The organism is Streptomyces sp. I05A-00742, from assembly GCF_013055795.1.
In the GTDB taxonomy this organism is placed as follows: domain Bacteria; phylum Actinomycetota; class Actinomycetes; order Streptomycetales; family Streptomycetaceae; genus Streptomyces.
Genome location: NZ_JABETO010000025.1, coordinates 1 through 93698, shown reverse-complemented (window position 1 = coordinate 93698; position 93698 = coordinate 1). Strand labels below are relative to the sequence as shown.

Annotated in this window: 84 protein-coding genes, 3 pseudogenes, 1 CRISPR repeat array and 2 riboswitches; of the genes and pseudogenes, 38 read left to right on the top strand and 49 right to left on the bottom strand. The window is 72.0% G+C overall.

The window, feature by feature from the left end; all coding sequences use genetic code 11:
- Nucleotides 1-339: pseudogene (locus HN013_RS22370) on the top strand (endo-beta-N-acetylglucosaminidase); the annotation flags it as partial.
- Between the two features lie 9 nt (nt 340-348).
- Nucleotides 349-3384 carry a glycoside hydrolase family 38 C-terminal domain-containing protein gene (locus tag HN013_RS22365; protein WP_171168983.1) on the top strand — a complete coding sequence of 1012 codons (3036 nt, stop codon included), beginning with the start codon at nt 349-351 and terminating at the stop codon, nt 3382-3384.
- A gap of 126 nt (nt 3385-3510) precedes the next feature.
- On the opposite strand, the gene HN013_RS22360 is transcribed toward HN013_RS22365, so the two are convergent.
- Nucleotides 3511-4083 carry a hypothetical protein gene (locus tag HN013_RS22360; RefSeq protein ID WP_171168980.1) on the bottom strand — a complete coding sequence of 191 codons (573 nt, stop codon included), beginning with the start codon at nt 4081-4083 and terminating at the stop codon, nt 3511-3513.
- 312 nt (nt 4084-4395) lie between these two features.
- On the opposite strand from HN013_RS22360, the gene HN013_RS22355 reads away from it, so the two are divergent.
- Nucleotides 4396-4716: a hypothetical protein gene (locus HN013_RS22355; protein ID WP_171168978.1), complete on the top strand. Its 321-nt coding sequence runs from the start codon at nt 4396-4398 to the stop codon at nt 4714-4716.
- A 19-nt stretch (nt 4717-4735) separates the two neighbouring features.
- On the opposite strand, the gene HN013_RS22350 is transcribed toward HN013_RS22355, so the two are convergent.
- Nucleotides 4736-5791 (bottom strand): type II toxin-antitoxin system Phd/YefM family antitoxin, encoded by a 1056-nt coding sequence (locus tag HN013_RS22350; protein WP_171168975.1) that lies wholly within the window; start codon nt 5789-5791, stop codon nt 4736-4738.
- A gap of 341 nt (nt 5792-6132) precedes the next feature.
- On the opposite strand from HN013_RS22350, the gene HN013_RS22345 reads away from it, so the two are divergent.
- Together HN013_RS22345 and HN013_RS22340 are read left to right on the top strand one after the other, a co-directional pair.
- Nucleotides 6133-6924, top strand: a complete 792-nt coding sequence (locus HN013_RS22345) for a replication-relaxation family protein (RefSeq protein WP_312018682.1) — start codon at nt 6133-6135, stop codon at nt 6922-6924.
- Nucleotides 6925-7443: 519 nt separating this feature from the next.
- A complete protein-coding gene (locus HN013_RS22340; RefSeq protein WP_171168974.1) occupies nt 7444-7992 on the top strand; it encodes a hypothetical protein in 549 nt (182 codons plus the stop codon).
- Here HN013_RS22340 and HN013_RS22335 read toward each other — a convergent pair.
- Nucleotides 7978-8418: a hypothetical protein gene (locus tag HN013_RS22335; RefSeq protein WP_171168972.1), complete on the bottom strand. Its 441-nt coding sequence runs from the start codon at nt 8416-8418 to the stop codon at nt 7978-7980. The genes HN013_RS22340 and HN013_RS22335 overlap by 15 nt on opposite strands.
- Before the next feature lie 448 nt (nt 8419-8866).
- Between HN013_RS22335 and HN013_RS22325 the strand changes: the two are divergent.
- Nucleotides 8867-8977 (top strand): annotated as a pseudogene (locus tag HN013_RS22325) (IS5/IS1182 family transposase); the annotation flags it as partial.
- A 114-nt stretch (nt 8978-9091) separates the two neighbouring features.
- On the opposite strand, the gene HN013_RS22320 reads toward HN013_RS22325, so the two are convergent.
- The gene (locus HN013_RS22320) at nt 9092-9478 is read right to left on the bottom strand and encodes an IS5 family transposase (protein ID WP_171168969.1); all 387 of its coding nucleotides are present in this window, start codon (nt 9476-9478) and stop codon (nt 9092-9094) included.
- A gap of 37 nt (nt 9479-9515) precedes the next feature.
- Nucleotides 9516-10746: pseudogene (gene thrS / locus HN013_RS22315) on the bottom strand (threonine--tRNA ligase).
- A 273-nt stretch (nt 10747-11019) separates the two neighbouring features.
- Here thrS and HN013_RS22310 point away from each other — a divergent pair.
- From HN013_RS22310 to HN013_RS22290, 5 genes are all read left to right on the top strand, one after another.
- The gene (locus HN013_RS22310) at nt 11020-13758 is read left to right on the top strand and encodes an alpha/beta fold hydrolase (protein WP_171168967.1); all 2739 of its coding nucleotides are present in this window, start codon (nt 11020-11022) and stop codon (nt 13756-13758) included.
- Nucleotides 13755-14618, top strand: a complete 864-nt coding sequence (locus HN013_RS22305) for an ABC transporter permease (protein WP_171168965.1) — start codon at nt 13755-13757, stop codon at nt 14616-14618. The genes HN013_RS22310 and HN013_RS22305 overlap by 4 nt, the downstream gene beginning before the upstream one ends.
- Before the next feature lie 99 nt (nt 14619-14717).
- Nucleotides 14718-15581 carry an SCO6745 family protein gene (locus tag HN013_RS22300; protein WP_171168964.1) on the top strand — a complete coding sequence of 288 codons (864 nt, stop codon included), beginning with the start codon at nt 14718-14720 and terminating at the stop codon, nt 15579-15581.
- 70 nt (nt 15582-15651) lie between these two features.
- Nucleotides 15652-16176: an adenylyl-sulfate kinase gene (locus HN013_RS22295; protein ID WP_171168962.1), complete on the top strand. Its 525-nt coding sequence runs from the start codon at nt 15652-15654 to the stop codon at nt 16174-16176.
- Between the two features lie 196 nt (nt 16177-16372).
- Nucleotides 16373-16918, top strand: a complete 546-nt coding sequence (locus HN013_RS22290; RefSeq protein ID WP_171168960.1) for an SUKH-4 family immunity protein — start codon at nt 16373-16375, stop codon at nt 16916-16918.
- Between the two features lie 85 nt (nt 16919-17003).
- Here the strand turns inward: HN013_RS22290 and HN013_RS22285 are convergent, their stop codons facing one another.
- On the bottom strand, nt 17004-18011 hold the full coding sequence (locus tag HN013_RS22285; RefSeq protein ID WP_171168958.1) for a hypothetical protein: 1008 nt from the start codon (nt 18009-18011) through the stop codon (nt 17004-17006).
- Between the two features lie 235 nt (nt 18012-18246).
- On the opposite strand from HN013_RS22285, the gene HN013_RS22280 reads away from it, so the two are divergent.
- The 3 genes from HN013_RS22280 to HN013_RS22270 all read left to right on the top strand — a co-directional run bounded on the left by HN013_RS22280 (nt 18247) and on the right by HN013_RS22270 (nt 21287).
- Nucleotides 18247-18486 (top strand): heavy-metal-associated domain-containing protein, encoded by a 240-nt coding sequence (locus tag HN013_RS22280; RefSeq protein WP_171168956.1) that lies wholly within the window; start codon nt 18247-18249, stop codon nt 18484-18486.
- 78 nt (nt 18487-18564) lie between these two features.
- Nucleotides 18565-20829, top strand: a complete 2265-nt coding sequence (locus HN013_RS22275; RefSeq protein ID WP_171168955.1) for a cation-translocating P-type ATPase — start codon at nt 18565-18567, stop codon at nt 20827-20829.
- A gap of 221 nt (nt 20830-21050) precedes the next feature.
- Nucleotides 21051-21287 carry a hypothetical protein gene (locus tag HN013_RS22270; protein ID WP_171168953.1) on the top strand — a complete coding sequence of 79 codons (237 nt, stop codon included), beginning with the start codon at nt 21051-21053 and terminating at the stop codon, nt 21285-21287.
- A gap of 11 nt (nt 21288-21298) precedes the next feature.
- Here the strand turns inward: HN013_RS22270 and HN013_RS22265 are convergent, their stop codons facing one another.
- Genes HN013_RS22265 through HN013_RS22255 form a run of 3 tightly spaced genes read right to left on the bottom strand, consistent with a single transcriptional unit; the run spans nt 21299 to nt 24038 of the window.
- Complete coding sequence (locus HN013_RS22265) at nt 21299-21805, bottom strand: GerMN domain-containing protein (RefSeq protein WP_171168951.1); 507 nt, start codon at nt 21803-21805, stop codon at nt 21299-21301.
- Nucleotides 21802-23325: an ATP-binding protein gene (locus HN013_RS22260; protein WP_171168949.1), complete on the bottom strand. Its 1524-nt coding sequence runs from the start codon at nt 23323-23325 to the stop codon at nt 21802-21804. Before HN013_RS22260 ends, HN013_RS22265 begins: the two co-directional genes overlap by 4 nt.
- A gap of 11 nt (nt 23326-23336) precedes the next feature.
- Nucleotides 23337-24038, bottom strand: coding sequence for a response regulator transcription factor (locus tag HN013_RS22255; protein WP_171168947.1), 702 nt, complete (start codon nt 24036-24038; stop codon nt 23337-23339).
- A 174-nt stretch (nt 24039-24212) separates the two neighbouring features.
- Between HN013_RS22255 and HN013_RS22250 the strand changes: the two genes are divergently transcribed.
- The 3 genes from HN013_RS22250 to HN013_RS22240 all read left to right on the top strand — a co-directional run bounded on the left by HN013_RS22250 (nt 24213) and on the right by HN013_RS22240 (nt 27881).
- Nucleotides 24213-25913: an acyl-CoA dehydrogenase family protein gene (locus HN013_RS22250; protein ID WP_171168944.1), complete on the top strand. Its 1701-nt coding sequence runs from the start codon at nt 24213-24215 to the stop codon at nt 25911-25913.
- A 76-nt stretch (nt 25914-25989) separates the two neighbouring features.
- A complete protein-coding gene (locus HN013_RS22245; RefSeq protein WP_171168942.1) occupies nt 25990-26922 on the top strand; it encodes a GDSL-type esterase/lipase family protein in 933 nt (310 codons plus the stop codon).
- Between the two features lie 203 nt (nt 26923-27125).
- Nucleotides 27126-27881: a DUF4239 domain-containing protein gene (locus tag HN013_RS22240; RefSeq protein ID WP_171168934.1), complete on the top strand. Its 756-nt coding sequence runs from the start codon at nt 27126-27128 to the stop codon at nt 27879-27881.
- Here the strand turns inward: HN013_RS22240 and HN013_RS22235 are convergent.
- Entirely contained in the window at nt 27830-29191 is a 1362-nt protein-coding gene (locus HN013_RS22235) for a cytochrome P450 (RefSeq protein ID WP_171168932.1), read from the bottom strand. The genes HN013_RS22240 and HN013_RS22235 overlap by 52 nt on opposite strands.
- A 91-nt stretch (nt 29192-29282) precedes the next feature.
- On the opposite strand from HN013_RS22235, the gene HN013_RS22230 reads away from it, so the two are divergent.
- From HN013_RS22230 to HN013_RS22205, 6 genes are all read left to right on the top strand, one after another.
- Complete coding sequence (locus HN013_RS22230) at nt 29283-29708, top strand: PaaI family thioesterase (protein ID WP_171168931.1); 426 nt, start codon at nt 29283-29285, stop codon at nt 29706-29708.
- Nucleotides 29709-29818: 110 nt separating this feature from the next.
- Nucleotides 29819-31114: an ergothioneine biosynthesis glutamate--cysteine ligase EgtA gene (gene egtA, locus HN013_RS22225; protein WP_171168929.1), complete on the top strand. Its 1296-nt coding sequence runs from the start codon at nt 29819-29821 to the stop codon at nt 31112-31114.
- Nucleotides 31111-32463, top strand: a complete 1353-nt coding sequence (gene egtB, locus HN013_RS22220; RefSeq protein WP_171168927.1) for an ergothioneine biosynthesis protein EgtB — start codon at nt 31111-31113, stop codon at nt 32461-32463. The genes egtA and egtB overlap by 4 nt, the downstream gene beginning before the upstream one ends.
- On the top strand, nt 32463-33203 hold the full coding sequence (gene egtC / locus HN013_RS22215) for an ergothioneine biosynthesis protein EgtC (RefSeq protein WP_171168925.1): 741 nt from the start codon (nt 32463-32465) through the stop codon (nt 33201-33203). The genes egtB and egtC overlap by 1 nt, the downstream gene beginning before the upstream one ends.
- 65 nt (nt 33204-33268) lie before the next feature.
- Nucleotides 33269-34234 (top strand): L-histidine N(alpha)-methyltransferase, encoded by a 966-nt coding sequence (gene egtD, locus HN013_RS22210; RefSeq protein WP_171168923.1) that lies wholly within the window; start codon nt 33269-33271, stop codon nt 34232-34234.
- A gap of 143 nt (nt 34235-34377) precedes the next feature.
- Nucleotides 34378-34869, top strand: coding sequence for a universal stress protein (locus tag HN013_RS22205; RefSeq protein ID WP_171168921.1), 492 nt, complete (start codon nt 34378-34380; stop codon nt 34867-34869).
- A 176-nt stretch (nt 34870-35045) separates the two neighbouring features.
- Here HN013_RS22205 and HN013_RS33165 read toward each other — a convergent pair whose 3' ends face one another.
- A complete protein-coding gene (locus HN013_RS33165; RefSeq protein WP_171168919.1) occupies nt 35046-35945 on the bottom strand; it encodes a methyltransferase domain-containing protein in 900 nt (299 codons plus the stop codon).
- Nucleotides 35946-36170: 225 nt separating this feature from the next.
- On the opposite strand from HN013_RS33165, the gene HN013_RS22195 reads away from it, so the two are divergent.
- The 3 genes from HN013_RS22195 (at nt 36171) to HN013_RS22185 (ending at nt 37397) form a co-directional block, all read left to right on the top strand.
- Nucleotides 36171-36386, top strand: a complete 216-nt coding sequence (locus HN013_RS22195) for a dodecin (RefSeq protein ID WP_171168917.1) — start codon at nt 36171-36173, stop codon at nt 36384-36386.
- A gap of 15 nt (nt 36387-36401) precedes the next feature.
- The gene (locus HN013_RS22190) at nt 36402-36905 is read left to right on the top strand and encodes a metallophosphoesterase (protein ID WP_171168915.1); all 504 of its coding nucleotides are present in this window, start codon (nt 36402-36404) and stop codon (nt 36903-36905) included.
- 84 nt (nt 36906-36989) lie between these two features.
- A complete protein-coding gene (locus HN013_RS22185; RefSeq protein WP_171168913.1) occupies nt 36990-37397 on the top strand; it encodes a hypothetical protein in 408 nt (135 codons plus the stop codon).
- Between the two features lie 216 nt (nt 37398-37613).
- On the opposite strand, the gene HN013_RS22180 is transcribed toward HN013_RS22185, so the two are convergent.
- Nucleotides 37614-38810: an erythromycin esterase family protein gene (locus HN013_RS22180; RefSeq protein ID WP_171168911.1), complete on the bottom strand. Its 1197-nt coding sequence runs from the start codon at nt 38808-38810 to the stop codon at nt 37614-37616.
- 58 nt (nt 38811-38868) lie between these two features.
- Between HN013_RS22180 and HN013_RS22175 the strand changes: the two genes are divergently transcribed.
- The 3 genes from HN013_RS22175 (at nt 38869) to HN013_RS22165 (ending at nt 40941) form a co-directional block, all read left to right on the top strand.
- Nucleotides 38869-39651 (top strand): TioE family transcriptional regulator, encoded by a 783-nt coding sequence (locus HN013_RS22175; protein ID WP_171168909.1) that lies wholly within the window; start codon nt 38869-38871, stop codon nt 39649-39651.
- A gap of 220 nt (nt 39652-39871) precedes the next feature.
- Entirely contained in the window at nt 39872-40183 is a 312-nt protein-coding gene (locus tag HN013_RS22170) for a hypothetical protein (protein ID WP_171168907.1), read from the top strand.
- Between the two features lie 164 nt (nt 40184-40347).
- Nucleotides 40348-40941 carry a helix-turn-helix domain-containing protein gene (locus HN013_RS22165; protein WP_171168905.1) on the top strand — a complete coding sequence of 198 codons (594 nt, stop codon included), beginning with the start codon at nt 40348-40350 and terminating at the stop codon, nt 40939-40941.
- A gap of 18 nt (nt 40942-40959) precedes the next feature.
- Here HN013_RS22165 and HN013_RS22160 read toward each other — a convergent pair whose 3' ends face one another.
- From HN013_RS22160 to HN013_RS32440, 7 genes are all read right to left on the bottom strand, one after another.
- Nucleotides 40960-41691 carry a (2Fe-2S)-binding protein gene (locus HN013_RS22160; protein WP_171168903.1) on the bottom strand — a complete coding sequence of 244 codons (732 nt, stop codon included), beginning with the start codon at nt 41689-41691 and terminating at the stop codon, nt 40960-40962.
- Nucleotides 41692-41782: 91 nt separating this feature from the next.
- Entirely contained in the window at nt 41783-42271 is a 489-nt protein-coding gene (locus HN013_RS22155; protein ID WP_171168901.1) for a DUF4430 domain-containing protein, read from the bottom strand.
- A gap of 48 nt (nt 42272-42319) precedes the next feature.
- On the bottom strand, nt 42320-43828 hold the full coding sequence (locus HN013_RS22150) for an LPXTG cell wall anchor domain-containing protein (RefSeq protein ID WP_171168899.1): 1509 nt from the start codon (nt 43826-43828) through the stop codon (nt 42320-42322).
- A gap of 20 nt (nt 43829-43848) precedes the next feature.
- The gene (locus HN013_RS22145) at nt 43849-44775 is read right to left on the bottom strand and encodes an ECF transporter S component (protein ID WP_312018681.1); all 927 of its coding nucleotides are present in this window, start codon (nt 44773-44775) and stop codon (nt 43849-43851) included.
- On the bottom strand, nt 44772-46397 hold the full coding sequence (locus HN013_RS22140; RefSeq protein ID WP_171168897.1) for an ABC transporter ATP-binding protein: 1626 nt from the start codon (nt 46395-46397) through the stop codon (nt 44772-44774). The genes HN013_RS22145 and HN013_RS22140 overlap by 4 nt, the downstream gene beginning before the upstream one ends.
- On the bottom strand, nt 46394-47533 hold the full coding sequence (locus HN013_RS22135; RefSeq protein ID WP_171168895.1) for a CbiQ family ECF transporter T component: 1140 nt from the start codon (nt 47531-47533) through the stop codon (nt 46394-46396). The genes HN013_RS22140 and HN013_RS22135 overlap by 4 nt, the downstream gene beginning before the upstream one ends.
- Complete coding sequence (locus HN013_RS32440; RefSeq protein ID WP_212764660.1) at nt 47530-48603, bottom strand: hypothetical protein; 1074 nt, start codon at nt 48601-48603, stop codon at nt 47530-47532. Before HN013_RS32440 ends, HN013_RS22135 begins: the two co-directional genes overlap by 4 nt.
- 169 nt (nt 48604-48772) lie before the next feature.
- Nucleotides 48773-48856: riboswitch (cobalamin riboswitch) on the bottom strand.
- A 372-nt stretch (nt 48857-49228) separates the two neighbouring features.
- Between HN013_RS32440 and HN013_RS22125 the strand changes: the two genes are divergently transcribed.
- Together HN013_RS22125 and HN013_RS22120 are read left to right on the top strand one after the other, a co-directional pair.
- The gene (locus tag HN013_RS22125; protein ID WP_171168892.1) at nt 49229-51646 is read left to right on the top strand and encodes a GH92 family glycosyl hydrolase; all 2418 of its coding nucleotides are present in this window, start codon (nt 49229-49231) and stop codon (nt 51644-51646) included.
- Nucleotides 51647-51738: 92 nt separating this feature from the next.
- Complete coding sequence (locus HN013_RS22120) at nt 51739-53181, top strand: amino acid permease (RefSeq protein ID WP_171168890.1); 1443 nt, start codon at nt 51739-51741, stop codon at nt 53179-53181.
- A 16-nt stretch (nt 53182-53197) separates the two neighbouring features.
- On the opposite strand, the gene HN013_RS22115 is transcribed toward HN013_RS22120, so the two are convergent.
- Nucleotides 53198-54061, bottom strand: coding sequence for an Fpg/Nei family DNA glycosylase (locus HN013_RS22115; protein ID WP_171168888.1), 864 nt, complete (start codon nt 54059-54061; stop codon nt 53198-53200).
- Between the two features lie 189 nt (nt 54062-54250).
- On the opposite strand from HN013_RS22115, the gene HN013_RS22110 reads away from it, so the two are divergent.
- Nucleotides 54251-54697, top strand: coding sequence for a hypothetical protein (locus HN013_RS22110; protein ID WP_171168887.1), 447 nt, complete (start codon nt 54251-54253; stop codon nt 54695-54697).
- 185 nt (nt 54698-54882) lie between these two features.
- Here the strand turns inward: HN013_RS22110 and HN013_RS22105 are convergent, their stop codons facing one another.
- The 16 genes from HN013_RS22105 to HN013_RS22030 all read right to left on the bottom strand — a co-directional run bounded on the left by HN013_RS22105 (nt 54883) and on the right by HN013_RS22030 (nt 73713).
- Entirely contained in the window at nt 54883-55617 is a 735-nt protein-coding gene (locus tag HN013_RS22105; RefSeq protein WP_171168885.1) for an SDR family NAD(P)-dependent oxidoreductase, read from the bottom strand.
- Nucleotides 55617-57113, bottom strand: coding sequence for an FAD-binding protein (locus tag HN013_RS22100; protein ID WP_171168883.1), 1497 nt, complete (start codon nt 57111-57113; stop codon nt 55617-55619). Before HN013_RS22100 ends, HN013_RS22105 begins: the two co-directional genes overlap by 1 nt.
- A 73-nt stretch (nt 57114-57186) precedes the next feature.
- Complete coding sequence (locus tag HN013_RS22095) at nt 57187-57798, bottom strand: HAD-IIIA family hydrolase (RefSeq protein WP_171168881.1); 612 nt, start codon at nt 57796-57798, stop codon at nt 57187-57189.
- Nucleotides 57795-58766 carry an NAD(P)-dependent oxidoreductase gene (locus HN013_RS22090; RefSeq protein ID WP_171168879.1) on the bottom strand — a complete coding sequence of 324 codons (972 nt, stop codon included), beginning with the start codon at nt 58764-58766 and terminating at the stop codon, nt 57795-57797. The genes HN013_RS22095 and HN013_RS22090 overlap by 4 nt, the downstream gene beginning before the upstream one ends.
- A 250-nt stretch (nt 58767-59016) precedes the next feature.
- Nucleotides 59017-60255, bottom strand: coding sequence for an MFS transporter (locus HN013_RS22085; RefSeq protein WP_171168877.1), 1239 nt, complete (start codon nt 60253-60255; stop codon nt 59017-59019).
- 64 nt (nt 60256-60319) lie between these two features.
- Complete coding sequence (locus HN013_RS22080) at nt 60320-61186, bottom strand: sugar phosphate isomerase/epimerase (RefSeq protein ID WP_171168875.1); 867 nt, start codon at nt 61184-61186, stop codon at nt 60320-60322.
- Nucleotides 61187-61231: 45 nt separating this feature from the next.
- Nucleotides 61232-62683, bottom strand: a complete 1452-nt coding sequence (locus tag HN013_RS22075) for an FAD-dependent oxidoreductase (RefSeq protein ID WP_171168873.1) — start codon at nt 62681-62683, stop codon at nt 61232-61234.
- 170 nt (nt 62684-62853) lie between these two features.
- Complete coding sequence (locus tag HN013_RS22070; protein WP_171168871.1) at nt 62854-63852, bottom strand: GNAT family N-acetyltransferase; 999 nt, start codon at nt 63850-63852, stop codon at nt 62854-62856.
- Nucleotides 63853-64009: 157 nt separating this feature from the next.
- Complete coding sequence (locus HN013_RS22065; protein WP_171168870.1) at nt 64010-65257, bottom strand: DegT/DnrJ/EryC1/StrS aminotransferase family protein; 1248 nt, start codon at nt 65255-65257, stop codon at nt 64010-64012.
- A gap of 159 nt (nt 65258-65416) precedes the next feature.
- Complete coding sequence (locus HN013_RS22060; RefSeq protein ID WP_171168868.1) at nt 65417-66526, bottom strand: GNAT family N-acetyltransferase; 1110 nt, start codon at nt 66524-66526, stop codon at nt 65417-65419.
- Complete coding sequence (locus HN013_RS22055) at nt 66523-67536, bottom strand: glycosyltransferase family 9 protein (protein ID WP_171168866.1); 1014 nt, start codon at nt 67534-67536, stop codon at nt 66523-66525. The genes HN013_RS22060 and HN013_RS22055 overlap by 4 nt, the downstream gene beginning before the upstream one ends.
- Before the next feature lie 33 nt (nt 67537-67569).
- Entirely contained in the window at nt 67570-68136 is a 567-nt protein-coding gene (locus tag HN013_RS22050; protein ID WP_171168864.1) for a GNAT family N-acetyltransferase, read from the bottom strand.
- Between the two features lie 118 nt (nt 68137-68254).
- Entirely contained in the window at nt 68255-70372 is a 2118-nt protein-coding gene (locus tag HN013_RS22045; protein WP_171168861.1) for a PfkB family carbohydrate kinase, read from the bottom strand.
- Complete coding sequence (locus tag HN013_RS22040; protein WP_171168859.1) at nt 70369-70800, bottom strand: VOC family protein; 432 nt, start codon at nt 70798-70800, stop codon at nt 70369-70371. Before HN013_RS22040 ends, HN013_RS22045 begins: the two co-directional genes overlap by 4 nt.
- A gap of 779 nt (nt 70801-71579) precedes the next feature.
- Nucleotides 71580-72425 carry a class I SAM-dependent methyltransferase gene (locus tag HN013_RS22035; protein ID WP_171168857.1) on the bottom strand — a complete coding sequence of 282 codons (846 nt, stop codon included), beginning with the start codon at nt 72423-72425 and terminating at the stop codon, nt 71580-71582.
- Nucleotides 72426-72516: 91 nt separating this feature from the next.
- Nucleotides 72517-73713, bottom strand: coding sequence for a HoxN/HupN/NixA family nickel/cobalt transporter (locus HN013_RS22030; RefSeq protein ID WP_398980483.1), 1197 nt, complete (start codon nt 73711-73713; stop codon nt 72517-72519).
- Between the two features lie 30 nt (nt 73714-73743).
- Nucleotides 73744-73973, bottom strand: a riboswitch (cobalamin riboswitch).
- A 269-nt stretch (nt 73974-74242) separates the two neighbouring features.
- Between HN013_RS22030 and HN013_RS22025 the strand changes: the two genes are divergently transcribed.
- Together HN013_RS22025 and HN013_RS22020 are read left to right on the top strand one after the other, a co-directional pair.
- A complete protein-coding gene (locus HN013_RS22025; RefSeq protein WP_171168852.1) occupies nt 74243-75751 on the top strand; it encodes an APC family permease in 1509 nt (502 codons plus the stop codon).
- 97 nt (nt 75752-75848) lie between these two features.
- The gene (locus HN013_RS22020) at nt 75849-76439 is read left to right on the top strand and encodes a YIP1 family protein (RefSeq protein ID WP_171168849.1); all 591 of its coding nucleotides are present in this window, start codon (nt 75849-75851) and stop codon (nt 76437-76439) included.
- 361 nt (nt 76440-76800) lie between these two features.
- On the opposite strand, the gene HN013_RS22015 is transcribed toward HN013_RS22020, so the two are convergent.
- From HN013_RS22015 to HN013_RS21975, 10 genes are all read right to left on the bottom strand, one after another.
- Nucleotides 76801-77613, bottom strand: coding sequence for a protein kinase (locus HN013_RS22015; protein ID WP_171168847.1), 813 nt, complete (start codon nt 77611-77613; stop codon nt 76801-76803).
- Between the two features lie 19 nt (nt 77614-77632).
- Complete coding sequence (locus tag HN013_RS22010; RefSeq protein ID WP_171168844.1) at nt 77633-78556, bottom strand: radical SAM protein; 924 nt, start codon at nt 78554-78556, stop codon at nt 77633-77635.
- A gap of 165 nt (nt 78557-78721) precedes the next feature.
- The gene (hemC, locus tag HN013_RS22005) at nt 78722-79690 is read right to left on the bottom strand and encodes a hydroxymethylbilane synthase (RefSeq protein ID WP_171168842.1); all 969 of its coding nucleotides are present in this window, start codon (nt 79688-79690) and stop codon (nt 78722-78724) included.
- Nucleotides 79687-80157, bottom strand: a complete 471-nt coding sequence (locus HN013_RS22000; RefSeq protein WP_171168840.1) for an NUDIX domain-containing protein — start codon at nt 80155-80157, stop codon at nt 79687-79689. Before HN013_RS22000 ends, hemC begins: the two co-directional genes overlap by 4 nt.
- Before the next feature lie 44 nt (nt 80158-80201).
- Entirely contained in the window at nt 80202-80330 is a 129-nt protein-coding gene (locus HN013_RS33730) for a hypothetical protein (protein WP_283247650.1), read from the bottom strand.
- Between the two features lie 1041 nt (nt 80331-81371).
- Nucleotides 81372-82613: a helix-turn-helix transcriptional regulator gene (locus HN013_RS21995; protein ID WP_312018680.1), complete on the bottom strand. Its 1242-nt coding sequence runs from the start codon at nt 82611-82613 to the stop codon at nt 81372-81374.
- A gap of 101 nt (nt 82614-82714) precedes the next feature.
- Nucleotides 82715-82986: direct repeats of the CRISPR family, unit length 19 nt; unit sequence CGCGAGCGGGGGTGTGCCG.
- Nucleotides 82987-83229: 243 nt separating this feature from the next.
- A complete protein-coding gene (locus HN013_RS21990) occupies nt 83230-84447 on the bottom strand; it encodes a cytochrome P450 (RefSeq protein ID WP_171168838.1) in 1218 nt (405 codons plus the stop codon).
- Nucleotides 84448-84591: 144 nt separating this feature from the next.
- Nucleotides 84592-85806 (bottom strand): MAB_1171c family putative transporter, encoded by a 1215-nt coding sequence (locus HN013_RS21985; protein WP_171168987.1) that lies wholly within the window; start codon nt 85804-85806, stop codon nt 84592-84594.
- Nucleotides 85799-86461, bottom strand: coding sequence for a hypothetical protein (locus HN013_RS21980; RefSeq protein ID WP_312018679.1), 663 nt, complete (start codon nt 86459-86461; stop codon nt 85799-85801). The genes HN013_RS21985 and HN013_RS21980 overlap by 8 nt, the downstream gene beginning before the upstream one ends.
- Nucleotides 86458-86943, bottom strand: coding sequence for a helix-turn-helix domain-containing protein (locus HN013_RS21975; RefSeq protein WP_171168836.1), 486 nt, complete (start codon nt 86941-86943; stop codon nt 86458-86460). The genes HN013_RS21980 and HN013_RS21975 overlap by 4 nt, the downstream gene beginning before the upstream one ends.
- Before the next feature lie 369 nt (nt 86944-87312).
- Between HN013_RS21975 and HN013_RS21970 the strand changes: the two genes are divergently transcribed.
- On the top strand, nt 87313-88275 hold the full coding sequence (locus tag HN013_RS21970; protein WP_171168834.1) for a serine protease: 963 nt from the start codon (nt 87313-87315) through the stop codon (nt 88273-88275).
- A gap of 86 nt (nt 88276-88361) precedes the next feature.
- Here the strand turns inward: HN013_RS21970 and HN013_RS21965 are convergent, their stop codons facing one another.
- The 3 genes from HN013_RS21965 to HN013_RS21955 all read right to left on the bottom strand — a co-directional run bounded on the left by HN013_RS21965 (nt 88362) and on the right by HN013_RS21955 (nt 91290).
- A complete protein-coding gene (locus HN013_RS21965; protein WP_171168832.1) occupies nt 88362-89108 on the bottom strand; it encodes a hypothetical protein in 747 nt (248 codons plus the stop codon).
- Nucleotides 89108-90370 carry a VWA domain-containing protein gene (locus tag HN013_RS21960; protein WP_171168830.1) on the bottom strand — a complete coding sequence of 421 codons (1263 nt, stop codon included), beginning with the start codon at nt 90368-90370 and terminating at the stop codon, nt 89108-89110. The genes HN013_RS21965 and HN013_RS21960 overlap by 1 nt, the downstream gene beginning before the upstream one ends.
- Nucleotides 90371-90519: 149 nt before the next feature.
- The gene (locus tag HN013_RS21955; protein ID WP_171168828.1) at nt 90520-91290 is read right to left on the bottom strand and encodes a hypothetical protein; all 771 of its coding nucleotides are present in this window, start codon (nt 91288-91290) and stop codon (nt 90520-90522) included.
- Between the two features lie 815 nt (nt 91291-92105).
- Between HN013_RS21955 and HN013_RS21950 the strand changes: the two genes are divergently transcribed.
- The 3 genes from HN013_RS21950 to HN013_RS21940 all read left to right on the top strand — a co-directional run bounded on the left by HN013_RS21950 (nt 92106) and on the right by HN013_RS21940 (nt 93503).
- Nucleotides 92106-92378 carry a hypothetical protein gene (locus HN013_RS21950; protein ID WP_171168826.1) on the top strand — a complete coding sequence of 91 codons (273 nt, stop codon included), beginning with the start codon at nt 92106-92108 and terminating at the stop codon, nt 92376-92378.
- Between the two features lie 184 nt (nt 92379-92562).
- Nucleotides 92563-92895 (top strand): hypothetical protein, encoded by a 333-nt coding sequence (locus tag HN013_RS21945; protein WP_171168824.1) that lies wholly within the window; start codon nt 92563-92565, stop codon nt 92893-92895.
- 59 nt (nt 92896-92954) lie between these two features.
- Nucleotides 92955-93503: a hypothetical protein gene (locus tag HN013_RS21940; protein WP_171168822.1), complete on the top strand. Its 549-nt coding sequence runs from the start codon at nt 92955-92957 to the stop codon at nt 93501-93503.
- The last annotated feature ends 195 nt before the right edge of the window (nt 93504-93698 follow it).

Here is a 93698-nt window from a genome sequence, read left to right as displayed (position 1 = left end):
CGGCTGGCCGTGCGCGACGGCGCTCCGGCGGGCCCGGCCCGCCCGGGGAACCCGTCGGTCACCGCGGCGGCGGTGCGCCCGGACGGCACCGCCGGGCTCCGCCTGGTCTGGGCGCCGGGCCCCGGCCGCGTGCGCCACCACCTCGTGCGCCAGTGCCTGCCCGGCGGGGGCTTCCGCTTCCTCGGCGGCACGTGTGGGCATGCCTACTACGTTCCGGAGCTGCGCCGTACGGCCGGCGAGGCGGTCACGCGCGTCGAGGTGCGCGCGGTGGACGAGCTGTACGCCTCCTCGGCCCCCGCCGTCGTTCCGTTCCGCTGGCCGACCCCGACCTCCCGGTAAGGACACTCGATGCACAACGACCGCACGATCACCGAAGCCCGTCTCCGGCGGGTGCTGGACGAGCGCATCCGCCCGGCCGTGTATCCCGAGTCGGTGCCGCTGACCGTCGGGGTGTGGCACGCCCCCGGCGAGCCCGTGCCCGTCGCGGAGGGGCTGGCGGCGCCGCGGACGCCCATCGGGCCGGGGGACGCCTGGGGTCCCGCGTGGGGGACGAGCTGGTTCACGGTGACGGGGTCCGTTCCCGCGGAGTGGGCGGGGCGGACCGTCGAGGTCCTGCTGGACCTGGGGTTCGACCCGAACATGACGGGGTTCCAGTGCGAGGGGCTGGTCTACCGGGCGGACGGCTCGCCGGTGAAGGGGCTCAACCCGCGCAACCAGTGGGTGCGCGTGGGCGGTCCCGTCGCCGGGGGCGAACACGTGCGGCTGCACATCGAGGCGGCCGCCAACCCCGTCATCCTCGACTACGAGCCGTTCCGCCCGACCGAGCTCGGGGACCGCACGACGGCGGACGACCGTCCGCGCTACCGGCTGGGCCGCATGGACCTCGCCGTGTTCGACACCGAGGTGTGGGAACTGGTGCAGGACCTGGAGGTCCTGGACGGGCTGATGACCGGGCTGCCCGAGGACGCGCCGCGCCGCTGGGAGATCCTGCGGGCGGTGGAACGGGCGCTGGACGCCGTGGACCTGCAGGACGTCGGCGGCACGGCCCCCCACGCCCGGGAGCGGCTGGCCGGTGTCCTGGCGGCCCCCGCGCAGGCCTCGGCGCACCGGATCAGCGCGGTCGGGCACGCCCACATCGACTCGGCGTGGCTGTGGCCGCTGCGGGAGACGGTCCGCAAGGTGGCCCGGACGACGTCCAACATGACGGCGCTGCTGGAGGACGAGCCGGAGTTCGTCTACGCCATGTCCCAGGCGCAGCAGTTCGCGTGGGTGAAGGAGCACCGGCCGGAGGTCTGGGCGCGGGTCAAGAAGGCGGTGGCGGAGGGCCGGTTCGTGCCGGTCGGCGGGATGTGGGTGGAGTCGGACACCAACATGCCCGGTTCGGAGGCGCTGGCCCGGCAGTTCGTGCACGGGAAGCGGTTCTTCCTGGAGAAGTTCGGGATCGAGACGGAGGAAGTGTGGCTGCCGGACTCGTTCGGCTACTCCGCCGCGCTGCCGCAACTCGTACGGCTTTCGGGGTCGAAGTGGTTCCTGACGCAGAAGATCTCGTGGAGCCAGATGAACAAGTTCCCGCACCACACGTTCTGGTGGGAAGGGCTCGACGGCACCCGTGTCTTCACCCACTTCCCGCCCATCGACACCTACAACGCCCAGCTGTCGGGCACCGAACTGGCCCACGCCGTCCGCAACTTCCAGGAGAAGGGCGGCGCCACCCGCTCCCTCGCCCCGACCGGCTGGGGCGACGGGGGCGGTGGCACGACGCGCGAGATGCTGGCGCGGGCGAGGCGGCTGGCGGATCTGGAGGGGTCGGCGAGAGTCGTCTTCGAGAAGCCGTCGGCGTTCTTCGAGAAGGCGCACGCCGAGTACCCGGACGCCCCGGTGTGGGCCGGCGAGCTGTACCTGGAGCTGCACCGGGCGACCCTGACCAGCCAGGCGCGGACCAAGCAGGGCAACCGCCGGGCCGAGCACCTGCTCCACGAGGCGGAGCTGTGGTCGGCGACGGCCGCGGTGCACAACGGGTTCCCCTACCCCCACGAGCGGCTGGACCGGCTGTGGAAGACCGTGCTGCTCCACCAGTTCCACGACATCCTCCCGGGCACGTCCATCGCCTGGGTGCACCGGGAGGCCGCCGCCACCTACGCCGAGGTCGCCGCCGAGCTGGAGGAACTGGTCGAGGACGCGCTGGCGGCGCTCGCCGGGGACGCCTCGGCCGGTGGCACGGTCGTCTTCAACGCGGCGCCGCACGGCCGCGGTGGCATCCCGGCGCTGGGCGCGAAGCCGGACGAGTGCCCGCTGCGGCCCGTGCCCTCGACGGCCATGGCGCGCGAGGGCGGCGGTTACGTCCTGGAGAACGGGCTGCTGCGGGTCGAGGTCGACGGCCGCGGGCTCGTCGTCTCCGTGTTCGACAAGGAGACCCGCCGCGAGACGGTCCCGCCGGGCGCGGCGGCCAATCTGCTCCAGCTCCACCAGGACTTCCCGAACATGTGGGACGCCTGGGACGTGGACCGCTTCTACCGCAACACGGTCACGGACCTCACGGACGTCACCTCGATGGAGCTCACGGACGAGGGCGCGGTCCGGGTGGTCCGCGCGTTCGGCCGGTCCCGGGTGGAACAGCGGATCGCCCTCCCGGCGGGGGTGCGGCGGGTCGACTTCACGGCCGAGGTCGACTGGCACGAGGCGGAGAAGTTCCTCAAGGCCGCCTTCCCGCTCGACGTCCACACCGACCGGGTCGCGGCGGAGACCCAGTTCGGCCACCTCCACCGGCCCACACACACCAACACCAGCTGGGACGCCGCCAAGTTCGAGGCGTGCGCGCACCGCTTCGTCCACGTGGAGGAGCACGGCTGGGGCGCGGCCCTGGTCAACGACTCGACGTACGGCTACGACGTGACGCGCGCGCCCCGCGGCCCTGAGCCGGCCGCCTCGGGGACCACCACCACCGTCCGCCTCTCCCTCCTCCGGGCCCCGCGCTTCCCCGACCCCCGCACGGACCAGGGCGTGCACCACTTCGGCTACGCCCTGGTACCCGGCGCCTGGATCGGCGACGCCGTCTGCGAGGGCTACCGCGTCAACCTGCCCGAGCGCCGGGTGCCGGGCGACCGCGGGGTGGCGCCCCTGGTCCACGTGGACAACGAGGCGGTCGTGGTGTCCGCGGTGAAACTCGCGGACGACGCGAGCGGCGACGTCGTCCTCCGCCTCTACGAGTCCCTGGGCGGCCGGGCCCGCACAGACCTGTCGTTCGGCTTCCCCGCCGGGGCCGTGCACCGCTGCGACCTGCTGGAACGGCCACTGGAGCCGGTCGAGCCCGCAGACGGCGGCGCCGTCACGCTGGCGCTGCGGGCGTTCGAGATCGTGACGCTGCGGGTGGAGCGGGGGCGGTAGGGGCCGTTGGTGGGGGGCGGTGGGCGGCGCCGGTGCGGTGGGGGGGCGGCCCCCTGCGCGCCGGCGCTGTCGGCGGCGCGGGCCGGCAGCCGCGCGGGCCGCGGCATGTGCACGGTCGGCGCCGGATCAGTGCCGGGGCATCCAGTGGTGGACCTTGTAGTCCCCCTTCTCCAGGGTCTCGAAGGGCGCGCTGCCCAGGCACTTGGGCACGCTGTTCCTGGGGAGTCCGTCCAGGGCCCAGCTGTAGCCCAGGCGGTCCTTTTGGCCCTCGTCGAGCACGGTGAAGCCGAAGCGCTTGCCCTTGATGTTCCCGATCTTCGGCAGCCCGGGGGCACTCTCGAAATGCGCCTCGGTGACGACGGCGGTGGCGACGGCGACCTTTCCGCCGGTGACCAGGCAGTCGATGCGACCCGTGAAATAGCCGCCCCAGTCCTTGCCGATGTGGTGGCTGACGCGGACGGTGCCGCGGGCCTTGTCCAGGAACCCGTGGGCGTCGAAGGTGAAGTGGACGTCGTCCCCGGGCTTCCGCAGGAGCTTCCCGGTGCCGGTGAGCGACGGCTCGTCGGCGGCCCGGGTGACGGCCGCTCTCCCGGATCCGTCCGCCGCGGCCGGACTTGTGGCGCCAGCGGTCAGGGCGATCGCCGTACAGCCGGCGAGGGCGGTGGCGACGGCGGTGAGGGGGCGACGGGTGCGGGGCATGGGGTCCTCCTGACGGACGGTCCGGCGTTCCGCCGGGGTGTCCCCCGGCGCTGACACCACTGTGCCGCCGCCCCCGCGGGCGGGGCCTCGTCCTCCGGGCGGAGGGATCTCCGCCGCGCGGCGGAACCGGCGCTCCCCCACGGCGCGGTCTCCGGCATGATCGGAGTGTGCTGGTCGCCGTCCGACTCCTCCGGGACCGCCGCGGCGGCCCGCCCGCGGCGCGGGTGCGCGCGGCCTGCGGGCGGGCGGTCGTGCGCTGGTGCGGCCCTCGGGGCGCGGCCGACGGGGCGTACCGCACTACACGACGGTGATGTGCACTGGGTGCACACCAGCGGGTGCGGGGTGCGCCTGCACTGCCTGTACCAAGCCGGCAGCCTCCAGCTGTCGGAGCACGTCGACGACGTCCTGGTGCTCCTCGGTGAGGATCTCCTCAGTGAAGCGGATGATGGCCAAGGCAATGCCCGGGGACGCCGCCGGACTGGCGTCGTCGTCGACACGCAGGATGCCCAGGAGCAGCTGGCCGAGTGCTGCCACCACGAGGGAGTCGTCACACGGCACGGCCACGTCCCAGCCGAGCAGAGCGGTGACCGGGACGACGACCCGCTCGGCGACGTCGACGAGCAGTCCCGGTAGTGCGCCTCGCGCCCCTGGTTCAGCGGCGGGCCGGACGGGCGCAGCGTACGTTCCCGGAGGTGATCGCGTTCCGGGGCAGGGCGAGGCCGAAGGCCCGTTCCAGGCCTTCGAAGAACAGCGCGAATTTGTCCGTCCAGTTGCCTGCCTTCTCCGCGATGCGGAGGTGAAGGTTGAGGAAGGACAGCGGCGCTTCCGGGGCGAACGGCGCTTCCCCCGGGGTGTACCAGATGAGCTCGTACATGCCCCGCCGGTCTTCGTCGCCGTCCTCGATGGGGAAGGGGTTCTGGTACACCCCGTCCTTCAAGTAGCTGAAGTCGTAAATGGCCTTGCCCATGGTCGCGCAGAGCCTGATCTGCTGCTCGGGAGGCGGGTCGAGGGAGCGCGAGAAGGCATGGTCGAAGTCGTGGTAGCCCAGCCACGTCCAGCCGTTCTCCTCCCCGAAGGCCAGCACGCGGGCGAGATCGTCGGTGCCCTCCCGTGCGTCTTGCTCCTTGATCTGGTGGAGCAGCAGCCCGTCGGCGATGTCCTGCGCGTCGGCCCCGTAGGCGAGGGCGACGTCCTCGGCGGTCGGTCCCTTGATGAACACGAGTTCCGTGAAGAGCTCTTGGTTCGCCCAACTGCCGGCGATCCACGCCATGCCGTCGCCCACCGGGCCCTGGCGGGCGAGGAACTCCTCGAAAGCGGCCGCCTGCTTCGGGGGCATATAGCTCTGGCGGGCCATGCGCGCCCTGTCCTCCAGCCAGTCGAGCTCCTCCACGGACCTCAGTTCGGCCACGACCACCCGGTCCCGCACGAAGGTCATCCGCCTCCCGTCAGCGTGCACGTATCGGATGTACGGGCCCTGCTGGTCCGGGCCGAACGGGTGCCACTGCCCCGATCTGGATCCGGGCCGGGGTCGCGCGCCGTCGTGGGCCCGTTGGGCGAAGTGTTCCAGCTCGGCGAGTTCCGCCGCGGGGAGGAGCACACTCGTCGGCTCGCCGCCGTCGATGACACACACCCGCTCGCCGGTCTCCTCGACGCGACCGACGAGACCCGCGAAGTCCGCTATGGCGTCGCTCAGTTCAACGTTGTCCATACGAGGAGACCTTACTGGCGGCGATGTGGCGGCCGGGCCGGGGGCGGGGGCTGAACCGCCTCTGCACCACAGAGCGTCACCGTTGTGCGGCCTGACTCACCAACAAGCGGTCAACAAACCCGCCAACAAGAAATCCACGAAACACGGCTACCGGGGGCTTCGAGACCCCAGCCTCGTCAACCAACGGCACTCGGCGGCGCACGCTCTGCGGACGGTTGTGTTGCTGGCCACTGACAAAACGGCTGTGGAAGGGGTGAAAGGGTACGTGTCGGGGCGGTATTGGGGTTGGGCTAGCGAGTTGGACCAGACGTTGGTCAATGGTCAAGGGGTGCTTCTTCACGGTGGCCCAGCTCCGCCTGGCCACGCCCCACCAGCTCAAGGCGCTCCTGCTGCCGCACCACCAGGACACGGACTACATCCGCCGCGCGCTGCGCAATCTCCTCGACGACCGCCTGGTGGGCCGGACCCACCGTGCGCAGCAGAGTTACTGGTACTGCACCCCGGCGGGCCTGGCCGAAGCCGCTGCCTCCGGTGGACTCGCGTCGAAGGCCGGCCGGACCACTGGGCAGCGCGCGGCGGCGAGGACGGGCTTGCGGGAGCATGCCCTCGCCCTGGTCGACACCGTCATCGCCTTCCACCACGTTGGGGCTGCCGACCCGGCCGACTGGCAGGTGGAAGTCGCCCCTCCCACCCCGGCGGGCTCTCTGGTGTCCGACGGTGTGATGCTCCTGGCCGACGGCTCCCACGCGTTCGTGGAGATCGACCGCACGATGTCTTACGCCCGCCTGCTCGCCAAGCTGGAGCGCTACGACGCCTACCGCAGCGCACCGACGTCCGGCCGTGGCAACGCCGCCCGCGCTCCGCGCTCCCACTGGCAGGAGATCTACGCCGGACCGTCGCTGGAGCGTCCCTTCCCGCCGCTGCTGTTCGTCCTCGCCCCCGCCCGGCGCCGCGCGGCCCCTGCAACGAGGGAGGCTGTCTTCCACGACCGCGCCCGGCCGAACTGGCGGATCACCGTGGCGACGACGACCCTGCCCCTGCTGACCGCGCACGGGTCCGAACGGCCGGTGTGGCGGGTTGTCGGCGATGGTGAGAACCGTCGGCCTCTGGCCGCGCTCCCGGCACCGCGGTGAACGTGGCGGCGGGCCGACGGCGCGGCCTGCCGCAGCTGCTGGGCAAGCCCAAGGGGAGCCTGGGCAAGCCGCCCCCGGACGGCGGCTCGCCCAGCCCGGCCGGGCCGCGCTGAGGCGGTGCCCACCCCGCCGGACGTCCCGGACGGGCTGTCGCGGAGGAGGGGGCCTGTTCCTGGCGGGATGAAGTAGGGAGCCACGCTTATCGGGTGACATCTGGCCATGCCGTGGGGGAACGGGAGTGTCCGCGGGATCGGTGTGTGCGTGAACCGATAGCTTTGCGGGTCCGGGCCCTGCTGCTCCGTGTCCCTGACGGGTGCGGTCCAGAAGGGCCCGGCTCCGTTATGCGGTAGCACCGGCCGGAGGGTGTGGTGTCCGCGCGGGTGTCGTGACGGCCCGTCCGGACAGGCGTCTGCCGAAACCCGGGCGCGCGTCCTGGGGCCTGGTCCCCGGGCCTGGCCGGGCGCGGCATGGGACCGGATGCGGAGTGGCTGTCGGGCTCGGTCTATCCGGAGTGATGCGATGGAACTCGACCGCCTGCTTCCCGCCTACGACCTTCGCTCCCGGTTCGCCCAGCGGATCCCGGCGGACCCTGCAACCGTGTGGCGGGCACTGACCGAGGTCACCGCCGGGGAACTGCCCGTCTACCGGACGCTGATGCGGCTGCGTCTGGGTGGCCGGGGCCGGGTCGAGGGGCCGTTCGTCGACAGTTTCCCCACGCCCACCCTGGTCACCGTGGACGGCGAGGAGCTGGTCAAGGGCATGGTCGCCCGGTTCTGGAAGACCCGCCCCCAGCTCGGCCCGGTCGTTCCGGGAGACGTCGCGGCGTTCATCGCGTTTGACGAGCCGGGCTGGGCCAAAGCCGCCCTGAGCCTGCGCGTCGTCCCCGATGCAGGCGGCTCGCTCTTGTCGTTCGAGACCCGGGTGCACTCCACCGATGCCCATGCCCGGCGCGCCTTCCGGGCCTACTGGCTGCTCATCCAGCTGGGCGGGGCGGCATACATCAGGATCGAGGTACTGCGCGCCGTGGCCCGTCGCGCCGAACACGCCACTACCTCAAGCCGCCCATAAGCGGAGCGAGCACGCGCTGCGCGTCGTCGCCGACAGCAGCGAGGCCCTGGTGGCCGCCTGCCCGCCAGGAGCCGAGACCCGCTGGCCTGCCCTGTACGTCAAGGCCCGTGCTGACGGGCTGCGGCTCGGCGGCGAGGCGCCGGTGGTCACCCCGAGTTCGTCCGCCGCGCTCGCCAGCGCCGTGTACGCGTCGTGGATACGCGCCGGGCGGTTCTGCGGCAGGCCGATCCGCAGATGCGCGAGGGCATAGACGACCAGGACGTGGGCGCGGGCCTGTCCGACCAGCTCGCGCGCCTCGCCGAGCCCGCTGCCCACCACCGTTTGCGCCCTGTCACTGGCCAGCTCCTGGACGGCGTCCGTGGCGTCAAGCGTGGCGTGGGCCCGGTGCAGCGGCGTGCCGACCCGGCCGAGAGCATGAGGATCCATACCTGTTCAACGCCCCGGCTCGTGTCGGCCGGGCGGTGGGAGGCCGAGTACCGGTATGACGGAGCGGGTGCGGTGGCCGGTCGTGGTGGGCCAGGCACGGGAGATCGTGAACGGGTACGCGCCGTTGAAGGTCACGCTGCGACAGGTGATGTACCGGCTGGTGTCCGTGGGCGCGCTGCCGCACACGGCGCCGATGTACCGGCGCCTGTCCGCCCAGCTGGCGCAGGCTCGCCGCGAGGGCCGTTTCCCCGAGCTGATCGACACCGTCCGCGAGGTCCACGTGCCGCCGGCCTGGCCCGACGTGGGCGCGTTCATCAGCGAGATGCCCGACTGGTTTCGCCTGGACCGCACCGAGGGCCAGGAGCACACGCTCTACGTGGCGGCGGAGACGGACACCCTGCGCCAGCAGCTGACCGGCTGGCTCTCCGACCTGGGCATCCTGCCCCGGCCGGTCGGCCGGCCCAGGACCACTCCGGAGATGGTCCTGGCCGACAAGGCCTGCTCGTCCCGGGCGATCCGCGCCCATCTCCGCCGGCGCGGGATCCGGGCAGTGATCCCACCCGCGGACGAGCCATGACCTGAGGAAATGCGGGCGCGTCGCCTCACCGGCCGGAGGTGAGGACGAAGGCCGGCGGACGGCAGCGGCTGGCGGCGGCGAGGTGGGTCCTGGTGGTCAGTCCGCCGCGGGAGCGTCCGGGGGCGTGGCCGTCCGGCTCGCCGGCCGGGGCCCCTTATGACGGGCTCCGGCGGCGTGCTGGTGGGCGCGGACGATGGTGGAGTCGACCGCGACGACCCAGTCGACGTCGCCTTCGACCTGGGCAAGCAGAGCGGTGAAGCCCCTTTCCCAGGTGCCGTCGGCGGCCCACTTCCGCAACCGGCTGTGGGCCCCCTTCCAGGAGCCGAAACGCCCGGGCAGGCCCATCCACGGCGTGCCGGTGCGGAACGTGAACGCGATCGCGTCGATCACCTGCCGGTGATCCCGCCACCACCCACCCCGCTTCGGAGTCCGGTCCGGCAGCAACGGCTCGACCCTCGCCCACCGGGCGTCGGCCGACGACACACAACAACCAACAATCAGATGACCCGAAGGAAATAGCCTAGGCGCGCACCGGTTCGTCCCACAGGTCGGTGCGGTGCGCCGCGACCTGGGCCCCGATCCGGGCCAGTACCGCGTCGGCGGGCAGCGGCGCGAGCCGACGTCCGTCGCGCAGCCGGACGGCGAGCTGTCGGACGGCGGCCTCCCTGGGGCCGATGACGGCCTGGTAGGGCACGAGCCGGGCCTCCCGCACGCGGGCGCCGAGGGTGCCGCGGTCCGGTGCGGCGACCTCGGCGCGGAGCCCGAGGGCGACGCACCGGCGGGCGAGCGCCCCCGCGGCGGGCAACTCCGCCTCGGATACGGGGAGGAGGACCAGCTGGACGGGGGGCGAGCCAGGCGGGGAAGGCGCCGCCGTGCACCTCGATGAGGTGGGCGACCGCCCGCTCCACGCTGCCGATGACGGCCCGGTGGACCATCACCGGCCGGCGCCTGGCGCCGTCCGCGCCGATGTAGTGCAGGTCGAACCGCTCGGGCTGGTGGAAGTCGATCTGCACGGTGGACAGGGTCGACTCGCGGCCCGCCGCGTCGGCGATCTGGACGTCGATCTTGGGGCCGTAGAACGCGGCCTCCCCCTCGGCCGCCTCGTAGGGCAGGCCCGAGCCGTCGAGGACCTCGGTGAGCAGCGCGACGGACCGCTCCCACAGCTCCGGCGCGTCCACGTACTTGCCGCCGGGACCGGGCAGGGAGAGCCGGTAGCGGGCCGGGGCGATGCACAGCGCCGCGTAGGCGCGGCGGATGAGTTCCAGGGCGCCCGCGGCCTCCTCGGCCGCCTGGTCCGGGGCGCAGAAGATGTGTCCGTCGTTGAGCTGGATGGCGCGGACCCGGGTCAGGCCGCCGAGGACGCCCGAGAGTTCGGAGCGGTACATGCCGCCCAGTTCGGCCATGCGCAGCGGCAGTTCGCGGTAACTGTGGGGGCGGGAGCGGTAGATGAGGGCGTGGTGCGGGCACATGCTGGGCCGCAGGACGACCTGTTCGCCGCCGAGGTCCATCGGCGGGAACATGTCGTCGTCGTAGTGGGACCAGTGGCCCGAGATCTCGTAGAGCTCCCGTTTGCCCAGCACGGGCGAGTACACGTGCCGGTAGCCCGCCCGGCGTTCGGCGTCCCGGACGTACTCCTCCAGGGCGTGCCGCACGGCCGCGCCGTCGGGCAGCAAGTACGGGAGCCCCGCGCCCATGAGCGGGTCGGTGTCGAACAGGTCGAGCTCACGGCCGAGTCGGCGGTGGTCGTGCACGGTGGTCGCCTCGGGTGGACGAGGCGAGTGACCACATGACGAAGCCCCGGGGCACTCGCCCCGGGGCTTCGGACAAAGACAGCTGTCAGCGCGCCGGGACCGTCTCCGGCGTCGTCGTGAGGTGCAGTCGGCGCGCTTCATGCCGGTCACGCCAGCACTTCAGCCCGTCCGGCGTTCGAGGACAGCGCGCGCAGCGGGCCTCCCACCCGCCCCACACCGCGCGGAGAGGAACCGTCCGCACAGCTCGGAAGCGGTCCCGCATAGCATTCCCGCATGAAGCTGCGTATGCCCCGCCGTCGGCGCGGGCGGCTGGCCGCCGCCGCGGTCGCCGTCGGCGTCCTCGCCGGTGCCGGTACCTGGACCGTGGCGGCGGCCACCGGCGGCGACCCGCCGGTGCACCGCGAGGACCGGTTCCTGACGATGCCCGAGTCCGGGACGGGAGGGACGGGAGGAGCGGGAGGAGCGGGAGAGAAGGGCGCGACGGTCCGCGTCGACACGTCGTTCTTCACCTCCGGCGGCCCGGGCCGCAGACCGGCCGTGCTGCTGGCGCACGGGTTCGGCGGTGACAAGGACGAGCTGCGGGACCGGGCGGAGGAGTTGGCCCGGTCCGGGTACGCGGTGCTGACCTGGTCGGCACGCGGCTTCGGCGACTCGTCGGGCCGGATCGGGCTGAACGACCCGGACCGCGAGGTCGCGGACGTCGGCCGGCTGATCGACTGGCTGGCCGAACGGCCCGAGGTGCGGCTGGACGGGAAGGGCGACCCCCGGGTGGGGATCGCCGGTGCCTCGTACGGCGGCGCCGTCGCCCTGCTGGCGGCCGGGCACGACAAGCGCGTCGACGCCGTCGCCCCGCAGATCACCTACTGGAACCTGGCCGATTCGCTCTTCCCGAACGACGTGTTCAAGAAGCTGTGGGCGGGCGTCTTCTTCACCACCGGCTCCACCTCGGCCGCCGCGTCGGGTCCCGGCGGGAAGCCGCCCGGCCCGGCCGCGGGCGGCGGGTGCGGCCGGTTCGACCCGGAGCTGTGCGCGATGTACGAGCGGGTGGCCGTCGCCGGGAAGCCGGACGCGCGCGCCCGTGAACTGCTCGACCGCCGAAGCCCCTCGGCCATGGCGCGGCGCATCAAGGTGCCCGCCCTGCTCGTCCAGGGGCAGAGCGACTCGCTCTTCCCGCTCGGCGAGTCCGACCGGGCGGCCGAGGCGCTCGCCCGCAACGGCGCGCCCGTCGCCGTCGACTGGATCGCGGGTGGCCACGACGCCGGCGGCTCCGAGGAGGACGACCGGATCGCGGACCGCACCCGCGCCTGGTTCGACCGCTACCTCAAGGGCGACGAGGGCGCGGACACCGGTCCGGCGTTCCGGGTCAGCCGGACCGGCGGCCTCGACACCACCGACGGCAGGGCGCGGCTGCGCGGCGCGAGCGGCGGCCGGTACCCGGGGCTGCGGAACGACCCACAGCCCGTGCCGCTGACCGGCCGGGAGCAGCGCTTCGGCAATCCGGCGGGGGCCGCGCCGCCCGCCGTGTCCTCCGTGCCGGGGCTGGGGGGTGTCTCGCGCCTGTCCGGTCTGGGCCTCGGGGTGTCGCTGGACTTCCCGGGCCAGTACGCGCGCTTCGACTCGCCGGAGCTCACGGAGAGCGTGCGCGTCACCGGGTCGCCGAGCGCCAGGGTGCGGGTGGCCTCGGACAGCGGCGAGGCGGTGCTGTTCGCGAAGGTGTACGACGTGGGGCCGGACGGGCGGCAGCAGTTGCCCGGGCAGCTCGTCACCCCGCTGCGGGTCACCGACGCCAAGGGCGGCCGGACGGTCGAGGTGCGGCTGCCGGCCGTCGACCACATCTTCGAGGCCGGGCACCGGATGCGGCTGGTGCTCTCCTCGACCGACCTCGGTCACGCCTCGCCCATCGCGCCGGCCACGTACACCGTCTCCCTCGCCGGGCGGGACCTGAGCGTCCCCACCGCGCCGGACGTGCGGACCGGCTCGGCCGCCCTGCCCTGGTGGACGTGGGGCCTGCCGGCCGCGGGCGCGGTCGTGGCGGTGGCGCTGCTGGTCACCGGCCGGCGGCGGACGTCCGTACCGCCGCCCGACCCGGCGCTGGCGGACGTCCCGCTGGAGATCAGCGGGCTGAGCAAGCGGTACGCCAAGTCGGCGGACCGGTACGCCGTCCGCGACCTGTCGTTCCGGGTCGAGCGCGGCCAGGTGCTCGGTCTGCTGGGGCCGAACGGCGCGGGCAAGACCACGACGCTGCGGATGCTCATGGGGCTGATCCGCCCCGACGGCGGTGAGGTGCGCGTCTTCGGCCGGGCGATCCGGCCCGGCGCGCCCGTGCTGTCGCGGGTGGGGGCGTTCGTGGAGGGCGCGGGGTTCCTGCCGCACCTGTCCGGCCGGGCCAACCTGGACCTGTACTGGCGGGCCACGGGCCGCCCGGCGGAGGACGCGCACGTCGAGGAGGCCCTGGAGATCGCCGGGCTCGGCCCGGCGCTGGAACGCGCCGTCCGCACGTACTCGCAGGGCATGCGGCAGCGGCTGGCGATCGCCCAGGCCATGCTCGGCCTGCCGGACCTGCTGATCCTGGACGAGCCGACGAACGGTCTCGACCCGCCGCAGATCCGGGAGATGCGCGAGGTGATGATCCGTTACGCGGCGGCCGGGCGCACGGTCATCGTCTCCAGCCATCTGCTGGCCGAGGTCGAGCAGAGCTGCACCCACCTCGTGGTGATGGACCGGGGGCGGCTGGTGACGGCCGGGCCGGTCGCGGAGATCACCGGTGCGGGAGAGACGCTGCTGGTCGGGGTGGAGGGCGAGGTGTCCGAGGTGGTCGCGGAGAAGGTGGCCGCCCTGCCCGGTGTGGCCTCGGCCGTGCGCGTGGACGCGGGGCTGCTGGTGCGGCTCGACGGTGCGAGCACCCCGGAACTGCTGGTGGAACTGATCCGGCTGGAGATTCCCGTGACGGGCGTGGGCCCGCACCGGCGGCTGGAGGACGCGTTCCTGACCCTGATCGGAGGCCAGGCATGAACGGCACGAGCACGGCGCGGGCGGCCGCGCCCGGCTACCGCGCGGGGCGCACGCTGCCCCTGCGGGTCGAGGCGGCGCGGCAGTTGCGGCGGCGGCGCACCCTGGTGGTCGGCGGGATCCTGGCCGTCCTGCCGTTCGTGCTGATCGCGGCGTTCGCGATCGGCGGGCGGTCGGGCGGTCGCGACGGGCGGGTGACGCTGATGGACACCGCCACGGCGTCCGGGGCCAACTTCGCGGCCACGGCCGTGTTCGTCTCGGCCGGTTTCCTGCTGGTGGTGCCCGTGGCCCTGTTCTGCGGCGACACCGTGGCGTCGGAGGCGAGCTGGTCGTCGCTGCGCTATCTGCTGGCCGCGCCCGTGCCCCGGGTCCGGCTGTTGCTGAGCAAGCTGACGGTGGCCCTGGGCTTCAGCGCGGCGGCGATCCTGCTGCTGCCGCTGGTGGCGCTGGCGGCGGGCACAGCGGCGTACGGGTGGGGGCCGTTGCGGATCCCCACCGGCGGGTCGCTCCCGGCCGACACGGCGGTGGCCCGGCTGGCGGCCGTCGTCCTCTACGTCTTCGTCAGCCAACTGGTCACGGCGGCCCTGGCGTTCTGGCTGTCGACCGTGACGGACGCGCCGCTCGGCGCGGTCGGCGGGGCGATGGGCCTGACCGTCCTCGGCAACGTCCTGGACGCGGTCACCGCGCTCGGCCACTGGCGCGACCTGCTGCCCGCCCACTGGCAGTACGCGTGGGCGGACATCCTCCAGCCGCACGCCGAGTGGGGCGGCATGATCAAGGGCGCGGCGGTGTCGACGGCGTACGCGATGGTGCTCTTCGCGCTCGCCTTCCGGCACTTCCGGGCGAAGGACGTGGTGTCCTGACGGCCGGTCGCGGTACGGGCCCCTCGTGACGGGCCGGCGCGGCGTTCTGCCAGGCTGGCCCGTGCCCGCGTGAGCTCCCCTCGTACGGAGGTTCCCCCCATGGACGCAGCAGCCGCCGCAGCCCGCACCTTCTGGCAGCTGGCCGAACCGGTGCACGCCGTCACCTATTTCGCCCCCGAGGCGTCGGCCGCCTACGAGGAGGCGGGGCTGCGCGGCTGGTGGCGCGGCTACTTCGCCGGCCGCGCCGCGCCGTTCGGTCCGGTCGGCCCGGAGCCGGTGGCGGCCTCGTTCTTCGGTTTCGCCCCGGCCATGGTGGCCCGCGCGCTGCCCTCCGTCTGGGAGTTCGTCTCCCCCGGCCGCGCCCTGGAACTACGGCGCGCCGGGGCGCGGCACGCGCTGCGCCGGCTGCTCGCCGGGCGGGACGCGGAGGTGGGGAGAGCCGCTGATCTGCTCGCCGGGTACCTCCGCGAACCGGACTGCAGCGGCCGGGTGCTCAGCGCCGCCAACATGGCGCTGGGCTTCCCCGTCGACCCCCTCGACCGGCTGTGGCACGCCGCGACCCTGCTGCGCGAGCACCGCGGGGACGGCCATGTGGCGGCCCTCGTCGCCGCGGGGCTGGACGGCTGCGAGTCCCTGGTCCTGCGCACCGGCCTCGACATCCCGCGCTCCGAGCTCCAGCCCTTCCGCGGCTGGACGGACGACGAGTGGGAGGCGGCGGCCCGCCGGCTGGCCGACCGCGGGCTGCTCGCCCCGGACGGCACCGCCACCGAGGAGGGGCGGCGGCTGCACACGGCGGTCGAGGAGGCGACGGACCGGGCGGCGGCGCGGCCGTGGCGGGGCGTCGCGCCCGACGGCGTACGGGAGTTGACGGACGTCCTCACTCCCCTGGCCCTGGCCTGCGCGGGTGAGCTGCGGTTCCCCAACCCCATCGGGCTGCCGGAGCCGGGGGTCGCCGCCCGCTGACCGCGCCGTCCCGCGTCCGATCCGGATATTCGGGTGTCGGCGGGTGATCCCCTGCGCCAGTATCACCCGCATGGCACGGTACGAGGCTCTGTTGATCGGAGGACGCTCCGGCGTCGGCAAGTCCACGGTGGGGTGGGAGGTTTCGGAACTGCTCGACGCGGCGGGCGTCACCCACTGCGTCCTGGACGGCGACTACCTGGGGCACGTGGTCCCGCCGCCCCCGACGGACCCGCACCGCTCGGCCCTCACGGAGCGGAACCTGGCCGCGGTGTGGGCGAACTTCACCGCGCTCGGCCATCGCCGGCTGATCTACACCAACACGGTGAGCGTGCTGGAGGAGGACATGTTCCGCCGCGCGCTCGGCGGCGACTCGCTCCGTCTCGTCAAGGTGCTCCTCACCGCCACGAACGAGACGGCCGCCGCCCGGCTCGGCCTCCGCGAGACCGGCACCCAGCTCGCCGTCCACCTCGAACGCAGCGCGCGGGCGGCGCGCCGGCTGGCGGAGCACGCGCCGCCGGACACGGTCACGGTGGCCACCGACGGGAGGTCGGTGCTGGAGGTCGCGTGCGAGGTGGTGACGGCCACGGGCTGGTAGAAGGACCGGTGCCGCCGCGTGGGGCGAGCCGCGCCGAACGAGTGCTGAACGACGAGCAGTTCCGACGCTGCTCAAGAGGTCGAAGGCCGGCTTTCCCAGGTGAAGGTTCAGCCCGCCCCAGACCGTCCCTGAAGCGAGCTGCACGCCTGGAAACGGTCAGGCGTGGCTGAATATTGAATATCGGAGGAAAGCCATCGTGGTCACTACAGATCAGCTGCGAAGCGCATTCGGTACGAACCGCATCCGCATCGTCCCACGCGAGCGGATTCCCCATGAAATACATTCACGTTCAGCACAAAAAGCACTGGCCGAGATCGGACTGCCGCCCGCCCTCATGGATATCGTGATGGTGCACTCGGAAATCACCTCTTCCATACCAAAACTGTCCAAAGTGTACGCACGCTACGGAGAGTCGGCACCACCCCACTTGGCACAGTTGTTCAAGATCGCCCAATTTGGAGCCGGCAGCGCCTGCCTGGACGGCGGAAGCGGCCAGGTCCTCCTTGTGATCCTGGATCGCCCCAACCTTGATCCACCGTTGATCAACAGCACCCTTGAATTCTTCATCGAGTTCCTGCACGAAATCGAATTGGGACGTGCGGCCGCCGCGGGGGACGATTCACCCCTCCCTCATATCCGCCGACTGACCGACCGACTCGCGGCGTTGGATCCGCCCGCCATGGGCGAACTGTCACCGTGGCATTTTGTGATCGAGGCTGCCCTCGACGAGTCGAATTGGTGACGGCGGGTCGCGCGGGCGGGCGCGGAGGCCGGGTAGGCGTCCGCGCCGTAGCAGGAGCGCGGCGGCCGTCCGGCCTTCGTCGGCGTCAGCCGTCCTTCACCATCCGGTAGACCGGGGCGAAGATCATCCCGGGGAGCAGGAGCCAGCTGCCGCCCAGGCAGAGGGCCTGGAAGCCATGGGCCGGATCCCCGGAGAGGGCCGCCGTGCAGCCGTAGGCCACGGCCAGGAAGACGAGGGCGCGCAGCGACTGGCCGACCGGTGACCAGGCGCTTTCGCTCAGCAGGTCCGTGTCCACCCCCAGGGCGAACGTGAAGACCCAGGGCAGCATGCACAGCCCGAAGACGACCGCGATGCCCGCCCAGACTCCCGCGGATCCGTCCAGCAGGTCCACCCGCCACCCGCCGTCCGCCAGCTGCCGCAGCTCCGAGGAGGTGCCGTGGTAGGCGCCGAGGGCGGGATCGGACGGTGACCACAGCACCTTGATGTGCTCGCCCGCCCGCAGGCGCTCATTGGTGCGGATCGGTCCGACGGGGAGCCGGGCGGGGCCGCCGGGGACCGTGACCCGCAGGCGGCTGGAGTACCCGGTGACGCGGTCGGGGACGTCATCGTCGTAGAAGGTGTCGACGACGCGCGGCGGCTCCGCGATGGTGGCGGTGGCGACCTGGGCGCCCGCGCGCTGGAGCGCGGCCTGCTGGCTGTCGCGGCCCGGCAGGGCCAGGAAGGTGGCGGCGGTCATGCCGGCCACCAGGAGCAGGACGTGCGTGGCGAGCTGCCGGGTCTTGATCCACCCGTCCGACTCGTACGGCACCTCGTCGAACAGGTGCCGGCTCCCGAGGTCCCCGAGCGGGTCCTTCTCCAGGGAGACCCGGCCGGCCCGTCGCCGGGGCCCGCGCCGGCCGTGGATCCGGCGGACCCACAGCAGGACCGCCCGGAGGAGCGCGGCCCCCGCCGCCGTCCAGACGCAGACCAGGACGCCGGTGTGCGGCGCCGGCTGGTGGTCGATCCCGAGCGCCCAGCCGAACGCCACCACGGTGGCGGCGCAGGCCAGGCCGGCGCTCAGGCGTACCGCCTGTGTCAGCGCGTTCTGGATCATCAGATATCGCATATGTGTGCCCCCCATGGCTGTGCACCGCGGCGTGCGCGGCGAGGCAACAGTGGATCACATGAGTGGGGCCCAATCACCACATACCCCCTGGAGGCGCCAATTCCGGCGCCCGCCCACCCTTGCACCCCATACACCCTGGGGGTATATATGAAGATGTTCAAGAGATACCCCCCAGGGGTATAAGATCCTCACAGGAACCGACCAGCGCACCAGGAGGCACCCCATGTCGTCGCCGAACATCGCCACCCCCGCCGTCACCACCGTCTACGCCGTCTCCGGTATGAGCTGCGGTCACTGCGAGACCGCGGTCACCCGGGCGGTCGGTGCCCTGGACGCGGTCCGGGCCGTGACGGTCGACGTGCCCGCCGGCCGCGTCATGGTCACCACGTCCGGCGAACCCGACGACACCCTGGTCGCCGACGCCGTGGACGACGCCGGATACGAGCTCACCGGCCGCGCCTGACCCCCGCCACTCCGCGCGACGTCCCCGCCGGGCCCGCTCCCACCGGACCCGGCACACTCCCCAGCCACAGGAGCAGCGATGCCCAGCACCACCACCGGGACCTCCGGCACAGCCCGGGTCGAACTCGCCATCGGCGGTATGACCTGCGCGTCGTGTGCGGCCCGCGTCGAGAAGAAGCTCAACCGCATGGACGGGGTGGCGGCCACCGTCAACTACGCCACCGAGAAGGCGCAGGTCACGTATGAGGCCGACGTCACGGTGGCCGACCTGATCGCCACGGTCGAGGCCACGGGCTACACGGCGGAGCCCCCCGCGCCCGCGCGCTCCGAGGCCCGGGGAGAGGGCGGGGGAGGGGACGGCGGGCCGGACGAGCTGCGCCCGCTGCGCGAGCGGCTGATCACCGCCGTGGTGCTCGCGGTGCCGGTGGTGGTGCTGGCCATGGTGCCGGCCTGGCAGTTCGAGTACTGGCAGTGGCTGTCCCTGACCCTGACCGCACCGGTCGTCACCTACGCCGCCTGGCCGTTCCACCGGGCCGCGTTCACCAACGCCCGGCACGGCGCGGCCACCATGGACACGCTGATCTCGCTGGGCACGTCGGCCGCGTTCCTGTGGTCGGTGTGGGCACTGTTCTTCGGGCACGCCGGGATGCCCGGGATGACGCACTCCTTCGAGCTGACGATCGCGCGCGGCGACGGAGCGGAGAACATCTACCTGGAGGCGGCGGCCGGGGTCACCGCCTTCATCCTGGCCGGCCGCTACTTCGAGGCGCGCTCCAAGCGCAAGGCCGGTGCCGCGCTCAAGGCGCTGCTGGAGCTGGGCGCCAAGGAGGTGACGGTCCTCCGCGACGGCCGCGAGGTGCTGATCCGCACGGAGCGACTCGCGGTGGGCGACCGCTTCGTCGTCCGGCCCGGGGAGAAGATCGCCACCGACGGCACGGTGGTGGAGGGAAGTTCGGCCGTGGACGCCTCGATGCTGACCGGCGAGTCCGTGCCCGTCGAGGTGGGCGTGGGCGACGCGGTCACCGGCGCGACGATCAACGCGGGCGGCCGGCTGGTGGTGGAGGCCACCCGGGTCGGCGCGGACACCCAACTGGCGCGGATGGCGCGGCTGGTGGAGGACGCCCAGAACGGCAAGGCCGCGGCGCAGCGGCTCGCCGACCGGATCTCGGCCGTCTTCGTCCCCGTGGTCATCGCGCTGGCCCTGGGCACGCTCGCCTTCTGGCTGCTGAGCGGCGCCGGGCTGACCGCCGCGTTCACCGCCGCCGTGGCCGTGCTGATCATCGCCTGCCCGTGCGCCCTGGGTCTCGCCACCCCGACCGCGCTGATGGTCGGCACCGGGCGCGGAGCGCAGCTGGGCATCCTCATCAAGGGTCCCGAGGTGCTGGAGACCACGCGCGGCGTGGACACGATCGTCCTGGACAAGACCGGGACCGTCACCACCGGCCGGATGACCCTGCTGGGCGTCACCGCGGTCGCGGGCACGGCGGAGGACGAGGTGCTGCGGCTGGCCGGGGCGCTGGAGCACGCGTCCGAGCACCCGATCGCCCGCGCGGTGGCGGCGGGCGCCGCGGAACGGGTCGGCGCGCTGCCGGTGCCGGAGGACTTCGCCAACGTGCCCGGGCTCGGGGTGCAGGGCGTCGTCGACGGGCACGCGGTGCTCGTCGGGCGGGAGAAGCTGCTCGTCGAGTGGGCGATGGCGCTGCCCGGGGAGCTGGCTGCGGCGCGGGACGCGGCCGAGGCGGCGGGCCGGACGGCCGTCCTGGTGGCCTGGGACGGAGCGGCGCGGGCGGTCCTGGAGGTCGCCGACGCGGTGAAGGAGACCAGCCCGGAGGCCGTGCGGCGGCTGCGGGCGCTGGGCCTGACCCCGATCCTGCTGACCGGTGACAACGGGGCGGTGGCCGAGGCCGTGGCCGCCGAGGTGGGCATCGACGAGGTGATCGCCGAGGTGCTGCCCGAGGACAAGGTGGATGTCGTCAAGCGACTGCAGGCCGAGGGACGTTCGGTGGCCATGGTCGGTGACGGCGTCAACGACGCGGCGGCGCTGGCCCAGGCCGACCTGGGGCTGGCGATGGGCACCGGGACCGACGCGGCCATCGAGGCGGGCGACCTCACGCTCGTCCGGGGCGACCTGCGGGCCGCGGCGGACGCGATCCGGCTCTCCCGCCGGACGCTGGGGACCATCAAGTCCAACCTCTTCTGGGCCTTCGCCTACAACGTGGCCGCCCTGCCGCTGGCCGCGTCCGGGCTGCTCAACCCGATGATCGCGGGGGCGGCGATGGCCTTCTCCTCGGTCTTCGTCGTCGGCAACAGCCTGCGGCTGCGGAGCTTCCGCGCGGCCGGCTGAGGGCGGGCGGCGCACGCGACGCGCGGACGCCGGACCGGACGGATTCCGTCCGGTCCGGCGTCCGTGCGTCGGGCTCGTGATGAATCCGTAACAACGGGATCCTCCGCACCGTCCGACGCGTCTCTCCCGGTGACAGCACGACTGACAACACGACTGACAGCACGACTCACAGCACGACCGAGCGACACGGAACAGACGGAACAAAGGGACGGGACGACGCCATGGCACTGCCGCAACTGCACAGGAACAGGATCACGGCACTGGTCGCGGTCACCGTCTTCGGCTTCGCCGGCACCCTGACCGCCGCGGTCACCGCGGAGGCCGTCGGCCGGAGCACCGCGGCGAGCGCCCCGGCGGAGGACGGCCCGAGGGAAGGGCGGACCGACGGCGGGCACGCGGGGAGCGTCGTCGTGGTGCGGAACGGCACGGCGCCGGCGCCGGTCTTCCCCGACCGGTGAGCAAGCACCCCCTAAAGCCGGTCGCACTCCAGGCCGTTCAGCTTCTTCCCGCCTCCGGAGAGCGTCACCTTCACCCGGTTCCACGGCACCGCTCCCGGCACCTCGTTGTGGGCCGCGGTGCACACCAGCTGGTTCCGCGCGATCCGCGTGAGGCCCGTGACGTCCACCGGCAGCCGGATGTCGACCCGCCCCTGGCCCGTCGTGACCACGACGTCCGTCCCGGGCCCGGGCTTCCTCGGGACCTCGCTGTAGAGGCCCCGGATGCCCTCCGCCTCGTTGGGCCCGTCCAGCAGCAGCCGCACCGCGTCCTCCGCGCCCACCGGGCCGTCCGCCGGCCGGGGGACGCCGATGACGTCGCTGACCGCGGCGAAGTACAGCCGGGCCTGCCAGCCAGGGCCGCCCGGCCGCTTGACGCCCGTGGCCGGCTGGCCGAACTCGATGACCTCGGTCGGCTCGATGCCGCAGCCCGCGAGCGTGCCCAGCAGGAGCACCGCGGCCAGTCCGCGTCGTGCCCTCACTCCTCGTCACCTCCTGTGCGCAGCGGGAGGTCCACGGTGAACACCGCTCCTCCCCCGGGCGCGTTGGCGGCCCGGACGGTCCCGTGGTGGAGCCGGACGTTCTCCAGCGTGATGGCGAGGCCGAGGCCGCTGCCCTCGGAGCGGGCCCGGGCGGCGTCGGCCTTGTAGAAGCGGTCGAAGACGTGGGGCAGGACCTCGGGGTCGATGCCCTCGCCGCGGTCGGCGACCTCGATGAGCAGCCGCTCGCCCGTACCGTCCGTGTCCTCCGTGCGGACCGCCACCCGCACCGGCTCCCCGCCGTGCCGCAGGGCGTTGCCGACGAGGTTGGCGATCACGACGTCGATGCGCCGGGCGTCCAGCCGGGCCCGCACGCTCTCGGGCAGGTCGGCGGTGACCTTGTCCTGCCAGTTGCGGGCCTGGAGGGTCTTGCGAACGCTCTCGGCCACGTCGACCTCGTCGAGGTGCAGGGCCGCGGCGCCCGCGTCGAAGCGGGAGATCTCCATCAGGTCCTCGACCATGCGGGCGAGCTTCCCCGTCTCCTCGCTGATCAGCCGGACGGCGTGGGCGGTGTCCGGGTCGAACGTGGCGGCGTCCTCGTCGAGCACGTCGACGACGGCGGTCATGGCGGCCAGCGGGGTGCGCAGTTCGTGCGAGACGTCGGCGGCGAAGCGTCGCGCGTTGGCCTCCATGCGGCGGAGTTCGGCGACATTCTCCTCCAGCGCGGCGGCCATGCCGTTGAACGTCCTTGAGAGGTCGGCGAGTTCGTCGCGGCCGGTGACCTTGAGCCGGGTGTCGAGGGCGCCCTCCGTGATCTGCTGGGCGCCGCGCCGCAGTTCGCGGACGGGCCGGAGGACGCCGCTCGCGGCGATGAGCGCCGGCACCACGGCGAGGGCGACGGCGGGCAGTGCCCCGCTCTGGGCGGCGTTGACGAGGGCGCGGACGTTGGCCTCGTCCTCGCGGAGCGGTACCCGCGCGAAGACCTCCAGGCCGGAGGGCTGCTTCTGGTCGTCGCTGTAGGTGACGGGCAGGCCGATGACGAGCCAGGGCCTGCCGTTGTCCTCGATGCGCTGGACGGCGGAGATCCCGGCCTGCACCTTCTTGCGCACCCCGGTCCCGATGACGCCGTCCTCACCGGGCCTGAGGGCCGGCACCATGGGCCCGTTGCGGTAGCGGGTGTGCACGATCCAGCGCTGGGACGCCGCGCCGGCCCGGTTGAGGTTCGTCGCGAACTTGGTGAGGGCCTCGGTGCCGGGCGGGAAGGACAGATCGGGCACCTGGGAGTTGACCTGTCCGCGCAGGGCGTCGACCGAGGTGTCCTGGGTGCGCTGGAGGATCGCGGTGCGGGCCTCCCGGAAGGTGAGGGCCGCGGTGGCGAGCGCGCTCAGCGCGGCGACGAGCAGGAACGCGACCACGAGCCGGGCGCGCAGACCGCGGGCCAGAGTGCGCAGGGCGGGCCGCCGGGACGTGGCCGGCGCCCGGTCCCCGGCGGGCTCCGGGCGCCTCGCGGAGGGACGTCGCAACGCGGGACGTCTCACAACGGCCCGAACCGGTAGCCGAAGCCGCGCACGGTCTGGATGTAGCGGGGCGACCGCGTGGAGTCCTCGACCTTGGTGCGGAGCCGCATCACACAGGCGTCCACCAGCCGGGCGTCACCGTGGTAGCTGTGCTCCCAGACGTGCTCCAGAAGCTGCTGGCGGCTGAAGACCCGGCCGGGGGTGGCGGAGAGGTGGAGCAGCAGCTTCATCTCGGAGGGCGCGAGCGCGAGGTCCTGGCCGTGCTTGGAGACCAGCAGCCCGGCGCGGTCGACGACCAGGTCGCCGTGGACCTCGGCGGCCTGGGCGGCGGGCACGGCGTCCGGTCCGCCGTCGACGGGGGCGGCGCGGCGGAGGACCGCGCGGATGCGGGCCTCCAGGACCTCGCCGCGGGCCGGTTTGACGATGTAGTCGTCGGCGCCCGCCTCCAGTCCGAGGACGACGTCGATGTCGTCGCCGCGGGCGGTGAGCATGATGATCGGGAGCTGCTGGGTGGTGCGGATCCGGCGGCAGACCTCGAAGCCGCTGATGTCGGGGAGCATCAGATCGAGCAGGACGAGATCGGGCCGGAAGGCGCCGAGCGCGGCGAGCCCGGCCTCACCGGTCGCCGCGGCCTCGACCTCATGACCGCGGCGGCGCAGGGTGAGGGTGACCCCTTCCCGTACCGCCCGGTCGTCCTCGATCAGAAGCACGCGTGACATACGGACAGTATCGATCGGGTAAGCACATCAACGCGCCGGATGCGGTCGCGAGCCGGGAACTGTCACCGATTGCTCATATTCACCTCCCGCGACTCCCCTCCCTCCAGCCTCACTCCTCGTCTTTCTCCTCCCACTTCACCGGACTCCCCTTCCGGAACAGTCCGCGGCGGGATAATGACCGTCGGTTGTCCGTACCCCGTCAAGCACCACCACCGCAGTGATCCGGAGGTCGTCGTGAGCACGCATGAGGTCTTCAACCAGGCCCCGCCCCTGACCGGCTTCACCACCGCCGACGACCCCGCGCTGCTGGAGGCGCTGCGCCGGGACGGCGGGGCCTGGGGCGAGGCGGAGGTGCGGGAGCTCGGGGAGCGGGCGGGCTCGGACGAGGTGCAGGACTGGGCGCGGATGGCCGAGGCGTCCCCGCCGGTGCTCCGGACCCATGACCGGTACGGCCACCGCGTCGACGAGGTCGAGTTCCACCCCGCCTGGCACCGGCTGATGGCCGCCGCCGTGGAGAGCGGGCAGCACGCCGCCCCCTGGACGGACGGGCGGGCCGGCGCCCACCTGGTGCGCGCGGCCAAGTTCTATGTCTGGGCCCAGGCCGAGCCCGGCCACGGCTGTCCCGTCTCCATGACCAACGCCGCCGTCCCCGCCCTGCGCGCCCAGCCCGACCTGGCCGCCGTCTACGAGCCGCTGCTCGCCTCGCGGGAGTACGACTACGGGCTGCGGCCGCCGCTCGCCAAGCGCGGGCTGATCGCCGGCATGTCGATGACGGAGAAGCAGGGCGGTTCGGACGTCCGCGCCAACACCACCGCGGCCGTCCCGACCGGCGACGGAACGTATCTGATCACCGGGCACAAGTGGTTCACCTCGGCGCCCATGAGCGACGTCTTCCTGGTGCTCGCCCAGGCCGAGCAGGGCCTCACCTGCTTCCTCATGCCGCGCGTCCTGCCGGACGGCACCCGCAACGCCCTGCGCCTCCAGCGGCTGAAGGACAAGCTGGGCAACCGCTCCAACGCCTCGGCCGAGATCGAGTACGAGCAGGCCGTGGCCTGGCCCGTCGGCGAGCCCGGACGCGGCGTACGGACCATCGTGGAGATGGTCAACATGACCCGGCTCGACTGTGTCATCGGCTCCGCCGCCGGGATGCGCGCCGGGCTGCGGCAGGCGCTGCACCACACCGCGCACCGCCGCGCCTTCGGCGCCGAGCTGATCGACCAGCCGCTGATGCGCAACGTCCTGGCGGACCTGGCCGTCGAGTCCGAGGCCGCCACGCTCCTGGCCATGCGCCTGGCCGCCGCCCTGGACCGGGCGGAGGCCGGCGACACCCGGGAACGCGCCCTGCGCCGGCTCGCCCTCGCGGCCGGCAAGTACTGGGTGTGCAAGCGCGGCAGCGCGCACGCGGCCGAGGCGCTGGAGTGCCTGGGCGGCAACGGCTACGTCGAGGAGTCCGGCATGCCCCGCCTCTACCGGGAGGCCCCGCTGCTCTCCATCTGGGAGGGCTCCGGCAATGTCTCGGCCCTCGACGTCCTCCGCGTCCTCACCCGGGAACCGGAGGCCCTGGAGGCCTGGTTCGCCGAGGTCGACGCCGCCGCCGGCGCGGACCCCCGCCTCGACGCGGCCACCGCCCGGCTGCGCACCCTCCTCACCACCCTCGACGACCCCCACCGCGCCCAGCTCACCGCCCGCCGCCTCGCCGAGCAGTTCACCCTCGTCCTCCAGGGCAGCCTCCTCGTCCGGCACTCCGCTCCCGCCGTCGCCGACGCGTTCTGCGCCTCCCGGCTGGACGGCGACTGGGGTCAGGCCTTCGGCACCCTGCCGACCGGGGCCGACCTGGGGGCGATCCTGGAACGGGCGGTGGCGAAGGACGTGTGACAGGCGCCGGGGGGCGGCCACGGCCCGGCCGATAGGGTGAAACGATCATCCCGCACGAAAGGCCACGGCGCTCACGGTGACCGAGTCCCGCCCCCACACCCTGTTCTCCTTCGGCACGCTGAAGGACGGGCACGTCCAGACCGCCCTCTTCGGCCGGACCGTGCCCACGTCCCCGGCGTCGCTCGCCGGCCACACGACCAGGCCCCAGCCGATCACCGACCCCGCCGTGATCGCCACCAGCGGGTCGGACGTCCACCTGACCCTGGAGCGGCGGACCGGCGCCGTGGTCGAGGGCGTCGTCCTGCGTCTCACCGACGCGGACCTGGCCGCGGCCGACGCCTACGAGGTCGACGACTACGTCCGCCGGCGCGTGCTCCTCTCCTCCGGCGAGAGCTCCTGGGCCTACCTGGACGCCAAGCCGCTGCGCCCGGCGGCGCGCATCGTGATCGTCGGCGACAGCATCGCCTACGGGCGCTGCGACCCGCGGGGCGGGTGGGCGGCCCGCCTCGCCGCCTCCCACATCGCCGCGAACGAGGCCGACCACCGGGTCTTCAACCTGGCCGTCCCCGGCAGCACCCTGACCGACGTCGTCGAGCAGACCCCCGCCCTCCTCGCCCCCCGCCGGCCCGACACCCTCCTCGTCGCCGCCGGCATCAACGACTCCGCCCTGCCGCTCGCCGCTCCGGCGGCCGACGGGTTGACACGCCTCACAGACAACCTCGCCGCACTGGCCGCCACCGCCCTGCGCCACAACGCGCGGCTCGTCGTCGCCGGGCCGTCGTGGATCGACGAGTCCCGCACCCGGAACTACGAGGGCCTGCGCTTCACCCGCGAACGGGCCCTGGCCGTGCGCGAGTCCATACGGACCTGGTGCGCCGCGCACCACATCGACCACCTCGACCTGTGGGAGCCGCTGCGCGACCGCCCGGACCTCCTCGTCGACGGTCTGCACCCGACGCCCGAGGGACACCGGGCACTCTTTCGGCACTTGGAATCCCTCGGCGGCTGAGTCCGGAGACCGCGGCCGCCGCGCCCTCCGGGCCGACCGACGACGACCCGGAACCCGCGCGTAGAACACCGCCCGCCCCCGCTCGAACGCTCTTCATCCCTTCGGACGAACCCACCCCGCACCCCGGCTGAACGGGTGACCGGCGCAGCAGTATCTCGGTGTTACGCGCCGCCCGCGCCCCCGTTCGTCTCCGGAGGATGCCCGTGTCCGAGTGGTTGATGCTGGTGTTCGCCATGGTCGCGGTGATCGTGGTCGTCCTGTCGGTGATCCTGCTCCGCGGGCGGAGGGTGGGCGCGGAGGAGGACCCGTCGGAGACGCCCGACGTCATCGAGTACATGACGATGATGATCGGAGTGGTGTACGCGATCGTGCTGGGCCTGGCCATCGCCGGGGTCTGGGAGGCGCGCAACGCGGCGCAGGCGACCGTGCAGGCCGAGGCGCAGGCCCTGCACCAGGTGTACGAGCGGGTGCAGGCGTATCCCCCGGTGGTCCGGGACCAGGTGCGGGAGGACATCGACGGCTATGTGCGGTACGTCGTCCACACGGAGTGGCGGCGCATGCTCGACACCGGAGACGTCACCGACAAGGGGACGGAGTTGCTGGCCAAGGTGCGGGAGGACCTCACCTCCTACGAACCGCGGGACGACCGCGAGGGTCAGTCGTACCAGCCGCTGCTGGACCAGGCGGGGGCGGCGGACGCGGCGCGGAACGCGCGGGCGCTCAACGCCGGGGCCACGATGCCCGGGGTGGTGTGGTTCGGGCTGATCGGCGGGGCGCTGGTGGCGGTCGGGCTGATCTACACGCTCCAGATCCGGCGGTCGCCGCGCGAGTTGCTGCTGGCCGGGCTCTACAGCGCGCTGATCGCCTTCCTGCTCTTCCTCATCTGGGACTTCAACTCGCCCTTCGGTCACGATGTCGGCGACACCACGGGCGCGTTCACCGAGCTGTTCGCCATCTGATCGGTCCGCCATCTGACGGGCAGGTGCTTGAGGCCGTTCTGGAAGTTGGAGGTGAGCCGGACCGCCTCGCCGTCGCGGGCCAGGTCCGGGAGCCCGTCCAGTGTCGCCCGCAGCATGGCCCGGAGCTGCACCCGGGCGAGGTGGGCGCCGAGGCAGACGTGCTGGCCGGCCCCGAAACTGACGTGGTCGTTGGGGCTGCGGGTGATGTCGAAGCGGTCGGGGTCGGGGAAGACGCGCTCGTCGCGGTTGGCGGAGGCGTGGTAGACGACGACCTTCTCGCCGCGCCGGAGACGGACGCCCCCGAGGTCGGTGTCCCGGGCGGCGGTCCGCCGGAAGTCCAGGACGGGCGGCCAGTACCGCAGGGCCTCCTCCACCGCCGAACCGGTCAGCTCGGGGCGCTCCTTGAGCAGCGCGCACTGGTCCGGGTGGTCGAGGAGGGTGAGCAGTGCGCCGGGAATGCCGTTGCGCAGCGTCTCGTTGCCGGCGACGGCGAAGAGGAAGAACATCGTCTCGAACTCGTCGCGCCGCAGCCCCGCGTCGCGCATCCGGGCCATGACGCTGCCCTCCCGGGGCCGTTCCGCGAGCGCGTGGGCGTAGGCGAACATATCGGGCAGCGCCGCCCGGGAGCGCGGGTTGAGGGGTGATCCGTCCGGGCGGACGAGCGGTCCCGGCCGCAGGGCGAGGGCGGCGCGGCCGAGGGGGCTGAGCTCCGCCGGGTCGGCGTCGCTCGCGGCGGCCCGGTCGGGGTCCTGGTAGCCGATGATCCGGTCCGCCCAGTCGGCGAGCAGCAGCCGGTCCTCGTCCGGGACGCCCAGCAGATGGGCGAGGGTGCGGACGGGCAGGTCGGCGGCGAGGGCGACGAAGTCCGCCGCGCCGTCGGCCGCGACGCCGGCGACGAGCGCGCGGGCCCGTTCCGTGATGACGGCGTCCAGCTCCCGCACCGCGCGCGGGGTGAAGGCGGCGGCGACGATGCGGCGCAGCCGTACATGGGCGGGCGGGTCCTGGTTGAGCATCATCGTCCGGGCGAAGGCGAGTTCCCCGGGGGTGTCGGGGTCCCGGATCTGGGTGGCGCCCAGGTGGGAGGAGAAGACGTCCGGGGTGCGCAGGACGTGCCGGACGTCGGCGTGCCGGAAGACGGCCCAGTAGCCGGGGCCCGGGGGCCAGGCGCCGACGGCCGGTTCGGGCACGCGGCACACCGGTGCGTGGTCCCGGAGCTCCCGGAAGAGGCCGTAGGGCACGCCCCGGGCGTAGGTCGCCGGGTCGAAGACGGCGGCGGCCCCGCCCGCGTCCGTCCGCTCCGCCTCGCTCATCGGTCCGCCTCCGCCCGCTCGTCCGCGCCTCGCGCCCGGACCGTACGCCGTCCCCTGGCGACCCCGTCAAGGGGCCGCCACACTGTGGGGCGTGACCACGACACCGCACCCCGCGCAGTCGATCCTCACCGAGAACTTCGCCCCCTGGGTACGGGACCTCGGGCTGACCGTGGAGGAGACGGGCGAGCGGCACGCCGTCCTCCGGCTGCCCTGGTCCGGGCGGCTGGCCAGGGAGGGACCACAAGAAGGAGGCATGCTTTCCGGCCAGGCGCTGCTCGCCGCCGCGGACACCGCCACCGTCGTCGCCGTCTCGGCCGCCCGCGGCGGCTACGGGCCGATGACGACGATCCAGCAGTCGACGACGTTCCAGCGCCCGGTCACCGGCACGGACGTGCTGGTCACGGCCCGGGTCACCAAGCTCGGCCGGCGGCTGGCGTTCACGGACGTGGTCCTCGTGGCGGACGGCGACGAGGAACCGGTCGCGCACGCCTCAGTGGTCTATGCCTTTCCCGGCTGAGCCCCGGCGGGCCGTCCGGGCATGACCGGTTCCCGGCGGCGGGGCGGCGCGTGTGGCCGCCCGATTGGGGGTACAGGGCAATGGGGCTTACCGACAGGAGGGCACCCGGAGTGACCGACGAGAGCAAAGCCTATGGCGAGGGCTCGACCCGTACGGTCGATGTGGACGAGGCCGAGGCGCTGGTCCGCGGCATCTGTTTCAAGACCGGACCGCCCCGCCTCCTCGGGGTCGAACTGGAATGGCTCGTCCACGACCTGCGCGAGCCGACCCGTCCGGTGGCACCGGCCCGGCTGACGGCCGCCGCCGACCGACTGCACGAACTCCCCCTGCGATCGCTGCTCACCGTCGAACCCGGCGGACAGATCGAGTTCAGCTCGCAGCCCGCCGCTTCCCTGACCGCCTGTGTCGAGGAGGTGGCCGCCGACCTCGCGCTCGCCCGTGCGGAGCTGAAGGACCTCGGGCTCTTCCTCGCCGGGTACGGCAAGGAGCCGTGGACCCACCCCGACCGGGTGGTGGAGACCCGCCGCTACAGCGCGATGGAGGTCTTCTACGACCGGTGGAACGGGGCCGGCCGCACGATCATGTGCCGGACGGCGTCCGTCCAGGTCTGCGTCGACGCCGGGAGCGAGGGGCCGGGCCCGCTCGGCTTCGGCCGCCGCTGGCGGTACGCGCACCTGGTGGGCGCGGTGCTGGCCGCCGCGTTCGCCAACTCGCCGCTGCACCTGGGCCGGCCCACCGGCTGGCGCTCCACCCGCCAGGCGACCTACGCACAGATGGATCCGGGCCGCACCCTCGCCCCCGCGGAGGGCAGGGAGCCGCGGGCGGCCTGGGCGGAGTACGCGCTGGACGCGGAGGTGATGTTCATCCGGCGCGAGCACGGCCCCTGGCAGCCCGTGGAAGGGCTGCCACTCCGCGAGTGGCTGCGCACCGGCGAACCGCGGCCGGTCACGGCGGGCGATGTGATGTACCACCTGACCACGCTGTTCCCGCCCATCCGGCCGCGCGGCCACCTGGAGATGCGCATGATCGACGCGCAGCCGGGCGAGGACGGCTGGCTGGTGCCGCTGGCGGTGACGGCGGCGCTGTTCGACGACCCGTCGGCCGCCGAGACCGCGTACCGGGCGGTCAAGTCGCTGGCGGACACGGCGGAGGGGGAGCCCACCCCCCGCAATCCGCTGTGGCGCAGGGCGGCCCGGCACGGCCTGGCCGACCCGGAGCTGCGCGCCGCCGCCGTCACCTGCTTCGCGGCGGCACGCGAGGCACTCCCCCGGTTCGGGGCATCGGCCCGGGTGCTGGAGGCGGTGGACGAGTTCACCGCCCGGTACGTGGACCGCGGCCGCTGCCCGGCCGACGATCTGCTGGACCTGGTCGCGGACCGGCCGGTGGGCGCGGAGCTGGGCTCGTGACCGCCACCGGGCGGGAGTACGACGGAACGGATCCCGGCGCGCTCCGGCAGCGCGCCGCGGATGTCCTGCTCGCGGCCCGTGAGCGCACCGCTGTGCTCACGGGCTGCGTCCCGGACCCCGAACTCACCGCCCAGCACTCGCCGTTGATGTCACCGCTGGTGTGGGACCTGGCCCACATCGGCAACCAGGAGGAGCTGTGGCTGCTGCGCGCCGTGGGCGGGCACGCGGCGCTGCGGCCCGAACTGGACTCCGTCTACGACGCGTTCGAGCACCCGCGCGCCGCACGCCCCTCGCTGCCGCTGCTGTCCCCGAAGGAGGCGCGCGGCTATGTGACGGACGTCCGCGGCCGCGCCCTGGACGTCCTCGACCGCACACCGCTCGACGACCGCGAGCCGCTGCTCCGGGCCTCGTTCGCGTTCGGGATGATCGCGCAGCACGAGCAGCAGCACGACGAGACCATGCTGATCACCCATCAGCTGCGGTCGGGACCGGCCGCGCTCACCGCGCCGGAGCCGCCGCCCGCCGCGCCGGACACTCCGGCGCTGCCGGTCGAGGTCCTCGTCGAGGGCGGCCCGTTCACCATGGGCACCTCGGCCGAGCCCTGGGCGCTGGACAACGAGCGGCCCGCGCACGAGCGGGTGCTGCCGTCCTACTTCATCGACACGCTGCCGGTGAGCAACCGCGCCTACCAGCACTTCGTCGACGACGGCGGCTACCGGGAACCCCGCTGGTGGCACCCCGAGGGCTGGGCGCAGGTGCGCCGGCACGACCTCGCCGCGCCGCTGTTCTGGCGGCGGGAGGGCAGGTCGGACACGGCATGGCTGCGGCGCCGCTTCGGCGTCGTGGAGCCCGTACCGCCGGACGAGCCGGTGCTGCACGTCGGCTGGTACGAGGCGGCCGCGTACGCCGCCTGGGCGGGGCGGCGGCTGCCGACCGAGGCCGAGTGGGAGAAGGCCGCCCGGCACGATCCCGCCACCGGCCGCTCCCGGCGCTACCCGTGGGGCGACGCGGACCCCACGCCCGAGCACGCCAACCTCGGCCAGCGCCATCTGCGTCCCGCGCCCGTCGGCGCCTACCCGCGCGGCGCGTCCCCGCTGGGCGTGCGGCAGCTGATCGGTGATGTGTGGGAGTGGACGGCGAGCGACTTCCTGCCGTACCCGGGCTTCCGGGCGTTCCCCTACCGCGAGTACTCCGAGGTGTTCTTCGGCGGCTCGTACAAGGTGCTGCGCGGCGGTTCGTTCGGCGTGGACCCGGTCGCCTGCCGGGGCACCTTCCGCAACTGGGACCTGCCGGTGCGCCGGCAGATCTTCTCCGGCTTCCGCACGGCCCGCGACGCGGAGCCCTGCTGATGTGCCGGCACCTGGCCGTCCTGGGCCCCGAGGCCCCGCTCGGCGCGGCCGTCGCCGAGCCGCCGCACTCCCTCGTCCGGCAGGCGTGGGCGCCGCGCCGGCAGCGGAACGGGACGGTGAACGCGGACGGCTTCGGCATCGGCTGGTACGCGGACGGCGACCCGCGTCCCGCCCGGTACCGCAGGGCCGGGCCCGTGTGGGCGGATCCCTCCTTCGCCGATCTGGTGCGGGTGGTGCGGTCGCGGGCACTGCTGGCCGCGGTCCGCGACGCGACCGCGCCGAGCGGTGACGGCGAGGCCGCCGCGGCCCCCTTCGCCACGGGCCCATGGCTGTTCAGCCACAACGGGGCACTGGCCGGATGGCCGGCCTCCGCCGCGCCCCTGGCCCCGCTGCTGCCGCCCGCCGCCCTGCTGCGGCTGGAGGCGCGCTGCGACTCCGCCTTCGTCTGGGCGCTCGTGGCACACCGGCTGGAGAGCGGCGACCCACCGGAACGGGCGCTCACGGGCGCCGTCACCACCCTCGCGGAGGCCGCGCCCCGCTCCCGGCTCAATCTGCTGCTGACCGACGGCGCGTCCATCACCGCCACCGCCTGGGGCGACTCCCTCTGGTACCTGACCGGTCCCGGCGACCGGGTCGCCGTGGCGTCCGAGCCCTACGACGACGACCCGCGGTGGACCGAGGTGCCCGACCGCACCCTGCTGGCCGCCGACCGCACCCGGATCACCCTCTCCTCCCTGTAACCCCCCGGCCCATTCGCCTCGCACCGACTCCCCCTGCCCCGCCGCACGCGCAAGGAGCGCTGCCCGTGAGCCCGTTCGTCATCTCCCGTACCCTGCCGTCCGACGCGACCGCCGCCGCCCTGCGCGCCGACGTCGCCGAGGGACTGACCCGCTCGCCCAAGGCGCTCCCCCCGAAGTGGTTCTACGACGCGCGGGGCAGCGCGCTCTTCGACGAGATCACCCTGCTCCCCGAGTACTACCCGACGCGCGCCGAGCGCGAGATCCTGCTCGCCCGCGCGGCCGCCGTCGACGCCGCCACCGGCGCCCGCACCCTCGTCGAGCTCGGCTCTGGCTCCTCGGAGAAGACGCGCCACCTCATCCGGGCCCTGACCCGCCTGGACTACTACGTGCCCGTGGACGTCAGCGAGAGCGCCCTGTCCGGCGCCGCCGCGACGCTGCTCGCCGAACACCCCCGGCTGAACGTGCACGCCCTCGTCGCCGACTTCCAGTACGGTCTGACGCTCCCCGACACCCCGGGCCCGCGGCTGCTCGCCTTCCTCGGCGGCACCATCGGCAACCTGCTGCCCGCGGAACGGGCGGAGTTCCTGGCGGGGCTGCGGACGGGCATGACCCCGGACGACGCCCTGCTGCTCGGCACGGACCTGGTCAAGGACGAACGGGTCCTGGTCGCGGCCTACGACGACGCCCGCGGGGTGACGGCGGCCTTCAACAAGAACGTGCTCACCGTCGTCAACCGCGAGCTCGGCGCCGACTTCGACCCCGCCGACTTCGCGCACGTCGCCCTGTGGGACGCCGGGCACGAGTGGATCGAAATGCGGCTGCGCGCCCGCCGGCCCGTCCTCGCCAAGATCCCCGCCCTGGACCTGACCGTGCACTTCACGGCCGGCGAGGAGCTCCGCACGGAGGTGTCGGCGAAATTCCGGCAGGAGGGGGTGCGGTCGGAACTGGGGGCGGCGGGGCTGGAGTTGACGCACTGGTGGACGGATGCGCGGGGCCGCTTCGCGCTGTCGCTGTCGCGTCCGGTGGGGTGACGGCGGGCGGGGTGACGGCTCGGTGTCGCCGTGCCGCCACCCGCGGCCACGGCCCGAGACCACGGCCCGAGGCCACTTTCCGCGCGGCGGACGATCCGCCCCGGGCCGTCGGCATCCGGCGTACCCCTGGGTAGCCTGGGACCGTGAACCACGAGCAGCACACACCGGAGAGCGGCAGACTCCCGACCGGCTTCGAACGCGGGACCGACGGCCCCAAGGTCATCGTGGTCGGGGTGGACGGCTCCGACTCGTCCTGGCGCGCCGCCGCCTACGCCGCCGGGCTGGCCCGACGCCAGAACGCCCTGCTCGCCATCGTCTACGTCCAGCCGGTCCTGGTGGGCGGCGCGGCGTTCGGGGCTCCCGTGGCCGAGGTGACGGAAGAGGTCGCCGAAGAACTGCTCGCGGAGATCCGCGCCACCACCGAACGGCTGCGTGGCCTCTACCCGCACGCCATGCGCTGGGAGTTCCACACCTTCCGCGGCGACCCGTACACCGGCCTCGTCCAGGCGGCCGACGACCTCAAGGCCGACGCGGTCGTCGTCGGCGCCTCGGAGCAGGCGGGCCACCGCTTCGTCGGCTCGGTGGCGATCCGCCTGGTGAAGGCGGGGCGGTGGCCGGTGACGGTGGTTCCGTAGACCGCCGGAGGTGGGGGCCCACGGGCGGGAGCAGTCGCCGGGGCGCACACGCCCACCGCGACCGTCTGCGGCCGGAGGCCGGCTCCGAGGCCGGCGTCGCGGCGATCGCCCGCCTCGCCGGCCTCGAATCCCGCGCCTCGATGATCTGGCTCGTAGATCTGTAGTGAGCCGTCGGATCACCACTCCGAACAGGCCCTGGGCGGGGCCTGGGCAGGGACCGAGGCAGGAACCGAGGCGGCGGCCATGAAGATCGGCGTGGCGAACAGGCCGCGATCCGCCTCGGCGCGCCGTCGCTGCTCGGCGAGCCAGTCGTCGGCCCGGTCCCGGTCGACCGCGCCGCTCGCGCAGGCCCCGTCGGCGAGTCCGGCGAGCAGGGGCGGCATCGCGGCGTCGGTGAACACATGGGCGTGCATCTCGACGGTGACGTCGTCGAAGCCGCTGTCGAGCAGCAGGTTGCGGTACCGGCGGGCGACGCGTGGCGAGCCGAGGCCGCCGGCGCACGCGTGCACGATGGTGCGGGTGAGGGCCGCGTCGTCCGCGTCGATGACGGAGGCGTCCCGGTCCTGTCCGGTCAGGACGATCCTGCCGCCCGGGGCGAGGACGCGCCGGGCCTCCGCCATCGCGCGCTCCGGCTCCGAAAGGATGTGGAGGACCGTGTCGGCGCGGTAGCCGCGCACACTTCCGTCGGCGAACGGCAGGTCCTCCGCCCCCGCCGCCCGGAACTCCACCGCCGGCCACCGTTCCCGGGCCGCGGCCGGCATCCTCGGGCCGGGGTCCACGCCCACCGCGTGGACCCCGCGTCCGGCCGGCTCGGCGACGGCCCGTCCGGCGCCGCAGCCGACGTCCTGCGCCGCGAGGCCGAGGCGCTCCGCACGAGAATCACGGCGGCCCGGGCCTCGTCGGAGCTCATCGAGGGCGGCCTGAACTGCGCGTACGAGGACGTCGCCCGGTGCCCGAACGCCCGGCGGCTGGTGGCCGGTGGCCGGTGGCCGGGCGCATCGGCGCCCGGAGGCCCGCGCCCTGACATCCGCCGCCGACGTGTGCCCCCGCCGTCGGACGGGGGCGCCGGCGGGCACTCCAGGCCGGGCCCCGGCCTGTGGCACGCGGTCCGCCCGGCGGCCCGGCTGCTCCCGGACCGGCGGCCGGCACGAGGGGTGACGCGCGGGCGCCGTCCCCCTCCGGGCCCCCGCCGGAACGCGCCACCACGCCAACGGCGGCGCCCGCCTCGCGCTCCGGCGCCGGGTATTCCACGGTGGTGGGGTCAGCACCGTCCCGTCCCGTCGTCGGAAGAACCACCACCCATGACGAACCACACGTACCGCGTCACGGAGATCGTCGGCTCGTCCCCCGAGGGCGTGGACCAGGCCATTCGCAACGGCCTCGACCGCGCGTCCCGGACTCTGAGGCACCTCGACTGGTTCGAAGTGGTGCAGATCCGGGGGCACTTCGCCGAGAGCGGCATCGGCCACTACCAGGTGGGCCTGAAGGTCGGCTTCCGGCTGGAGGACGACGGCTGAGGTGCCGCTCCTCCGGTGGAACTGCTGCTGATCTCCGACACCCACGTGCCCACGCGGGCCAGGGCGCTGCCGCCCGAGCTGCTCGAACGGGTTCCCCGCGCGGACGTCGTGATCCACGCCGGGGACTGGGTCGACACCGCCACGCTGGACCTGCTGGAGGCCCGCTCGCGGCGGCTGATCGGCGTCCACGGCAACAACGACGGCCCCGCCCTGCGGGCCCGGCTGCCGGAGATCGCCCACGCCGAGCTCGACGGACTGCGGTTCGGCGTCGTGCACGAGACCGGCCCGGCGCCGGGACGCGAACGGCGCTGCGCCCGCCGGTTCCCCGACCTGGACGTGCTCGTCTTCGGCCACAGCCACATCCCCTGGGACTCCACGGCCGACGGCCGGCTGCGCCTGCTCAACCCGGGCTCGCCGACCGACCGGCGGCGGCAGCCCCACCACACCTTCATGACCGCGCGGATCGCGGCGGGCCGGCTCGTCGACGTACAGCTGCGTTTCCTTCACTCACACCGGTGATGTCCGCATTGACCCTCTTGGATGCGGGGCAGGGAGAAGGGGCGGTAATGCCCGGTCCGACATGACGAGATGGGTTGAAGCAGCATGAAGTCCGTACGGCTGATGACAGCGGCCCTGGCCGCGGTGCTGGCGCTGACCACGCCGACAGCACTCGCGGCCCCCAAGGCCCCGAAGCGCCTCGAACTCTCCAACAAGCACAACAGACAGTCCTTCACGGTCCACAAGGGCGCCGACATCACCGTCCGGCTCTCCGGAACCCAGACCGACAACTCGACGTGGGCATGGAGCGTGCCCACCTCCGCCGTCGGCACCGTACTCCGCCGCGAGGCCACCGGCAGGGCGGCGAACGGCGACGTCACCGCGGTCTTCCGCGCCGTGGCCGACGGGACGACCACCCTCGACTCCCAACTGCGCTGCGCGCCCCGCAAACCCGGTCACGCCTGCTCCCAGGCGGTCGTCCCGTGGCAGGCCACCGTGAAGGTGGCGCACTGAGCGAGCCCCCGAACGGGTGGGCGGCGCCCGCGCGTTCGACGACGATGTCGTCGGACGCGCGGTCCGCCACCCACGCCACCCTCGACCGGGCTGCGGGGGGCTGACGTCCGGCGCAGTCGTCCGGGGCCGTCGCGGAGGTCACCGGCCGGCCGGGGCACCCGGGGCGCCCGGGGCGCCCCGACGGACCGGACCGGACTGCTGATGACGGCACCAGCCCTACGGGACGTCCTTGACGAACACGATGCCGTCGCTGTCCGCCAGGCAGGCCGGGTCGAACGGGACGTAGCCGAACCAGGGGGACACGCGGGGCGCGGGCCGCGTGTCGCCGAGGGCGGTGGCCAGCCGTGGCGCGTCGACGACGCAGCGGTCGTCCGGGAGCGCGTACAGGAGTCCTTCGACGGTGTCCGGCGGCGGCGTGTCCACTCCCCGGTGCCGGATCGTGCCGAGGGCCGTGGCCACGAAGGCGTACCCCTCGCCGAGCCGCGCGCCCACCAGCGCACCGGCGCTCCACCACTCCACCGGCCCCTGCCACATCCCCATCGTGCTCTTCGCCCGCTGGAGATGGAGGTTGTGGGCGTGGACGAGTGCCGGACCCCGAGCGGCGAGGGCGAGGAGATTGTGGGCCATCATCACGTCCCGCAGCGCGCACAGCCGCGACATGCGGGCCGGTGAGGCATCGGCCATCCAGTAGTGGTGGCGCAGCAGGCCGGTCGCGGTGCGCCCGTACAGGTGCGCCCGGTCCCAGTCGTCCCGGGATTCCGTCGCGAGCAGGTGCGGCGTCTGCGCGTCGAGCAGCGCCACCAGATCGTCGGCCAGCAGCCGCAGTTGGCCGGCCTCGGCCGACTGTCCCACGGACCGGGCCGGGTCCAACATCGCCTCGGGGTTGGTCCACCGGTCGTCGGCGCCGAGCAGGCGGTCGAGTGCTTCCGCGGTGCAGGGCAGCAGGGCCGCGTCCACCCTGGCGGACAGATAGCCGTGGAGTGCGGTGAGGGCCCGACGGGGGCTCGCGGCGCCGGTGATCTCCAGCGGTCCGTCGAAACCGGCGAAGCGGAGCCGCTCGGACGCGGGCCGCCCTTCGTTGTACTCCCGCATCCAGCCCACCAGTTGGCGGTTGGCCTCGGACGCGCCGAACCCGTGGCTGAATCCGCGCTCCATGACCTCGTCGAGAGTGCCCGTGCCCGAGGTGACGTAGTCGTCCACGACCAGGCCCATCATGCAGTCGCTCTCGATCGTGATCGTCCGGTAGCCCTCCTGCTCGACGAGCTGCCGGAAGAGCTCGTTGCGCAGGTCGAGCAGAGCGTCCTCGCCGTGGGTGGGCTCGCCCAGAGCCAGCAGCCGGGGCCGGGCCGGGAGCAGCCTCATGACGGCGGCCGCCCCGACGGCATGGGCGGCGTCTTTGATGTCAGTAGCCATGCCATCAACGGTATCTTTGAACCCACGGTTGAAACTTTCTCGCGATATCGGCAGAGGCATGGGAGCAAACCTTCAAAGGGGCAGGCGGCTCAGGCCGGTTGATCTGGCACGCGGGCATGGTCTGTCCACGCAGGCGGTCAGGAACTACGAGGAGTCCGGCATCCTCCCGGCCGCCGACCGCACACCCCACGGCTACCGCGCCTACACCCCGCTGCACGCCCAGGCCCTGCGCGCCTTCCTCGCCCTGGTGCCCGGCCACGGCCACCGGACGGCGACGTCGATCATGCAGGCGGTGAACGAGGGCGCGGCCGAGGAGGCATTCCGCCTCATCGACGAGAGCCACGCCCAGCTCCTCGCCGACCGCCGGACCCTCCAGACCGTGGAACGTGCCCTCCGCGCCCTTGCCCCCACCACGGCACCCGAACCCGCCACAGCGCTTCCCCTGCCCGGCGGCACATTCATCGGGCCGCTGGCGCGCGAACTCGGAATCCGCCCCGCGACCCTGCGCAAATGGGAGCACGCCGGGCTGCTGCGCCCACATCGCGACCCTCGGACCGGGTACCGCGTCTACAACGATGCCGACGTACGGGACGCCCGGCTGACCCACCAGCTCAGACGCGGCGGCTACTTGCTGGAGCAGATCGCCCCGCTGATCGCCCAAGTGCGTGCGGCCGGTGGGCTGGAGCCCCTGGAAGCCGCACTCACCGACTGGCACGGCCGGCTGTCCGCCCGCGGGCGGGCGATGCTGACCGGGGCCGCCGAGCTGGAGGCGTATCTCCGCGAGCGCGGAGAACAGAGTTCACCAACGGTTCCCTCTCGGCCGACACGGCCCGCCGGGTAGCCTGCGTCCTTCACCGGCCTCCGCAGCCGACAGCCTCGCATCGCTCACCCCAGATCGCGATCGACCGTTCCTCCCGCTCTCGGCGGTCAAGCGTCCGAGCGGGCGCCGCGTGTGGCGCCCGCAGATGCGGCCACCACGCACAGCACCGCGATCCACTGCGACCAGGGCAGCGACTCCTGGTGCACGATGAGGCCGATGAGGGCCCAGCCCTGGTGAGGTGGTGCGGGAGATCCATCGTGTGCTGACGCCGGGCGGGGTGTTCCTGTTCGACACGATCAACCGGACGTGGTGCTCGCGGGCGGTGATGATCTGGGCGTTGGAGCAGGTGTTGCGGGTGGTGCCGCGTGGGACGCACGACTGGCACGATTTCATCACCCCTGCGGAGATGACCGGTTATCTGGGCGGGGCGGGTTTCACCCCGCTGGGCCGCATGGGAGGGCTGGCGTTGCGGGGCCGTCGCCGCGACGGCGGCATCCGCGTCCGCCCGACCCGGGACCTGTCGTGCACCTATCTGGGGGCGGCCCGCCGCTGAGCCCGGCGGCGGGCAGTCCCTCCGCGGGCGGCTCAGGCGCCCCGGACCGCCTGGAGCCCGGCCGCCCCCGCGCCCACGAGGGCACATGCCCACAGGCCGCGGCAGCGCCACCCCGGCAGCAACGCCTATTGCCGTTTCCGGGACCGGCGGGGTGGAATGGCGGCATGGACCACTCACCCGCCATCGCCCGCGCCCTCACCGAGGTCGGCCCCCGGCTCAAACGTCTGCGCACCGAGCGCGGGGTGACTCTGGCGGCGCTGTCCGAGGCCACCGGTATCTCCAAGAGCACCCTGTCCAGGCTGGAGTCCGGTCAGCGCCGTCCCAGCCTGGAACTGCTGCTGCCCATCGCCCAGGCGCACCAGGTGCCGCTGGACGAGCTGGTCGGTGCGCCGAAGGTCGGGGATCCCCGGGTCCGGCTGACGCCGCGGCGGGTGAACGACACGGTGGTGCTGCCGCTGACTCGGCAGCCGGGTCCGCTGCAGACGTTCAAGTCGGTCATCCCGGCCAGTCGGAGCACTCCGGACCCGGTCACCCACGAGGGGTACGAATGGCTCTACGTCCTCTCGGGGCGGCTGCGCCTGGTGCTGGCCGAGCACGATCTGATCCTCGGGCCGGGAGAGGCGGCGGAGTTCGACACCCGGCTGCCGCACTGGTTCGGCACCACCGGCGAGGGAGCTGTCGAGATCATCAGTATCTTCGGGCGGCAGGGCGAGCGCATGCATGTGCGCGCCAAGCCCGGTTCCAGGAAAGGACATTGAGGCGGCGGCGGAGCGCGGTCAGCCGGGCGGCGTGTTCCCGGCGGCCCTGGACCGGGGCGGGTGGCGCAGGACGCAGTCGCCGCACATGCCGCCGCCCGTCGGCACCCGGTAGTACAGGCAGCAGGTGTCACGGACGAACGCCGGCGTGCCGCCCGTGACCGACAGTGTGCCCGTACCGGCCAGCAGGGGGTGCTCGAACAGCCCGCGGGCGAACGTCAGCGCCCGCGTCGCGTCGTCCGTCCTGCCGCGTTCCCGGCACCATGTGTGCAGGACGAGCAGGGCGCCCCCGAGGGACGAGCCCGCGTTGCCCCACAGCAGCCGGGCGGAGACGCGCGCGCTCGCCCGGGTCAGCTCGTGCAGCGGGACGAGGCGCGCCTCGATCACGGTCGCCGCGAGCTGCGCCACCGGGTCGGCCGCCGGTGGCAGCAGGGGCGCGCCGGGCAGCCGGAGGTCGTCGGGCGCCGTGAGCAGCGGGTGCCAGCGGAGGGCGGGGGACGCGAGGTCCGGCAGCCGGCCGGTGAGGACGGCGGAGCCGAGCCCGATGGACAACAGGCGTCCCGCGATGCCCTGGAAGGCGACGGACGCCGCCACCCGCCGGTCCTCGGTCCCGAGCCGCCGGCCCACGGTCTCCACCCTCAGCAGGACCGCTTCCTCGTCGAGCGGAAGGTGGCCGCCCGCTCCCGCGAGCTCGTCGGTGTCGGTGCGGAGGGCGAAGTACGGGCCGACCGCGGTGGGTTCGGGGAGATGCATGGGGGTGCGGTTCCTCGGGGGTGGGTGGTGCGGAGGGGTGGAGGCCTGCGCCTCGGCGACGGAGTCGCGTCGGCGCCGGCGCTCCGGATGATCAGAGGGCGGTCCAGGAGAAGGCCACCTTGTCACCCGGCTTGAGCTTGTACTGGCAGCCGCCGACCTCGGTCGGGGTGCCGTTGACGGCTATGTGCCAGTAGTACTCGTTGTTCCCCGTGTCCTTGGCGATGCGGTTGACGAAATAGTCGTCGAACGACGCGTACCAGGTCCCGTCCCAGGTGAAGCCCTTCTTCTTGGCCGCGTCGTCGAGCGCGGCGGTGGGCGTGGCGCCCGGGGTGGGATTGGCCTTGTTGTTGGTGCCGTCGCACTTGTGGGTGCCGCCGGTGGCGGTGGTGACGTTGTGACCGGTGGTCTTGATGTCACCGCTGAAGAGGACGCCGTTGGAGCCCTTGACGGTCAGGTTGACGGTGATGGGCGCCGGGGCGGCGGTCTTGGGGGCGGCCGTGGCGGTGGTGGCCGGGGCGGCGGAGGCCAGGCCGAGGGCCGCGACGGCGACGAGGGTCCTGCGGGTCAGCGGAGTGAGCATGAATACATACACCTTTCACATGAGGGGTGGTGGGGGAGCCCGGGCCCGTCAGACCGTGTCGTCGCTCCGACGGCGACGGGACACGACGACCGCGGCGGACCCGGCGAGCAGCAGGGCACCCGCGCCGACGGCCACGGGGAACGCCTTGCTCGCGCCGGTACGGGCGAGGCTGCCGCTGGCGTTGTCCCCCGCGGAACCGGTGCCGGACGACGTGCCGGTTCCGGACGACGAACCGGTGCCGGAGGTCCCGCCCGAGCCGGTGGAACTCTCGCTGCCGCCGCCGGTCGTGGTGTCGGACGTGGCGGTCGACGTGGGCGTGCCCGTGGCGGTGGCGGTGGCCGTGGCGCTCGTGCTCGGCGCGGGGGTGGATGCCTCGGGGGACGGGCTGCCGCTCGCCGGGGCGGGCGGGGTGCCGCCGGGCGACTTCGTGGGCGTACCGCCCGTACCCCCGTCGCTGCCGGTCCCGCCGTTGGAGCCGTTGCCTCCCGGGCAGTTCATCGGGGTGAGGTCGGGTGACAGGTTCCCGCCGTCGATGTGGGCCAGGGGCTGCCGGGCAAGGGCCGGTATGGCCTGCGCGGTGGCCCGCAGGGCGAGGCCGTCGGCGACGGCTTCCTTCCAGCCGACCGCCCCGCGGTCGTCCGCGTCCTTGGCCGCGCAGCCGACCTGGACGCTGCGCAGCCAGTCGATGCCGCTGTTGGCGTCGGAGGTGCGCCGGCCGGCCAGCAGTGCCTGTACGGCGAGCGCGGTGGAGTTGGCGTTGGCCTGCCACTCCGTCTTCGGCTTGCCGGGTGTCTGGCTGGGGTCGGCGAAGCCGCCGTTGGGCAGCTGCTGCTCGTCGACGAGCCACTTCAGGCCGTTCTCCGCCTCGGCCGTCCGGCCCGCGGCGAACAGGGCCTGCACCGCCATGCCGGTGGCGTCGGTGTGCGGGGTGCAGGTGTCGGGGTCCGGCTTGTCCTTGAGGGCGAGCGGGAAGCCGCCGTTCTTGCACTGGCTGGCCGCGATGAAGTCGACGGCCTCCTTCGGCGCCCCGCCGGCGCGCTGCAGGGCCAGGACGCCCAGGGACTGGGTGAACTGCTGCGAGGTGTCGGTGGCGTGACCCAGGAACCGGCCGTTCTTCTGGAGGGATCCCTTCACAAGGGTCGTCAGTTCGTTCGCCCAGGGCTCGCGGTGCATGATCTCCGCGACCAGCGCCAGCTTGGCGGTGCCGCCGACGTTCAGCTTTCCCTTGCCGGCGGCGTAGACGTACTGATCGGCGTTCCGCTGAAGGAAGGTGGTCGCCCGCTGGGCGATTTGGTCGCCGGTCCCGGTGGACGCCAGGCCCATCACGATATCGGCGGTCAGGCCGTGGTCCCCCTGGGCGTTGGACCGTGCGTCGAGCTGATGGGCCGCCCAGGTCGCCGCGGCCTCGGCCGAGGAGCTCAGCGGCGCCACGGTCTTCGGCTGCGGCTTCGTCCCGTCGGCGAACGCGAGACCGGCCGTGCCGGTGGACAGCAGCGCCGCTCCGAGCAACGCGACCGGCAGGACGGTGCCTCTGCCGGAACGTACGGACTGTGACATGCGGTTCTCTCCTCGGAAGTTCATCGGCGGGACGCCGGTGCGAAGGTGACCGGTGCGTCGAACGCCGCCCTGCGGGCGGCGCGGCGCAGTACGGCGAGGACGGCGGGGCCGGTGAGCAGGATGGCGACGGTGTTGGTGACGGCTCGGCCGGTGTCCCAGCCGAAGGTGGAGGTGACGAGGGTGAACATCGCGAAGCGATGCAGGTTGTCCAGGAGCGGGGCGCCCGGCTGGAACGAGAGCTGGGTGTCGGGCCCGGCGGTGAAGGGCCAGAACCACATGTTCATCAGGAACCCGAACGCGTAGGCGACGACGATCCCGTACCCGACGAGCATCGCGATCTCCGCACGCCCGGTGACCCGCTTGGGCAGCAGTCCGGCGCCGAGTCCGATCCAGGCGGAGGCGATCATCTGGAACGGCAGCCACGGCCCCACGCCGGCGGTGAGCAGCGCGGAGGCGAAGAGCGAGGTGGCGCCGAGGACGAAGCCGAAGCCGGGTCCGAAGACCCGTCCGGCGAGCACGAGCAGGAAGAAGACCGTCTCGATACCGGCCGTTCCGGCGCCCAGCGGCCGCAGTCCGGCGTTGACGGCCGAGAGCACGCCGAGCATGGCGAGCGCCTTGGTGTCGATGCCGCCGGACGCCATCTCGGCGAGCACGACGGCGAGCAGCACCGGCATCGCCACCAAGAAGATCAGCGGGGCGTCCGCGGTGTGCGCCATGCCCCCGGTGCGCGGCCGCGTGCCGCCGAGCAGCGGCCAGAGGAACATGGCGAGCCCGGCGAGGCTGGCGAGCGTCAGCACGAGGGCGCTGCGGAAGCGGAAGCGGATGACGGGCGTACGGACCCCGCGCCGGCCGGGGCCGGGGACGCCCGTGGTGTCGTCGGTACGCGCGCGGACCGGGGCCTCGGCAGCCCCGTCCTCCATCGCCTCGACGCCCTGCGATCCACTCACGCCGTCACCTCCTTCGTCACGTCCGCCAGCGCGTCCGCCACCTGTTCGACCGTCAGCCACTCCTGCGGGGCGAGCACCTTGGCGACCTGCGGCGCGAAGGCCGGGGACGAGGTCACGACGTCGGCCGTCGGGCCGTCGGCGACCACGTCGCCCTCCGCCATGACGAGGACGCGGTCCGCGGCTCGGGCCACGAACTCGACGTCGTGGGTGGCGACGACGACCGCCCGGCCCTCGTCGGCGAGCCGGCGCACCAGGGCGGTGAACCGTTCCTTCGCGGGGTGGTCGAGGCCGCGCGTGGGTTCGTCCAGCAGGACGGCGCGCGGCGCCGCGGCCAGCTGGACGGCGAGGACGAGGGCCAGGCGCTGGCCCTCGGACAGGTCGCGGGGGTGGCGGGTGCCGGGAATGCCGGGGGCGAGGGAGTCGAGGAGGCCGCGGGCGGTGCCCGCCGGTGCCCCGGCCTCCGTGTCGGCCCGGTCGCACTCGGCGTCCACGCTCTCCAGGTAGAGCAGGTCGCTCGCGGTCTGCGGGACGAGGCCGACGAGGGCGCGGGCCTTCCGGGCGCGGACCCGGCCCGGATCCGTTCCCCCGGCGTCGACGCTGCCCGAGCTCCGCGGTCCGGAGCCCTGGAGGGCCCACAGCAGCGAGGACTTTCCGGATCCGTTGCGGCCCATGAGCGCGGTGACCTGACCGGCCGCCAGCTCCAGGGAGACGCCGCGGACGGCGGTCACGGGCCCGTAGCCGACGACGACGTCCCGGGCCGTCAGGACGTCCTCCCCCCGGACGGCCGGCGGGGCCGCGGGCGGTGTGCCGCCGGCCAGCCGGTCGCGCAGCGGCCCGGCCGCGCGGCGGGCGTCGCGGACGGAGAGCGGCAGCGGGTCCCAGCCGGCGAGCCGGCCGAGCCGGACGACCGGCGGGGCCACATCGGTGTCCCGGACGAGGACGGCCGGTTCCCCGTCGCGCACTCGGCCGTCGCCGGGCAGGTGGACGAGCCGGTCCGCGTACTGGAGGACACGTTCCACGCGGTGTTCGGCGACCAGCACGGTGGTGCCGAGGTCGTGGACGAGACGGGTGATCGCCGAGAGGACTTCCTCGGCCGCGGTGGGGTCCAGGGCGGACGTCGGCTCGTCGAGGACGAGGACGCGCGGCTGCCGCGTGAGGACCGAGCCGATGGCGACGCGCTGCTGCTGGCCGCCGGAGAGGGTGCGGAGCGCGCGGTGGCGCAGCGGGGCGATGCCGAGCAGGTCGAGGGTCTCCTCGACGCGCTTGCGCATGACGTCGGGCGGGGTGCCCAGCTGCTCCATGCCGTAGGCGAGTTCCTCCTCGACGGTGTCGGTGACGAACCCGGCGAGCGGGTCCTGGCCGACGACGCCGACGAGGTGGGCGAGCTCCTGCGGGGGCGCCTGCCGGGTGGAGATCCCGGCGACGGTGACCTCGCCGCTCAGGTGCCCGCCGGTGAAGTGCGGGACGAGGCCGTTGACGGCGCCGAGGAGGGTGGACTTGCCGCTGCCGGTGCGGCCGGTGACCAGACAGAGCTCCCCCTCGGGGAGGTGCAGGCCGACGTCGCGCAGGGTGGGCCGGTCCGCCCCGGCGTAGGTGACGGTGACGTCCTCGAAACGGATCACGCGACGGCCTCCCGCGGCGTGGACCCGTCGGCGGCCGCCTCGTCCGGGGCGGGGACCGGCGGGGCGGGGGCGAGCCAGGCGGGGAGGGCGCCCAGCAGGATCGCGGCGACGGGCAGCGGGCCCGCCTGGGGCCAAGTGAGCGGGGACAACGAGGGGGAGAGGTCGGCGGCGTCGGTGCGGGCGGCCAGGTACAGCAGGGCGCCGGTGGCGACGCCGCAGCCGGCGACGAGCCATTCGGCGGCGCGCCACCGGTCGGGGCGGTACCTGCTGCGCGACACCCGCAGCCCGCCGAGGACGAAGCCGAGCGCCGCGACGGCCAGGCCGCCGAGCAGCAGCGGCGCGCCGAGCCAGCCGGGGGTGTTCGAGCCGAGGACGCCGTAGAGCCCCGCGCACACGCCGAGGAGCCCGGCGACGACGAGGGCGCCGGTCAGCCGGCGGGCGCGGGGGGCGGCGCCGCCGGTGCGCCCGTAGCCGTGGGAGGCCATGGCGGCGGCGAGCGCGAGGGAGCGGTTCAGGGCGTCCTCCAGGACGGGGACGGCGATGCCGCGCAGGGCGCGCATGCCGCGCTGCCGGCCGCCGCGCAGCGCCCGGGCGCGACGGACGCGCTGGACGCTCTCGACGAGCTGGGGTGCCACGGTGAGGGCGACGACGACGGCGGTTCCGATCTCGTACAGGGCGCCGGGCAGGGCCTTGAGCATCCGTTTGGGGTTGGCGAGGGCGTTGGCGGCGCCGACGCAGATCACCATGGCGGCGAGGCGCATCCCGTCGTAGACCCCGCCGAGCACCTGTTCGGCGGCGACGGGTCCGAACAGGCGGAGGCCGGCGGCCCATTGGGGCAGCGGAATCTCGGGCAGGGTGAACAGGACGTGGTCGCCCTGGCCGCCGCCGAAGACGATGCGGAAGACGACGCGCGAGACCACGACGAAGGCACCCAGCGCGAGGTAGATGGGGAACGCGAGGGCCCAGGGGTTGTCGCCGCGCCGCCGGACGACGACGCAGCCCGCCGCCGCGACGACGAGCGCCAGCAGCAGCGGGTTGGAGGTGCGTCCGGCCGCGGCGGCCAGCCCGAGGGCCCACAGCCACCACGCGCCGGGGTGCACGGCGCGTGGCAGGACGAGGGGGCGTGCGGCCGTCACGGGGTGCGGTCACCGTGCGCGGCACGCTTGCGGCGCCAGGCGGTGAAGGAGGCGACGCCCGCGAGGACGGCCGCGGCGGCGGCCACGACGACCGTGCCCGTGGGCACGCCGGAGGACTCCCCGGTGTGGGCGACGTTGTCCGTGCGCGGCGCGTCGGCGGACACGCGCTTGCCGTCGTCCTCGCCGCCGGTCCACTCGGGGGCCTCGGTCGGGGTGTCCCGCGGGCCCGGGGTGTGCTCGGCCCGGTCACCCGCGGACGCGGGGGCGGACGTGGAGGCGGACGGCGTCGGCTCGGTGGACGCGCCGGGGCCAGCCGGCGCACCGCCGCCCGGGGTCCCGGCCGTTCCCGGGTTCGCCTGGCCGCCGGGCGCGGGCGCGCCGCCGTTCCCACCGCCACCACGGGTCCCTGACTCGGCCGGTGCGCCGGGGTTCCCGCCGGTGCCGCCGCCGTCCGCGGGCCGCCCGGCCGGCGGCCGGTTCGTGTCCCCGCCACCGGGCCGCGGCTGCTGGGGTTGCTGAGGCTGTTGCGGTCGCTGGGGTGCGGGGACGGGGGCCGCGGGGCGCCGGGGCGCCACCCGGGGCGCGGGGGCACCGCCCTCACCCCGCTTCAGGGAGAAGGACCAGCCTTCGAAACTCCCCCGGGCCGGTGTCCGGTTGGCCACGCCCCACTGGCTGTAGGACCACCGGCCGTCGTTCGGCGCATGCCAGTAGGACCAGTAGGCGCTGGCGGGCGGGGTGTCCGTGCAGGACTCGTCGCGCGGCGCCGGCCTGCTCTCGATGCGGCAGACGAAGCCCTCTCCCCACCGGGTGGTGCCGGCGATCCGGAAGCCGGCGTTCTTGAGGGCGCTCAGGCCGGAGGACTGCCCGCCGGGCGCGCAGCGGACGATCGTGCTGCCGCCGAGCTCCTGGAAGTCGACCACGACGGTCACCCCGTCGTCGTCCGGGCAGAACCCGGGCCTGCCGCGCCCGGTGTCCAGCGCGGCGGCGCTGTCCGCCGCGGCGATCCCGGCGCCGGCCGGAGCCGCGAACAGCGCCAGAGCGGTGAGCAGAGCGCGTATCCGACCGGCCATCGTGTGCCCTTCGTTGGGGCCCGCGCCCGGATTCCCGCGCCCGTGCGGCACTCCCCCGGGCGAGTTCCGGACGGAGGCCGGACCCGGGCGGCGAGGCCGGAGGATCAGGGGCTCAGGGCTCCACGCTGCAGACCGTGACAGTGGGAAGCGGTACTGCGGCACGCCGGGCGGTCCGGCTCGCGGGGCCGCCGGCCTCCGGGCCGGGACCGCCGCTCACGGTTGCAGGTCAGCGCCGGTCTTCCACCGGCTTTCCCCGAGCGTGCCGCTCATTCGGTTGTGGTCTTCGGTTGTCGTCGTCGGTTGTTCCGCGGTGCGGGATCCATCGATCCGATTGATCCGTCACTTGTTCGAACGGAACGCCGGTACTGTACACCGAGGCCCGCACCTGAGACACCGTCAATCTCCCTTGCACGGCGCCCCTTTCCGGGACCTGATGCGACAAGCCGGGCGGCCGGATCACCACGCCCACCACCCGTCGCATCCTTGACACCCCGTGCCGCCCGGGTGAGCCTCCCCCTGACAACGATGTCGCCCGGAACCCGCACCGAAAGCCGTGACCGCCGGCTCCTCCCACGGGCTTCCCCGGCGGCATGACCCTTTCCCCAGCACGTGAGGGACGTGGACGATGAGACGGAGACGGACCGGAGAGCCGCGGCGCCGCACCGGGGCCGCCCTCCTCGCCCTCGCGGCGACGCTGGGAGGCGCCGCACTCGTACCGCGGGCCCACTCCGCCCCGGCGGCCGCCGTGGCCCCACCGCCGTCCGGGGCCGCACCGGCTCTCCGGGATGCGGCAGTCCTCCGGGACGGCGCGGCCGAACGCCTCACCGATCTCGTCAACCCCTTCATCGGCACCAAGAACGAGGGCAACACCTTCCCCGGAGCGGCCGTTCCCTTCGGCATGGTGCAGCTCTCCCCCGACACCGGCCACTCGGTGGGCTACGACTACCAGCACCACCACATCCGCGGCTTCTCCACCATCCACCTCTCCGGTGTCGGCTGCCGCATCGGCGGCGACCTCCCGGTCCTGCCCACCACGGGCGAGGTGACCGAGACCGACAACGCCCGCTACGCCGCCGTCTTCGACCACGCCGACGAGACGGCCCGCCCCGGCTACTACCGCGTCAAGCTCGCCTCGGGCATCACCGCCGAGCTCACCGCCACCACCCGCACCGGACGCCAGCGCTACACCTTCCCCGCCACCGACCACGCCAACGTCCTCATCAACGCGGGTCAGTCGCTGCACAAGGGCGTCTCCAGCAGCGTGGAGATCATCGACGACCGCACCGTCCGCGCCACGGTCACCGGGCGCGGCTTCTGCCAGGACACCCGCCCGTACACCGTCCACACGCTCACCCGCTTCGACCGGCCCTTCACCGCCTACGGCACCTGGGAGGGCGAGCGCGTGACCACCGGCTCCCGAGCCGCCGGCGGCACGGAGCGCAACGGCGCCTGGGTGCGCTTCGACACCCGGAACGAGCAGCGGGTCGAGGCCACCACGGCCGTCAGCTACGTGGACGCGGACGGCGCCGGGCGCAACCTGGCCGCCGAGGAGGCGGGCTTCGACCGGACGGCCGAGGCGGCGCGCGCCGCCTGGGAGAAGCGGCTGGGCGACGTCACCGTCCAGGGCGGGAGCCGGACGCTGCGCCGCACCTTCTACTCCTCGCTCTACCGCTCGTTCCTCTCCCCCAACACCGGCAGCGACGTCGACGGCCGCTACACGGGCTGGGACCAGAGGACGCACCAGGCCAAGGGGTTCACGTACTACCAGAACTGGTCGCTGTGGGACACCTACCGCACCCAGGCCCAGCTGCTGGCGCTCCTCGCGCCCGCCGAGGCACGGGACATGGCCCTGTCCGTGCTGCGGGTCGACGCCGAGGGCGGCTGGCTGCCCAAGTGGGGCTACGGCACGGTCGAGACCAACATCATGACCGGCGACCCCGTCACCCCGTACCTCACCAACGCCTACCGGCACGGGCTGCTCGAAGGGCACGAGGAGGAGGCGTACCGGGCGCTGCGGCGGAACGCGGACGGCGTCCCGCCGGCCGACTCCCCGTACGCGGGCCGGGACGGCAACGAGCGCTATCTGACGGATGGTTACGTTCCGCTCGCCCCCGAGCTGCCCCGGCGCAAGCCCGGCGACTCCGACTTCCAGGAGGGCGCCTCCGCCACCCTGGAGTACGCGCTGGCGGACGGCGCGCTCGCGGAGATGGCCGAGGCGCTCGGCCACCACGACGACGCCGAGCGCTACGCGGACCGCTCCCGCAACTACCGCAGGATCTACGACCCGTCGACCGGCTTCTTCCGGCCGCGCGACGCCCAGGGCGCCTTCACCGGCTCCGCCGACCCGGCGAAGAGCCCCGGCTTCCACGAGGGCACCGCCTGGCAGTACCAGTGGCTGGTCCCGCAGGACCTGCCGGGCATGATCGAGCTGATCGGCGGGCGGGAGGCGGCCGACAAGCGGCTCGACTCGTTCTTCGCCTACGACAAGCTGCTCGCCGACCCGGCCCGTACCGCGCGCGAGGTGTGGGTCCACGGCCCGTACGACTACTACAACGCGGACAAGTACAACCCGCAGAACGAACCGGACCTCATCGCCCCCTACACCTACCTCTCCACCGGCCGGCCGTGGAAGACCACGGACGTGGTGCACGCGGCGCTGACCCTGTTCACCGACACCCCGGACGGCATGACCGGCAACGACGACCTGGGGACCATGTCGGCGTGGATGGTCCTCTCGGCCATCGGCGTCTACCCGGTGCAGCCGGGGACGGACGTGTGGGGGCTGAGCACCCCGGTCTTCGAACGCGTCGACCTCCGGCTGGACCGGCACTGGTACCCGCACGGCCGGTTCACCGTCACCGCGCCCGGCACCTCGGCCACCGCCCGGTACATCCAGTCCGCCCGGCTGGACGGGACCGGCTTCGACCGCACGTACCTGACGACGGAGGCGCTCCGGCACGGCGAGCGCCTGGACCTCGCCGTGGGGCCGAAGCCCGGCCGCTGGGGCACCGGACGGTCGGCGGCGGTGCCCGCCATCGGCTGAACACCGGACGGGACCGGAGCGGCGTCTTCCGTCACCGGTCCCGGTGCACCATCATGAGCCGCCGTCAGCGTCCGGCGACGAGAGGACAGGACATGGCCGCGCTCCGGGCAGGTCACGGCATTCTGCGCCGCAAACCGATCGAGACCATCGAAGAGGCCGAGACGGCCGAGGCGCACGGTGAGCACCTGACCCGCACCCTCGGCCTCTGGCAGCTCACGGCGATCGGTGTCGGCGGCATCATCGGGGCCGGCATCTTCAGCCTCGCCGGCACCATCGCCAACGGCACGGCCGGCCCCGCGGTGCTCATCTCCTTCCTCATCGCGGGCGTGGCCAGCGCGGCGGCGGCCTTCTCGTACGCGGAGTTCGCCGGCCTCATCCCACGGGCGGGCTCCGCCTACACCTACGGCTACGCGGTTCTCGGCGAGATCGGCGGCTGGTTCATCGGCTGGGACCTGCTGCTGGAGTACACGGCCATCGTCTCGGTCGTCGCCATCGGCATCTCCGGCTACGTCAACTTCCTGGTGACGGAGTCGGGCGCGGACCTCCCCCACTGGATGCTGGGCGCCCCCGGCACCGGCGACGGCCACCGCGTGGACCTCTTCGCCGCCGTGCTCTGTCTGCTGATCGCCTACCTCCTCACCCTGGGCATCAAGAACGCCGCCCGCTTCGAGACGGTCGTCGTCGGGCTGAAGATCCTGGTCGTGCTGCTGGTGGTGATCGTGGGCTTCTTCCACGTCAAGAGCTCCAACTACCACCCGTTCTTCCCCTTCGGCGTGAGCGGCGCGTTCACCGGCGCCGCCACCGTCTTCTTCGCCGTCTTCGGCTACGACGCCATGTCGACGGCCGCCGAGGAGTCCAAGGACGCGCAGCGGCACATGCCGCGGGCGATCATGTACTCGCTCGGCATCTCGATGGTGCTGTACGTGCTGGCGTGCCTGGTGCTGACCGGCATGCAGCACTACACGGAGATCGACAAGGAGAGCGGCTTCTCCACCGCCTTCAAGTCGGTGGGGCTCGGCGGCATCGCGGACGTCGTCGCGGTCGGGGCGATCATCGGCATCCTCACGGTGATGTTCACCTTCATGCTCGGTGTGACCCGTGTCTGGTTCGCGATGAGCCGCGACGGGCTGCTGCCGAAGTGGTTCGCCCACACCCACCCGACGCGGCACGTGCCGACCCGCGTCACCTGGATCGTGGGCTTCGCCTCGGCGGCGATCGCGGGCTTCGTCCCGATCGGGGAGGCCGCTGAACTCACCAACATCGGCATCCTGCTGGCCTTCGCGGTGGTCTGCACCGCCGTGATCGTGCTCCGCTACAAGCGGCCGGAACTGCCGCGCAGCTTCCGCTGCCCGGGCATGCCGGTCGTGCCGGGCATCGGGGTGGCGGCCTCGATCTGGCTGATCACCTATCTGGCGTGGCAGACGTGGATGCGGTTCGCGGCGTGGTTCGTGCTCGGGCTGGCGGTGTACTTCGCCTACTCCTACCGGCATTCGGAGCTGGCCCACGCGGACGCGCGCGGGGTGCCGCGGGACTGACGGCCGTCCCGGGGAGTCACTTCAGCAGCCGCGACAACCGCCGGTCGGCGAGCGGTTTCCCGCCCGTCTGGCAGGTGGGGCAGTACTGCAACGACGAGTCGCTGAACGACACTTCCCGGACGGTGTCCCCGCAGACGGGACACGCCTCCCCGGTCCGTCCGTGCACCCGCAGCCCGCTCTTCTTCTCCGCCTTCAGCCCCTCGGCCGCGTGCCCGCGCGACCGTCCGACCGCGTCCCGGAGCGTCGTCCGCAGCGCCTCGTACAGCGCGTCGGTCTCCTCGTCCGTGAGGCTCGCCGCGAGCTTGAACGGGGACATCCGGGCGGCGTGCAGGATCTCGTCGGAGTACGCGTTGCCGATGCCCGCGATCACGCTCTGGTCGCGCAGGACGCCCTTGAGCTGCCGCCGTTCGCCGCTCAGCAGTCCGGCGAGGACGTCGCGGGTGAACGCGTCCGCCAGCGGGTCGGGGCCCAGCCGGGCCACGCCCGGTACGTCGGCGGGGTGGTGGACGCAGTAGGCGGCGAGCCGCTTCTGGGTGCCCGCCTCGGTCAGGTCGAACCCGCTGCCGCCGGCCAGCCGCACGCGCAGGGCCAGCGGCCCCCTGCCGGGCCGCGGCGGGGCGGCGGGCAGGGCGTCCTGCCAGCGCACCCAGCCGGCCCGGGCCAGGTGGAACACCAGGTGGGGGCCGTTCTCGGTGACGACGTCGAGGAACTTCCCGTGCCTGCGGACGGCCGTGACCGTCCGGCCTTCGAGGGCGCCGAGCGGCGGGTCGTACGTCTTGAGGACGCTCACCGCGACCGGCAGCACCCGCTCGACCGTACGACCGGTCAGCCGCTCCCCCAGGAACCCGGCGAGGGCCTCCACCTCGGGCAGCTCGGGCATGGTTCCAGTGTGGCGGGGGCGACGGGGTTGGCAAGTCGGACCGGCCCTGCCCTACCTGCGAGGTAATCGCCCCGCGCGGCCGGTCGGCATAGCGTCGGCCTCATCGGGCCGACAGGCTGCGGTGCACACCGCCCCCCGCGTCGCCCGGCCCCACGTCCGCCGCTTCCCGCCCGAGAGGGAGAACCCCGCATGGCCACGACCCAGTACTCCGCCACCACCGTCGACACACCGGCCGGCACCGAGCGGCCCGACCGGTTCGCCCGGCTCGCACTCCTGCTCGACGCCGCCGTCACCGGCGCCAACGGCATCGGCTACCTGGCCCTCGCGGGCGTCCTCGACTCCTTCCTCGGGTTCTCGACGAAGGTCCAGTACCCGGTCGGCGCGTTCCTCACCGTCTACGCGATCGGCGTCCTCCTCGTCGCCACCCGGCGGAAGATCAGCAGGCCCGCCGGTCTGACCGTGGCCTCGCTGAACGCGGTGTGGGCCGTCGGCAGCGTGGTGGTCACGGTGGCGGGGACGCTGGACGCCACCACCGTCGGCACGGTGTGGACGGTTCTGCAGGGCCTGGTCGTCGGCGGCTTCGCGGTGCTGCAGTTCACGGCTCTGCGGCGGCTGAACAGCCCGTCCGGCGTTTGAGGACTGGGGCCGCCCCTCCGGGTGAGCGCGCAGCGCGCTTCGCGGCCGCAGGAAACGGTGAAAGGGAGGGGCCGGGGCCACACCGGGTGAGGGGCCGGCCGGTAGGTGCGAGCGCGGGGGCCGTCGGGAAGGTCGACGACGGCCGCCGGCCGCACGCGATCCGCCTGCCTTCCGGTGCGGCTCCGTTACTCGGCCCGGCCCGCGTCATACGCGCGTTTCGCGATGGCGTCCGCGGCCGTGTAGCCACCGTCCACGGTGATGTCCGTGCCTGTGACGAAGCGAGCGTCGTCGGCGAGCAGGAACGCCACGACCGAGGCGATGTCGCCCGGGAGCCCGTTGCGCCCCAACGGAGTCAATCCGGCGGATTCCGCGGGTGCGTCGGCGTCGATATTGCAGGGCGATACGGCGTTGACGCGGATCCCGGATGGCCCGAGCACGTTGGCGAGGCTCTTCGTCAGGTTGGTGAGCGCGGCCTTGCTCGCCGCGTAGGCCAGTGAGTCGAATGAGCCCATCGTCCCCGCTGTACTGGAGATATTGATGACGGAACTGCCGGGCGGCATGGCGGGGGCAAGCGCGATCGTGGTGGCCAGGGGGCCCCGGAGGTTGACGTCCAGAACCCTGTCCCAGGAGTCCAGACTGGCATCCCAGGGAGTGAACTCAATCACCGCGGCGTTGTTCACAAGCCCGTGGAAGGGGCCGGCAGCGGCCAGCCGGCCGAGTGTGGCCGCTGATTCCTCCCGGTCCAAGTGATTGAGGTGGACCATCTTCTGGACGCCGAGGGCAAGAAGTTCCTCCGCGTCGGCCGCGCCGGTGTTGTACGTGCCGACGACGGTTGCTCCGCGCCCGACCAGGTCGAGCGCGATACCCCGGCCGATGTCCTTCGACGCTCCGGTGACCAGGACGCGCTTGTTCGTGAGCATCACGCTTCTGCCTCCGATGTCATACGGTGCGGCTGCCGGCCAGGAGTGGCCGCCAGGAAGTGGGCGAGTCGCCGTGCGAGAGCCAGGGTGGTGAGCGAGGGATTGGCTGCGCCCATACGGGGAAAGGTCGCCGGCCCGCAGGCGTAGAGGCAGGGGATGGCGGCGAACGCATGGCGGTCGTCGAGTACGTCACCCAGCGGGAGCGTGCAGCCCTCGTGATCCTCGGTGCCCAGCAGGCTCGACCAGGTGAAGGGCCCTTCGGACGTCTCCGCGCCGATCGACTCCGGCAGCACGAAGGCGTTGGTGCGAACCGGGTGGTCGAAGTCGTCGAAGGCCAGAGGCGTGGCGGTGAGCCCGAACTCGGCGGCCAGCCGGTGCCAGACCACTTCCAGCACCTGGCGCTGGCGTCCGATGACCTCCCGGTCGGCCGGGGCCAGCCCCGCGGTGACGGTGGTGCGCCACGGGTAGTCGCGGGTCGGCACACAGGTAACGTGGCTACCGGTCCCGGGCAACTGCTCCCCGGTGAGCCGCACGTCGAACAGAAGGACGCCGGGTGCGGGCCGTTCGACCGTGATGAACAGGTTCGACCGGACGGCGTCCTCGCACGCGGTCACGTACGAGCCGGGTGCGACGTCCGACAGGCCATGGGACGCCCTGTTGTCTCCGGCGTCGCACACGCGCAGGAAGAAGCCCTGGACGATGTGGTCGGTAAGCCCCTTCAGCCGGGGCGGGCGGCTGGGGTCGATCGCGCACAGCGCCTGGATGGCCAGCCTGCTGCTCTCGATGGTCCCGGCGGCCAGGACCACCGAGTCCGCGGAAATGCGGCGGGCCCCGGCGTTCGGGCCGGATTCCCGGACGAGGACGCCACGGGCCCGCCCGTCCTCGATGTCGACCGAGAGGACTTCGGTGCCGCACAGGAACCGGATGCCGCGCGGGCCGTCCAGCGCGGCGCCCGATACCGGGTGCCGCCAGTGGTCCAGCGGGGAGTAGGCGTACCAGCGGCCGTCGTCACCGAACCGGGTCTCGGCCTGCGGGGTGCGGACGAGACCGAATTCTCCGAGCTTCAGAACCGGTTGCCGCGAGTCGAGTCGGTTCGGATCCACTCCGAGGTCTGCCGCGACCTGTTCGTAGAGCGGTCCGCCGCCCCGCCACGAGCCGCGCAGGTCCGTCACGATCGGCTCCGGCCAGTCGGCCAGCGCCCAGTCCTCGACCGGCAGTGACGCGCCGTACCAGTACAGTGAACGTCCGCCCAGGCGCTTGCGCAGACCGGCGTTGACGGCGTAGTGCGGGGCGGATTCCGATGTCCAGCAACGCTGGAAGTGCGGGTCGCCGGCGGGATCGAGAAAGGTGCGCAGCGCTTGATCCCGCTGGTGCGCGGAGTTGATGTGCAACAGATCCCGCGCGGGTCCGGCTTCGATGACCAGAACGTCGTCGACACCGAGAGCGGCCAGTTGCCGGGCCACTTCGAGGCCGGCGAGCCCGCCTCCGGCGATCACTACCCGACAGTGCGGGTCATCGGCGTCCGGAACCGTAGCGGGCCACTGCCATTCGGGAAGGTCCGGGGAGGGATCAGCTGTCGGCACGATGTGTCTCCATACTCTCGTACAGGGGGATCTCGGAGGCCGCGATGGTGGTGAGTGCCTGGGCGGTCGTGGTCCGGTACAGGGTCGGTGCGACGCCGGCGAAGGGCTGTGGGCCGACGAGGGCGGTGCGGGTTCCGGCGGCGTGGCCGGCGTCGATGTCGCAGACGGAGTCACCGACCATCCACGAGGAGGACAGGTCACGGTCGAGGTCGCCGGCGGCCTGGTGGAGCATTCCCGGGGCGGGCTTACGACACGAACAGGAGAGGGAGAACCGCGGCACGGTACCGGCCGGATGGTGCGGGCACAGATAGATCCCGTCCAGCCGGACCCGGTGGTGGGCCAGGAGTTCCCGGAGCCGCTGGTGCATCGGTGCGACAGCGGCCTCGTCGACCAGGCCGCGGGCCAGTCCGCTCTGGTTGGTGACCACGACCAGGGCGAAACCGGCGCGCTGGAGGGCGAGTAGCGGTGGCCCGATGCCCGCCTGGAGCACCAGGTCCTCGGGGCGGGACGGGTAGTGACGGGGTTCGGTGAGGGTGCCGTCGCGGTCGAGGAACACCGCCGGCCGCCGAAGGGCGCTGGTGCGCGGCGGGTCGTTCATGGTGCTTCACGGGTGCCGAAGGCGTGGAACAGTTCGGCGGCTCGGGTTTCCACATCCTTGAAGGAGACGGTGGGCCGGCCGGGTAGCGCGGTGTCCAGGGCGGTCATCTCCGCGCAGGTGTAGTACTGGTAGGCGGCCGCGGCCGCGTTCGGTACCAGCGTCACCCGCAGCGGTGCCTCACCCGCGGTCTCGCGGTGCAGGCGGGCGCACCACTGGGTGATCTCGGCGAAGGACACGGCGAAGCCGGCGCCGAGGTTGTAGACCGCGGCGGGCACCTGCCGTTGGGCGAGCTGGAGGATCGTGGCGGCGACGGTCTCGACGGGGATGTAGTCACGGGCCGCGGTCAAGGAGTCGTCGAACAAGCGCACTTCGCCGGTACCGGCGGCCGAGCGGAGGAGCTGGGACAGGATCGAGGCCATGGGGCCTTTGTCCGTCTCATCGGGGCCGAACACGTTGGTGTAGCGCAGACCCGCCCAGTCCAGGCCCGTGCGGTACCGGGAGCGCATCCGCCGGTCGAGGGCGAGCTTGGATGCCGCGTACGGGTTCAGCGGACCCGAGCACCGTGCGGGGTCGGTGTCGGCGTGTTCGGGGATGGGCCTTCGGTGGTGCAGGGTGCCGTAGACCGAGTGCGAGGAGGCGTAGATCAGGCGGGCGCCGCCGGTGCGGCAGGCTTCGGCCAGCCGCAATACGCCGTGGGTGTTGGTGTCGTCCAGTTCCGGTCCTGCCATCGCACGGGTGTCGCTGATCCCGGCCTGGTGGACGACGGTCCGGTACCGGCCGGCCGCGACCTCGTCCAGGACGGCCCGGGAGGTGAAGGGCATGCGAAGCCATCGCACCGGCTCGGCGAGGTGTCCGGGGTCAGGGCGCAGGTCGAGAGCGGTGACCTGGTAACCGGCCCGCTGGAAGACCGCGGTGGTGTGCCGGCCGATGAACCCGGCCGCACCGGTGACCAGCACGCGCGAGCTCATGGTGTGCCTGCCTGCCGGCCGGCCGGGATGCCACCCCGGGCAGGGAGACGGTCGGTGTCCGGCGCGGGCGGGACGGTGGCCGGTGCCTGGACGTGCTCGCGACCTGGCGTCATCACGGTCAACTCCTCGGTGGGAAGGTCGAACACGGGTGGGGGACGATGAACTGGCCGGGTGTTGGCGCCACTTCGCTCAGGACCACGTCGGTGGCGTCGCCGATCACGGCCGCGGTGGGCGGGGACAGAGTGCGCCCTCAGATCGCGTCCTCGTGTGCGGTCAGCGGCGGGGCGCGGCGAACGGCCGGGCTGATGGTCGCGCCGACCGCTGTGACGAGCATGACGGCGGTGAGGGTGAGGACGGCACCGCTGGGACCCGCGGTGGTGAGCAACAGCCCGGCGACGAGGGAGCCGATGGGCATGACGCCCCAGGCGAGGGTCATCGCCGCACTGGTGACCCGGCCCAGAAGCTCGTTGGGTACCAGGAGGGCGGTGTAGCTCATGATCACGACGTTCCACAGTGGTCCGACGAACGCGGTGGCCGCGCCGATCGCCCCGATGTGCAGGGGGTTGGTGGTGAGCAGGAAGAGCGGCAGGAGCGCGACCCAGATCCAGTTGACCCCGATGATGACCATTTTGGGTGTGAAGTACCGGTGGGCTCTGCCGGCGACCAGTGCGCCGAGGAGCCCGCCACCGGAGTAGACGCCGAGCATGGTTCCGATGGCTCCGGAGGTGGCACCGTGGCGCTGGGCGAGGACGACGATCGTCAGGACGAGCGCCTGGAAGACCAGATTGGTGGCGGTGATCAGCAGGATCGCGGTACGGATGAGCGGGTGGCGCCAGATCCAGCGCAGTCCTGCCATGGTGGCCTGCCACAGTGGCCCGGCCGGCGCGGTCGTCTTGTGCTGCAGGTCCTTGCGGAGGAACAGCAGCGCGATGGAGGCGGCGGCGTACGAGACCGCGTCGGCCAGGAAGGGCAGGGCGCGGTCGATTCCGAAGAGCAGGCCGCCGAGCGGTCCACCGGCCAGGGCGGCGCCGCGGCTGCGGGCCTCGTTCTGGGCCAGGGCCGCCGGCAGCAGGACGGCCGGCACGATTCTGGGAAGGGCGGCCGTCTCCGCCAGGCTGAAGAACACGAAGCACAGCCCCTGGACGAACCCGACCACCATGAGCTGGGCGACCGTCAGAACTCCCAGCCACAGGGCGACCGGAACGGTGGCCAGCGCGAGGCCGGCCAGGATCTCGCTCGTCAGCAGGATCCGGTGACGGTTGTACCGGTCCACCAGTGGTCCGGCCGGTAGGTAGGCGACGAGAAAGGGCAGAGTGCCGGCGGCTCCGACAAGGCCCGCGTCGGTGGGCGAGCCGGTCGTGGCCAGTACGAGCAGCGGCATCGCTGTCGCGCTGATCCGGGCGCCGAGGGTGGAGACGACCTGGCCGCTCCAGAGCGTGACGAAGTCGCGGTTGCGCCACAGCGACGGCTCGGCGGCCGCGGAGGTCACGGCGCCTCCGTCGGGTCGGGGGTGGGCAAGGCAGGCTCGAAGGCGGCCGTCACGGCCTCGGTGATCACCGGTGGGACGGCGCGTGAACGCCGATCACGTCGCGCAGGTAGTCGGCCGCCCCGGCCGTCTCGGCCAGGAGAATCGACCGCGCGCAGTGTGGTTCGAGCGTGAGGAACCCGTCGTAGTCCGCGGTCGCCAGGCTTCCGATGATCGCCGGCCAGTCCAGCTCCCCGGTGCCGAGGGGCGCCGTGTCGTAGGCCCTGCCGTGATCGGTGTACCGGGTCCAGCCCTCGGGCGGGGTTTCCGCCGACGCCCGGCGCACGTCCTTCACGTGGGCATAGCGCACCCACGGCAGGAGCGGGGGCAGCGCGTCGCGGGCCGGGGAGACCGTCGCGCAGAAGAAGTTCGCGGCATCGAGGTTCAAGCCGAACCAGGGCGAGTCGACCCGGGCGAACAGCGCCGCCAACGCCACCGGCCGCCTGCTGATGTCGGACGCGACCGGGTCCCATCCGAACGCGTCGAACTCGTTCTCCAGCACGACGGTCACGCCTTCCGCCGCGGCGTGGTCGAGGACCGGTGCCAGCGCGTCGGCGTACGCCGCGATGGCACCCTCGTCATCGACCACCGGCCCGTGACCGAAGTAGGTGTTCACCCGGTTGCTGCCGGTCCGTGCCGCTATCGCGATCGCCTCGTGGAGAAGCGGGACCGCGTCCGCTTCGCCGGTGCCGTAGAGCTGGCTGGGGGTTGATACGCAGGCTATCCGCAGCCCGGCACGGTCCAGCTTGCGGAGTGCGGCGTCGACACCGTCCCGCAGGGCGTTCTTCGGATACCAGAACTCCACCGCGTCGCACCGGGCGGACCTGGCCATCTCCATCAGGCCGTCCACGCCGTCGGTGTCCGTGAACTCGGTGCCGGAAACCGCGATCGACATTCCTTGCATCGGGACTCCCTCTCTGCTCGCTGCCTCCGGTGCCTGTCACCCGGCGAGGATCGCTCCCAGCCGCTTGCCGAGCGCGAGCGTTGTCATCGACGGGTTCGCCGCTCCGGTGCGTGGCATCACCGACGGTCCACACGCGTACAGGCCCGGTACTGCGGTGAACTGGTGGTTCTCGTCCAGGACTTCACCGAGCGCCAGGGTGCCGGCCTCGTGCTGCTCGGAACCGAGCGGGAAGCTGTAGGTAAGTGGCCTCGGTGCGCGGACCTTCGTCAGCCGGTCGGCGAGGTCGGGCGAACCGTGCTGCGGCGAGAACTGAAGCGGGTCAGCCGGAGCTCCGAGCAGTCGCGCCATTTCGGCCCACAGTTCACCGAGCAGGTGCTGCTGGGTGGTGCGCACCGCCTCATCGGCCGCTTCGAGCCGGGCGTGCACGGTCGTCGGCCAGGGCCATGCGCCGCCGCCGTCGCACCGCACCCCGCCGTGCGGGCCGCGGCGCTGCTCGCCCATGGTCCAGCTGTCCATGTTCACCGTGCCGTTCACGCCTTCGGTGAATCGCACGAACTGGTTGGACCGGGTACTGGCGGTACCGGTCCGATGGTAGACGTGGCCCTCATGAGCAGCCGCCCGAACGGCGTCGGGAAGCCGTTCGACATCGGTGAGGGCGACCGTGAACCCTTGTGAGATCTTGTCCACGAGCCCCGGCAGCTCACGCGGTGTGCCGGCGTCCGAGGCCGCCAGGGCCTGGATCGCCAGCCGGCTGTTCACGACCGTACCGGCGGCCAGGACCACCCGGTTCGCCCGTAGGTCGCGCCGCTCACCGTCCTCGGTGAGTACCACCACACCGGCCGCCCTGCCGCGTTCGACCCGGACCCCCAGCACCTCATGGCCGGCGAGGATCGGCACACGGCGTACCTTCGAGTCACCGTCGCCGTCGCCGTCCCACCATGCCAACGGGCTGAACGCGCTCCACCCGCCGTCGGGTTCCGCGCGGGTGGCGTGCGGCGTTCGGTCGAACGCGAGTCGGCCGATGGTCAGCCCGGGTGCTCCGGGAGGCTCGGCGCCCCAGCCGACCACGTCGTCGACGACCCGCTGGTACAGCGACGGCCCGCTGTCCCATGTCTCGGTCAGTTCGGTGATGACCGCGTCCGGCCACTCCTCGGAAAGGGCCCAGCGCTCGATGGGCAGCAGTACGCCACCCCAGTAGAGCGAGCGGCCGCCGACCCGGCGACGCAGGCCGGCCAGGTCGCGGTAGACCCCGCCGGCTGTCCGGTACGGACGGCGGAAATCGGGGTCGGTGTCCGGACGCAACCAGAGCCGGAGCGCCTCGGCCGGGGAATACGCGCTCTGGACGTGCGTGCGACCTCGGTCGGGCCCGGCCTCCAGTACGGCCACCGAACCCCGGTCCCGTCGGGCGAGTTCCGCCGCTGTCGCGAGACCGGCCATCCCCGCGCCGACTATGACGGTCTCGACGTCCGCCAACGATCCCACTGCCACCCCGCAGTTGTTTGTGGTCCGAGTCTGGTCATCCGGCGGTGAGGCGACCGCCCGGGCGGTGCGCAAGGGGTTGTTCCCCCGGGCTGCCTTGTGCACGGGGCGCCCCGGGCGACGGCTCCGCCAGGTCGCCGAGGCGGTCCGGTGGCCGAGGGCCCGCGGGCGACAGGGGGTCACACCCTGCACGGTCGCTCCAGACTCGCCGCCATGGTGAGCGCGCGGATGCTGGGCAGTTCGAGCTTGTAGGCGTAGGCCCCGCGCGTCAGATCGAAGGTGTCCGTCCCTTGGGCGGCGAGTTCGGTGACCATCGCCGCCACCAGGAGGTGCCCCGGCGAGTCGCGACCGTGGCCCAGGTCGTAGGCCGCGCGGTAGGCGTAGTACGTGCGGTCGTGCCGGAAGCCGAACCAACCGGCGAGCAGGGTTTCGTCCAGCCACAACTCGTGTAATCGCGCGGCGCTTGACGGCTCGGCCGCGACGGCCGCGAACGTCCGGTCGACCACGCCGCCGTCGAACGGCGCCACAGCGTCGGGCCGGTCGCGCCACTGTTGCTTGTGCAGGTCGATGAAGGCCGGCAGACGGGCGGAGACCCGCGCCGAGGTGTCCGCGCAGGTGAGCCGGAGCGTGCCGCCCGGTCGCTCGATCCGGCGGCGTTTTCGCCGCATGTCGCGCCGTTCGCTGACGCGTCGGACGACGTCGGGGTCGGTGAGGTCGAGCCGGACAACCGTCTCCGACGGCCCGGGCACGGCGCCCAACTCGGACACGGCGCGCAGCAGCGGTCCATCGGCGATCAGGTTGCTCAACTCCAGCCGGGCGCCGAACTCGTGCTGACATCGGTCGATCGCCTCGGCCACCCCCTCGATGTCGGGCTCGGGGCCGGTGGGCGTCGCGTCGCCCACCTCCGCGACCTCGTGGTAGTCGGCCCACGGCCAGGACAACGGGCGGAGGACCGCCGTGCCGGCGTCCTGGTGCAACTGCAGGCCGACCACCGGGGTGGGCCGGTCGGTACGCGTCCTGTGGACCAGCACCGGGGTCGCGCCCTCGGCGTCCGCCGCCTCACGTATCCACGCTCGCCACCAACCGCGCGTCTGGAACGGCGTCCGCGCCGAGAGTTGGTGCGCGTCCAGGAAATCCGTCGCGGCCCGAGCGCCGTACTCGAACGCGACCGCACTCATCCGGTGCGCTCCTTCCACCGTGACGCCTGCTCACCGCGGGCCGGCGGAGCCGCTTCGGCATCCGCTTCCGTAACGGCGGCCCGGCCACGCGGTGCGACGGTCGGCGGCAGGGTCGTCGCGCCCGCTTCGCACACGGAGCCGGTATGCCCTCCCGGACTCATGACGCTGCCTTGGCGACGTCCTCGACCGTGGTCCTGAACAGCCGCGCCGCCGCCTCGATCGCGTCGTCCTCGGCGGTCACGTCGATACCCACTCCGCTGCCGAGGTAGGAGTCGACCACCCCGACGCTCAGCGCGACGCTGCGGTTGAGCAGGTCGTCCGTGCGCGGCAGGCTGCCCGGAAGACAGGGCCGCCGCGGGACGGCACGATCCGGCCTGCGCGTCGCGGACGCCTTCGATATCGGTTGATCCGGCCGGAGTTGGGACATGTTGGCGTAATGGTGTTTGCCCGACCGGCTCAGGGTGATCGTGTCCAGTCGGGCCGCCACCTCACCGGCCATGGCCGCGGACGCGAACGTGTACGCGAGTACCGTGGCGCAGTCGCCGTTCGGGTCGTGCAGCGGGCGACGCGTCACCCCGGGCAGGTCGCCGATCGCGTCCGCGAACTTGTCCCGGTTGGCCCGCAACGTCCGCAGAATGTCCGGCAGCTTGCGCACCTGGGCGAGCGCGACCGCGCCGGTCAGCTCATGCATCCGTAGATTCAGACCGAACAGCGGCGGCCCCTCGGTGACGCCCGACCGCAACGGCGCGGCGCCGTGATCGTGCAGGGCGAACGCCGTCTCGTACAGATCGTCGTCCTCGGTGAGCAGCACGCCACCGTCGCCCGCGGTGAAGGTCTTGAAGACGTTGAGACTGAACGCGCCGAACCGGCCGAAGGTCCCCAGGTGTTGACCGTGGTACGTGCCACCACCGGCCTGCGCGCAGTCCTCCACGAGCAGCAGCCCGTGCTCACGTGTGAGGGCGCCGAGGGCGTCCAGGTCGCACGGCGCTCCGAGCATATGCACGGCGATCACCGCCTTCGTACGGGAGGTGATCCTCGCGGCCACGTCCGCCGGATCGAGCAGCAGGCTCTCGTCGATCTCGGCGAGCACCGGCTCGGCTCCCGTGTGCGCGACCGCGGCGATCGGTGCGATGAAGGTGTAGCCGGGCACGATCACCTCGTCGCCCGGACCGACACCCGCGGCGAGCAGACCGGCGAACAGAGCACTGGTGCAGCTGTTCATGCCCAGGCAGTGGCGCGCACCGGTCAGGGCGCGGAACTCCTGCTCGAACCGCGCGACCTTCGACAGCCGTGCGGACCCGTCGTGGTCGTCGAAGCGGTACCGGCTCAGCTCTCGCTCACGCAGAACGCTCAGAACCTCGGCCTCCTCCTCCGGGCCGATGCGGGAAACTCCTGGTCCGGCCATGCGACCTTCCTTTCGTCCAGTACATCTGCATCGCTTCTTCCGGCCGCGTCGTGCGCAAGGGAGTCGAGTCCTCACAGCGGGCTGAGCGGTGGGGAGAACGGTGGCCCGGCCGGCCGGCTGCCGTCGTCTCCACCGCCGCCTCACCACATGAGACGATGTCTAAAATCTGTCCTGTTGTCCGTGCCCGACCTCGGTCTCCGGTGGCCCGGGCGTCCTGCCGGCCAGATCGCCCGGGACCAGATCCATCAGCAACGCGTCCCGCCACGAACCGCGGTGGCGTTCGTACGCCCTCATCAGGCCGACCTGCTGGAATCCCACCTTCTCCAGGCACCGCACAGCGGCCCTGTTGCCGGGAGGGGGCGCCGCGGTGACGCGGTGCCGGCCGGCGGCGAAGACCGACCCGGCGAACAGCCTCAACGCTCGCGTCCCGACCGACCGGCCCCGGTCGGCCGCGTCGGCCACCACCACCGCGTTGACCTGGATGTGGTCGAGGAGGTGGTCGAGCTCCGGATCGGCCTCCGTGCGGTACTCCAGGAAGCCGACCGGACGGCCTCGCTCAAGCATCACCAGGCAGCGTTCGTGCTGGAATTGGCTGAGCGCCCCGTCGGTCGGTTCCAGCGCTCGCCACGCCAGCACGTCGGCGTCGCCGAAGGCCCGGCGGAACAGTTCGAGGTCCCCCGGTATCGCACGTCGCAAACCGATGCCGCTCGCGTCGGCCCGGTCGTCCTCGACGATGGCGGCACCGGGCCGTACCGATGCCTGCTCGCCGTTGGCGATCAGCGTTTCCAGCAGGTCGACCAGCTCGGCGGCGTCCTCCGGCCGAGGGTCCGGCACCACGCGACACGTGGGCGCCTCGAACGCCTCGGCGGTGAGAAACGGGTGGTGGCCCAAGACCAGTAGCGGGCGTCCCGTGTCCAGGGCGAGACCGATCTCGGTGAGCGTGCCGTAACGGCCCTCAAACGCGATCATGCCGTCACCGCACCAGTTGAGGATGTTGCTCCGGGCCAGGTCCATCGACGTGGGCAGGGCCCAGGTGGTCCCGTCCTCGGCGTCGGACAGCCGGTTCCACTTCAGGAGTGCCAGTGTGTCGCCGCCGACCGCCCGGCAGCCCGCATTGGCCGCCGCCGCTACGCCACCCTCGCCGCCGCTCACCACGCCGTAGCCACGCTTGGCGAGCTCCTTGCCGATCATCTCCGCCAGCCGGAGGACGTCGGCTCCCGCGTTGCCGGGCCGGCCACCGAGCACCGCGATCGCGCGCCGGCGGGTCATTTGACCACCTCCTGGTGACTGGCTCGCCGCCTGCTCCATTCCAGCTGGTCCAGCTCGATCAGCACATCGGCCGGGCGCACACCGGCCGCGCACGGAGCCGGGCAGCCGGCGTAGTAGCGCCGGCAGGTGCCGTTCGGCTTCATATAGGAGCAGGACAGCGCGATCGCGCTCTGCACGGCCCGCGAGACATCGGGGGCCGCCACCGGTGACCAGATGTCACCGTCGGTCGCCAGGTACAGCGTGACCACCGGGCAACCCAGTGCGGCCGCCAGGTGTACGGCCAGCGTGTCGTTGCTGACCAGCACGTCCAGCCCGGCGATCCAGTCGCGGAGAGCTTCCAGAGACTGCGGGAACACCGTTTCGGCGACGGCCGGCGCCGACGACAGCCGACGCGCCAGTGCCTGCTCATCCGCTCCCGGGCCGACCGCGACCTCGACGGTCAGTCCCCGGTCGCCCAGCTGCCCGATCAGGGTCGACCAGTCACCCGGCGGCCAGCGTTTGACCGCGGCACTGGCACCGACGTAGCAACCGATCACGCCCGGACGTGGTTGTCGTCGGCCGGCGAGCCAGGCCGGGCGGCTCAGATCGACGGGGACGTCGTGCGCGCGCAGGAGACCGGCGGCCTGTTCACCGAAGGGCAGCCGCTGCGGCTGCCCGCCCAATTCGTGCAGGTCCCAGCACTCGACTCCCCTTTTCGTCGCCTCCGACCGGAATGCGAAGTAGTTTCCGTCCTCTTCGGCGAACTCCATTCTGAGGTTTATGACCAGCTCCACCCCAGCATGATCGATAAAGTTCCACAGCGCTTCCCGGTCAGCCGGTAAGAACCGTCGCCACAGCGCCGGGAACATCCCGGAAGCACCCTGCCAGCCGACCGCCGAACGCACCCATTCGGCGTCGAGCGCGATATTCGGAGCCATGAAACAGCGCCATCCCGGATATCGTCGCTCAAGCGCCGCCAGCAGGGGCGCCACTATGATCCCGTTACCCACGCCTTCGTTTATCACGACCATTGCAGTACGCATACTCGCCCCTCTGGTCAGCGTCTAACTATCGGCTCCCGGTCGAGCGCTCTGACGGCTGAGGAGCCGGGGGGCGGCGAGTCGGTCCAGATACTCGGGTTCGCGGCGTGCGCGCTCGATGCCGGGACGGAGATCCACCAGGTAACGCACCGAGTCCACCTCCTTGCAGCCGATTCCCAGTTCCTTCGCCATGCGGTCGTAGAGTTTCCGCGCGGGACGGTTGTCGGGTTCGGTCTCGCCCTCGGCGAACTCATAGCCACGGCGCATCGCCTCCGCGAACGCCGCGACCACCAGGAGTGCTCCGACGCCCCGGACGCCGCGAAGGGGCTCGGTCACATAGACGTCGTGCACATACGCCACCTTGTCGGCGAACTGGAGGTTCGGAATGGGATCGACCATCACGAAGCCCACCGCGACGCCCTCTTCGGCCGCCATGATCTGGAAGCTCGCCTCATGGCCGACGATGCCTTCGAAGAAGGTGCGGGTGGTGACGAGGTCGACCTCTTTTCCGCAGTCGTACTGCTGCTCGACGATCAGCGGCATGAGCATGTCCAGCTTGTCCTTGCTCACCACGACCGTGTCAATACTCATGTGATCTCCATTCCTGCGGGAATTACATCGATCGGCTTGTTCCGCGCCCCGGCCGACGCGCTTTCGGCATGGCTGGGGTGGTGGCACGGCGACATCCACCGTGCGTGCAGTCTCGCCATCACACCGTCCGTGCCGACTCGATCAGCGACGACGTCGACCAGCCGACGACGAAGGGTACGACCACGGTTCGTCCGCCAAGGGAGCCGACCAGCTCGTTCTCGGGGATTTCCAGTCCCGAGTAGTCGCCGCCCTTGACCCAGATCGCGGGTCTCAGCGCGCGTATGGCCGCCTCGGGGGTGTCCTCGTCAAACACCAGAACGGCGTCCACGGAAGCGAGTGCTTCGAGCACGAGAGCGCGTTGTGCCGCCGGTACGATGGGGCGCGACGGGCCTTTCAGCCGGGACAACGAGTCGTCGCTGTTCAGGCAGACGATCAGGCAGTCACCCAGTTGGCGCGCCTGTTCGAGCAGTTGGATGTGCCCGACGTGCAACAGGTCGAAACACCCGCCGGCGGCGACCACGGTGCCGCCCCTGGCACGGACCGCGTCGGCGAGCTCGACCGCTCCGTGAGCGGCCGCCGCGGGCCCGGGGCCCGAGAGCCCGGTCATCGGTGAACCGCCGTCGGGCGGGTTGCCCAAGGACCTGGGCCCACCCGCCGCGACGTACGCCGACGCCGCCCGCACCGCCGATGCCACCGCCTCGCTGGGCAGCCGGCCGCAGGCCAGCATGGCGGCGAGGTGACCGGCGAAGAAGTCGCCGGCACCACAGGGGTCGGCCTTCCGTCCTGCGGCGACCTTCGTGGGCACGACCAGCGGCGGCAGATCCGCGTCGGTGAGCAGGACGGCACCGTGCTCGTGCCGGGTGAGCGCCACCTGGACCGGCCCCCATGCGCGCCATACCGCACGTGCCGCTTCGACGTCGTCGGACAATAGGTCGCTGCCCGCGAGGGAGGCGATCACCCGGGCTTCTCGGCTGTTCGGCGTCACAACAGCCGTATGGGGGACCGGAGCCGCGCCGCGCGGATGCGGGTCCCAGACCAACGGAGCTCGCCGGGCGGCCTCGGTCAGTGCGGCACGCACGTCGGTGTGCGCGGCGACGCCTCGACCGTAGTCCGACACCAGGACGCCGCCGGCTGCCGTCAACGCGCGCCGTGCCGCGGCCAGTGCCGTTTCGCCCTCCCGTCCGACCGGCGGGCAGACGTCGTGCTCGTCCAGCATCATCAGGGTGCGCCCGGCGGCGCGGATCCGCGTCTTCACCGCGGTCGGGCCGTCCAGCCCGAGATCGATCAGCTCGACTCGCGCTTCGTCCAGCAGCGTGCGCAGTTGGTCGCCGACCGCGTCCTGGCCGAGCGCGGTGACGAGGGTGACCGGGTGGCCCTGTCCCGCGCTCAGCACAGCGGCCAGTGCGGCACCACCGGGGCGCATGTGCGTGGTGCCACCGGCCACGACCAGAGCCGGCTCGTCCGAGGCGACCCGCTCCACACGGCCGAGGTGGTCATGGTCGAGGAACGCGTCGCCGACCACCACCAGGTTCGGGCGGACTCCGCGTGCCGCGGCCGGCCGGCGTTCCGTCACCGGCTCCGGTGACGAGGTGGACGGAGGTGGCGGTATCGACATCGACGGGGCGGCACCGACGGTGTCCGTGGCGGTGGCGTCCATGGCGGTGGCGTCCATGGCGAGGGCGGCGTCCATGGCAGCACACATCAGGTGGATGACCACAAGGTGGCATTCCTGCACCGTGGATATCGCCTGTGCCGACACCGTCACCGCCTCGTCCGCCAGCGCTGCCAACGGATTGGGTGCCGGTCCCGTCAACGCCCAGGTCACCGCGCCGACCTCGCGCGCGGCCTCCGCGGCGCGCAGCACGTTGGGGCTGCGACCGGAGCCGGACAGGAGCAGCACAGTGTCGCCCGGTCGCGCGTGTGCCCGGACCTGCCGGGCGAAGACGTGCTCGTAACCGTAGTCGTTGCTGATCGCCGTGACCGAAGACGTCTCGGCGTGCAGCGCCAACGCGGACATCGGAGGGCGTTCCGTCTGGAATCGACCCACCAGCTCGGCCGTCAGGTGTTGGGCCTGCGCCGCGGACCCGCCGTTGCCGGCCACCAGCAGACGCCGACCGTCGCCGCACAGCCGGGCCAGCCGCGATCCCCAGTCCGTGACCCGGGGCAGGTCCATCTCGCTCAGGGCTGTGGTGAGTTGGTTCAGGTAGCCCGCAGCGGTCGAGGTGTCGGCCGTCATGCCGGTGCTCCTGCTGCCGGGCGTCCCAGGAAGTCGTTGAGTTCAATGGTGTGGCGATCCGGGTCGGCCACGAACGCCACCGTCTCTTGCTCGATTCGGTATGGCTCGGTGACGACTCGGTAGCCGAGGGCGCGAATGTGTTCGACCAATGCCGGAACGTCGGCGACGCGGAACGCGACGTGGTGAGTGGGATGCGGGTGCGGCACGAGATCTCGTTCCTGCCACAGTTCCACACCTGCCGGCCTGCCACCCGGGGCCATTTGCAGGATGACGCGATCGGCCAGTTCGTAGCGTACGACGCTGGACAGGCCGAGTGCGTCGGCATAAAATCGCTCGGCGACGTCGATGTCTGCTACGTCCAGCCTGATGTGGTCGAAGGCGGTGACCGACGTGGCTGTGGACACACGGTCCTGTAATTCGCTTTCCAAGCCGTGATCCTCCTTCAGGAGTGATGGCGGTTCCGCCGCCCGATTCGGCCACATCCGCTTTCACGGAATCCGGTTTCGCGGAATCCGGTTTCGCAGAATCCAGGACGCCCTCCGGTCACAGGCCGGCCGGAGTGGACAGACGGCGATCCGTGAGGTGCTGCGAGCAGTGCGGCGGCTGTACGGATCCGTCGGCTGCCGCTGCGATACCCCGGGTGCTGCCGGGCCGGCACGGTGCTGATACGCGAAGGCAGACCGGATTCAGCCGTACCCGTGTTCGATAAAAGCGGTGGGGCGAATTTCGAACTGGCGTCGGGGACTTGCCCCTAGGCCTTGAGGAAGGGAGAGGGGACTGGGAATCGGCCTTGGCGCAAAAAAGAGCGTCTTTTCTGCGTCAGCCGCAGGACGATGGCGTTGTCGTAAAACTCTTGATCCGGTCTTGCACAGGTGAAAATCCTCCGGTGCGGCGCCATTCATGTCAACCCCTTCGACCCATTGCCGTACGACTGGGGCGGATATTTCGACACGGTCACGGTGGCTGCGCGAGAGGACGAGGATTCGCGGGAGGGCGAAGGGCGTCCCGCACTGATCAGCGGCCGGGTCGACCGCCAAGTGGCCACCACACTCACCGACATCGGGGCAGGGCGTTGTCAACTTGCCGAGGGTGCTTGCTGTTCGGTCGCCGCCCGGATCGCTCGGACCTCCCGTTCGGCCTCGACCAGCCGGAGGCAGCGGCCGTCGGGCGGTGTCGCCGGGCGGCTGCCGTCACGCGGCCGGGGTCGCTAGGGCATGCCTTCCACGTCTGCCGCAGGGAACTCGTACCGCACCATCCGGAACACGTCCCGCAGCCACGGGACATGGGACGTCAGGCGAGCCTCCAGCCGGGCGCGCGGCGGAATATGGCGGACGGCGGGCAGGTCGCAGCCCCGGACGATGTCGAGGCAGGTGAGCCCGGGGTGCAGGCGTTCCAGGGAGCGGGGGTCGTCGATGCCCCAGTGCACGACCGCCCCGGTCCTGCGCAGGACGGGCACCAGCCACTGCATACGGATGCCCAGGCCGTTGAAACAGTCGAAGAGGAGCCGGCCGCCGGGGAAGTGGGAGGTGACCCGCCGGATCAGGCGTTCGCCCTCTGCCGGCCGCAGGTACATGGAGAGGCCTTCGAACACGGCCACCACGGGCCGGTCGGCGGGGAGCCCCTCCAGCCAGTCGTCGGCGGTCACCGAGGTGCCGAGGGTCCGGTAGTCGCCGCCGGGGCGCGGCAGGAGCCGTTCGCGGAGGGCGACGACCTCGGGGAGGTCGACGTCGATCCAGCGGACCTCCGGGGGCGGGGCGAGGCGGTGCGCCCGGGTGTCCAGTCCGCAGGCCAGGTGCAGGACGGTGGTGCGGGGGTGCTCGTCCAGGTACTGGGCCGTCCAGTCGTCCAGGCAGCGGGCGCGCAGGGCGACGCCGGCCGCGTTCACGGATGTGATGCCGGTTCTGCGGAAGTCGTAGTCGACGCGCCGGACGGTCTCGGCGGACGTGTCGTCGTGCAGGAGGGGGTGGCGCGACCGGCTGTCGAGGGCTCGCGCGTGGAGGGTGGCGAGAAGGGTTTCCGGGACACCGGTCAGAGTGATCTTTTCGCGGTCCAACGGGCCTCCTGACCTGGGGGGTGGGCGCGGTCACCTCACGGTAGTCCTGGTGACCGCACCCGGCCCGGCCGTTGTGGAAATCGGACCGCCGTCAGCCCTCCGTCGCCGGGGCCGACGTCCCGCGGGCCGCCCAGCGCTGCTCGACCTTGGCGAGGCGCCAGTACGCGAGGGCGGCCGCCCAGACCACCACGAACAGGCCGACGATGACGAAGCCGACGTTGTCCAGATTCAGGTCGGCGATCCAGCCGGTGACCGCGTCGTCCAGTTCGAGCTTCTCGTGCAGGACGCCGACCAGTTCGATGGTGCCGATGAGGAAGGCGACGGCGATCGACAGGCCGGTGATGGTGAGGTTGTAGTAGACCTTGCGGACGGGGTTGGAGAACGCCCACTGATAGGCGAAGTTCATGAACGTGCCGTCGAGGGTGTCGAAGAGGCTCATGCCGGCGGCGAACAGCAGCGGCAGGCAGAGGATCGCGTACCAGGGCAGACCCGCGGCGGCGCCGCTCCCCGCCATGACCATCAGGGTGACCTCGGTGGCGGTGTCGAAGCCCAGGCCGAAGAGGAAGCCCAGCGGGTACATCTGGCCGGGCCGGCTGATGGAGCGGGTGAACCGGCCGAGAATCCGGTTCATAAAACCGCGCGAGTCGAGCTGCTTCTCCAGCTCCGCCTCGTCGTACCGGCCTTCGCGCATGGAACGGAAGATGCGCAGGATGCCGGCGAGGGCGACGAGGTTGAGGGCGGCGATGAGGTAGAGGAAGCCGCCCGAGACGGTGGTGCCGACGACACCGAGGGTCTGGTGGGTGGTCGAGTCCTCGTTCAGCAGCGTTCCGGCGACATGCGTGCCGCCTGCCACCAGCGCGGCCATGGCGACCACGACGCTGGAGTGGCCGAGCGCGAACCAGAAGCCGACGGAGACCGGGCGCTTGCCGTCGGCCATCAGCTTGCGGGTGGTGTTGTCGATGGCGGCGATGTGGTCGGCGTCGAAGGCGTGCCGCATGCCGAGGGTGTAGGCGGTGACGCCGAGCCCGACGCCGTAGACCTTGGAGCCCACTTCGTAGTGGCTCGGGACGACGAGCAGGAAGAGCACGCCGAAGGCCACGACGTGCAGGGCGGCTATGACGGCCAGCAGGCCGGCGGTCCGCACCGTGTCCTGGCGGCGCCAGCGGAAGGTGGCCGGCACCGCTCCGCCGGGGCCGCCTGACGTATGGGTGGGACCGCCCGGCGCGTTGGCGGAACCGCCCGGCACGCCGGTGGGACCGCCCGGCGCATCGGTGGGGGGCAGGGTCATCTGAGGATCACGCTCCAGCACCTCGTGGATCATTTCGTGAGATGCCGTGGCCGGTCTCCTGGCTGACGGGTTCGTTCGCGCCCGCCCCTGCCTTCCCGGCAGCCGGCTGCGGCCAGTGGCTCCACGCGCCCGGACGGGGCGGGTGGAACGGGACGGTAACTCCCCGATCACAGTGGCGAGGGCCGCTCCGGAATCGGATCCCCCCGGTCGAGAGGGGTCCTGCACCGGTCTTCCCGAACACCACGGCCGGGTCACTGTAGCGCTCCTGCCAGTGCCAATGCACCGAGAGTGACGATTGTCATGTCCTGTCCCGCGTCACACACCCGCACCACGCGTCACGGGTCTTGACTCGGCCCCGAGCACCCCGCCAGAGTCACCCATCACCCCGGCCGTCCCCGCGGGGCCCAACTCCCGTGCGCCGATCGGGCGATGACCGTCCCGCCGTGCCGCCACGACCCGTCCGGGGTGATGGACGGGCCGGGCGGGCCGGTGTACGAGTGCAGGGGACGACGACGAGAGGTTGACCGCCATGGCAGACAGAGCGAACGAGCCGGACGGGCAGGTCGGATTCGTCCGCCGCATCGGGCTGTTCCAGGCCACCGCCATCAATATGAGCCAGATGTGCGGAATCGGCCCCTTCGTCACCATCCCGCTCATGGTCGCCGCCTTCGGCGGTCCACAGGCCGTCATCGGCTTCCTCGCGGGGGCGGTGCTCGCGCTCGCGGACGGCCTGGTCTGGGCCGAACTGGGCGCCTCCATGCCCGGCGCGGGCGGCAGTTACGTCTACCTCCGGCAGGCCTTCCAGTACCGCACGGGCCGGCTGATGCCGTTCCTGTTCGTCTGGACGGCCATGCTCTACGTCCCGCTGGCCATGGCCAGCGGCGTCATCGGCTTCGTCCAGTACCTGGGCTACCTGTGGCCCGATATGACCCAGACGCAGGGAGACCTGACGGGGCTGGGGCTCATCGTGCTCGTCGTCGCCCTGCTGTGGGGCCGGGTGGAGAAGATGGGCCGGATCACGGCCGTCCTCTGGTGCGTGATGATCGCCTCCGTGGCGCTGGTGATCCTCGCCGCCTTCACCCACTTCAGCCCGGACCGGGCGTTCACCTACCCGTCGCACGCCTTCGACATCGGCGACCACGGATTCTGGATCGGCTTCGCTGCCGGACTGACCATCGGCATCTACGACTACGGCGGGTACAGCACCACCGCCTACATGGGCGCCGAGATCAAGAACCCCGGCCGTGTCATCCCGCGCTCCATCATCTACTCCATCCTCGGCATCATGACCATCTACCTGCTGCTGCAGATCGGCACCCTGGGGGTCATCGACTGGAAGGACATGCTCGACGAGAACAACGTCGCCTCGTCCTCCGTCGCCTCCGCCGTACTGGAACGGACCTGGGGGGAGGGCGCCGCCAACGCCGTCACCGTACTCATCCTCGTCACCGCCCTGGCCTCGGTCTTCACAGGTCTCCTCGGCGCCTCCCGGATCCCCTACAACGCGGCACGGGAGAAGGTGTTCTTCCGCCAGTTCGGCACCCTGCACCCGCGCCACCGCTTCCCGATGCTGGGTCTGCTGGCCATGGGGGCGATCGGCTGTGTGGGCTTCATGATCGGCCGTCACACCGACCTGGCCACACTGATCCAGCTGCTGACCACGGTCATGGTGCTCGTCCAGGCACTGGGCCAGATCGCCGCCGTGACCGTGCTGCGCCGCCGCCAGCCGACCCTGCGGCGGCCCTACCGGATGTGGCTCTACCCACTGCCCAGCCTCGTCGCCCTCGTCGGATGGCTCGTCATCTACGGCTACGCCGACCGCAATTCACCCGGCCGCCACCCCATCGAGTGGTCGCTCGCCTGGTTCGGCGCGGGCTGTCTGGCCTTCCTGGTGTGGGCACGGCACGAACGCGTCTGGCCGTTCGGACCCCGCGAGATCAGCGAGGACTTCCTGCCGCCCGCCGCCGAGGACCCCGGCCGCGACGCCGCACCCGACCCGGACGCCGACGCCGGCCCCGTGGAGCCCACGCCCGCCTGACGACCCGTGGGGGAACGGTCCGGCGCATGCCACGTCGAACCGGTCCCCCACCGCCCGGACTCGGGCATCCGGCCCGCACGGTGATAGAACGGCATCCATGCCCCTGACCACCACGACCGCCCCCCGCCCTCCGGACGCCGGGCGCCGCAAGCTGCTCTGGCACCGGCTCATATTCGGGCTCTGGTACCGACCCGTCGAAGTGCTCGACGAGGCCCGGGACCGGAGCGTCTGGGGGGCCGCCATGTTCCTCTGCCTGCTCTGCGGAGCGCTGGGAACCCTGGCCAAGGACTCCTTCTGGGCCCAGTGGGACGTGAGCCCGGCCCTCGCCCTGGAGGCGATGGCCATCAGCTCCGGCGTCGTCCTGCTCGCCAGCCTGCTGCTGGGCCTCGTCACCCACGCCATCGCCCGCAGACTCGGCGGCAACGGCCGCCCCGGCCCGACGGCCAGCCTCTTCGTCCTCGTCTTCTGGACCACCGACCTCCCCCGCCTGGCCCTCGACACCTGCCTCCCCACCGCCTCCATCCCCGTCCGCGCCACCGCCTCCGCCACCGCCGCCTTCGGCTGCGCCCTCGCCACCCTCCTCATCCGCGGCCAACACCACCTCCCGACCCGCAAGGCGGTCGCGGCCGTCAGCGTCCAGATGCTCGCGGCGGTCGCCCTGCTGAAGTTCCCCCCGGGCAGCGGCTGAGGGGGCGACCTTGCCCGGCGGCTCCCCGCTAGGCGGGCCGCCGGGCGGGCGGCGCGCCTTCAGCCATCCCCTGCGCACCCGGCGAAGCACCCGACGCCCGGGGCGAACCTGCCGGCTGCCATCTCCGGCTGCGTCTCCGAGCGTGCGGGAGCGGAGGGGCGAGGGCGCTGCGTGTGTCCCCGGCATCGGCCATCACCGACCTGAGCTATGGCGTGCCGCCGCTACGCCTACCATGAACCTGTGACACCGCCGAACAACCGTCAAGCACAAGCAAAGCCCGTCTAACACGCGAGGCCATCAAGGGTGGTCCCCGCGCAGGCGGGGGTGTTCCGCCCCGGCTGGCTGCCGGGGCTCTACTCCCTCACTGCCTCGCTTCCGCGACCCCCCGGTGATCCGCCCATGCCTGAGCCGCCTCCGCCAGAGCCGCGAGCCACGCCTCCTCGGGGCGCTGGGCGGCAACGGCCCGGTGCATCCGCAGGTCCGCCGCAGCGAACACGTCGATCGCCTTCGGGTCCGCGGTCGCCCACGCGGTGCAGTGGGCCGCCCACCCCTCAGCAGAAGCCGGACTGTGGCCAGCGGAGATGAGTTGCACGACGAAACAGGCCGGATCGATGAACGCCGCCCCGCGTGTGGGCCATGACCAGTCGATCAGCCATGAGCCCGCATCCCCCACCCGCATGTTGGATGGGTTGATGTCGGTGTGCAGCAGCGCGTCACCACGGAAGTACGCCCGCTCCTCCTCGCTGATCACGTAGGGGTCGCGCCGGTCTTCCCGCCAGTCCCGTGCGACATCAGGCAACGTCACGGACGCGGCCCGGTTGAGAAGGTCAACGGCGATGGGGAGATCCGGCGAGCCCGGCTGGAAATCCAGGCTGCGCGTGTCGATGACTTGGAACCCGAGAATGATCCACCCGGCATCGTCTCCGTCAACGCTCCACAGCACGCTTGGTGAGAGCGACTGCACGTACGGGTTGATCGCTCGCTCCCGAAGGATGGAGTCCCGTCGTCCTCCCGGCCGGTTGAACATGGCCTTGACGAAGAACGATCCCTTCTCGCTGTCGATGACCGCAGCGAATTCCGTAGTGAACCCCTGCTTCGGAACGTGCACCTGAGTGACTTCGCCCGTGTGCGGGCGGATCAACTCTCGGAAGTGTCCGTCAGGCAGTTCGGTCAAAGCAGTTCCTCTCGACCACCTAGACCCTGGGTTGGCAAGTAGTTGGCGTTCCCGGACGGCACGCGTCGTTCGGCTCGCACCTCGGGTCGCACGGGTTCTTCGGGACGCAGTCAGGACCGCACGGCCTGCTCTGGCCGCCGTCGTTGTCCTTGTCCTTCTTCCCCCAGCCCCAGACCTCTCGGAGGGAGTCAACGGCACCCCCCAGGGCGGGACCGTTCAGGATAGAGGTCAGCGAGTCCTCGCGGACGTTTCCGACACCCATCCAGGTGGAGAAAACACACGGCGCGACGGTGCCGGTCGGGTCGACGACGGCCCTGCCGTCGCCGCACCCGCCGCACAAGTTGGCCGCGTCGTGCTTCTGACCACCGCAGGCCCGTCCGAACTCGCGGATGCGGTCAATTCCGATCCAGCTGACACCGATCGACCTCAAGTCGGCCCTCGCAGCCTCGATCGTCTGCTCGTCGTTCCCGACGATGCCGACTCGAATTGGGACGCCGAGTTCGAGCGCCTTGACGATGTTGGCTCGCGTCCTGGCATGACTCCGGCGTCCGGTGACCTTGTTGTGCTCCGACGCTTCGGCCGAGTAGTACGACGTTGCCAGGGAACATCCCTCGCGTTGAAACAGCTTCCAGCACGCCGGCGTGACGTGCACGAGGTTGCTGTACACCTCGACGTTCAGGCCGACGGTCAGGGCACGGTCCACCAGGTCCGCGAAGGCGGGGTGCATCGTCGGCTCTCCGCCGATGAACTGGACGGCGCGGACGCCAGCAGCGGCGGCCTGGTCGAGGACGCTGACCCAGTCCTCACGGGACATGGTGCCGTGGGTGCCCTGCGGACCCGACGTGTTGTAGCAATGCGTGCAGGAGAGTTGGCACTTCCGTGTCAGGTCCAGCCACAGAAAGCGCGTGGCGGTTTGCCTGCCTGTTAACGCTTCAACTATCACGGTTTGCCCTTCACCTGTTGGTGTGTACCGGCACAGAGACGCTTCTGCGCCGCCATGCGATGGGGTGATAGTGCACCCGTCCGGCCGGAGTTCAGCCACGAGCCAGCCGGACGGGCGTTTGGTGCCCGCCTGCCTCTGGGCCTTGAAGGGTGGGAGACAGGGATATCAGTGAGGGATGCCTGAAATGATGTCCCGGGCGCCCTGTCGCAGGAGCTCCGCGCACACCCGCGCTCCGAGCGTGGCCGGGTCGTTGCGCAGCTCGCACCAGTAGTGGGCGTGGACGAACTTCGAGCCGTCCCGCGAGAACACCATCCCGCGCAGCGACAGTTGGCCGTCCGGCTCAGTGGTGCAGTGCCCGGCGATGGGGCTGTTGCAGTGCCCGCGGAGGCCATGCAACATCGCGCGCTCCGCTGTGATTTCCGCCCACGTCTTTTCGTCAGTGAGCGGGTACAGCAGTTCGTTAGTCGCCAAGTCGTTCAGGCGACACTGCAAGGCGAGGGCGCCGGCGCCGACGGCAGGAAGCATCTCGTCCAGCGTAAAGACCTGCCTGGCGCGGTGGGACAGGCCTAGACGTGCGAGGCCGGACGTCGCGAGGATCATCGCGTCAAGGCGGGTGTGGCTCTCCCGCTTGCCGTCCAGTTTCTCGATACGGGAGCCCACGGCTCCGCGGACCCGCACCACGTGAAGGTCCGGGCGGACGCGGTTGATCTGCGCCTTCCGCCGGACCGCCGACGACCCCACGGTGGTGCCGGGCGGCAGGTCATCGAGCGTCTGACGGTCGGACCCCTCCGGGAAAAGCAACACGTCCTGCACGTCGTCCCGGGGTAGGACCGCAGCGAAGTGCAGACCCTTCGGAAGCGGGCGGTCACCCGGGACATCCTTGATGCAGTGCACGGCCATGTCCACTTCGCCGCGCAGGAGCTTCTGGTCGATTTCCTTGACGTACAGCCCTTTCCCACCGAGCTGGGCCAAGTCCCCCTGCCACCGGTCCGCCTCAGTGGTGACCGGTACGACCTCGATGCGGAGATCCGGTTCGTGCTTGCGCAACAGGGCCGTGACCTGTTCGACCTGGGCCAGAGCCATGGGAGAGCTGCGCGTGCCGATCCGTAGCGTCCGTTGCGGAAAATCGCTCATCGTAAGGTCTCCTTCGAGTTCCATGTCTCTTGGTACGTAACGGTGCCGGGGCACTGAAGCCACGCTGCGATGCGCGCGGCGACGCGTGGGTGCAGCAGCACCAGGTCCGTGACGGACATCCACCGCCACATGGTGATCTCGGCGTGGTCGAGACGGATCCGTTCCTCCTCGTCCGGCCGAATCTGCGGGCTGGCGTACACGAGCGCCAGACGATCGCGGCGGCCGGGACGTGTGGCCTGCAACCACTCGACGGATACCAGTTCGGAAATCCGGTCGCCGAACTGAAGGTTCAGCTCTTCGTGGACCTCCCTGCGGGCCGCCTCAAGCGGCGATTCGTGCTCCTCGACGATGCCGCCGGGCAACACCCACTGACCGTCACCCCGGGCGGGGAGGACGATGAGCAGGTGTCCGCGGGGGTTCGTGATCATCACTGATGCGGTTATCGGCTTCCCTGAGACGTCAGCCATGCCTCTCCAGTCTCGCTTAGAAAGCGGCACCCCCCACGGGCGTCTCACTGCGGCGGGTGGTCGCTGCGGTGCTGCCTGAGGGCGGCCGATCGCTGGTCGTAGTCGTGATGCAGGACGGCGATGCGGTATCCGTCCTCGGCCCGCTCCGCGGCCCTCAACTCAACCTCAACCACTTTGAGTCCAGCCGCCCGGATGTCGCACTCTGGGCACGGCAGGTCGGGCAGGGGCCACATCCTCGGGCCGCTGGTGTGCGCCCAGGCAAACGGGGTGCATTGGAATTTGATCATTGGGTCGCCTTGCGACAGGAGGAGCAGGAACAGGGCGGGAATCGCAGCGGCGCGTCAGCCGGCCGGTCCGTACGCAGGTCGTACGTCACCGCAGGACCGAACGACCTCCCGTTGTCCCGGGAGACACGCAGGGTCAGGCGGGAACGCTGCTGGTTCGACTCGGCACTCATCGGCCGCTCCCGAGTGGGCTTAACCCGAGGCGGCGCCGCTCGGCGTCGGTCGGCTCCACCAACCGGAACTTCGGACACGACCGGCACGAGCCGTCACCCCCGAAGGGGCGGACCTTGACCTTCGACCCCTCGTCCTGCACGACCGTGCAGAATTCTCCGGTCTGGGCGTCCTTGAGCAACCGACCGAATTGGTACGTCATTAGGCGCTCCCCGTCCCAGCCTTCTGGGTCGAGTCACCGGTGTACCGGGCGAAGGCACGGAGGGACCAAAGCCACTCCCGGAGGCGCTGCTTCGCCGGGGGGAGGAAGGCAATCTCGTCCTCGGACCGAGCGACGAGCCCCCCGACCTCCTTGGCCCGGAGCAACCGCTCCACCTCGGGCCAGGACATTCTGTCCGTCGGGACGCGGGTGAGGGCGCACTGGTCATAAAAGGCGCCCCGCACGACCCAGTCCCGGACCTCGGCGTGTCGGCGAAGGTCGGCCATTGCCCCCGTGGGGTCACGCCCGTCGTGAATGCAGGCGTAGAGGACAACTGCCTCACGCTCGGGGAAACCGCTAGCCGCAGAGGCCAGACGGTTTCGCCGCGATCTGGAGGTTCGATTCATGGGCCATACCGTGCCCCGCCCTCGACGAGGCATGAAGAGCTCAGTCGTGCGACTCGGACAAACAGTTCGGCCTCAACTCACCTGGCCCCGGCGACTGTTGAACCTCAAACTTACGAGACTCGTACGAGGCGTACGAGTCCCCTGCCCTGGTCTCTACAAGGCGGTCTTGCTCGTTGCATGCGCGAAACCGGAATCAAAACCAGGACGCACGCCAAGGAGGGCCGATACCCGGCGCACTCGCGCAGTTGACGCCCGCCCAACCTTCTGAACGATCACACTGGGCAGGGCTTGATGCCGGGCCCACACAGGGGCCGCGACCAATGCCTGCTCCAGGGTGTCAAGGGAGGCATCCCAGAGGCGGGCATCGGCCTGAGCCATGGCCTTGTCCATCGCGTAGCGGTTGCGGGCGGCATCGGTGAGCACCGCAAGTTGAGCCTCCGGAATGTCCCGAATTAGGTCCAATGCCTTCCCGGTCTGCCCGAGGGCTACGGCAATGCCCACAGCCTGTGTGTCCGCCGTTACGGGCCCGTAGAGCGTTCCTCGGGCCCGGTGTTCCGTTCCCATGCGGGCGCCCGTCGCGGTCGCCTGGGACAGGTAGCCCTTGACCAGGTCTTTGTCATCCTTGCGGCTGGCCACGACCGCCGCGAAATTGATGTGTGATCCATAGACGGTGAGCTGTTCCATGGTCGCTGTGGAGAACCTTGGCTCGATGTCCGCCGCAGCCTTCTCAGCCAGGTGAAGCGCGTCGTCCAGTCGAGCATCACGGAGGTAGACCCATGCCCGTCCGGACGCCACCAACGCGGGCTGCAACTCGTCCCCAGACTGCTCTGCGGCCTGTTGCGCGTGGCCAATTGCGGCGTAGGCCAGGTCCCTTGCACCCATGAGGTTGGCTACGTATGCGGCCAGCCGGTACGTGTCAGCGATGAGTCCCCACGCTTCACCCTGGCCCCCCACGGGCTGTTCACGCAGGTAGGCGGCGGCCTGAGTGAGGATCGGCACCACAAATGCCCCGGCTTGGGTGTAATGCCCCTTCCAGTACCGGCGCCAGCATCGATCAATCGCAGCCTGAATCGCCTCTGCCTCGTCCGCGGCTACGGAGTCGGGCAACAGGCCGGCCGCGGTGTCGTGCACGGTCTGAGAGAGTGTCCGCAACATCGTGCGGTCCGACTGAACCATTGCCCGCCGGGGAGCCTGCTGCCCCAGGACGACAGAGGTGTCTACGCCGAGTGCATCAGCGATCTGCATGAGGGTGTTCAAGGACAGCTGCTTGTCCTGCTCAGCCTTCTGGATGGTGGCGATCGACAGACCCGTCATCTCCGCTAGGGCGACCTGGTTGACGTCCCTGCCTCGGAGAATCTTGATACGCTCGCCGTTGGTGTAGTCACTCCACTGCACGGTTGATCACTCCGTTTCACGGTCGCTCACCCTGAACGTACCCTTCGCCTGGACCAGGTTCACAGAGAAGCCCAGGGCCCGCAGGGCCCAACTGGCACAGCCGGGTCCCCGCGCGAGCGGGGGTGTGCCGGATCCCGTGGGCACGCTGGCAGCATCGGCCTTGGGCTCCCCGCGCGAGCGGGGGTGTGCCGGGCAGATCACGATTCACCGCACGCATCTCGTCGGGGTCCCCGCGCGAGCGGGGGTGTGCCGATGATCAGCCTGACGTACCGGCACGGAAACACGTGGCCCCCCGCGAGCGGGAGTGTGCCGCTGCTCCTGAACTTCGTCGGCCTGGTCCTCAAGTGGTCCCCCCGCAAGCGGGGGTGTGCCGCCCGTACACATTGTGCAGGCCCATGAGCCGGTGTGGTCCCCGCGGGAGCCGTTGCTGTGCCCTCGCGCCGCTCGCGGCGCGGGCGGATCCGGTCGATGCCGTGACGGTGGGCCGCCGGCCGCGCCCACTCCCCCGGCGCACCAGTCTCAGGGACCGGGCGCGCAAAGGCCCGCCCGGTGCGACGGGGGATGCACACCGGGCGGGCTCGAAGACAGTTCTACCTCATCAAGGATGGGTTATGCATCAAAAACCTGTTCGGCTTGGCGTGGACCAGCGCACGGGGAGCGAAATCAAGCCACGTGCGCGGATGGTCGGACGCCACTTCAGTTGGTCTCTCGGAACGGCGAGTTCCAGATGATCGAAGCGTTCGAGGAGCGCGGCAAGGGCGATTTCGGTCTCCATCCGGCCCAGGGGGGCGCCGAGGCAGTAGTGGATGCCGTGGCCGAGGGCGAGGTGGCCGGAGGGGCTGCGTTGCAGGTCAAGGTGGTGGGCTTGGGGGAAGCGGTGGGGGTCTCGGTTGGCGGAGATGAGGGAGAGGAGGACGGTTTCGCCTGCGGGGACGGTGGTGCCGCCGATCTCGATGTCCTCCAGGGGGAAGCGGCGGATGGCGAGGGTTGCGGGGCCGTCCCAGCGGTTCAGCTCCTCCACGGCCGCTGTGAGACCGTCCGGATTCTTTCGTAGGGTGTGAAGCTGCTCGGGGTGGTCCAGGAGGGCGAGAACCGAGTTGGCGATCAGGTGGACGGTGTTCTCGTACCCGGCGAAGAGGAGCAGGAAGGCGAGCGAGGTCAGCTCGTCCTCGGTGAGGCGGTCGCCGTCCGTGCCCGGCTCGTCGTCGCGGACGGCGACGAGGTCGGAGAGCAGGTCGTCGGCGGGCTCGGCGCGCTTCGCGGCGAGGAGGCCGGTGAAGAAGCGGATCATGTGGCCCACCGCGTCCCGCGTCTGCTCCGGGCGGGCCGGGTCCGGTGTGATCAGGGCGTCCGTCCAGGCCCGGAAGTCGGGGCGGTCGTCCTGCGGGACACCGAGCAGGTCGCACATGACGGTGATGGGCAGCGGGCCGGCGTAGGCGGTCAGCAGGTCTGCCGTACCCGACGGTTCGATGGCGTCCAGCAACGCGTCCGCGAGGCGGCGCACCGGCGCCCTGAGCTTCTCCACCCTCCCGGGTGTGAACGCCTTGACGACCAGGCGACGGACGCGGGTGTGGTCCGGCGGGTCCATGTTGAGCAGGTTGGCCTCAAGGGCCGGAGGCAGCGAGAAGCCGGCGTAGTTGCCGGGCTTGGCGTTCCGCTTGTCCAGCGAGAGCCGAGGGTCGGCGAGCGCCCGGCGGACGTCCTCGTAACGGGTCACCAGCCAGGCGGGGTTGCCGTCGGAGCCGGGGACGCGGTGCACGGGGGCGGCTTCGCGGAGGGCGGCGTAGGTGCCGTGCGGGTCGGCGATGAGCGGTTGCACGTCGATGGGTCGCATGCGTCCGACCCTAGGGCGTGACGGGAGGGGGGAGTTCGGCGCGGGCCGGCATCGGTCCCGTGAATACGGGCACCGGCGCCGGCCCGCGCCGCGGGCGGCCGTGACCCCCGTCCATGGCCGCCACGTGTGTGGGGTCGTGCGTCCTCAGTGGGGCCGGCGCGCCGCGCCGGCCTCCCGTAACTCGGTGAGGACGGCGTCGACCAGTTCGTCGTGGAAGACGTCGGCGACGAGCGCGAGGTGCTCGTGCTCGGCGGCGGGATCGGAGCTGACGGTCACCACGACGCTGTCGGCGTGCGGGACGGGGACGTGGCCGGTCGCCTGGTTGGCCAGGCCGCGGCGGAGCGCCGCCGCCTCGACCACCGCGGCGACCCGTCGCTCGTCGAGCGCGGCGGCGCTCGCCCGGCGGTGGGCTGCCTCCAGGGTGGCGGGCTCGACGTGGCGGCGGACGCCGCGCTGGATGTCGCGGATCTCGGCCATCTGCCGGTTGGCGCGCCATTCGAGGTCGGCCAGCGGCCAGCGGCCCGTCCAGCGGGGTGTGCCGATGGTGACCTCGGGGACGTGCGCGGTGACCTCCTCCCACAGCGGGTGGAGGCGGCGCAGCCGGCGCCAGGCGGTCGCGCGGGGGCCGACGGCGGGCAGGGAGAAGCCGAGCAGGACGAGCAGCGCGGCGACGGAGGCACTCATCGGGGCCACGCCGTTGGACAGCCAGTAGACCTCGTGACCGGCCCAGCTCAGGACGAAGCCGGCCAGTTTGCAGGCGCAGTAGACCAGGCCGAGCCAGCAGCCGGCGGCGAGCGTCCGCAGGCCCTTGGAGAGCCAGGAGGGGCCGAGGGTGGCGGCGTAGCGCGGGCACAGGGTGCCGAGTCCGGCGAGGGCGGCGCCGAAGATGGCCAGGTACAGCGTCAGGAAGGCGACCACGCCGGGTGCGTCGGCGTAGGCGGTGCTGAAGTCCCGGGGGTGCTCGACGGCGTCGGGGCGGCCGAGCGCGAAGCAGACGATGGCGGCCGTCCAGGCCACGGCCACGACGGCCACCGCGGTCCACGAGCGGGTGACGGCGCGGGCGTGGGCGGCCGCGTCGCCGCGGCTGGTCCAGCGGAGCAGCAGCACGGAGGCGCCGGAGGCGAACAGGACGACGGCCGAGTAGAGGAAGACCATCGCGAGGTTGGCCACGCCGGTCAGCCGGTCGAAGGCGCGGTAGACGCTCGGCGCGGAGAACAGGAAGACGACGGGCACGCCGGCGGTCATCAGCGCGGTCAGGCCGAGGTCGGTGTTGCGCCGGTCGCGGAACCAGGCGCGGGCCTTGTAGCCGACGATGACCCAGGTGATGGCCGAGAAGGTGAGGTAGAGGGCGTCAAACACCGGCACCGCCCTCCCGGTGGTCCGCGCCGCCTTCCTCGCCGTCCCGGGCCCTGCGGACGTGCTGGAGGGCGGGTCCGAGGGAGGCGGCCAGTTCGGCGGCCGGTCCCTCCAGCGGCTGTTCCTGACCGGGCGGGGGCGGCACCACCTTCTCCATGAGGAGGGTGCCGAGGATCTCGGTCTCGCGCTCGGTGAGGTTGTCGTAGCAGTGGTGGCGGGCGAGGCCCATGGTGAGGCCCATCCGGCGCATGGCGGTGGCCACGTCGACGGACGGCGTCCACACCTTGAGCGCGTCCTCCGTGACGGCCGGGTCCTGGTCGTGGCCGAGCAGGAGGTGGCCGAGCTCGTGCAGCACGATGTGGACCTGGTGCCAGGGCGAGGTCTTGAGCTCGTGGACGATCCAGTAGCCGTCGTCGGTGGTGGCGGTCATGCCGGAGACGACGCCGTCGAGGCTCATCGGTACGAGGTGGATGGGCCGGCCCACGCGGAGGGCGACGACGTCGCACAGGCCGCGCAGATCGGTGGCCGCCGGCAGCGCGAGCTCGGCGATGAGCTGCTTGCACCGGCGGCGGATCCGCCCCACGCGCATCACTGCACCGTCCTCGTCCTCGGTACGCCGCCAGTAGGTGAAGGGCCGGTCGTCCGCCACGACGGTCACGAGTGCCCCTCACCTCCCGCGGTGGGCGGGTCCGACGGCAGGTTCATCTGCTGCCGGAACTGGGAGATGATGGTGGTCAGGCTGTCCTGCACCTCGGGCGGCAGGCCCACCGAGCGCAGGGCGATGGCCCGTACCCGCTGGTCCCGCATGGCGACGAGGAAGCGGACCTCCTCCTCCACCCGGGCGGTCTGCGGCGCGGACAGGTCACCCATCAGATAGCCGACCGGCACGGCGAAGAACTTCGCCAGGGCCCGCAGCACGTCCGGGCTGGGGTTGGCGCGTTTTCCGTTGCGCAGCATCGACAGGTACTGCTCGGTGAGCGTCACCCCGCCGTACTCCTCCGTGCCCCGGCTGATCTCCTCCGCGACGTGCGCGTTGGTGTACGGCGCGCCCGGTGGATGCATGTTGGCGAACAGGTAGTTGAGCCGTCCGGCGAGCGGACTGCCGGTGTCTCCCGTCGCTCTGTCCCCCCTGACCGCCATGTGTCCCCCCGTTCCCCGTGCCCTGTTCCGCACGACCGCCTCACGGGTGGTTAAGCCCGATGGGGTCGCGATGGGCATCCTGTCACGCGCGGAGGCGGAGCACTAGCCCGTTCCGGGTTACGAGCGGATGACGGACTTAACCGTTGGTTGATGACGGGTCAGGGAGCGTATTCCGGCCGGTGGGAGGGTTCTCCCCGGCCGGTGGGAGGGTTCTCCCCGGCCGGTGGGAGGGTTCTCTCCGGCCGGTGGCGGGGTTCCGGCGTCCTGGTGAATCCTGTCGCGTCCGCCTCTCGCCACCCCCCTCCCGCCCGGTGGAGGATGACACGCTCACCTCGTATGTGCCCACGCGCACCGGAGAGGAACCCGCCCATGCGCAGACCCCTCGCCGTCACCGCTCTCGTCGCCCTCCTCCTCGGCCCCACGGCCGTCACCCCCGCGGGACCGGCCTCCGCCGACCCCGGACAGCGCGCCCTGGCCATGGCGGCCGACGCCTACTGGACCGCCGAACGGATGGCCGCCGCCCTCCCGGCCGCCGCCGGGCGCCGCGCGGCGGAAGCCACCGGGGACGCTGTGGACGGGGTGCCCGGCGCCCCAACCGTCCCCACCGCACCTGCCGCCCCCGTCCCACCGAGCAAGCCCTTCGACGGGGTGCCCCAGGTGGGCACCTTCTTCTGGACCGACGGCCAGGGCCAGGGCCGGTTCTGCGGCGGCACGGTGGTCCGCAGTCCGTACCACGACCTGGTGGTGAGCGCGGCACACTGCCTGCGCCGCCCGGACCCCAAGAAGCAGCTGTCGTTCGTGCCCCAGTACCACGACGGGCTCAAGCCGCACGGCGTCTTCCCGGTCGAGGCGATCTACATCGACCAGCGCTACTACGACCTGGGCACCGACGGCGGCGCCCGCTGGGACTACACCGTCGTCCGGCTCGGCGACCGCCAGGACGGCACCGCGGTCGAGCGCGCGACGGGCGGTTTCGACATCGCCTTCCACCCCGGCTACCGGCACGCGGACGTCCGGCTCATCGGCTACCCGGGCAGCAGCGACGCCAAGTACCCCAAGCCGCTCGACTGCCGTTCCAGCACCCGCCGTTACACGAGTACGGACCCCAAGGCACCCGGCGACTTCCTGGAGATCCCCTGCGCCGGGTACGTCGGCGGGACCTCGGGCGGGCCGTTCCTGGTGCGGGGTGTCCGCGGGTACACGCTGATCGGGGTCATCGGGGGCTACCACACGGGCGGCGACACCCCGGACATCTCCTACAGCTCGTACTTCACCGAGGACCTGCTCGACCTGTACCTGGACGCGGTGCACGGCGAACCACCGGCGGGCTGACGGCGAGCCGCCGACGGGCTGACGACGGCGAAGGCCCCCGGGGCGGATCGATTCCCCGGGGGCCTTCGGCGCGGCGGCGCGGGCCGTTACGGCGCCGCGCGGCGCGGGCGGCGGGTCAGGGTGTAGCCGCCGACGGCCGCGAGCGCGCCGAGGACGGCGCCGCCCACGGTCCACAGCCAGCGGTCCGACCACCAGCTGCCGTTCCAGCCGTCCTCCGGCTCGGCGACGGCCCCGGCGTGCAGGGGCGCGCCCAGCTCGCCGCCCTCGGCGTACTTGCCGCCGGCGTCCTCGGCCGTCGCCTCGACCTCGGCGTGGACGGGCAGGCCCATGTCCTGGTCGGGGCCGTCGGCCAGGGTCAGCCGGATGTAGTACGCGCCGGGCAGCGGGTCGTTGGACCAGCGCTCGGCGTAGGGGCGCACGACGCGCAGGGTGCAGCTGAGCGACACCGTGGCGTCCTGCGGGGAGACCCGCTTCGTCCGCTCGCCCTCCGCGCACGCCTGGCGGCGGCGCAGTCCGTCGAAGACGTCCAGCTGCCAGGTCGCCGCGCCGTGCCGGGCGCTCGCCTCGGGCAGCTTGACCGTCGCCTTCGCGGTGGGCCGCTGCCCGGCGCCGGCCGGGAACTGCCAGTAGAGGTAGTCGCCGGTGGTCCCGTCGGCCGTGGCCTTCTGGTCCTGCTTGACGGCCGTGGCGGTGCGGAACGACGTCCCGGCCTCGGTCGGGTCGCCGTTCTGGCCCTTGGTGCCGGTGGGGCCGTCGGCCGCGGCGGCGCCGGAGGCGGTGAACAGCGCCGCGGCCGCCAGCAGCGCGGCGGTCAGCATCCTTGTCCTACGCATCAGTTGGCCCTCCAGACCGAGACGCGCCAGCGGGCCAGCCAGCCCCACAGCAGACCGGCGACCAGCCCGGTCACGACCAGGACCGCGAGCAGCACCCAGCCCCGGCCGAGACCGAAGGCGGCCATGTCGGACGGCTTGTCCGGGGACTTCACCAGGTCGACGGCCAGCTCGACGGGGAGGCCGGGGTCGCGCTTGACGGAGGCGGGCGCGGAGAAGGAGTGGGAGACCTCCAGGCAGACCGTGCGGGCCTCCTTGTCATCGCCCTTCTTGCCCTTGCCCACCGGGTAGCGCAGCCCGGACGCCATCACATCGGTGCGCCCGCTGCCGGCGTCCGAACCGCGTACGAGCTCCTGTCCGCCGTCGTCCACGGCTCTGACCAGGACGCCGTAGTCCCGGTCCACCGGCCGGTCGGCGCCGACGCTCGCGGCAGCGCGCAGCTCCTGGCCCGGCTTGACCTCGACCTTGTACCAGCGGTGCTCGCCGAAGGTCTCCCGGTCGGTCCAGATCCCGGCGCCGATCTCGGGCGCGGCGGAACAGGAGTCGGCGCCCCGGGCGGGCTTGGGGGTGTCGTCGACGGGCGTCTCGGAGCGGCGGACGAGCTGCTTGATACGGCCGGAGAGCTCCTTGGTGTGCCGCACGGTGGTGTACGTGCCACCGGTGGCCTCGGCGATGCAGCTGAGCTGTTCGCGGGTCTTGTCGTCGTGCGCCAGGCCGAGCGTGTCGATGGTCAAGTGCGTGCCCTTGGCGGCGAGTTCACGCGCCACGTCGCACGGGTCGGGCTGTCCGCAGGAGTCCTCGCCGTCGGTGATGAGCACGATGCGGCGGGTGCCGCCGTCGGTGCCCAGGTCCTGGTCGGCGCCGCGCAGCGCGTAGCCGATGGGCGTCCAGCCGGTGGGACGCAGGGCGGCGACGGCCGCCTTGGCCTCGGTCCGGTCGACCTGGCCTACGGGGTACTCCTGCTTGCTGTCCCTGCAGCCGGTCGCCTTGTCGTCCCCGGGGTAGTGGGCGCCCAGGGTGCGGATGCCGAGCCGTACCCCTTCCGGGGTGGCGTCGATGACCTCGTTGAACGCCTGCTGGGCGGCGGCCATACGGGACTGGCCGTCGATGTCGCGGGCCCGCATCGAGCCGCTGACGTCGAGGACCAGCTGGACCTTCGGGGAATCCTTGGAGGGCCCGTCGGCGGCCTGCGCCGGCACGACACCCCCGGCCAGTGCGGCGAGCAGAGCGCAGGCGCCCGCCGCCAGCCGTCTTGTGATGATCATCCGAAGATCCTAGTGACCCACAGGCGGCCGACTCAAAACGGCAGTTGCGGGAGCGGGGAGCACCGCGGGGGCGTCATGGAGCGCGAGGAGGGCACCGGGAAGTCCCGGTGCCCTCGGTCCACCCCGCGGTCGGCTTAAGCCGGAGGTGCTCACAGCCCCTGCTGCGACTTCTGCAGCTTGGTGATGTCGATCGTCTGGCCGGCCGGCGGGGCCTTCGCCGACACGGGCTTGTTCCAGTCCGTCAGCCTGACGACGCTTCCGTCCTTGGAGTCGTCGATCTTCAGCGGGTAGGGCCTGCCGGCGGCGGCCACGCTGATGGTGGTCCCGTCCGACGAGATCGGGACGACCGGCTGCCCGTCGAGCGTGGTGGCCGCGCCCTTCTTGATCTCGCCGGACTCCTTCTCGTCGCCGACCTTGGCCTGCATCGCCGCCAGGTCGCAGGCGCTCGTCATGCCCTTGAGCTTGGGGTCGCTGGTGGGTCCGGTGATGTAACGGCCCTTGAGGAGCTCGGCCACCTGCGGGTTGGCCTGCGACTTCCAGAGCTTCTCGTCGGCCTTCATCCAGACCCGGTCACCGAGCTTGATCACCTCGGCGCTGCCGGTGGTGGGCGAGGTGACCGTGCCCGCGCAGTTGCCCTTGTTGTCCACCGCCAGGTCGATGTCCATCGCGTCGGGCCCCTTGGCGCCCTTCATCTTGAACCGCAGCGAGGTGGCGTTCCGGAGCTCCTGCTTGGCCTTCTCCGATATCTCCTTGCCGGACAGCTTCTCCAGGCCACCGCCGCCCTGGGCCTCGTTCTTCGCCGAGGCCGACTTCTCGGGCTTCTTGTCGTCGGACTTCTTCTCGCTGCTGCCGCAGGCGGAGAGACCCATGACCGCCGCCATGCCGACGGCGGTCATCACGATGCCGTGCTTCCGATTCATTCGGTGCCACTCGTGCTTTCTGTTCGTACCGGCTTCCCGGTCGTGCCGGTGTCGAGGGCACATACCCTACGTTCCCCCGTCGGCGACGCCTCACCCGCCGGGTAGCAGGAGAGTGCCGGTGGAAGCGGGCAGGGTAAAGACGTCGGGGAAGCGCCGACGGTGCTATCTATCAGGACGAGAGCGACACCGAAGGCAGCGAGCCAGTAGTGGGCGGCGGCCGTGAAACTGGTCGCGCCGGTGGCCGCGATCGCGACGAAGGCAACTCCCGCCAGCAGTTCAGGCACGGCTGGCGCCGGGCCGAGGCGACGCCGACAGGTCCCGCACCGAACCGGCAGCAGCCGGCCCCGGTGTCCAGGGGATAAGAGCACAGTGCTGTAGCCGGGACAACTGGCGCGATAGTTCGCCGGGGGCATGTCCCGGGCGCAGACCGGAGGCCGGGCCGCGGCGCCGGACAGCAGGCCCGCCACGAACGCGACAGCGACGGGCCCCAGCATCCTGCATTCCCTACCGAGGCATGTTCCGGCCACCAGTATGGACGGCCCCTGAAGCCTGCTTCGTTTCTGACCAGAGGGATCGAACAGAGACGGACGAAGACAGTCCCACGTCCCTGGCCTGACCAGAGAGGTCTTCTCGGCTCAAGCAAGACGCTTCGCAGATTGCGGGCTACACACCGTTTCGGATTCACCGAATGGGGTGGGCGAGGGATCTGGGCGGCTTGTGTGCTGGTTCCCGGACTACAACCGGCCGGGCGCGATCCGCTACCGCACGACGGTGTGGCNGCGGGGCCTTTCCCGTCACCTCACCAAGGAGAACCCATGCCCGGAATGAACCCGAGCGAGATCCGCGTGGCCGGCACCGGCCGCATCCTCGTCGCCAAGGCCGGCACCGACGGCCCGGCCGACACCACCGTCGAATGGGGGCCCGCCTGGCGGGACCTGGGCTACACCAGCACGGACGGCGTCAAGTTCAGCCGCAAGGGCGCTGTGAGGCTGGGCGTCACCTTCACAGCCCTCGCCCCGAAGCCCGGCGCGGCGCTGGCGACGTGGCTGATGAAGGACAAGGCGTACGCGGTGGCCCCGCCGAAGTAACCACCCGGCCCCTCCGAAACCACCTGACCACGGGCGCCGCCGCCGGCGGCGCCCCGTCTCCCTTCTGTCCAAAGGAGCGACCCATGCCCGCGTTCGACGTCAACGCCGCCCGCGCCCAGCGCCTGGAGGCCCACGGCCGTGTCTGGTCCTTCACCCTCGACAGCGACACCTTCGAACTTCCCACGTGGACTGGCACCGCGGCGCACTCTCCTCCCGCCGCCTCACAGTGCTCGTCAAGCACCTCCCACGCGACAGCGCGGTCAACCGCGACCTCCACGGCGAAGCCACGGACTGGGGACCGGCCGAACACCTCCTCGCCGCGGCCGTGGACCACCTGGCCGTCGCCAACTGGATGACAGGCACCCTCCACAGCGACGAGGACACGGAACCGCTGGAGTACCCGGAGCCAGTACCGCGACCGGGCATGCGCGTGCATGAAGAAATCGAAACAGAAGAGCCGCGCGTCTCGGAGCTCGGCGCATCACAGGACCAGGCGATTGCCCAATTTTTCAACTGATAGGTGCCGAGATTCCCAAAACCCTATAAGATCCCCGTGTCACTAGAGGGGAGACGCGGTTGACTGGCGAATCGAAATGGCGCGGCTGGCGAAATCGTGAAATACCGCTCGACATGGAACCGGGAGTCCCGGCACTTCTCGGACTGAAGTCCGGGCTGACAAGTTCGTTCTACGCCAGCGGCATAAGAAGAACCGAGAGCGAGGAGGAGCACGGTCCGACAATACTGGGAACTCACGGCAACGAAGAGCACCGGTTCATGCTGAACCCCAAGTACACGCACGTACACCTGGTACGACATGTAGGAAGAGAAGGTTCTACGGGCGTTGCCGGCTGGCGCCTCAGGAGGCTTCCACTCACTTCCGCCCGCCCACTGTCCGGTGTAGTCACAGGAGACGTCCACGATGTCCTCATGTGCGACCCTGCGACAAGGAACATCACCTACTCGTTCGACGGCAATCCATACGACAGCCGTATCATGTATATATCGCCGGACGGAAAACGCACAAGAGAGCTGCCCAGAATCGGCCATTTGCGCGGTAACCTGAGGATCCCCGGCACAGGATATCTGCAGATCCACTCACCGAAATCCTGGAAAATCACAGCCTGAAGCAACCCCGTATGCATCTTCAGCTCTAGCCTCGATCGTTCATGAGTCCCAGCCAGCGAACCGACGAGGACTCATGAACGATCGAGGCTATGAGCTCGTAACAGGATCATGGTTTGCGGTTGTTGAGGCGTCTCCAGCAGATGAGGCCGCAGGCCAGGGAGACGAGGGCGTCGTGGAGTTCGAGCCGTCGTTCCC

What these genes read in the sequence shown, in the direction of transcription:
- HN013_RS22305 (WP_171168965.1), top strand. Translation starts at nt 13,755, where the DNA reads ATGAACGGCACGAGCACGGCGCGGGCGGCCGCGCCCGGCTACCGCGCG.
- HN013_RS22090 (WP_171168879.1), bottom strand. Translation starts at nt 58,766, where the DNA reads ATGAGCTCGCGCGTGCTGGTCACCGGTGCGGCCGGGTTCATCGGCCGG.
- HN013_RS22110 (WP_171168887.1), top strand. Translation starts at nt 54,251, where the DNA reads ATGGCCACGACCCAGTACTCCGCCACCACCGTCGACACACCGGCCGGC.
- HN013_RS22185 (WP_171168913.1), top strand. Translation starts at nt 36,990, where the DNA reads ATGAAGTCCGTACGGCTGATGACAGCGGCCCTGGCCGCGGTGCTGGCG.
- HN013_RS22285 (WP_171168958.1), bottom strand. Translation starts at nt 18,011, where the DNA reads ATGATCCAGAACGCGCTGACACAGGCGGTACGCCTGAGCGCCGGCCTG.
- HN013_RS22180 (WP_171168911.1), bottom strand. Translation starts at nt 38,810, where the DNA reads ATGGCTACTGACATCAAAGACGCCGCCCATGCCGTCGGGGCGGCCGCC.
- HN013_RS32440 (WP_212764660.1), bottom strand. Translation starts at nt 48,603, where the DNA reads ATGGCCGGTCGGATACGCGCTCTGCTCACCGCTCTGGCGCTGTTCGCG.
- HN013_RS22020 (WP_171168849.1), top strand. Translation starts at nt 75,849, where the DNA reads ATGCCCCTGACCACCACGACCGCCCCCCGCCCTCCGGACGCCGGGCGC.
- HN013_RS22080 (WP_171168875.1), bottom strand. Translation starts at nt 61,186, where the DNA reads ATGTCGATCGCGGTTTCCGGCACCGAGTTCACGGACACCGACGGCGTG.
- HN013_RS22000 (WP_171168840.1), bottom strand. Translation starts at nt 80,157, where the DNA reads ATGGCTGACGTCTCAGGGAAGCCGATAACCGCATCAGTGATGATCACG.
- HN013_RS22335 (WP_171168972.1), bottom strand. Translation starts at nt 8,418, where the DNA reads ATGGATCCTCATGCTCTCGGCCGGGTCGGCACGCCGCTGCACCGGGCC.
- HN013_RS22235 (WP_171168932.1), bottom strand. Translation starts at nt 29,191, where the DNA reads ATGAGCGAGGCGGAGCGGACGGACGCGGGCGGGGCCGCCGCCGTCTTC.
- HN013_RS22115 (WP_171168888.1), bottom strand. Translation starts at nt 54,061, where the DNA reads ATGCCCGAGCTGCCCGAGGTGGAGGCCCTCGCCGGGTTCCTGGGGGAG.
- HN013_RS22160 (WP_171168903.1), bottom strand. Translation starts at nt 41,691, where the DNA reads ATGCATCTCCCCGAACCCACCGCGGTCGGCCCGTACTTCGCCCTCCGC.
- HN013_RS22120 (WP_171168890.1), top strand. Translation starts at nt 51,739, where the DNA reads ATGGCCGCGCTCCGGGCAGGTCACGGCATTCTGCGCCGCAAACCGATC.
- HN013_RS22275 (WP_171168955.1), top strand. Translation starts at nt 18,565, where the DNA reads ATGCCCAGCACCACCACCGGGACCTCCGGCACAGCCCGGGTCGAACTC.
- HN013_RS22095 (WP_171168881.1), bottom strand. Translation starts at nt 57,798, where the DNA reads ATGAACGACCCGCCGCGCACCAGCGCCCTTCGGCGGCCGGCGGTGTTC.
- HN013_RS22070 (WP_171168871.1), bottom strand. Translation starts at nt 63,852, where the DNA reads ATGAGTGCGGTCGCGTTCGAGTACGGCGCTCGGGCCGCGACGGATTTC.
- HN013_RS21970 (WP_171168834.1), top strand. Translation starts at nt 87,313, where the DNA reads ATGCGCAGACCCCTCGCCGTCACCGCTCTCGTCGCCCTCCTCCTCGGC.
- HN013_RS22065 (WP_171168870.1), bottom strand. Translation starts at nt 65,257, where the DNA reads ATGGCCGGACCAGGAGTTTCCCGCATCGGCCCGGAGGAGGAGGCCGAG.
- HN013_RS22150 (WP_171168899.1), bottom strand. Translation starts at nt 43,828, where the DNA reads ATGTCACAGTCCGTACGTTCCGGCAGAGGCACCGTCCTGCCGGTCGCG.
- HN013_RS22280 (WP_171168956.1), top strand. Translation starts at nt 18,247, where the DNA reads ATGTCGTCGCCGAACATCGCCACCCCCGCCGTCACCACCGTCTACGCC.
- HN013_RS22300 (WP_171168964.1), top strand. Translation starts at nt 14,718, where the DNA reads ATGGACGCAGCAGCCGCCGCAGCCCGCACCTTCTGGCAGCTGGCCGAA.
- HN013_RS22270 (WP_171168953.1), top strand. Translation starts at nt 21,051, where the DNA reads ATGGCACTGCCGCAACTGCACAGGAACAGGATCACGGCACTGGTCGCG.
- HN013_RS22310 (WP_171168967.1), top strand. Translation starts at nt 11,020, where the DNA reads ATGAAGCTGCGTATGCCCCGCCGTCGGCGCGGGCGGCTGGCCGCCGCC.
- hemC (WP_171168842.1), bottom strand. Translation starts at nt 79,690, where the DNA reads ATGAGCGATTTTCCGCAACGGACGCTACGGATCGGCACGCGCAGCTCT.
- HN013_RS22050 (WP_171168864.1), bottom strand. Translation starts at nt 68,136, where the DNA reads ATGAGTATTGACACGGTCGTGGTGAGCAAGGACAAGCTGGACATGCTC.
- HN013_RS22175 (WP_171168909.1), top strand. Translation starts at nt 38,869, where the DNA reads ATGGGAGCAAACCTTCAAAGGGGCAGGCGGCTCAGGCCGGTTGATCTG.
- HN013_RS21990 (WP_171168838.1), bottom strand. Translation starts at nt 84,447, where the DNA reads ATGCGACCCATCGACGTGCAACCGCTCATCGCCGACCCGCACGGCACC.
- HN013_RS22030 (WP_398980483.1), bottom strand. Translation starts at nt 73,713, where the DNA reads ATGACCCTGCCCCCCACCGATGCGCCGGGCGGTCCCACCGGCGTGCCG.
- HN013_RS21960 (WP_171168830.1), bottom strand. Translation starts at nt 90,370, where the DNA reads ATGATCATCACAAGACGGCTGGCGGCGGGCGCCTGCGCTCTGCTCGCC.
- egtC (WP_171168925.1), top strand. Translation starts at nt 32,463, where the DNA reads ATGTGCCGGCACCTGGCCGTCCTGGGCCCCGAGGCCCCGCTCGGCGCG.
- HN013_RS22060 (WP_171168868.1), bottom strand. Translation starts at nt 66,526, where the DNA reads ATGACCCGCCGGCGCGCGATCGCGGTGCTCGGTGGCCGGCCCGGCAAC.
- HN013_RS21965 (WP_171168832.1), bottom strand. Translation starts at nt 89,108, where the DNA reads ATGCGTAGGACAAGGATGCTGACCGCCGCGCTGCTGGCGGCCGCGGCG.
- HN013_RS22250 (WP_171168944.1), top strand. Translation starts at nt 24,213, where the DNA reads ATGACCGTCGGTTGTCCGTACCCCGTCAAGCACCACCACCGCAGTGAT.
- HN013_RS22340 (WP_171168974.1), top strand. Translation starts at nt 7,444, where the DNA reads ATGGAACTCGACCGCCTGCTTCCCGCCTACGACCTTCGCTCCCGGTTC.
- HN013_RS22105 (WP_171168885.1), bottom strand. Translation starts at nt 55,617, where the DNA reads ATGCTCACGAACAAGCGCGTCCTGGTCACCGGAGCGTCGAAGGACATC.
- HN013_RS22045 (WP_171168861.1), bottom strand. Translation starts at nt 70,372, where the DNA reads ATGACGGCCGACACCTCGACCGCTGCGGGCTACCTGAACCAACTCACC.
- HN013_RS21955 (WP_171168828.1), bottom strand. Translation starts at nt 91,290, where the DNA reads ATGAATCGGAAGCACGGCATCGTGATGACCGCCGTCGGCATGGCGGCG.
- HN013_RS22155 (WP_171168901.1), bottom strand. Translation starts at nt 42,271, where the DNA reads ATGCTCACTCCGCTGACCCGCAGGACCCTCGTCGCCGTCGCGGCCCTC.
- HN013_RS22360 (WP_171168980.1), bottom strand. Translation starts at nt 4,083, where the DNA reads ATGCCCCGCACCCGTCGCCCCCTCACCGCCGTCGCCACCGCCCTCGCC.
- HN013_RS22295 (WP_171168962.1), top strand. Translation starts at nt 15,652, where the DNA reads ATGGCACGGTACGAGGCTCTGTTGATCGGAGGACGCTCCGGCGTCGGC.
- HN013_RS22255 (WP_171168947.1), bottom strand. Translation starts at nt 24,038, where the DNA reads ATGTCACGCGTGCTTCTGATCGAGGACGACCGGGCGGTACGGGAAGGG.
- HN013_RS22350 (WP_171168975.1), bottom strand. Translation starts at nt 5,791, where the DNA reads ATGGACAACGTTGAACTGAGCGACGCCATAGCGGACTTCGCGGGTCTC.
- HN013_RS22165 (WP_171168905.1), top strand. Translation starts at nt 40,348, where the DNA reads ATGGACCACTCACCCGCCATCGCCCGCGCCCTCACCGAGGTCGGCCCC.
- HN013_RS22055 (WP_171168866.1), bottom strand. Translation starts at nt 67,536, where the DNA reads ATGGTCGTGATAAACGAAGGCGTGGGTAACGGGATCATAGTGGCGCCC.
- HN013_RS22025 (WP_171168852.1), top strand. Translation starts at nt 74,243, where the DNA reads ATGGCAGACAGAGCGAACGAGCCGGACGGGCAGGTCGGATTCGTCCGC.
- HN013_RS21975 (WP_171168836.1), bottom strand. Translation starts at nt 86,943, where the DNA reads ATGGCGGTCAGGGGGGACAGAGCGACGGGAGACACCGGCAGTCCGCTC.
- HN013_RS22365 (WP_171168983.1), top strand. Translation starts at nt 349, where the DNA reads ATGCACAACGACCGCACGATCACCGAAGCCCGTCTCCGGCGGGTGCTG.
- HN013_RS21950 (WP_171168826.1), top strand. Translation starts at nt 92,106, where the DNA reads ATGCCCGGAATGAACCCGAGCGAGATCCGCGTGGCCGGCACCGGCCGC.
- HN013_RS22125 (WP_171168892.1), top strand. Translation starts at nt 49,229, where the DNA reads ATGAGACGGAGACGGACCGGAGAGCCGCGGCGCCGCACCGGGGCCGCC.
- HN013_RS22195 (WP_171168917.1), top strand. Translation starts at nt 36,171, where the DNA reads ATGACGAACCACACGTACCGCGTCACGGAGATCGTCGGCTCGTCCCCC.